This is a genomic window from Motiliproteus sp. SC1-56, assembly GCF_017309075.1.
Taxonomy (GTDB): domain Bacteria; phylum Pseudomonadota; class Gammaproteobacteria; order Pseudomonadales; family Balneatricaceae; genus Motiliproteus.
Genome location: NZ_JAEMGS010000008.1, coordinates 1 through 109,222 on the forward strand (window position 1 = coordinate 1; position 109,222 = coordinate 109,222).

At 62.6% G+C, this 109,222-nt stretch carries 122 protein-coding genes and 2 tRNA genes (1 of these 124 cut by a window edge); 52 read left to right on the forward strand and 72 right to left on the reverse strand.

Annotated features, from left to right (window positions below; genetic code table 11):
• Positions 1–109 precede the first annotated feature (109 nt).
• Together JGZ97_RS10070 and JGZ97_RS10075 are read right to left on the reverse strand one after the other, a co-directional pair.
• Positions 110–1,279: a site-specific integrase gene (locus JGZ97_RS10070; protein ID WP_207062493.1), complete on the reverse strand. Its 1,170-nt coding sequence runs from the start codon at positions 1,277–1,279 to the stop codon at positions 110–112.
• On the reverse strand, positions 1,272–1,505 hold the full coding sequence (locus JGZ97_RS10075) for a hypothetical protein (RefSeq protein WP_207062494.1): 234 nt from the start codon (positions 1,503–1,505) through the stop codon (positions 1,272–1,274). Before JGZ97_RS10075 ends, JGZ97_RS10070 begins: the two co-directional genes overlap by 8 nt.
• 127 nt (positions 1,506–1,632) lie before the next feature.
• Between JGZ97_RS10075 and JGZ97_RS10080 the strand changes: the two genes are divergently transcribed.
• Positions 1,633–1,869, forward strand: coding sequence for a helix-turn-helix transcriptional regulator (locus tag JGZ97_RS10080; RefSeq protein WP_242521679.1), 237 nt, complete (start codon positions 1,633–1,635; stop codon positions 1,867–1,869).
• Positions 1,870–2,063: 194 nt separating this feature from the next.
• Here JGZ97_RS10080 and JGZ97_RS10085 read toward each other — a convergent pair.
• Both JGZ97_RS10085 and JGZ97_RS18395 read right to left on the reverse strand, forming a co-directional pair.
• A tRNA-Met gene (locus tag JGZ97_RS10085) sits at positions 2,064–2,140 on the reverse strand.
• Positions 2,141–2,303: 163 nt separating this feature from the next.
• A complete protein-coding gene (locus tag JGZ97_RS18395; protein ID WP_207062495.1) occupies positions 2,304–2,741 on the reverse strand; it encodes a cold-shock protein in 438 nt (145 codons plus the stop codon).
• A 247-nt stretch (positions 2,742–2,988) separates the two neighbouring features.
• Between JGZ97_RS18395 and JGZ97_RS10095 the strand changes: the two genes are divergently transcribed.
• Positions 2,989–3,201, forward strand: coding sequence for a SlyX family protein (locus tag JGZ97_RS10095; RefSeq protein WP_207062496.1), 213 nt, complete (start codon positions 2,989–2,991; stop codon positions 3,199–3,201).
• Positions 3,202–3,216: 15 nt separating this feature from the next.
• Here JGZ97_RS10095 and JGZ97_RS10100 read toward each other — a convergent pair whose 3' ends face one another.
• The 7 genes from JGZ97_RS10100 to mpl form a co-directional block, all read right to left on the reverse strand.
• On the reverse strand, positions 3,217–4,026 hold the full coding sequence (locus tag JGZ97_RS10100; protein WP_370584036.1) for a class I SAM-dependent methyltransferase: 810 nt from the start codon (positions 4,024–4,026) through the stop codon (positions 3,217–3,219).
• A gap of 11 nt (positions 4,027–4,037) precedes the next feature.
• Entirely contained in the window at positions 4,038–4,349 is a 312-nt protein-coding gene (locus tag JGZ97_RS10105) for a hypothetical protein (RefSeq protein ID WP_207062497.1), read from the reverse strand.
• A 57-nt stretch (positions 4,350–4,406) separates the two neighbouring features.
• Complete coding sequence (locus tag JGZ97_RS10110) at positions 4,407–5,210, reverse strand: undecaprenyl-diphosphate phosphatase (protein ID WP_207062498.1); 804 nt, start codon at positions 5,208–5,210, stop codon at positions 4,407–4,409.
• Positions 5,210–5,896: a tRNA (adenosine(37)-N6)-threonylcarbamoyltransferase complex dimerization subunit type 1 TsaB gene (tsaB, locus tag JGZ97_RS10115; RefSeq protein ID WP_207062499.1), complete on the reverse strand. Its 687-nt coding sequence runs from the start codon at positions 5,894–5,896 to the stop codon at positions 5,210–5,212. The genes JGZ97_RS10110 and tsaB overlap by 1 nt, the downstream gene beginning before the upstream one ends.
• Positions 5,897–5,963: 67 nt before the next feature.
• Positions 5,964–6,212 carry a YkgJ family cysteine cluster protein gene (locus tag JGZ97_RS18175; RefSeq protein WP_242521680.1) on the reverse strand — a complete coding sequence of 83 codons (249 nt, stop codon included), beginning with the start codon at positions 6,210–6,212 and terminating at the stop codon, positions 5,964–5,966.
• The gene (locus JGZ97_RS10120; protein ID WP_207062500.1) at positions 6,212–6,829 is read right to left on the reverse strand and encodes a flavin prenyltransferase UbiX; all 618 of its coding nucleotides are present in this window, start codon (positions 6,827–6,829) and stop codon (positions 6,212–6,214) included. The genes JGZ97_RS18175 and JGZ97_RS10120 overlap by 1 nt, the downstream gene beginning before the upstream one ends.
• Positions 6,826–8,187, reverse strand: a complete 1,362-nt coding sequence (mpl, locus tag JGZ97_RS10125) for a UDP-N-acetylmuramate:L-alanyl-gamma-D-glutamyl-meso-diaminopimelate ligase (RefSeq protein ID WP_207062501.1) — start codon at positions 8,185–8,187, stop codon at positions 6,826–6,828. Before mpl ends, JGZ97_RS10120 begins: the two co-directional genes overlap by 4 nt.
• Positions 8,188–8,402: 215 nt before the next feature.
• Between mpl and JGZ97_RS10130 the strand changes: the two genes are divergently transcribed.
• Together JGZ97_RS10130 and ppa are read left to right on the forward strand one after the other, a co-directional pair.
• Positions 8,403–9,374: a class 1 fructose-bisphosphatase gene (locus JGZ97_RS10130; protein ID WP_207062502.1), complete on the forward strand. Its 972-nt coding sequence runs from the start codon at positions 8,403–8,405 to the stop codon at positions 9,372–9,374.
• Between the two features lie 104 nt (positions 9,375–9,478).
• The gene (gene ppa / locus JGZ97_RS10135; protein WP_207062503.1) at positions 9,479–10,012 is read left to right on the forward strand and encodes an inorganic diphosphatase; all 534 of its coding nucleotides are present in this window, start codon (positions 9,479–9,481) and stop codon (positions 10,010–10,012) included.
• 124 nt (positions 10,013–10,136) lie between these two features.
• Here ppa and JGZ97_RS10140 read toward each other — a convergent pair whose 3' ends face one another.
• From JGZ97_RS10140 to JGZ97_RS10150, 3 genes are read right to left on the reverse strand one after another with little or no spacing between them, the layout of a single operon-like run.
• Positions 10,137–11,312 carry an alkaline phosphatase family protein gene (locus JGZ97_RS10140; protein ID WP_207062504.1) on the reverse strand — a complete coding sequence of 392 codons (1,176 nt, stop codon included), beginning with the start codon at positions 11,310–11,312 and terminating at the stop codon, positions 10,137–10,139.
• A gap of 2 nt (positions 11,313–11,314) precedes the next feature.
• Entirely contained in the window at positions 11,315–12,079 is a 765-nt protein-coding gene (locus JGZ97_RS10145; protein WP_207062505.1) for a ParA family protein, read from the reverse strand.
• 36 nt (positions 12,080–12,115) lie between these two features.
• On the reverse strand, positions 12,116–12,661 hold the full coding sequence (locus JGZ97_RS10150; RefSeq protein WP_207062506.1) for a tetratricopeptide repeat protein: 546 nt from the start codon (positions 12,659–12,661) through the stop codon (positions 12,116–12,118).
• Positions 12,662–13,189: 528 nt separating this feature from the next.
• On the opposite strand from JGZ97_RS10150, the gene accB reads away from it, so the two are divergent.
• From accB to JGZ97_RS10205, 11 genes are all read left to right on the forward strand, one after another.
• Positions 13,190–13,642, forward strand: coding sequence for an acetyl-CoA carboxylase biotin carboxyl carrier protein (accB, locus tag JGZ97_RS10155; RefSeq protein ID WP_207062507.1), 453 nt, complete (start codon positions 13,190–13,192; stop codon positions 13,640–13,642).
• 33 nt (positions 13,643–13,675) lie between these two features.
• Positions 13,676–15,016, forward strand: coding sequence for an acetyl-CoA carboxylase biotin carboxylase subunit (accC, locus tag JGZ97_RS10160; RefSeq protein WP_207062508.1), 1,341 nt, complete (start codon positions 13,676–13,678; stop codon positions 15,014–15,016).
• A gap of 101 nt (positions 15,017–15,117) precedes the next feature.
• Complete coding sequence (gene prmA / locus JGZ97_RS10165; RefSeq protein WP_207062509.1) at positions 15,118–16,014, forward strand: 50S ribosomal protein L11 methyltransferase; 897 nt, start codon at positions 15,118–15,120, stop codon at positions 16,012–16,014.
• The gene (locus JGZ97_RS10170) at positions 16,011–16,721 is read left to right on the forward strand and encodes a DUF3426 domain-containing protein (protein WP_207062510.1); all 711 of its coding nucleotides are present in this window, start codon (positions 16,011–16,013) and stop codon (positions 16,719–16,721) included. The genes prmA and JGZ97_RS10170 overlap by 4 nt, the downstream gene beginning before the upstream one ends.
• Before the next feature lie 115 nt (positions 16,722–16,836).
• Positions 16,837–17,829 (forward strand): tRNA dihydrouridine synthase DusB, encoded by a 993-nt coding sequence (dusB, locus tag JGZ97_RS10175; protein ID WP_255537785.1) that lies wholly within the window; start codon positions 16,837–16,839, stop codon positions 17,827–17,829.
• Positions 17,830–17,833: 4 nt separating this feature from the next.
• Positions 17,834–18,154 carry a DNA-binding transcriptional regulator Fis gene (gene fis, locus JGZ97_RS10180; protein ID WP_207062511.1) on the forward strand — a complete coding sequence of 107 codons (321 nt, stop codon included), beginning with the start codon at positions 17,834–17,836 and terminating at the stop codon, positions 18,152–18,154.
• Between the two features lie 74 nt (positions 18,155–18,228).
• Entirely contained in the window at positions 18,229–19,812 is a 1,584-nt protein-coding gene (gene purH / locus JGZ97_RS10185; protein WP_207062512.1) for a bifunctional phosphoribosylaminoimidazolecarboxamide formyltransferase/IMP cyclohydrolase, read from the forward strand.
• Between the two features lie 12 nt (positions 19,813–19,824).
• A complete protein-coding gene (purD, locus tag JGZ97_RS10190) occupies positions 19,825–21,111 on the forward strand; it encodes a phosphoribosylamine--glycine ligase (RefSeq protein WP_207062513.1) in 1,287 nt (428 codons plus the stop codon).
• A 373-nt stretch (positions 21,112–21,484) separates the two neighbouring features.
• Complete coding sequence (locus JGZ97_RS10195) at positions 21,485–22,102, forward strand: class I SAM-dependent methyltransferase (protein ID WP_207062514.1); 618 nt, start codon at positions 21,485–21,487, stop codon at positions 22,100–22,102.
• 925 nt (positions 22,103–23,027) lie between these two features.
• Positions 23,028–23,579, forward strand: coding sequence for a hypothetical protein (locus JGZ97_RS10200; RefSeq protein WP_207062515.1), 552 nt, complete (start codon positions 23,028–23,030; stop codon positions 23,577–23,579).
• A 123-nt stretch (positions 23,580–23,702) separates the two neighbouring features.
• Positions 23,703–24,083, forward strand: coding sequence for a hypothetical protein (locus JGZ97_RS10205; RefSeq protein WP_207062516.1), 381 nt, complete (start codon positions 23,703–23,705; stop codon positions 24,081–24,083).
• 137 nt (positions 24,084–24,220) lie between these two features.
• Here JGZ97_RS10205 and JGZ97_RS10210 read toward each other — a convergent pair whose 3' ends face one another.
• The 15 genes from JGZ97_RS10210 to JGZ97_RS10280 form a co-directional block, all read right to left on the reverse strand.
• The gene (locus JGZ97_RS10210) at positions 24,221–24,490 is read right to left on the reverse strand and encodes a hypothetical protein (RefSeq protein WP_207062517.1); all 270 of its coding nucleotides are present in this window, start codon (positions 24,488–24,490) and stop codon (positions 24,221–24,223) included.
• Between the two features lie 60 nt (positions 24,491–24,550).
• The gene (locus JGZ97_RS10215) at positions 24,551–24,847 is read right to left on the reverse strand and encodes a hypothetical protein (RefSeq protein WP_207062518.1); all 297 of its coding nucleotides are present in this window, start codon (positions 24,845–24,847) and stop codon (positions 24,551–24,553) included.
• A gap of 393 nt (positions 24,848–25,240) precedes the next feature.
• Positions 25,241–25,924, reverse strand: coding sequence for a zinc-dependent peptidase (locus JGZ97_RS10220; protein WP_207062519.1), 684 nt, complete (start codon positions 25,922–25,924; stop codon positions 25,241–25,243).
• Positions 25,925–26,052: 128 nt separating this feature from the next.
• A complete protein-coding gene (locus JGZ97_RS10225) occupies positions 26,053–27,345 on the reverse strand; it encodes an adenylosuccinate synthase (protein ID WP_207062520.1) in 1,293 nt (430 codons plus the stop codon).
• A gap of 54 nt (positions 27,346–27,399) precedes the next feature.
• Complete coding sequence (locus tag JGZ97_RS10230) at positions 27,400–28,584, reverse strand: ATP phosphoribosyltransferase regulatory subunit (RefSeq protein WP_207062521.1); 1,185 nt, start codon at positions 28,582–28,584, stop codon at positions 27,400–27,402.
• 32 nt (positions 28,585–28,616) lie between these two features.
• Positions 28,617–28,808 (reverse strand): DUF2065 domain-containing protein, encoded by a 192-nt coding sequence (locus JGZ97_RS10235; RefSeq protein WP_207062522.1) that lies wholly within the window; start codon positions 28,806–28,808, stop codon positions 28,617–28,619.
• A 152-nt stretch (positions 28,809–28,960) separates the two neighbouring features.
• The gene (hflC, locus tag JGZ97_RS10240; protein WP_207062523.1) at positions 28,961–29,839 is read right to left on the reverse strand and encodes a protease modulator HflC; all 879 of its coding nucleotides are present in this window, start codon (positions 29,837–29,839) and stop codon (positions 28,961–28,963) included.
• 1 nt (position 29,840) lies between these two features.
• The gene (gene hflK / locus JGZ97_RS10245) at positions 29,841–31,022 is read right to left on the reverse strand and encodes an FtsH protease activity modulator HflK (RefSeq protein WP_207062524.1); all 1,182 of its coding nucleotides are present in this window, start codon (positions 31,020–31,022) and stop codon (positions 29,841–29,843) included.
• 77 nt (positions 31,023–31,099) lie between these two features.
• Positions 31,100–32,395, reverse strand: a complete 1,296-nt coding sequence (gene hflX / locus JGZ97_RS10250) for a ribosome rescue GTPase HflX (protein ID WP_207062525.1) — start codon at positions 32,393–32,395, stop codon at positions 31,100–31,102.
• 13 nt (positions 32,396–32,408) lie between these two features.
• Complete coding sequence (gene hfq / locus JGZ97_RS10255) at positions 32,409–32,648, reverse strand: RNA chaperone Hfq (RefSeq protein WP_207062526.1); 240 nt, start codon at positions 32,646–32,648, stop codon at positions 32,409–32,411.
• Positions 32,649–32,781: 133 nt separating this feature from the next.
• Positions 32,782–33,717: a tRNA (adenosine(37)-N6)-dimethylallyltransferase MiaA gene (gene miaA, locus JGZ97_RS10260; RefSeq protein WP_207062527.1), complete on the reverse strand. Its 936-nt coding sequence runs from the start codon at positions 33,715–33,717 to the stop codon at positions 32,782–32,784.
• Positions 33,717–35,606, reverse strand: a complete 1,890-nt coding sequence (gene mutL, locus JGZ97_RS10265; RefSeq protein WP_207062528.1) for a DNA mismatch repair endonuclease MutL — start codon at positions 35,604–35,606, stop codon at positions 33,717–33,719. Before mutL ends, miaA begins: the two co-directional genes overlap by 1 nt.
• Positions 35,607–35,637: 31 nt before the next feature.
• On the reverse strand, positions 35,638–36,963 hold the full coding sequence (locus JGZ97_RS10270) for an N-acetylmuramoyl-L-alanine amidase (RefSeq protein ID WP_207062529.1): 1,326 nt from the start codon (positions 36,961–36,963) through the stop codon (positions 35,638–35,640).
• On the reverse strand, positions 36,964–37,461 hold the full coding sequence (gene tsaE, locus JGZ97_RS10275; RefSeq protein ID WP_207062530.1) for a tRNA (adenosine(37)-N6)-threonylcarbamoyltransferase complex ATPase subunit type 1 TsaE: 498 nt from the start codon (positions 37,459–37,461) through the stop codon (positions 36,964–36,966).
• A gap of 21 nt (positions 37,462–37,482) precedes the next feature.
• Positions 37,483–39,003, reverse strand: a complete 1,521-nt coding sequence (locus JGZ97_RS10280) for an NAD(P)H-hydrate dehydratase (RefSeq protein ID WP_207062531.1) — start codon at positions 39,001–39,003, stop codon at positions 37,483–37,485.
• A gap of 104 nt (positions 39,004–39,107) precedes the next feature.
• Between JGZ97_RS10280 and queG the strand changes: the two genes are divergently transcribed.
• Positions 39,108–40,238, forward strand: coding sequence for a tRNA epoxyqueuosine(34) reductase QueG (queG, locus tag JGZ97_RS10285; protein WP_207062532.1), 1,131 nt, complete (start codon positions 39,108–39,110; stop codon positions 40,236–40,238).
• Positions 40,239–40,244: 6 nt separating this feature from the next.
• Here queG and orn read toward each other — a convergent pair whose 3' ends face one another.
• A complete protein-coding gene (gene orn / locus JGZ97_RS10290) occupies positions 40,245–40,787 on the reverse strand; it encodes an oligoribonuclease (protein ID WP_207062533.1) in 543 nt (180 codons plus the stop codon).
• Between the two features lie 92 nt (positions 40,788–40,879).
• Between orn and rsgA the strand changes: the two genes are divergently transcribed.
• The 6 genes from rsgA to JGZ97_RS10320 all read left to right on the forward strand — a co-directional run bounded on the left by rsgA (position 40,880) and on the right by JGZ97_RS10320 (position 46,802).
• Positions 40,880–41,911, forward strand: coding sequence for a small ribosomal subunit biogenesis GTPase RsgA (gene rsgA, locus JGZ97_RS10295; RefSeq protein ID WP_207062534.1), 1,032 nt, complete (start codon positions 40,880–40,882; stop codon positions 41,909–41,911).
• 83 nt (positions 41,912–41,994) lie between these two features.
• Complete coding sequence (locus JGZ97_RS10300; RefSeq protein WP_207062535.1) at positions 41,995–43,608, forward strand: HDOD domain-containing protein; 1,614 nt, start codon at positions 41,995–41,997, stop codon at positions 43,606–43,608.
• Positions 43,609–43,617: 9 nt separating this feature from the next.
• A complete protein-coding gene (locus JGZ97_RS10305) occupies positions 43,618–44,436 on the forward strand; it encodes a sulfurtransferase (RefSeq protein ID WP_207062536.1) in 819 nt (272 codons plus the stop codon).
• Between the two features lie 8 nt (positions 44,437–44,444).
• On the forward strand, positions 44,445–45,314 hold the full coding sequence (gene asd, locus JGZ97_RS10310; RefSeq protein ID WP_207062537.1) for an archaetidylserine decarboxylase: 870 nt from the start codon (positions 44,445–44,447) through the stop codon (positions 45,312–45,314).
• 55 nt (positions 45,315–45,369) lie between these two features.
• Entirely contained in the window at positions 45,370–46,410 is a 1,041-nt protein-coding gene (locus JGZ97_RS10315) for a folate-binding protein YgfZ (protein ID WP_207062538.1), read from the forward strand.
• A gap of 146 nt (positions 46,411–46,556) precedes the next feature.
• Complete coding sequence (locus JGZ97_RS10320) at positions 46,557–46,802, forward strand: DUF1496 domain-containing protein (protein WP_207062539.1); 246 nt, start codon at positions 46,557–46,559, stop codon at positions 46,800–46,802.
• On the opposite strand, the gene JGZ97_RS10325 is transcribed toward JGZ97_RS10320, so the two are convergent.
• Together JGZ97_RS10325 and JGZ97_RS10330 are read right to left on the reverse strand one after the other, a co-directional pair.
• Positions 46,803–47,627 carry an inositol monophosphatase gene (locus JGZ97_RS10325; RefSeq protein WP_207062540.1) on the reverse strand — a complete coding sequence of 275 codons (825 nt, stop codon included), beginning with the start codon at positions 47,625–47,627 and terminating at the stop codon, positions 46,803–46,805.
• Positions 47,624–48,067 (reverse strand): HPP family protein, encoded by a 444-nt coding sequence (locus tag JGZ97_RS10330; protein ID WP_207062541.1) that lies wholly within the window; start codon positions 48,065–48,067, stop codon positions 47,624–47,626. The genes JGZ97_RS10325 and JGZ97_RS10330 overlap by 4 nt, the downstream gene beginning before the upstream one ends.
• A gap of 185 nt (positions 48,068–48,252) precedes the next feature.
• On the opposite strand from JGZ97_RS10330, the gene JGZ97_RS10335 reads away from it, so the two are divergent.
• The gene (locus tag JGZ97_RS10335) at positions 48,253–48,558 is read left to right on the forward strand and encodes a hypothetical protein (protein WP_207062542.1); all 306 of its coding nucleotides are present in this window, start codon (positions 48,253–48,255) and stop codon (positions 48,556–48,558) included.
• Positions 48,559–48,562: 4 nt separating this feature from the next.
• On the opposite strand, the gene JGZ97_RS10340 is transcribed toward JGZ97_RS10335, so the two are convergent.
• Positions 48,563–48,937: a hypothetical protein gene (locus tag JGZ97_RS10340; protein ID WP_207062543.1), complete on the reverse strand. Its 375-nt coding sequence runs from the start codon at positions 48,935–48,937 to the stop codon at positions 48,563–48,565.
• Positions 48,938–49,095: 158 nt separating this feature from the next.
• Here JGZ97_RS10340 and JGZ97_RS10345 point away from each other — a divergent pair, with 158 nt between their 5' ends.
• Positions 49,096–50,406, forward strand: coding sequence for a multiheme c-type cytochrome (locus JGZ97_RS10345; protein WP_207062544.1), 1,311 nt, complete (start codon positions 49,096–49,098; stop codon positions 50,404–50,406).
• Here JGZ97_RS10345 and JGZ97_RS10350 read toward each other — a convergent pair.
• The 5 genes from JGZ97_RS10350 to JGZ97_RS10370 form a co-directional block, all read right to left on the reverse strand.
• Positions 50,403–51,425: a methyltransferase gene (locus JGZ97_RS10350; protein WP_207062545.1), complete on the reverse strand. Its 1,023-nt coding sequence runs from the start codon at positions 51,423–51,425 to the stop codon at positions 50,403–50,405. The genes JGZ97_RS10345 and JGZ97_RS10350 overlap by 4 nt on opposite strands.
• A gap of 7 nt (positions 51,426–51,432) precedes the next feature.
• The gene (rsuA, locus tag JGZ97_RS10355) at positions 51,433–52,167 is read right to left on the reverse strand and encodes a 16S rRNA pseudouridine(516) synthase RsuA (protein ID WP_207062546.1); all 735 of its coding nucleotides are present in this window, start codon (positions 52,165–52,167) and stop codon (positions 51,433–51,435) included.
• On the reverse strand, positions 52,167–52,961 hold the full coding sequence (locus JGZ97_RS10360; RefSeq protein WP_207062547.1) for a hypothetical protein: 795 nt from the start codon (positions 52,959–52,961) through the stop codon (positions 52,167–52,169). Before JGZ97_RS10360 ends, rsuA begins: the two co-directional genes overlap by 1 nt.
• Positions 52,962–53,034: 73 nt before the next feature.
• Positions 53,035–54,336: a Glu/Leu/Phe/Val dehydrogenase gene (locus JGZ97_RS10365; protein WP_207062548.1), complete on the reverse strand. Its 1,302-nt coding sequence runs from the start codon at positions 54,334–54,336 to the stop codon at positions 53,035–53,037.
• A 158-nt stretch (positions 54,337–54,494) separates the two neighbouring features.
• The gene (locus tag JGZ97_RS10370) at positions 54,495–54,755 is read right to left on the reverse strand and encodes a hypothetical protein (RefSeq protein ID WP_207062549.1); all 261 of its coding nucleotides are present in this window, start codon (positions 54,753–54,755) and stop codon (positions 54,495–54,497) included.
• A gap of 205 nt (positions 54,756–54,960) precedes the next feature.
• Here JGZ97_RS10370 and JGZ97_RS10375 point away from each other — a divergent pair.
• The 3 genes from JGZ97_RS10375 (at position 54,961) to JGZ97_RS10385 (ending at position 56,412) form a co-directional block, all read left to right on the forward strand.
• Positions 54,961–55,034 (forward strand) — tRNA-Gly (locus JGZ97_RS10375).
• 196 nt (positions 55,035–55,230) lie between these two features.
• Positions 55,231–55,632, forward strand: coding sequence for a PilZ domain-containing protein (locus JGZ97_RS10380; RefSeq protein ID WP_207062550.1), 402 nt, complete (start codon positions 55,231–55,233; stop codon positions 55,630–55,632).
• A 6-nt stretch (positions 55,633–55,638) separates the two neighbouring features.
• Positions 55,639–56,412 (forward strand): methyltransferase domain-containing protein, encoded by a 774-nt coding sequence (locus JGZ97_RS10385; protein ID WP_207062551.1) that lies wholly within the window; start codon positions 55,639–55,641, stop codon positions 56,410–56,412.
• A 20-nt stretch (positions 56,413–56,432) separates the two neighbouring features.
• On the opposite strand, the gene JGZ97_RS10390 is transcribed toward JGZ97_RS10385, so the two are convergent.
• Entirely contained in the window at positions 56,433–57,170 is a 738-nt protein-coding gene (locus tag JGZ97_RS10390; RefSeq protein ID WP_207062552.1) for a hypothetical protein, read from the reverse strand.
• Between the two features lie 280 nt (positions 57,171–57,450).
• Between JGZ97_RS10390 and JGZ97_RS10395 the strand changes: the two genes are divergently transcribed.
• Positions 57,451–58,836, forward strand: a complete 1,386-nt coding sequence (locus JGZ97_RS10395; protein ID WP_207062553.1) for a bifunctional 2-polyprenyl-6-hydroxyphenol methylase/3-demethylubiquinol 3-O-methyltransferase UbiG — start codon at positions 57,451–57,453, stop codon at positions 58,834–58,836.
• Between the two features lie 53 nt (positions 58,837–58,889).
• Here JGZ97_RS10395 and JGZ97_RS10400 read toward each other — a convergent pair whose 3' ends face one another.
• Positions 58,890–59,489, reverse strand: coding sequence for an FMN-dependent NADH-azoreductase (locus tag JGZ97_RS10400; RefSeq protein WP_207062554.1), 600 nt, complete (start codon positions 59,487–59,489; stop codon positions 58,890–58,892).
• A 102-nt stretch (positions 59,490–59,591) separates the two neighbouring features.
• Between JGZ97_RS10400 and JGZ97_RS10405 the strand changes: the two genes are divergently transcribed.
• The 3 genes from JGZ97_RS10405 to cmoB all read left to right on the forward strand — a co-directional run bounded on the left by JGZ97_RS10405 (position 59,592) and on the right by cmoB (position 62,279).
• Positions 59,592–60,479 carry a LysR family transcriptional regulator gene (locus JGZ97_RS10405; RefSeq protein WP_207062555.1) on the forward strand — a complete coding sequence of 296 codons (888 nt, stop codon included), beginning with the start codon at positions 59,592–59,594 and terminating at the stop codon, positions 60,477–60,479.
• 88 nt (positions 60,480–60,567) lie between these two features.
• Complete coding sequence (gene cmoA / locus JGZ97_RS10410; protein ID WP_207062556.1) at positions 60,568–61,305, forward strand: carboxy-S-adenosyl-L-methionine synthase CmoA; 738 nt, start codon at positions 60,568–60,570, stop codon at positions 61,303–61,305.
• Entirely contained in the window at positions 61,302–62,279 is a 978-nt protein-coding gene (cmoB, locus tag JGZ97_RS10415) for a tRNA 5-methoxyuridine(34)/uridine 5-oxyacetic acid(34) synthase CmoB (RefSeq protein WP_370584037.1), read from the forward strand. Before cmoA ends, cmoB begins: the two co-directional genes overlap by 4 nt.
• 13 nt (positions 62,280–62,292) lie before the next feature.
• Here cmoB and JGZ97_RS10420 read toward each other — a convergent pair whose 3' ends face one another.
• Positions 62,293–62,949, reverse strand: a complete 657-nt coding sequence (locus JGZ97_RS10420; protein WP_207062557.1) for an isoprenylcysteine carboxylmethyltransferase family protein — start codon at positions 62,947–62,949, stop codon at positions 62,293–62,295.
• Between the two features lie 212 nt (positions 62,950–63,161).
• Between JGZ97_RS10420 and JGZ97_RS10425 the strand changes: the two genes are divergently transcribed.
• Positions 63,162–64,055 carry a DMT family transporter gene (locus tag JGZ97_RS10425; protein ID WP_207062558.1) on the forward strand — a complete coding sequence of 298 codons (894 nt, stop codon included), beginning with the start codon at positions 63,162–63,164 and terminating at the stop codon, positions 64,053–64,055.
• A gap of 24 nt (positions 64,056–64,079) precedes the next feature.
• Here JGZ97_RS10425 and JGZ97_RS10430 read toward each other — a convergent pair whose 3' ends face one another.
• Positions 64,080–64,697 (reverse strand): YqgE/AlgH family protein, encoded by a 618-nt coding sequence (locus JGZ97_RS10430; RefSeq protein ID WP_207062559.1) that lies wholly within the window; start codon positions 64,695–64,697, stop codon positions 64,080–64,082.
• Positions 64,698–64,979: 282 nt separating this feature from the next.
• Between JGZ97_RS10430 and msrA the strand changes: the two genes are divergently transcribed.
• The gene (gene msrA / locus JGZ97_RS10435; RefSeq protein WP_207062560.1) at positions 64,980–65,450 is read left to right on the forward strand and encodes a peptide-methionine (S)-S-oxide reductase MsrA; all 471 of its coding nucleotides are present in this window, start codon (positions 64,980–64,982) and stop codon (positions 65,448–65,450) included.
• 13 nt (positions 65,451–65,463) lie between these two features.
• Positions 65,464–65,871: a GNAT family N-acetyltransferase gene (locus JGZ97_RS10440; RefSeq protein WP_207062561.1), complete on the forward strand. Its 408-nt coding sequence runs from the start codon at positions 65,464–65,466 to the stop codon at positions 65,869–65,871.
• A 63-nt stretch (positions 65,872–65,934) separates the two neighbouring features.
• On the opposite strand, the gene JGZ97_RS10445 is transcribed toward JGZ97_RS10440, so the two are convergent.
• From JGZ97_RS10445 to JGZ97_RS10455, 3 genes are all read right to left on the reverse strand, one after another.
• Positions 65,935–66,321 (reverse strand): VOC family protein, encoded by a 387-nt coding sequence (locus JGZ97_RS10445; RefSeq protein ID WP_207062562.1) that lies wholly within the window; start codon positions 66,319–66,321, stop codon positions 65,935–65,937.
• Positions 66,322–66,371: 50 nt separating this feature from the next.
• Positions 66,372–67,262 carry a DMT family transporter gene (locus JGZ97_RS10450; protein WP_207062563.1) on the reverse strand — a complete coding sequence of 297 codons (891 nt, stop codon included), beginning with the start codon at positions 67,260–67,262 and terminating at the stop codon, positions 66,372–66,374.
• 103 nt (positions 67,263–67,365) lie between these two features.
• A complete protein-coding gene (locus JGZ97_RS10455) occupies positions 67,366–67,626 on the reverse strand; it encodes a zinc ribbon domain-containing protein (RefSeq protein ID WP_207062564.1) in 261 nt (86 codons plus the stop codon).
• Between the two features lie 142 nt (positions 67,627–67,768).
• Here JGZ97_RS10455 and guaD point away from each other — a divergent pair, with 142 nt between their 5' ends.
• The 5 genes from guaD (at position 67,769) to JGZ97_RS10480 (ending at position 72,337) form a co-directional block, all read left to right on the forward strand.
• Positions 67,769–69,076: a guanine deaminase gene (guaD, locus tag JGZ97_RS10460; RefSeq protein WP_207062565.1), complete on the forward strand. Its 1,308-nt coding sequence runs from the start codon at positions 67,769–67,771 to the stop codon at positions 69,074–69,076.
• A gap of 117 nt (positions 69,077–69,193) precedes the next feature.
• Complete coding sequence (locus tag JGZ97_RS10465) at positions 69,194–69,592, forward strand: hypothetical protein (RefSeq protein WP_207062566.1); 399 nt, start codon at positions 69,194–69,196, stop codon at positions 69,590–69,592.
• 39 nt (positions 69,593–69,631) lie between these two features.
• Positions 69,632–69,997 (forward strand): histidine triad nucleotide-binding protein, encoded by a 366-nt coding sequence (locus tag JGZ97_RS10470; RefSeq protein WP_207062567.1) that lies wholly within the window; start codon positions 69,632–69,634, stop codon positions 69,995–69,997.
• A gap of 208 nt (positions 69,998–70,205) precedes the next feature.
• Positions 70,206–71,153 (forward strand): bifunctional enoyl-CoA hydratase/phosphate acetyltransferase, encoded by a 948-nt coding sequence (locus tag JGZ97_RS10475; protein ID WP_207062568.1) that lies wholly within the window; start codon positions 70,206–70,208, stop codon positions 71,151–71,153.
• On the forward strand, positions 71,150–72,337 hold the full coding sequence (locus JGZ97_RS10480) for an acetate/propionate family kinase (protein WP_207062569.1): 1,188 nt from the start codon (positions 71,150–71,152) through the stop codon (positions 72,335–72,337). The genes JGZ97_RS10475 and JGZ97_RS10480 overlap by 4 nt, the downstream gene beginning before the upstream one ends.
• Positions 72,338–72,353: 16 nt before the next feature.
• On the opposite strand, the gene JGZ97_RS10485 is transcribed toward JGZ97_RS10480, so the two are convergent.
• Together JGZ97_RS10485 and JGZ97_RS10490 are read right to left on the reverse strand one after the other, a co-directional pair.
• Entirely contained in the window at positions 72,354–72,707 is a 354-nt protein-coding gene (locus JGZ97_RS10485; protein WP_207062570.1) for a c-type cytochrome domain-containing protein, read from the reverse strand.
• Between the two features lie 68 nt (positions 72,708–72,775).
• Complete coding sequence (locus JGZ97_RS10490; protein ID WP_242521681.1) at positions 72,776–73,048, reverse strand: helix-turn-helix domain-containing protein; 273 nt, start codon at positions 73,046–73,048, stop codon at positions 72,776–72,778.
• 207 nt (positions 73,049–73,255) lie between these two features.
• Between JGZ97_RS10490 and JGZ97_RS10495 the strand changes: the two genes are divergently transcribed.
• Positions 73,256–73,840 (forward strand): NAD(P)H-dependent oxidoreductase, encoded by a 585-nt coding sequence (locus tag JGZ97_RS10495; RefSeq protein ID WP_207062572.1) that lies wholly within the window; start codon positions 73,256–73,258, stop codon positions 73,838–73,840.
• Between the two features lie 53 nt (positions 73,841–73,893).
• Here JGZ97_RS10495 and JGZ97_RS10500 read toward each other — a convergent pair whose 3' ends face one another.
• Positions 73,894–74,295, reverse strand: coding sequence for a GFA family protein (locus tag JGZ97_RS10500; protein ID WP_207062573.1), 402 nt, complete (start codon positions 74,293–74,295; stop codon positions 73,894–73,896).
• A 389-nt stretch (positions 74,296–74,684) separates the two neighbouring features.
• Between JGZ97_RS10500 and fabI the strand changes: the two genes are divergently transcribed.
• The 4 genes from fabI to JGZ97_RS10520 all read left to right on the forward strand — a co-directional run bounded on the left by fabI (position 74,685) and on the right by JGZ97_RS10520 (position 78,666).
• Positions 74,685–75,455, forward strand: a complete 771-nt coding sequence (fabI, locus tag JGZ97_RS10505; RefSeq protein ID WP_207062574.1) for an enoyl-ACP reductase FabI — start codon at positions 74,685–74,687, stop codon at positions 75,453–75,455.
• Between the two features lie 544 nt (positions 75,456–75,999).
• Complete coding sequence (locus JGZ97_RS10510; RefSeq protein ID WP_207062575.1) at positions 76,000–76,980, forward strand: hypothetical protein; 981 nt, start codon at positions 76,000–76,002, stop codon at positions 76,978–76,980.
• Between the two features lie 301 nt (positions 76,981–77,281).
• The gene (locus tag JGZ97_RS10515) at positions 77,282–77,836 is read left to right on the forward strand and encodes an NUDIX hydrolase (RefSeq protein ID WP_207062576.1); all 555 of its coding nucleotides are present in this window, start codon (positions 77,282–77,284) and stop codon (positions 77,834–77,836) included.
• Positions 77,833–78,666, forward strand: coding sequence for an alpha/beta hydrolase (locus JGZ97_RS10520; protein ID WP_207062577.1), 834 nt, complete (start codon positions 77,833–77,835; stop codon positions 78,664–78,666). The genes JGZ97_RS10515 and JGZ97_RS10520 overlap by 4 nt, the downstream gene beginning before the upstream one ends.
• Here JGZ97_RS10520 and mazG read toward each other — a convergent pair.
• The 14 genes from mazG to rpoE form a co-directional block, all read right to left on the reverse strand.
• Positions 78,663–79,538 carry a nucleoside triphosphate pyrophosphohydrolase gene (gene mazG, locus JGZ97_RS10525; protein WP_207062578.1) on the reverse strand — a complete coding sequence of 292 codons (876 nt, stop codon included), beginning with the start codon at positions 79,536–79,538 and terminating at the stop codon, positions 78,663–78,665. The genes JGZ97_RS10520 and mazG overlap by 4 nt on opposite strands.
• Positions 79,539–79,540: 2 nt before the next feature.
• Positions 79,541–81,802 (reverse strand): GTP diphosphokinase, encoded by a 2,262-nt coding sequence (gene relA, locus JGZ97_RS10530; RefSeq protein WP_207062579.1) that lies wholly within the window; start codon positions 81,800–81,802, stop codon positions 79,541–79,543.
• A 73-nt stretch (positions 81,803–81,875) separates the two neighbouring features.
• The gene (gene cysM, locus JGZ97_RS10535) at positions 81,876–82,781 is read right to left on the reverse strand and encodes a cysteine synthase CysM (RefSeq protein WP_207062580.1); all 906 of its coding nucleotides are present in this window, start codon (positions 82,779–82,781) and stop codon (positions 81,876–81,878) included.
• Between the two features lie 30 nt (positions 82,782–82,811).
• A complete protein-coding gene (gene acpS, locus JGZ97_RS10540) occupies positions 82,812–83,189 on the reverse strand; it encodes a holo-ACP synthase (RefSeq protein WP_207062581.1) in 378 nt (125 codons plus the stop codon).
• Positions 83,186–83,914, reverse strand: coding sequence for a DNA repair protein RecO (gene recO / locus JGZ97_RS10545; protein WP_207062582.1), 729 nt, complete (start codon positions 83,912–83,914; stop codon positions 83,186–83,188). Before recO ends, acpS begins: the two co-directional genes overlap by 4 nt.
• Positions 83,901–84,806, reverse strand: a complete 906-nt coding sequence (gene era, locus JGZ97_RS10550) for a GTPase Era (protein ID WP_207062583.1) — start codon at positions 84,804–84,806, stop codon at positions 83,901–83,903. The genes recO and era overlap by 14 nt, the downstream gene beginning before the upstream one ends.
• A 2-nt stretch (positions 84,807–84,808) precedes the next feature.
• The gene (rnc, locus tag JGZ97_RS10555; protein ID WP_207062584.1) at positions 84,809–85,489 is read right to left on the reverse strand and encodes a ribonuclease III; all 681 of its coding nucleotides are present in this window, start codon (positions 85,487–85,489) and stop codon (positions 84,809–84,811) included.
• The gene (locus JGZ97_RS10560) at positions 85,482–85,856 is read right to left on the reverse strand and encodes a DUF4845 domain-containing protein (RefSeq protein ID WP_207062585.1); all 375 of its coding nucleotides are present in this window, start codon (positions 85,854–85,856) and stop codon (positions 85,482–85,484) included. Before JGZ97_RS10560 ends, rnc begins: the two co-directional genes overlap by 8 nt.
• Positions 85,857–85,872: 16 nt before the next feature.
• On the reverse strand, positions 85,873–86,679 hold the full coding sequence (gene lepB, locus JGZ97_RS10565) for a signal peptidase I (protein WP_370584044.1): 807 nt from the start codon (positions 86,677–86,679) through the stop codon (positions 85,873–85,875).
• Positions 86,680–86,688: 9 nt separating this feature from the next.
• Positions 86,689–88,488 (reverse strand): translation elongation factor 4, encoded by a 1,800-nt coding sequence (lepA, locus tag JGZ97_RS10570; RefSeq protein WP_207062587.1) that lies wholly within the window; start codon positions 88,486–88,488, stop codon positions 86,689–86,691.
• Positions 88,489–88,609: 121 nt separating this feature from the next.
• Positions 88,610–90,007, reverse strand: a complete 1,398-nt coding sequence (locus tag JGZ97_RS10575; RefSeq protein ID WP_207062588.1) for a DegQ family serine endoprotease — start codon at positions 90,005–90,007, stop codon at positions 88,610–88,612.
• A gap of 47 nt (positions 90,008–90,054) precedes the next feature.
• Complete coding sequence (locus JGZ97_RS10580; RefSeq protein ID WP_207062589.1) at positions 90,055–90,492, reverse strand: SoxR reducing system RseC family protein; 438 nt, start codon at positions 90,490–90,492, stop codon at positions 90,055–90,057.
• 7 nt (positions 90,493–90,499) lie between these two features.
• Positions 90,500–91,309 (reverse strand): MucB/RseB C-terminal domain-containing protein, encoded by an 810-nt coding sequence (locus tag JGZ97_RS10585; protein ID WP_207062590.1) that lies wholly within the window; start codon positions 91,307–91,309, stop codon positions 90,500–90,502.
• 26 nt (positions 91,310–91,335) lie between these two features.
• Positions 91,336–91,920: an RNA polymerase sigma factor RpoE gene (rpoE, locus tag JGZ97_RS10590; protein ID WP_207062591.1), complete on the reverse strand. Its 585-nt coding sequence runs from the start codon at positions 91,918–91,920 to the stop codon at positions 91,336–91,338.
• Positions 91,921–92,179: 259 nt separating this feature from the next.
• Between rpoE and nadB the strand changes: the two genes are divergently transcribed.
• Positions 92,180–93,781 (forward strand): L-aspartate oxidase, encoded by a 1,602-nt coding sequence (nadB, locus tag JGZ97_RS10595; protein ID WP_207062592.1) that lies wholly within the window; start codon positions 92,180–92,182, stop codon positions 93,779–93,781.
• Here the strand turns inward: nadB and JGZ97_RS10600 are convergent.
• The 4 genes from JGZ97_RS10600 to JGZ97_RS10615 all read right to left on the reverse strand — a co-directional run bounded on the left by JGZ97_RS10600 (position 93,759) and on the right by JGZ97_RS10615 (position 97,338).
• Complete coding sequence (locus JGZ97_RS10600; RefSeq protein ID WP_207062593.1) at positions 93,759–94,214, reverse strand: protein YgfX; 456 nt, start codon at positions 94,212–94,214, stop codon at positions 93,759–93,761. The genes nadB and JGZ97_RS10600 overlap by 23 nt on opposite strands.
• Positions 94,198–94,449, reverse strand: coding sequence for a succinate dehydrogenase assembly factor 2 (locus JGZ97_RS10605; protein ID WP_207062594.1), 252 nt, complete (start codon positions 94,447–94,449; stop codon positions 94,198–94,200). Before JGZ97_RS10605 ends, JGZ97_RS10600 begins: the two co-directional genes overlap by 17 nt.
• A gap of 563 nt (positions 94,450–95,012) precedes the next feature.
• The gene (locus JGZ97_RS10610) at positions 95,013–95,672 is read right to left on the reverse strand and encodes an OmpA family protein (protein ID WP_370584038.1); all 660 of its coding nucleotides are present in this window, start codon (positions 95,670–95,672) and stop codon (positions 95,013–95,015) included.
• 19 nt (positions 95,673–95,691) lie between these two features.
• On the reverse strand, positions 95,692–97,338 hold the full coding sequence (locus JGZ97_RS10615; protein WP_207062595.1) for a fatty acid--CoA ligase: 1,647 nt from the start codon (positions 97,336–97,338) through the stop codon (positions 95,692–95,694).
• Positions 97,339–97,559: 221 nt separating this feature from the next.
• Here JGZ97_RS10615 and JGZ97_RS10620 point away from each other — a divergent pair, with 221 nt between their 5' ends.
• Both JGZ97_RS10620 and JGZ97_RS10625 read left to right on the forward strand, forming a co-directional pair.
• On the forward strand, positions 97,560–99,473 hold the full coding sequence (locus tag JGZ97_RS10620; RefSeq protein ID WP_207062596.1) for a beta-ketoacyl synthase: 1,914 nt from the start codon (positions 97,560–97,562) through the stop codon (positions 99,471–99,473).
• A 114-nt stretch (positions 99,474–99,587) separates the two neighbouring features.
• The gene (locus JGZ97_RS10625) at positions 99,588–99,989 is read left to right on the forward strand and encodes a hypothetical protein (protein WP_207062597.1); all 402 of its coding nucleotides are present in this window, start codon (positions 99,588–99,590) and stop codon (positions 99,987–99,989) included.
• On the opposite strand, the gene JGZ97_RS10630 is transcribed toward JGZ97_RS10625, so the two are convergent.
• The 3 genes from JGZ97_RS10630 to JGZ97_RS10640 all read right to left on the reverse strand — a co-directional run bounded on the left by JGZ97_RS10630 (position 99,956) and on the right by JGZ97_RS10640 (position 102,922).
• On the reverse strand, positions 99,956–100,765 hold the full coding sequence (locus JGZ97_RS10630) for a TatD family hydrolase (RefSeq protein WP_207062598.1): 810 nt from the start codon (positions 100,763–100,765) through the stop codon (positions 99,956–99,958). The genes JGZ97_RS10625 and JGZ97_RS10630 overlap by 34 nt on opposite strands.
• Positions 100,766–100,788: 23 nt before the next feature.
• A complete protein-coding gene (locus tag JGZ97_RS10635) occupies positions 100,789–101,217 on the reverse strand; it encodes a hypothetical protein (RefSeq protein ID WP_207062599.1) in 429 nt (142 codons plus the stop codon).
• 118 nt (positions 101,218–101,335) lie between these two features.
• The gene (locus JGZ97_RS10640) at positions 101,336–102,922 is read right to left on the reverse strand and encodes a peptide chain release factor 3 (RefSeq protein WP_207062600.1); all 1,587 of its coding nucleotides are present in this window, start codon (positions 102,920–102,922) and stop codon (positions 101,336–101,338) included.
• Positions 102,923–103,257: 335 nt separating this feature from the next.
• On the opposite strand from JGZ97_RS10640, the gene JGZ97_RS10645 reads away from it, so the two are divergent.
• On the forward strand, positions 103,258–104,784 hold the full coding sequence (locus JGZ97_RS10645) for a SulP family inorganic anion transporter (RefSeq protein WP_207062601.1): 1,527 nt from the start codon (positions 103,258–103,260) through the stop codon (positions 104,782–104,784).
• Positions 104,785–104,852: 68 nt separating this feature from the next.
• A complete protein-coding gene (locus tag JGZ97_RS10650) occupies positions 104,853–105,167 on the forward strand; it encodes an MGMT family protein (protein WP_207062602.1) in 315 nt (104 codons plus the stop codon).
• A gap of 41 nt (positions 105,168–105,208) precedes the next feature.
• Here the strand turns inward: JGZ97_RS10650 and JGZ97_RS10655 are convergent, their stop codons facing one another.
• The 3 genes from JGZ97_RS10655 to JGZ97_RS10665 all read right to left on the reverse strand — a co-directional run bounded on the left by JGZ97_RS10655 (position 105,209) and on the right by JGZ97_RS10665 (position 107,392).
• Positions 105,209–105,457, reverse strand: a complete 249-nt coding sequence (locus JGZ97_RS10655; RefSeq protein WP_207062603.1) for a hypothetical protein — start codon at positions 105,455–105,457, stop codon at positions 105,209–105,211.
• Positions 105,458–105,529: 72 nt separating this feature from the next.
• Complete coding sequence (locus JGZ97_RS10660; protein WP_370584039.1) at positions 105,530–106,879, reverse strand: AmpG family muropeptide MFS transporter; 1,350 nt, start codon at positions 106,877–106,879, stop codon at positions 105,530–105,532.
• Between the two features lie 30 nt (positions 106,880–106,909).
• The gene (locus JGZ97_RS10665; RefSeq protein WP_207062605.1) at positions 106,910–107,392 is read right to left on the reverse strand and encodes a YajQ family cyclic di-GMP-binding protein; all 483 of its coding nucleotides are present in this window, start codon (positions 107,390–107,392) and stop codon (positions 106,910–106,912) included.
• 114 nt (positions 107,393–107,506) lie between these two features.
• Between JGZ97_RS10665 and JGZ97_RS10670 the strand changes: the two genes are divergently transcribed.
• The 3 genes from JGZ97_RS10670 to JGZ97_RS10680 all read left to right on the forward strand — a co-directional run.
• Positions 107,507–108,436, forward strand: coding sequence for a 2-dehydropantoate 2-reductase (locus JGZ97_RS10670; RefSeq protein ID WP_207062606.1), 930 nt, complete (start codon positions 107,507–107,509; stop codon positions 108,434–108,436).
• A gap of 3 nt (positions 108,437–108,439) precedes the next feature.
• Positions 108,440–109,000, forward strand: coding sequence for a cob(I)yrinic acid a,c-diamide adenosyltransferase (locus tag JGZ97_RS10675; RefSeq protein WP_207062607.1), 561 nt, complete (start codon positions 108,440–108,442; stop codon positions 108,998–109,000).
• Positions 109,001–109,155: 155 nt separating this feature from the next.
• Positions 109,156–109,222, forward strand: the 5' end (the start) of a protein-coding gene (locus JGZ97_RS10680) for a TIGR02808 family protein (RefSeq protein ID WP_207062608.1). The gene runs 77 nt beyond the window's last position; 67 of the gene's 144 nt are visible here — the first part of the coding sequence; it begins with the start codon at positions 109,156–109,158; its stop codon lies off the right edge, out of view.

The window sequence follows — 109,222 nt, forward strand, 5'->3', positions numbered from 1 at the left end:
GAGAAACTTCTCTTTGCGTGTCTGGCGACTCTTGCTGGTGAACTCGCTGTCAGCGAAGGAGAGTTGGTGATCCATGGATAGCCCTCAGCACATCAGAGCGCGGATTGTCTCATGCCAAGGGACTTAATCGCATGCTCCTTAGGTTCGGGATATAGCGGGAATAGACGCGAAAAAGCATCTCCGTAGAGGTGTGCCCCAATACTCGAGCCACCCACTCAGGGTTTTCACCTGAGGCGAGGAATAGCGTCGCTGCTGTATGTCGAGTTTGATAAGGTCGCCGTTCTTTTAGGCGCAGATGTCTGAGCAACGGATACCAAACACGCTTCGTCACATTACAGTGATCTAGTGGCTCCCCTTGCCGATTACAGAAGACGTACTTGCTGATTTTACCGGTGCTTTGGTATTGAGCCTGCAAGGCATCAAACACCGGCCCCAGCATTGGAATTTCACGCTGAGATCCATCCGTTTTGGTGTATTCAGTCTTGCCGGAGACGAGGGTTTCGCGCACAAGAATTTGCCGGCTATCAAAATCGACGTATTCCCACTTCAGGCCGTCGACTTCGCCGGTCCGCATCCCGGTGTAGAAACGAACCGTGTAATAGTTGCGATAGTCATCTCGCACTCGGTCCAGGATGTTGTTTACCTCATCAAGCGAGAACGGTTCGATATGCTTACGCTGAAGCTTGAGCGGTTTGATGTTCCGATAAGGATTGGTGAATCCATACCGATCGGCAGCTTCGGTCATGATCATTCTAAGAACACCCATATGGGTGTTGATCGTCTTTGGCGACATGACACCGGTGCTGTTGCGGCCAGGACGCTTCGATAGCTCCGCCCGAAAAGCAAGGATTGATGCTTTGGTAACCTGGTCAACCGGGAAATTTTTAAAAGCAGGCACCAGCGAGCTATCGATTACAGCTCTAACGTTGCGGTTATGTGATGTGCGCCACTGGACCTGCAGCTCAGAAAACCAGGTCTCAGTAAAGTCGGAGAACATCGGTGCCTCATTTGGACCGCCATCGCAGGGGTTGCGGCGGTATGTATTAAGTGCTGCTAGTTTTGATGCAACCTTCGGCAGGTTGGGGCTGTTGGGAAAGAACTCTCCGTAATCAAATTGATTAAGGAGCATCTTCGCTTCCATAACAGCGAGCATGCTTTCAACCTTTTTCCGGTTTTGGGCATTGTCGGGCAGCGCTGTCTGTTCTCGACAGCGCATACCCAAGAACCGAAAGTCGAAAAACAGGTTCCCGGTCTCCTTGCGAACGCGAACCTTACCCATTGCAGAGCTCGCCGTTAGCCATCGGAATTGAGATTGCATCCGAAGGTCCGTTCAGCATCTCTTCTTCAATGGCTTCCCAGATGTACAGGATTTTGCGCCGTCCAAACGGCTTTATGTAATGCTTGCCCTCCAGCAGTACGCTGTCTTTTAAACGCTGGCGAATAGTTCTGGCGTCGTACTTGATCCGACGGGAGAGCTCGTCCGTTGTCAGGTAGGTAAGGTTCATGCGATCATCCTCAGGCTATTAACAGTAATCGAATGATAATTTTGATTATCATGTGATGATCAATATAAGCATGTTTTCGATTATTGCAAGTATCTTTTGATAAAAAATATTATCTAGTGATGAAAATATGCTTCGTTATCACCTGAAAGAACTGATCGCAGATAAAGAATTCAAGGAAGGGCGCCGCATAACGATTGCGGAAGTTGCGAAAGAAACCGGGATCAACCGAATGACGCTATCCAAGATCATCAATCACCGAGGGCATAGCACGGTGACAGATAACCTGGACAAGCTGTGTGGCTACTTTGAGTGCCCGATAGAAAAGCTGGTCACTCATATCCGCGAAGAGGAAGGGCAAGACTAGGGGCTGGCTGGCCCTGCGGTCAAACGAGTGGGCACTGATGTGCCCATTTTTTACTTAAGGTCTAAAACAGAAGGCTGCCGCAGCACGTGAAAAGATGCCGGGCACAGGATGGGCACAATTTGGGCACAACGATTTTTCAGCGCCCAAAAACGAAAAAAGCAGATCAGTAAGTAACTGATCTGCTTTCCGAAAATTGGTAGCGGGGGCCAGATTTGAACTGACGACCTTCGGGTTATGAGCCCGACGAGCTACCAGGCTGCTCCACCCCGCATCAACGTGGGTCGTATCTTACGGACAGAGCCCATACCCGTCAAGGGCTGTCCCAATAAATTTGACACTTTGGTGAGAAAAAATTGATGTGCTGCTGGGAGGGGAGAAGAGCGCGGTGTGGGGCCACCGCGCGGGGGTAATCTACCGATTAACCGAATCGGACGTTAACTGCGAACCACGGAAACGTCTTCGGCCTGCAGGCCCTTGTCGCTCTGGACCACGTCAAATTTGACCCGCTGCCCCTCGGAGAGCGAGCGGTGGCCGGTGCCGCGAATCGAACGGAAATGGACGAAGACATCATCGCCCTGGTCGCGGGTAATAAAGCCGAAGCCTTTGGTGACGTTGAACCACTTGACGGTTCCCGCTTCACGGGTGTCGTTCTCGTCCGCTTCGTCGTCGTAGTCATAATCGGGGCTGACGGATTTGGCAGCGGCGGTGGTGGCGGCCAGCAGGCTGCAGACGAGACAGAGAACAAACACGGTCACGGCGGTGGCCAGCATGGCCTCGGAGGGCATACCCGCGATAGCCTGCAGGATAAAGGGTGCGGCGACGCCGGCGATGGCACTGTAAATTACACTCAGTAACAGGGTTTTACTTTTCATTGTAAACTTCTCTCGGTGTTGAATATGTTAACTGTATTGATTCTCGCCGATTGCAAAGCAACCGACGATCACGCAGATTAATTCAGGGAATCAACCTCGGGGACACCCCTCCCCTTCCGTCAGACTCAGGACAGGAGGTTGAGATCAGGGGCTGTGTTGTCGATGGGGACGTCCTCCCCTGTTTATATACCGATGACGGGTAAAAAATTCAACAGCTTAATTGACCATACCGACCAGGAGCCATGCCTTGCAAAACCCCGAGGAGCGTCTGATAGAGCTCGAAACCCGAACCGCTTTCCAAGAAGACACCGTGCAGTCACTCAGCGACACCGTCGCCCGCCAGCAACGGGAGCTCGACGATCTGCGAGAGATGGTCAGGATAATCAATAAGCAGTTGAAAAGCTTGAGCGAAGGCCACCCACAGAGCGTCGGGGAGGAGCCCCCACCGCCCCACTACTGAGGCTGGCAAGCGCTCTCAGTCGAAGCCACGAAGAGGGTAGATATCGAAACGCCCGGACTTTCCCTCCAGGCGAAAGCCGGGCTCGGGGCCGGCAATGGGCGGCGCCTTGCGCGGGCGCTTGACCACCACCCGGTAGCGCGCCACTTTCAGCGCCCGGGCCAGCAGCGCCTCGGCATCCGGGTCATCCCCCACCAGATCGCGAAACAGCCGCATCTCCTTTTTAACCTGGGCGGTTTTATTGCTGTGGGGAAACATGGGGTCCAGGTAGATTACGTCGGGGCAGGCCGGACCATCCGGACCCAGCTGCTCCAGCCAGTGGATACTGTCGCCAGTGATCAGCGACAGCCGCGCGATGATGGGCCCCACCTCCGGGTCCTGCTGCGCCCGGGCGAGCCCGTCGGCCAGCAGACTCGCCACCACCGGTGAGCGCTCGACCAGCGTAACCGTGCAGCCCAGGGTTGCGAGCACAAAGCCGTCGCGCCCCAATCCCGCCGTGACATCCGCCACCGACGGCCGGCGCCCGCCCTTGATCCCGATCGCCTTGGCAATCTGCTGCCCCGCCCCGCCGCCGAAGCGGCGCCGGTGGGCCACGGCGCCCTGCAGAAAGTCCACCCTCACCGGCCCCGGGGCCTTGGGGCCGCAGGTCTGCAGCGCCAGCCCGTCATCCTCGACCAGCAGCGCCAGCTGCGCAGAGTCCATTCGGGCAGGATCCGCATCCGGCGTCAGGCAGGGGACCCCCAGCTCACAGGCAAGGGTGAGCGCCCGGGGCTGGTGGGCGGCATGGCTAGGCACCACCAGCAACGGGGCGTTAAGTTCTGGGTTCACGGGGCGCTGCGTCAAACGTAGATATCGACCCCCACCAGCTCGCCGGTTCCGGCGCCGCTCTTGAAGCTGGCGGTGGTGTGATAGAGAGAGATCGCTTCCTGGCTGCGCAAGGGAAGCTCGCGGTCGGTGGAGTAGAAGCGGGACTGCTCCTGGCGGCTCGCGCCTTCGGGCTGCACCGGCTCGAAAAAACGGGTACGGCTGCGCCCATCATTTTTCTGGGTTTCCGCCGGTCCGGCAGGTTCCGGACGCGGGTCCGGGCGTGCGGTTACGCCCTGCGGCCGCTGCGGCAGTTGCGGAAAATTAAAGGAGGAATCTATACGCATACGGCCGCGTTACCGATCCAACATTGAAGTGGCCAACATTCTAACCGAGCGCCCCCCTCAGAGCCACCAGTACAGCCCTAATAAGGCCGCTCCCAGGATCAACCGGTAGATCACGAAGGGGGTCATGCCGAGCCGGTCCAGCAGCGTCAAGAAGAGATGAATACAGGCATAGGCACTTAGTGCCGCAAGCAGCGCCCCGAGACCCGCGGTCAGCCACTGGGCATCACTCCCGTGGCGGTAAAGCTCGACCCCTTTGTAAAGCCCGGCGGCCAAAATCAAAGGCGCAGATAAATAGAAGGAGAAACGGGCGGCGGACTGGCGGGTCAGCCCCAGCATCAGTCCCGCACTGATGGTAATACCGGATCGGGACGTGCCGGGAATCAGGGCCACGGCCTGGGCGCAGCCGATCACCAGTACATCTTTGAGGGTCATATCCCGGGTCCGCCGCACCTCGGTGCGTCGCCAGTCGGCCCAACCCAGCACCAAGCCGAAAAAGATCGTGGTCGCAGCGATCACCAGGGTGGAGCGCAGGTGGGTCTCGATAAAGTCGTTGAAAAACGCGCCGGCGAGCACCGCCGGCAGGGTGCCGATCAGCAGCGCCCAGCCCAGGCGCCCGTGATAACTCGGACGCCCGCGGCGGACCTGACGCAGCCAGCCGTAGATCAGCAGGGCGAAATCACGGCGAAAATAGAACAGCACCGCCGCCAGGGTGCCCACGTGAACCGCCACGTCAAACGCCAGCCCCTGGTCGGGCCACCCCAGCAACTGGGCGGGAAGAATCAGGTGCGCTGAGCTGGAAACGGGCAGAAACTCGGTCACACCCTGGATCAGGGCCAAGCAAAGAATGTAAGTTAGGAGCACTACTGGTCCTTCAGTTTTTTCCAGGTCACCTGGTCACGCAGGTAGACCGGTTGGGCCGCCTCCGCTGCCAGTGCTTCTCCGTCAGCCAGGGCGCGGGCACCGATCCGGGCCATCCACCCGGCGCGGGGCTGGCATTCCACTTCCATATGCTGCAACCGTCCCTCGAAGCGCGCCTGCAGCTCGGGATAACGCCACCCCGGCCCCCAGCCCACGGCCGTCCCCGGGTGCGCCGGGACGTCCACCGTATCCGGCGGGCAGACAAGCTCCTCGCCTTCGAGTCGCATGCGGTCGCCGGACCAGCGATACTGACCCCAGTAGACTTCGTTCATGCGGGCATCCAGCGCCGCCAGCACCGTGTCGGCGCCGGTGGCGTGGCGGGCGTCTTCCGCCAGGGCCGCCAAGGTGGAGACCGGCAGCAGCGGCAGCCCGGCCCCCATGGCCAACCCCTGCGCCACCCCGGCAGTAATCCGCAGGCCGGTAAAGGAGCCGGGACCGCGGCCAAAAGCGATGGCATCCAGCTGCGAAAGCGTCAGACCCGCCTCGCTCAGGCGCGCGTCCACCATGGGCAACAGGGCCTGGGTGTGCTGTCGGGGAATAACGCGAAAATCTTCGCTCACCTCGCCGTCCACGAGAAGAGCCACCGAGCAGGCGTCAGTGGAGGTATCCAGGGCTAAAATCTTGGCCATTGGGTGCAGTGCTCACGATGAAAGGGCCGCATTTTAGCGGCTCGAAAAAAAAGATTCACGGCAGGGCTCAGGTTAACGCCTCCAGCTCAGCGAGGTTGGCAAGCGCCTCCTCGCGGGTATCACCGCAAACCTCCCGGCAGGGCTTAAAGCGGCCGCACACCACAGGGCGCGACGGGCTTTCAAACAGGAGGCAGCGATTGGCCCCGTCCAAATGCGGGCAAGCCACTCCCGCCGGCTTTCCCTCGGGACTGGATGGCAGGGGCGAGCTGATCGAAGGGGCGATGCAGCAGGCGCCACAACCGGGACGGCACTCCATCAGCAGCTCTTCTCACCCCAGCGGGGCAGCAACGTCTGCTCCACTCCCAGCTGATCGAGAATGCGGGCGACAATAAAGTCGACCATCTCCTCGACCGAGGCCGGCCGTTGATAAAAACCGGGGCTGGCAGGCAGGATGGTCGCCCCCATCTGGGTCAGCTTCAGCATGTTCTCCAGGTGGATGGCCGAGTACGGGGCCTCCCGCGGCACCAGGATCAGCTGGCGCCGCTCCTTGAGGGCCACATCCACCGCCCGCTCGATCAGATTATCGCTGGCACCGCAGGCAAACGCCGACAGACTGCCGGTGCTGCACGGGCAGACCACCATGGCCGCCGGCGCCCCGGAGCCGGAGGCCACCGGCGCCATCCACTGCTCCCGGGAAAAGACCTGTAGCTGGCCCGGCCGGGCGCCGTAGAGCCCGCTCAGGTAAGCCTGCGCCTTGCTGGCCTCGCCAGGCAGCTGCAGGTCGGTTTCGGTCGCCACCACTACCTGGGCCGCCCGGGAAATCATCACCGAAAGCTCGGCCCCCGCCTCAACCAGACACTGAATCAGCCGCAGTCCGTACTGCGCTCCGGAAGCCCCGGTCAGCGCCACGGCAACCCGCAACGGCTCGCTCATGCGTCCTCCCCGGCGAGCGCATCCAGCAGCCGCTGGTGAATGCCTTCAAAACCGCCGTTACTCATGATCACCACGTGTCCACCGAGTTGCCGGTAGTCCCGAACAGCCTCGATGATCGCATCGGTGCTGGAGAATACCGTCGCCGGCACCGGGCTGTCTGCCACCACCGCGTCCAGATTCCAATCAAGCCCCGGCGGTTGGTACCAGAACACCCGGTCGGCCGCCGCCGTTGCCGGCGCGAGCCGCTGCTGATGAGTGCCCAGGCGCATGGTATTTGAGCGCGGCTCGATCACCGCCAGTACCCACGCATCGCCCACCCGGGCCCGGATACCGCGCAGGGTGGTATCGATGGCGGTCGGGTGGTGGGCGAAGTCATCGTAAACGGTAAGTCCCGCCGCCTCGCCACGACGCTCCATGCGCCGCTTCACGCCGCGAAAACGACCCAGGGACTCAACTCCCTGTTCAGGTTGGACGCCCACATGGCGGGCAGCGGCCAGGGCCGCCAGGGCGTTCATCACCGAGTGATCTCCGGCCTGCTCCCAGCACACCTCTCCAACCGGCTCGCCTTTGACCAGCACCTCAAAATGGCTGCCGTCGGGGCGCAGCAGCCGCGCCTGCCAGTCACCCTCCCCGCCCAGGGTGACCCGGGGAGTCCAGCAGCCCTGCGCCAGCACCCGCTCCAGGGCTTCATCCCCCGCCGGCAGAATAAGCTGGCCGCTGGCCGGAACGGTACGCACCAAGTGATGGAACTGGCGCTCGATCGCCGCCAGGTCATCAAAAATATCCGCGTGATCGAACTCCAGGTTGTTCATCACCAGGGTTCGGGGGCGGTAATGGACAAACTTGGAGCGCTTATCAAAAAAAGCCGTGTCGTACTCATCCGCCTCGACAACGAAAAAGGGCGTGTCGCCAAGACGCGCCGAGGTCTCGAAATTCCCGGGAACGCCGCCGATCAAAAAGCCCGGCGCCATGCCGGCATCCTCCAGCAGCCAGGCCAGCATCGAACTGGTGGTGGTTTTGCCGTGGGTACCGGACACCGCCAGCACCCAGCGCTCGCGGAGTACCTCCTCGGCCAGCCATTGCGGTCCCGAGCAGTAGTCCAGCCCACGGTCGAGCACGGCCTCCACACAGGGATTGCCACGGGACAGCGCGTTGCCGATGATCACCCGGTCGGGGGCCGGGTCCAGGTGGGCCGGGTCGTAGCCCTCGAGAATCTCGATACCGCGCTCGCGCAGCAGGGTGCTCATGGGCGGGTAAACATTGGCGTCGCAACCGCTGACCCGGTGTCCGCATTCGCGCGCCAAAAGGGCCAGGCTGCCCATGAAGGTTCCGCAGATGCCGAGAATATGAAGGTGCATGAAAGCCTCTCGAAGAGCGTTGAATTGCGAGCATGATAACAGCCTGAAGGCCCAATGGTGAGCAGGCCGGCGGTTTCGACTAACCTTAGACAAAAAAGCATCGGCACAGGAGACACGACGGGGAGTTTTGCATGCATTGCCCCAACGCATGACGTATCATTCCGGCCCGACATTTTCCGACTCAGACCCGAACCGAGGACGCTTCGAGGCTAACCATGCAAAGGCTTACCCAGTTTCTAAAGCAAAAAGAGACGCCCGCTGAACTGATCGAACTTATCAACCTGCTGATGGCCGCTTGTAAGGAGATCGACCACAAGCTGCGCGAGGGGGCCCTGGCCGGCATTCTCGGGGCCACCGAGCAGGAGAATGTGCAGGGTGAAACCCAGAAAAAACTCGACGTGGTCGCCAACGACATTCTCAAGCTGACACTGCGCGAATCCCAGCTGGTACGCGGCATCGCCTCGGAAGAGGAGCCCGACCCGGTGGCGGCGCACCCCGAGGGTCGGTTCCTGGTCACTTTCGACCCCCTGGACGGCTCCTCCAACATCGATATCAACGTTTCTGTGGGCACCATTTTTTCCATCCTGCAGGCCCCCGAGGGCAGCCGGGGGGACGATCACGCGGCCTTCCTACAGGCCGGGCGCAAGCAGGTGGCCGCCGGCTATGTGCTCTACGGCCCCTCCTGCCTGCTGGTGCTGACCACCGGTGACGGGGTGAACATGTTTACCCTGGGACACAACGGCGAATTCTACGTCACCCGTGAACAGGTGCAGATTCCCGCCACCACCCAGGAGTTCGCCATCAACATGTCCAACCAGCGTTTCTGGGACGCACCGGTCAAGCGCTACATCGCCGACCTGCTGCAGGGCGAAGAAGGCCCCCGCGAGAAGCGCTACAACATGCGATGGATCGCCTCCATGGTGGCGGAGGTTCACCGCATCCTCACCCGCGGCGGCATCTTCATGTACCCATGGGATGCGCGGGCGCCGGAGAAGCCCGGCAAGCTGCGCCTCATGTACGAAGGCAATCCCATGAGCATGCTGGTTGAGCAGGCGGGCGGGCGCAGCACCAACACCCAGATCGACATTATGGATGTACCGCCCAAGGCCATTCACGAGCGCGTCTCCGTGGCCCTGGGCTCAAAGGAGGAAGTGGAGGTGCTGATGCAGTACCACCGCGAGGAGTGATCGTCGGTCAAACTCCCCTTTCGTCGTATTGGTAAAGCCTCGGCGACTTACCTATAATTCGCCGATCGCTTTAGTTGACTGAATTCCTAGGAAAAGGCAGATCCATGAGCTTTGAAAAAGTACCCGCGGGCAAAGAGATCCCCAACGACATCAACGTCATCATCGAAATTCCGGCCAATGCCTCGCCGGTCAAGTACGAGATCGACAAGGACAGCGACGCCATCTTCGTCGACCGCTTCATGGCGGCCCCCATGTTCTACCCGGCCAACTACGGCTACGTGAACAACACCCTGGCCGATGACGGCGACCCCTTGGACGTACTGGTGGTGACACCTCACCCGATCATGACCGGTTCCGTAATTCGCTGCCGCCCGGTCGGCATTCTCAACATGACCGACGAAGCCGGTGAAGACGCCAAACTGGTGGCCGTACCCCACGACAAGCTCAGCACCCTCTACCAGGACGTAAAAGACATCGAGGACCTGCCTCCCCTGCTGCTGGAGCAGATCAAGCACTTCTTCGAGAACTACAAGACCCTGGAGAAAGGCAAATGGGTCAAAGTGGAAGGCTGGTCAGACGCCGCCGCCGCCCGCGACGCGATCTCCGCTGCGGTCAAGGCCTACGAGAGCAGCAAGTAAGCCCAGTTAGCACAGCAGAAGGTAGCGGTAACGAAAAACCTCACGGCGAGTTTACCGCTCCGACACCGCTTGCAAAGCCGGCCCCGGGGCCGGCTTTTTTATGCCCGACTGACGGGCGCCGCAATCACAGCTCGCACCGGATAAGCGGCACGTAGAGCTCCTCTTCGCTCAGCCCACCGTGGACCCCACGTAGCAAAAACTCGCCCTCTGGCAGTAACCGGTCGCCGATCACCCACTGTTCCCGGGCCAACAGGATGCGATCCCCGACCCGAGAGGCCAAACGGCGGTCCGCGACGCCCCGCCCGAACAGACCGGTCTCGATCTGCCGACGGCTGTCGAGCAACCAAAACTGCTCAGCCAGCCGCTCACGGCAGTAGGCATCGAATTCGCTTTCAGCGCCGGCGCGCAGGTGGCAGAAGGCCGCCCGGGGCTCGCCACTCAGGGGCAGCACCAGCATCTCCTGCAGCGCCGGATGATCCTCCAGCGCCACCCGGTGCTGCGGGCCGGTGTCCACCAGGCCGTGGTCCGCCGTGACCAGCAGCAGAGCGCCGCTGCCCCGCAAGCGCTCCAAACAATGGGCAAAAGCCTGGTCCAGGGCGCGAAAATGGCGTTCAACCTCCTCGCTGGTCGGACCAAACTGGTGCCCAAGCGCGTCCAGCTCGGTCCAGTACCCCCACACCAGCGGTGCTCCGGGCTCCCGCAATGGCTCCTCCACCTGCGCGAAGAAGTCGTCCAGGGAGCCGTCATGGGGGCGCCGCGGGGTCGCGCCATAAAGCCCCTGGCTATAGGCAGAATCACTGATAAAGGCGGGCAGCACCGCCCTCGCCGGTCGTTCAAGAGAAGGCAGGAGCGGCGCCTGGCCCAACAAGTGCGCCGCCTTGACACCCTGCTCGCTGAAACAGGCGCCGCCGATGCGTGGCGCGAACGGCAACGGTAACCCCAGGCCACCCAGCTCGCGAAAATAGGTCACCCAGGCGGGAATGGCGTGCTGCTGCACCGGCACCCCCAGCGCCAGGGCACTCACTGCCGCAGCGGTCGTGGTGGGGAAGACGGAGGTCAGTCGGCCCATCCGATGGCGGGCCAAATGGCTGTCGGGAAAACGCTGGAGAAAGTGGTCCCCGAGCCCGTCGAGCACCAGGAGCGCCAGGGGGCGGCCCTCGGTCCGGGTATCGCTCAGCAATTCCAGGGGCGGATAGTGCTCGGGCGCTGGGGCCTGAGCACCGGCAATGGAGGCGATCAGATTAACGATACTGCGCCGATAATCCGGCCGGCGCGGCGGCTGATCGTAGTCGCCGCCCATGATCAGGGGTGGAGTTCGTCGTACAGCGCGAGGAACTCGCGGGTCAGCTTGTGCTTGGGCGAGTAGTGGATCAGAGGGATACTCTCATTGTGGGACTCCTTCATCTTGACCGATGAAGAGAGGTAGGCCCCCATCACGGGTAGCTCGTCGGCCAGCAATCCATCGACGATCTGCCGCGGCAGGCGGGCCTGAGGTTGAAACTGATTGACCACGATCCCCTCGACCTGCAGCTCCTTGTTGTGGTCCTCCCGGGTCTCCTGCACATTTTCCAGCAGCGCGTAGAGAGCCTGTCGGGAGAACTCGTCGCAATCGAAGGGAATCAGGCAGCCCTGGGCAGCCACCAGGGCCGAGAGGGTATAGAAGTTAAAGGCCGGCGGCGTGTCGATGTAGATGTGATCAAAATCCTCCAGCGTCTCCAGCGCCTCGCGCAGCTTGTAGATCTTGTGCTTGGCCTCGAGCTTGGCATGCAGGTCGCCCAGCTGGGGATTAGAGGCCACCAGGTAGAGATTGTCGAAAGGTGTCTGGCTGATGTAACTGTCAAAGCCATTGGCCCGCATCTGGAAACTCAGGGTGGACTCGAAGAAATCCATGATATCCGCCCCGACCTCGTCCACCCCTTCGCCAAGCAGGTACTGGCTGGCGTTGCACTGGGGATCCATGTCCACCAGCAGAGTCTTGTGGCCCTTGCTGGCACTGATGGCGGCCAGGTTCGCGGCGATGCTGGATTTACCCACCCCACCCTTCTGGTTGAAAACCACTCTGCGCATTCTCTTCTCCCCCCCCGACTGCTCGGGCCTGTACGATCAATAAATTAGACGCAACCCCGGCCGTTGCTGAAGGCGCAGGTTCGCCCTGATGCGGTACTCTTCATGGCGGCTGTTAAGCTGCTGGTAGAGCCAGCGCCCCGCCCTGTCACTGGGGGCCTCGATCACCACGCGGGCATCGTGCCGACGGATCTGCTCGGCGGCATTGGCGAGTTGCTCGCGAAGCGCATCGGTACGCCCTTCGAGCGCGTCCGCATCAAGGCCGATATAGTGCTCGCTGGTCGAGGGCCGGCTACGCAGCTGGGCCATCCGCTCCTGCAAGGGCGGATGCTGAGGCAGCACCTGGGCCCCGCGCTCCAGGTATTGGCGGGCTTGCCCCACCCGGCCTTGCCGCAGTGCAGCGTCGCTCCATTGTATATAACGCTCCACGACATTGACCAGCCCTTGCCGGGCTTCTAGATTATCTGGCACCAGCGTCAGGATCTGCCGGTAATAGTGCCAGGCGCTGCGGTCCACGGGGGATGTCAGGCGGCGCTCGGCCACGGCCTGATCGGCCTGATCGAAGAGCTCGAGCACCTGTGCCATTTCCTGAGCCGTCAGCGCTTCCGCCGGGGCGCTCCGCTCCCGAACGGGGGCTGGCGCCAAAGCGGAGGCCGCTTCCGGCCCCGCCTCAGCCCGGTCAACCTGAGCTACGGGAGCCGGTGGGCGCGATCCGCACCCTGCCGTAATCAACAACCCACCGAAAATTATCCAAATGACCCAAAATTTCATGTTTATTCCACGTAATTGCACGCGATCATCTTAACAAGGGCCGCAGATGCGCAAAAGCCTCTGCAAGGGTCAAATAACCACGTCAGCAAAGCGCAAAAAGGTCGAGAAATGCCCGGTAAATTCCGGAAAACTTCCATAAAAAAACAAAAACGAAGGATCTCTAGACACCCCCGGACAATTCCGGCAAACTAGCCCTTTTCTGCGCCTACGGCCGTTTCAAACGCTGCAAAAAACGGCCCTGACCCAGCCCCCATGCGGGTGATGGTAAGAGCAGAACACGAGATTGGCGCCGCTCGCCCAGGCGGGCGGCCGAATAAGACACACTATTTTTAGAGACGCATCATGGACATCCGCAAAGTCAAAAAACTGATCGAGCTGCTCGAAGAGTCCGATATCAACGAAATCGAGATCAAAGAGGGCGAAGAGTCCGTGCGCATCAGCCGCACCTCCAGCCTGCCGCCGGCCATGGCGCCCGCCCCCGTATACGCCCCGGCACCCGCCCCGGTCGCCGCCGCGCCTGCGGCCGCGGAGCCGGTCGCTGAAGCCGAGCAGGTTCCCGAGGGCCACCTGGTGCGCTCTCCGATGGTCGGCACCTTCTACCGCTCCCCGTCCCCCGGCGCCAGCCCCTTCATCGAAGTCGGCAAGCAGGTCCAGGCCGGCGACGTCATCTGCATCGTCGAAGCGATGAAGATGATGAACCAGATCGAAGCCGACAAATCCGGCACCATCAAGGCCATTCTGGTCGAAGACGGCCAGCCGGTGGAGTTCGACCAGCCGCTGGTATCCATCTCCTGATCACGGGCGAGAGACGAAAGGGGACCACTTCCTATGCTGGATAAAGTCATTATCGCCAACCGCGGCGAGATCGCGCTGCGGATTCTGCGCGCCTGTAAAGAGCTGGGCATCAAGACCGTCGCGGTGCACTCCCAGGTTGACCGTGACCTGATGCACGTGCGCCTGGCGGACGAAGCCGTCTGTATCGGCCCGAACTCATCCGCCGAAAGCTACCTGAACATTCCCAGCCTGATCAGCGCCGGTGAAGTCACCGACGCCATGGCGATCCACCCCGGCTACGGCTTTCTGTCGGAGAACGCCGACTTCGCCGAACAGGTGGAAAACAGCGGCTTCGTCTTCGTCGGCCCCCGAGCCGAAACCATTCGCCTGATGGGGGACAAGGTTTCTGCCATCGAGGCGATGAAGAAGGCCGGCGTGCCCACGGTCCCGGGCTCCGACGGCCCCCTGGACGACGATAACGAGCGCACCGCCCGCATCGCCCGGGAAATCGGCTACCCGGTCATCATCAAGGCCGCCGCTGGCGGCGGCGGACGCGGCATGCGCGTGGTGCACACCGAAGCCGCACTGATCAACTCCATTCACGTGACCCGCACCGAGGCCAAGGCGGCCTTTGGCGACGACACCGTGTACATGGAGAAGTACCTGGAAAACCCGCGCCACGTCGAGGTACAGGTGCTGGCCGACGGCCAGGGCAACGCCATTCACCTGTATGACCGCGACTGCTCCATGCAGCGTCGTCACCAGAAGGTGGTCGAAGAGGCGCCCGCGCCGATGATCGACGAAGAAGCCCGGGCCGCCGTGCTCAAAAGCTGCGTCGAGGCCTGTCTCGAGATCGGCTACCGCGGCGCCGGCACCTTCGAATTCCTTTACGAGGACGGTGGGTTCTATTTCATCGAGATGAACACCCGGGTCCAGGTCGAGCACCCGGTTACCGAAATGGTGACCGGCGTCGATATCGTCAAGGAGCAGCTGAAGATCGCCAGCGGCCTGCCGCTCACCATCAAGCAGGAAGATGTGCAGCTGCGCGGTCACGCCTTCGAATGCCGCATCAACGCCGAGGATCCCAAGAACTTCCTGCCCAGCCCCGGTCCGATCAACTACTACCACGCTCCCGGCGGGCTGGGCGTGCGGGTCGATTCCCACCTCTACAGCGGCTACAAGGTCCCCCCCTACTACGATTCGCTGATCGCCAAGCTGATCACCCACGGGGAAGACCGCGAGACCGCCCTGGTGCGGATGCGCAACGCCCTGGACGAGATGGTGATCGACGGCATTCGCACCAATATCCCGCTGCAGCAGGAGATTGTTCGCGACACCAACTTCGGCGAAGGCGGGGTCAACATCCACTACCTGGAGAAGAAGCTGGGCCTCTGACCCGGCCCTCTTCACCGCCCAAAGCCTCTTTATAGGACGCTATAAAGAGGCTTTTTGGTTTTTTGCCGGCCCCGCGCAGGCCACAGCAACCGAGGACACGCATGCCCTGGTTAGAGATGAAACTTGACGTCCATCCCGACAACGCCGAGGAGTTCGAGCAGCTCCTGATGGAGGCCGGCGCCAGCGCCGTGACCCTGGAGGACGGTGCCGATCAACCCCTCTTCGAGCCCGAGCTCGGCAGCACCCCCCTGTGGGACCAGACCCGGATAACCGGGCTGTTTGAAGCGGGCGCCGACCTGGCCCAGGTGCGCCGACAATTGGAAAGCGGCCATGCCGAGGTGGCCCCCGGCACCCCCTTCCCCCCCTGCAAGGTCGAGATCCTCGAAGACAAGGACTGGGAGCGGGAGTGGATGGATAACTTCCACCCCATGCAATTCGGCCCGCGGCTCTGGGTCTGCCCCAGCTGGAAGCCGGTCGCCGATCCCGACGCCGCCAACCTGATGCTCGACCCGGGACTGGCCTTCGGCACCGGCACCCACCCCACCACGGCCCTGTGCCTCGAGTGGCTGGCAACCCTGCCCCTGGAAGGCGCCACGGTGCTGGATTACGGCTGTGGCTCGGGAATCCTTGGCATCGCCGCCCTGCTGCTGGGCGCAAAACGCCTGATCGCCACCGATATTGACCCCCAGGCGCTGGAAGCCACCGAACAGAACGCCGCCCGCAACCAGATTGACCCGGGCCGCCTCGAACTCTACTACCCGCGCCAGCTGCCCGAGGTTGAGGCCGATGTCCTGGTCGCCAACATTCTTGCAGGCCCCCTGGTCGAGCTGGCACCTGAGCTGGCCACCCGGGTTCGCCCCGGAGGTCGCCTGGCCCTTTCCGGCGTCCTGAGTTCCCAGCAGACAGCGCTGGAGCAAGCCTACCTCCCCTGGTTTGACCTGGATGCGCCCGTGGCGCGGGAGGAGTGGATCCGCCTGACCGGTACCCGCCTGCGATGACCGCAAAGCACTTCGTCACCCAGTGCCCCGGGTGTGAAACCCGCTTTCAAATTACCACCGAGCAGCTCCAGGCCGCAGATGGCCTGGTCCGCTGCGGTCAGTGCAAGGAGGTCTTCGATGCCCACGATCACCTCGAGAGCGCCCCGGCGACAGCAACCGCGCCCCACCCGACCAGCGCCATTCCCCGCGAGCCGATTCAGCTGCAGCAGCGCGCCGCCAAGCCGCACCCGCTGCGCACCCTGGCCTGGAGTTTCCTGTGCCTGCTCGCCTTGACGGGCCTCGGCGCCCAGGTGCTATGGTTCGAGCGCAACCAGCTGGCCCACCATCCCGCGCTGGCCCCCCTTTACCAGCAGGCCTGCACGCGATTGCCCTGCGCGCTGCAGCCCCGCCAGCAGCTGATGAGCATCAGCAGTCGCCAGCTGAGCGTTCGAGACCACCCGGACTATCGCAACATGCTCGATGTGCACCTGCTGATGGAGAACCAGGCCCCCTTTGCGCAGCCCTTCCCGGCCCTGGAGCTGATGTTCAGCACCCTCGACGGCACCCCTCAGGCCGCCCGCATCTTCCAACCCGCCGAATACCTGGCCGGCGAGCTCAGCAACCAGCGGCTGATGCCCCGGGGAAAGCCGATCCAGGTGCAGCTGGCCCTGCAGGATCCGGGCCCGCAAACCCCCAACTACCGGCTCCGTTTCCTGCCCGCGGAGTGACTCAAGGCGCAATCCGCCCTTTTCCCGGACCCGCTCAACGGGTATCATTACCGCCTTCACCGTGGAGCCCCGAGGGGCGGTTTCGATCTCCGTTTTTTAAAACCGGAAAAGGCCTTTGCGCGTGTTCAATATCGGCCCTCATCGCATTCACAGCCGCGTCACCCTGGCCCCCATGGCCGGGATTACCGACCAGCCGTTTAGGCGCCTGTGCCGGCGGCTGGGGGCGGGCTTGACCCCCTCGGAAATGGTGACCGCCGACACCCGTCTCTGGAACAGCCGCAAGTCTCAGTTTCGCCTCAATCACAGTGGCGAGGCCGAGCCCCGGGTCGTCCAGATCGCCGGTGGCGACGCGGGCATGCTGGCCGAGGCGGCGCGACTCAATGCCGAGCGGGGCGCCCAGATTATCGATATCAACATGGGCTGCCCGGCCAAGAAGGTATGCAACAAGGCGGCGGGCTCCGCACTGCTGCGGGATGAGGCGCTGGTGGCCGACATTCTGGAAGCGGTGGTGGCCGCGGTCGAGGTACCGGTCACCCTGAAAATCCGCACTGGCTGGGAGCCGGAGCAACGCAACGGCGTGCGCATCGCTCGCATCGCCGAGGCAAGCGGCGTGCAGGCGCTGGCGGTCCACGGACGCACCCGCGCCTGCGGCTACCGCGGGGCGGTGGAATACGACACCATCGCGGCAATCAAGCAGGCTGTCAGGATCCCGGTGATCGCCAACGGCGATATTGATTCGCCGGAAAAGGCGCGTCAGGTACTAGACTACACCGACGCCGATGCGGTGATGGTGGGTCGCGCGGCCCAGGGACGGCCCTGGATCTTTCGTGAAATCGAGCACTTTCTCGCCACCGGCGAACAGCTGCCGCCACCGTCACGAAAGGAGGTAGAGCAACTGCTTGGCGAGCATCTGGAAGCGCTCTACGCATTTTACGGTGATTATCTGGGCGTGCGCATCGCCCGCAAACACGTCGGCTGGTACTTGGCCGCCGAACCGGACGGGGCGGCCTTCAGACGAGACTTTAATCAATTGGAATCAGTGGACGAGCAACTTGCAGCCATCGGCACCTTTTTCGCCGACGGCCAGCACGACCCGAGAGCGGCATAACGACATGGCACTAGGTAAGTTAAACGAAGTAAGTGACAATCGATCAGATAAGTCCCTCAAGCTGGCCGAACCGGCGGCAAATGAAACCCAACAACGGCCGCGTCGTTTGCGCGACAGCGTAGCCGAAGCCGTACAGGGCTATTTCGACCAGCTGGATGGCCAGCCGGCCACCAACATCTACTCCATGGTGCTGGCCGAAATGGAGGCCCCCCTGCTGGAGGCCGTCATGGCCTATACCCGCGACAACCAGACCAAGGCCTCGGAGGTACTGGGTCTGAATCGCGGCACCCTGCGCAAGAAGCTCAAGCAGTACAACATGCTTTAATCACGAAAAGACGGGGCCGCCCCGTCTTTTTGCGTTTTATCCCCGTTAAATTCTGTCTAAGCGATAAGAGACTCATGGCTGAACCCAAGAACCCCATCAAAATCCGACGGGCGCTGATCAGTGTTTCCGACAAGACCGGCGTTGTGGAATTCGCGAAGAACCTGGCTGCCCACGGGGTGGAGATTCTCTCCACCGGCGGCACCTACAAACTGCTGCGCGAGCAAGGCGTTGCCGCGGTGGAAGTGTCCGACTACACCGGTTTCCCGGAGATGATGGACGGCCGGGTCAAGACCCTGCACCCCAAGGTGCACGGGGGCATCCTGGGCCGTCGCGGCACCGATGGCGCGATCATGGCCGAGCACGGCATCAACCCCATCGACATGGTGGTGGTCAACCTCTACCCCTTCGAGGAAACCGTGGCCCGTCCCGACTGCAACCTGCCCCTGGCAATTGAGAACATCGATATCGGCGGTCCCACCATGGTGCGCTCGGCAGCCAAGAACAACGCCTACGTGGCCATCGTCGTCAACGCCGACAACTACGACGCCATTCTGCAAGAGATGGCCGAGCAGGACGGCGCCCTCGGCCAAGAGACCCGCTTCGACCTAGCGGTGCAGGCCTTTGAACACACCGCCGCCTACGACGGTGCCATCGCCAACTACCTGGGTGCCCGCGTCGAGACTGACGACCCCACCGCCTTCCCGCGGACCTTCAACACCCAGTTCGTCAAGGCTCAGGAGATGCGCTACGGCGAAAACCCCCACCAGCGCGCCGCCTTCTACGTGGAAAAGGAGCCCGCCGAACCCAGCGTGTCCACCGCCCACCAGCTGCAAGGCAAAGCGCTGTCGTATAACAACGTCGCCGACACCGACGCGGCCCTCGAGTGCGTCAAGCCCTTCCGCGAGCCGGCCTGTGTCATCGTCAAGCACGCCAACCCCTGCGGCGTCGCCATCGGCGACGATATCTTGGAGGCCTACAACCTGGCCCACCAGACTGACCCCACCTCGGCCTTCGGCGGCATTATCGCCTTCAACCGCGAGCTGGATGCGGCCACCGCCCGCGCCATTATCGAGCGCCAGTTCGTGGAGGTGATCATCGCCCCCAGCGTCGCCCAGGAGGCCTCTGACATCGTCGCCGCCAAGCCCAACGTGCGCCTGCTCGAGTGCGGCCAGTGGGACGCCAAGCGCGCCCCGGCCTTTGACTTCAAGCGGGTCAACGGCGGCCTGCTGGTGCAGGACAACGACCAGGGCATGGTGGATGCAGACGAGCTCAAGGTGGTGACCGAGCGCGAACCCACCAGCCAGGAGCTGCGCGACCTGCTGTTCGCCTGGCAGGTGGCCAAGTACGTCAAGTCCAACGCCATCGTCTACGCCAAGAACGGCCAGACCATCGGCGTCGGCGCGGGCCAGATGAGCCGCGTCTACAGCGCCAAGATCGCCGGCATCAAGGCCGCCGACGAGGGCCTGGAAGTGCCCGGTTCAGTCATGGCCTCCGACGCCTTCTTCCCCTTCCGCGACGGCATCGACGCCGCTGCCAAGGCCGGCATCACCGCGGTGATCCAGCCCGGTGGCTCCATGCGGGACGAGGAGGTGATCGCCGCCGCCAACGAGGCGGGCATCGCCATGGTGTTCACCGGCATGCGCCACTTCCGGCACTAAGGGGAGCAACAAATGAAAGTATTGGTAATCGGCAGCGGCGGGCGGGAGCACGCCCTGGCCTGGCAGGCGGCCCGCGATACCCGGGTTGAGACGGTCTTTGTTGCCCCGGGCAACGCCGGCACCGCCCGCGAGCCCAAGCTTCAGAACGTGGCCATCGATGTGCTGGACCTGGACGGGCTGGTCGCTTTCGCCCAGAAAGAGACCGTGGCGCTGACCATCGTCGGCCCCGAGGCGCCGCTGGTCGAGGGCGTCGTGGACCGCTTCCAGGCCGCGGGGCTGGCCTGCTTCGGCCCCAGCGCCGGCGCCGCCCAGCTCGAAGGCTCCAAGGCCTTCACCAAGGACTTCCTGGCCCGGCACCGCATTCCCACGGCCGAGTACCAGAACTTCACCGAGGTGGAGCCCGCCCTGGCCTACCTGCGTGAAAAAGGCGCCCCCATCGTGGTCAAGGCCGACGGCCTGGCCGCCGGCAAGGGCGTCATCGTGGCCATGACCCTCGACGAGGCCGAGGCGGCGGTCGAGGACATGCTCTCGGGCAACGCCTTCGGTGACGCCGGCTGCCGGGTGGTTATCGAGGAGTACCTGGACGGCGAAGAGGCCAGCTACATCGTCATGGTGGACGGCGAGCACGTCCTACCCATGGCCACCAGCCAGGACCACAAGCGGGTCGGCGACGGCGACAGCGGCCCCAACACCGGCGGCATGGGCGCCTACTCCCCCGCCCCGGTGGTCACCCCCGAGATCGACCGGCGCATCATGGACGAGGTGATCCTGCCCACGGTGCGCGGCATGGCCGCCGAAGGCAACCCCTACACCGGTTTTCTCTACGCCGGCCTGATGATCATGGCCGACGGCACCCCCAAGGTGATCGAGTACAACTGCCGCTTCGGCGACCCCGAGACTCAGCCCATCATGCTGCGCCTGCAGTCGAGCTTGGTGGAGCTCTGCGAAGCGGCCCTGGCCCAGCGCCTGGATCAGGCCGAGGCCAAGTGGGACCCGCGCCCGGCAGTGGGCGTGGTGCTGGCGGCCAAGGGCTACCCGGCCAGCTACCCCAAGGGCGACGTGATTACCCTGCCCGCCGCTGAAGGCGAAGACAGCAAGGTGTTCCACGCCGGCACCGCCGAGCGTGACGGCCAGGTGGTCACCGCCGGCGGGCGCGTACTCTGCGCCACCGCCCTCGGTGAGGACGTCACCCAGGCCCAGGCCCGCGCCTACGAGCTGACCCGCCAGATCTGCTGGGACGGCGTCTACTATCGCAACGACATCGCCTACCGGGCCATCGCCCGCGAGCAACAGCGCTGATTGTTTAGCGGTTGAGCCACGGCTTCGGCCACGCCATTGACCTTTGATGTGTGACTGGCAAAAAAAGAACCCCGCTTTGCGGGGTTCTTTTGTTTGAGAGGGTCACTTTCAGCACAAAAGAGAAGCCCGGCTGTATCTTTAACAGCTTCCGCTGTGCGAACAAACCAGACGCCTTAAGCGCTATACCTGAATGGCGGGAAGCGCCCCAAAGGGGACGTAAAGAAGAACTTGTCTAGCTGGTCTTTTCACGCCCCAAAGGGGCCTCTCATGCAAAGCATTGTCTAACCGCTGGAGTCGCCCTAAAGCTGTTTCTGATATGGTTAATGATTAGGGAACCATCAGGTCTGGCCCAACTTCTTAAGGAGTACCGGTATTGAGCAATGAATGGGATAAATTTGCTGAGGGTTGGGATGTTGATGCCTCAGTACAAGAATATGCCAATCAGGCGTTCAGAGAGCTTTCAGATGTCCTAAACATTGATGGTCTATCTGTCTTTGACTTTGGTTGTGGTACTGGCAGCCTCACCCAACTCCTTAGCCCAAGGGCAAAAGGCATAGTTGCCCTTGATGGATCATCAGAAATGATAAGGATCTTGGCTAAGAAAAAGCTAAGTAACGTTTCCACCATTTCAGGCTTTCTGACTCAAGATTTGATTGATAGTCATCCACATCTAACTAATAAGTTTGACTTGATTGTAGCGTCATCGGTTTGTGGCTTTTTACCAGATTACGAAATGACACTTGGGCTGTTAAGGTCACTTTTGAAAAGTGGTGGTTTATTTATACAGTGGGACTGGCTGTCGAACGATGAACCCTCGATAACGGGGTTATCTGAAAGCAGGGTGTTGCATGCTCTAAGAGCAAATAGATTTGTTGATATTCAGATAAAAAGACCATTCGAAATGAATAGCTCAAATGGCACTATGACGGTATTAATGGCCGTCGGTAAAAAATCTAACAAGCCGTCGCCCATCACCCGCTCTGTGAGTTGAACCTCCAAACCGATGCGCGAAGTTATGGCTAGTTACGGCAGCGCTTGAAGTCATAATATTTCGGGTCTACAGAGAGGGAATCTTCGTAATGTTCATTGAAACCATAGATAAATACGCTAGCGGAAGGGTGTGTCTATATTCATTTTGCTTTTCCATGAGTGTCTACTTATTGATTGTTCTTTACTCGATACCCTTGGTCTCTGGATATGCGCAAGAGATGATGCTTTTTGACATGTTACCGACGGGGTACACATACGATTACGCTGTTTCACTACTGTCGCAGCTCGGGACCGAAGGGAGAGGCTTGTATTTGTCACTTCAACTCCCTCTAGATTTGGTATATCCCTTATCTTTCGGTATCTCGCATGCGTGGATCATATGCTGGCTACTTGGCAAAGCCGGAACCACTTCCCGGTTAGCTTCCTATGCTTGTTTGCTCCCTGTCGCGGGATGCTTGCTCGACTACTCAGAGAACATCGCTATTTTCAGCATGCTGACTAGCTATCCAGGCATTACAGAGAGCGACGTCCAGCTATCTAGCACTTTCACGATCTTTAAGAGCTTTTTTGTAACTATCACTTACGTGGTGATTTGTGGGCTGCTTGTATTAACTACCGCTCGAAAGATGAGAGCAAAGAAAAATTAGTTGGCGTAGATGCTGGCTAGCGAGTCATTTAACTTCAGCACTCAGCTAAGGCCTCCAGAGGGCGACGCGGGTTTCCGGCCCGTCAATGACGCGTTATCGCTGAATCGCCAGCGGCCGCCAAGTGCTGGTGAGCGCCCAATGATGCCCTCGATCACGAGAGGGCAGAGGCCGCCCCAAAGCTGACGCCTGCTATAGACGAGGCTTGACCAAGCTTGCAGGATGGGTCACCTTGCTGGGACAGGATATTTAACTGTTATATTTACAAGGAGGTTTGGGGCATTGAACTGGGACGATGTCTTTAAATTCATTACAGCAGCAATCGCATCAGTTGGAGTGGCCGGAGCAGTCATATTTGCACTCTCCAGTTGGCTTGGCAAAGTCTGGGCATCAAGAATTCTTGACCGAGAGAAAAACTGTCTTAATAAAGAATTGGAAGCTACAAAGAGAGAACTTGATGTATATAAAGAAAAATTCTTGCGAAACCATAACGACAAAATAGTCGTATATCGCGCTGTCATCGATATAGTTTCAAAGCTTCTGGCATCTTTCGACTCTTTTCAATCTGGCCGACTTAAACAGTCGGATGCTGCAAAAGCCTTCGATCTATTCAACGAGCAGCGCATGCAAGCATACGGTTACCTTGCAATGCTAGCCCCTCAACAAGCGATGGATGCCCATGATCGTCTCATCGACCACCTGATAATGATATCTAATGGAAGTGCCCCCTATGAATGGGAAAAGGTACGAGACCTGGCAGTCACATTTATCAATGAGGTTCGCATTGATGTGGGAATCGACAAAGATCCAATTATCTATAATGGCGAATTATAAATATAACAATTCCGTCAACGTACGGCCCTGCTGTGCTGGACTCGGACCTTCGCTGCTACGCAGCCTCGACCCGTTTTTGAGGCGCTATAGTGCTTGGAGTTGTGAGGTTAAGGAACTAAGAAAATGAGGGAGCTTTTGGTAATTCTAACAGCAATAGTTTCGCTTTTTGGAAGCATCTTTATAGCCGGTCAAACATTAAGCTGGCTAGGGATTTCAGAAGCAGATACAGATAGCACAGCATTCAATGTGCAGTTTGCTTTCGTCCTAGTTTTTTCAATTATTGTATCTTATTTGGCAGCGAACGCAGTAGAGGGGAATTTTAGCGTTACCTTAAGTAAGGTTTTGAATTTTTTATTCCGTGTTTTTCTAGCATGCTTAGCATTAGGCGGCCTTTATTTATTGTGGCTAGCTGTTCCTGTATGGGCATTCTTCATAATAACTATACTTGCCTTAATATTATTTGTTTTAACGTTAATATGGTTGAATTTGTCCACAAAGAGATAAAACAACCACTTTTTACAAGGCATTCAATTACACTCAGCAAACTGGCTAGGACCTCCAGACGACTACTCAGCTTTTAAGCCAGTTAATGCGGCTTTGTCGCTATCTAGCTCTTCTATAATGATGGAATTAGTAGCTCCTTAGTAATCATCTAAATCAGAGAGTCGGCCCAATTTTTCTGCTCTATTAGCACTGAGAATATTCTGTATATTCTTAAGCTTTTCATCTATTGGCCACATCTTTTTATGGATTTGTTCAGAATGCGCTGCAATGTCATTCATATGTGCTGTATTGTTCAGTGTTTTATACATAATGTTTGTCATGTATCTCAATTGACTAAGGAGCTTTGATAAGAGCACCACCGTAACTAGCAGTAGCGCCACAACAACATACAGAAGTGCATCACTCATAGTTTGATTCCTTTATTCAATTCACGTTTATATAACCAACAAAAATAAGAACCTAAGGAACTAGCGTTGTAGCTCCCATAGAAACATCTCAATATCAACTTCTATTCTCTTTTCAAGAGATTCACCTTTAGTCAATTGTGATGGGTCTACTCCCTGTACAAAAATATCAAAAAAACTATCCTGCATATCCCATACAACATTTTCAAACGGGCCTGCATGGAAGGGAAAAGCCCTAACTTCCATCCCCACTTGAGGTATGAATGGGAGGTGAATTTGCTTTACCAAGTAGGTGTGGATGTCATTTCTACTTCCGTCTTTATAGTAAGGACGATTTATTCGACAGGGATATTTGGTCATTTCTTGCCATTCCGTATTGCACTGTAGTTCTAATAAATTGGAGGGCTTCCTCCACAGTCGCTGTCGCCAGCGATGTCCGGCTTGCAGATCATCGTTATCTCATGATCCCAATGTATCGGCAAACTGCTAACTCCGCTATGTTACAGGCATGTTCCAGTCCAACGGTCACAGACGGACCAACGACCGCTTGCCGGAAATGGGATTGACTCAGGATACCCCTGGGAGTTGGATCGTCAGCGGCAGCAAAGTGTTGCTAGCTGCCGCCTACCCCATCCCTTTCTAGTGTCCGGAATGGGGCCATAAGCAGACGATCACCCGTCCATCCCCCACACAAGAAAACAGTGCTTTGCGAAGAGCGCTTATTGCCTTTTGCCGCGAGAAAGCAGCAACAACTCAATCCAGCGGCTCCAGACTTTCAAAGGGGGGAATCCACTGCCGTGTATCGGTGCCGTAGAGCCGGCAAAGGTCGTCATGGAGCGCCGCATCTTCGCGGGCCAGGTCGTGGGGGACGCTGAAAAAGGCTTCAGCGGCGACACTGAAGAACTCCTCCGGGCCTTCCAGGCCCACCTCGGAGAAGACGCTGGGCTGGTCCGCCAGCAGGCGGGCGCGAAATGCATCGAACCCCGCCCGCAACGCCTCCGTACCGCCGCTCAGCCCCAGCAGTTGATCCATAACGTGGGCAAACTCGTGGACACCCAGGTTGGCGCCGTAGTAGATCGCCTCGCTCTCCTCCTGCAGCCGCTGCCAGGAGAGCACCACCTTGGAGACGCCGAACGCCTCGCCGTCCAGGTCCACGAGGTCCGGATAGACCAGCACCCAGCGCACGCTGCGAAAAAACGAGACCGGCTGGGCTCGGCCCACAAGCGCCGCGTGGGCGGCGATCAGTACCTGCATGGGCTCGTCCACCTCGAGCCCGTACTGGCCGTAAAAGGTCTTGTGCTTTAAAAATCCGGGGATAAAACGCAGCACATCGTCCTGCAGGGCGCCGGGCATCAGCTCGAAAAGGGCCATACGGCGCTCCAGCAGGGAACGCCAGCGGCTCAGTACGGCGGGGCTTACCGGGTCACTACCGAACATGGATCACGCTCAAACACAGATACTCAACACGCAGACATCGAGCCCTCGCCGAACCCTCATCGAGCCCGGTGGCGGAACACAAAAAAGGCGGCCTTGCGGGCCGCCTTTTTTTAACACTGCGCCGTTGCTCAGGCAAATGCCTTGCGCAGGACAATGGTTTCGTTGCGGTCGGGCCCAGTGGAGATAATGTCCACCGGCGCCTCCATCAACTCTTCCAGACGCTTGATGTAGTCACGGGCGGCCTGGGGCAGCTCATCCAGGGAGCGGGCCCCGACGGTGGACTCGCTCCAGCCGGGCATCTCTTCGTAAACCGGGCAAACGGCCTCGTAGCCTTCGCTGTCGCCGGGGCTGCTCACGCGGTTGCCGTCGGCGTCCTCGTAGGCCACGCAGATTTTCACCGTCTCCAGGCCGTCCAGTACGTCCAGCTTGGTCAGGCAGATGCCCGAGACCGAGTTGATCTGGATCGAGTGCTTCAGGGCCACCGCGTCAAACCAGCCGCAACGACGGGCGCGGCCGGTGGTGGCGCCGAACTCGTGGCCCTGCTTGGCCAGGTGGGCGCCGGTCTCGTCAAACAGCTCGGTGGGGAAAGGCCCGGAGCCGACGCGGGTGGTGTAGGCCTTGGTGATCCCCAGGATGTAGTCCAGGTAGAGCGGGCCAAAGCCGCTGCCGGTGGCGGTGCCGCCGGCCGTGGTGTTGGAGGAGGTCACGTAGGGGTAGGTGCCGTGGTCGATGTCCAGCAGCGAGCCCTGGGCCCCTTCGAACAGGATGTTGTCACCGTTGCGGCGGAAATCATGCAGCATGGCGGTGACGTCGGCGATCATCGGCTTGAGCTCTTCGGCCATCACCAGCGCCTGGTCCAGGGTTTTCTGGTAGTCGATCGCTTCTACCTTGTAATACTGGGTCAGGGCGAAGTTGTGGTACTCCACCACCTCCTTCAGCTTGCTGGCAAAGCGCTTGGGGTCCAGCAGGTCGCCCAGACGCAGGCCGCGGCGCGCCACCTTGTCTTCGTAGGCCGGTCCGATGCCGCGCCCGGTGGTGCCGATCTTCGCCTCGCCGCGGGCCAGTTCGCGGGCCTGGTCCAGCGCCACGTGATACGGCAGGATCAAGGGACAGGCGGGGCTCAGGCGCAGCCGCTCGCGGACGGGAACGCCCTTGGCTTCAAGCTCGCCGATCTCCTTGAGCAGCGCTTCGGGTGACAGCACCACGCCGTTTCCGATCAGACAGAGGACATTTTCGCGCAGGATGCCAGAGGGAATCAGGTGCAAAACGGTCTTTTCCCCGTCGATCACCAGCGTATGGCCGGCGTTATGCCCGCCCTGGAACCGCGCCACGGCGCTGACCTGCTCGGTGAGCAGGTCAACAATTTTGCCCTTGCCCTCGTCGCCCCACTGCGTACCCAAAACAACGACGTTCTTACCCATAAATCGCTAATCTCTAGTTTTGCAAAAAAATGGAAGGAAGCGGCTATCGATGCCTCAGAAGGGCACTACCCGCCAATGTCCGTCACGCTGCACCAGTCGACGGTCGCAGCCCAAATCTTCCGCATCCAGCGTCTCCTGCCCGGGCAGCGCATAGAGCACCCGCTCTCCGGCGCCACGCAGCCGTGCAACCTCGTCGCCCAGCCCGGGATCCTTGTCCAGGGGCGCGAGAATCGCCCTCGGTTGATTTTCGACCCGCGGCGCCTGCTCCACAATCACCTTAAGGTCGGCACTGAAACCGGTGGCGGGCCGGGCGCGACCAAACACCTTGCCGATCTCGTCATAGCGCCCGCCCTTGGCGAGCGGCTGACCGTAGCCCGGGGTGAAGGCAGCGAACACGACACCGGTGTGGTAGTTATAGCCGCGCAGTTCACTCAGGTCGAAATAGAGGGCAACCCCGGGGAAGCGGCGGGAAACGGTGTCGGCGATACGCTCAAGGTCAGCCAGGGCCTCGGCCACGGCGCCTTTGCCGGCGCCGAACAGCGCCTGGGCCCGCGCCAGCACCGCCTGGTCGCCGTTAAGGGCCGGCAGCGCCCGCAGCTTCTCTAGCAGCGGGGCGTCCAGGGAGAGCCGCTCGAGCAGCGCGTTGTATTCGGTAAGCGCCTTGCCCTGCAGCAGATTGAACAGTTCGCTCTGCTGATCCGGCTCCAGCCCCGCCTCGTCCACCAGGGCCCGGTAAAAGGCAACGTGGCCAAGGTCCAGGGTCAGGTTGTCGATGCCAGCGTGCCGCAGGGTCTCGAGCATCAGGCAGATCACCTCGATATCGCTCTCAACCCCGGCGTGGCCGTATAGTTCGGCGCCGATCTGCAGCGGCGTGCGGCTGGCCAGCATGTTGGCCGCACGGGTGTGCAACACCGAATTGGCGTAGCAGAGCCGGGTCGGCATCTGGTGATTCAGGCTGTGGGCATCAATACGGGCCACCTGGGGGGTGGTATCGGCGCGCAGCCCCATCAATCGACCGGTCAGCTGATCGGTGACTTTAAAGGTGTTCAGGTCCAGGTCGTTGCCAGTACCGGTGAGCAGGGATTCGAGGAATTCAACCAACGGCGGCATCACCAGGTCGTAGCCCCAGCTATGGAACAGGTCCAGCAACAGGCGCCGCTGACGCTCCACCCGCCAGGCCTCGGGAGGCAGGATCTCGTTCACGCCATCAGGCAGTAACCAGCGGTCGGCTATGGACATGGGATTGCAGACTCCTCAGATGAAACAGTGCGTTAGTGAATCCAGTAAAGGGCTGCCGTGCCCAACAACATACTGATCAGCCCGGTCGTGCGCAGGGTGCGGTCATCGATCATCGCCAGCCGGCTGACCAGAGTGCGCCAGCGCTGTGGATACAGAAACGGAATGATGCCCTCGAGGACCAGCATAAGGCAGACGGCAATGGCCAGTTCCCGCCAGAATTCCATCGATTTCCCCGCTATCGCCGCCGCCCGCGACGAAAAGCGGGCTTTCTGGCGAGCCAAAAAAAACCGGGAGGAATCCCGGTTGCTGGATCATACCACATTTTCACGCGCTGTCGCATCCCCCGGCACCGCTTGCGGTGCCGGGGGATGCTGGATCAGGGCGTTTGTTCTCCCGACCGGTTGAGGTACTTGAAGAACTCGCTGCTAGGCTCCAGCACCATCACGTCATTCTTGTCGCTGAAGGTGTTGCGGTAAGCCGCCAGGCTGCGGTAGAAGGAGTAGAACTCTGGGTCTTGCCGGTAGGCCTTGGCGTAGATATTCGCCGCCGTTGCATCCCCCTCACCGCGCAGGGTTTCGGCTTCGCGGAACGCCTCAGCCAGAATCACCGTCTTGCGCCGATCCGCGTCGGCCCGGATCCCCTCGGCCAGCTCCTTACCCTTGGAGCGCAGCTCCCGCGCCTCCCGCTCCCGCTCGGTGCGCATCCGCTCGAACACGGACTGGCTTACCTCGGTGGGCAGGTCGATGCGCTTGACCCGGATATCGATCACTTCGATGCCGAGCTCCTCGGTGCTGATTTCGTTCAGCTCGTTGCGCAGTTCAACCATCAGCTCTTCCCGCTCGCCCGAGACCACTTCGGTCAGGGTACGCTGACCAAACTGGTTACGCAGCCCCGTATCCACCCGCGAGGCCAGGATGTCCGCAGCGCGGAACTCATCACCGGAGGTGGAGCGGTAGTAGGTCTTGACGTTGGCGATCCGCCACTTCAGAAAAGAATCCACGATCAGACGCTTTTTCTCCAGGGTCAGGTAGTCCTGGGGACGCACGTCCAGGGTCTGCACCCGGCCGTCAAACTTACGCACTTCGTTGACGATGGGAAACTTGAAGTGCAGGCCCGGTTTCACGTCAGGGTTGACGATCTCGCCAAAGCGCAGCAGCACCGCCCGCTCGGTCTCCTTGACGATGTAGGCCGACTTGGAACCGATGGTCAGAACCAGCAGCAGGCCGGCTAGAAAGACAAAGGATCTGGTGCCCATGTTAACGGCCCTCCCTTCTGGTGCTTGCCTGGCGACGACGCAGGCGTTCAATCACTTCGTTGGCCACCTCGTCCACGCTGGTCTCGTCCAGACGCTGGGTACCGCTGGTGATGTTCTGGGTCGCCGTGGTGCGATCAACGATCTTGTCCAGCGGCAGGTACATGATGTTGTTGCCACCCTCAACATCCATCAGCACCTTGGTGGAGCTGGAGAGGACGGACTCCACCGCGTCCAGGTACATCCGCTCGCGGGTGACCCCGGGTGCCTGCCGGTACTCGGCCAGCAGGGCTTTGAAACGGCTGGTTTCACCCTCCGCCTTGGCGATCACCTCTTCGCGGTAGGCATTGGCCTCTTCCAGCAGGCGCTGAGCCTCACCGCGGGCCTCTGGAACGATGCCGTTGGCATAGGCCTCGGCCTGGTTTTTCACCCGTTGCTCGTCCTCGCGGGCCTTGATCACGTCGTCAAAGGCCGCTTGCACCTGGCTGGGCGCCTGGGTGGTTTCAATGTTGACCTTGGAGATACGCAGTCCCGTGCCATAGTCGGTCATGTAGTCCTGGATCCGCTCCTGCACTTCGGTGCCCAACAGCGCCCGCCCCTCGGTGAGGATGTAGTGCATCTCGGAGGTACCGACCACGTGGCGCAGGGCGCTTTCGGTGGCATGGGCCAGACTCACTTCCGGGTCGCGGACGTTCAGCACGAACGCCTTGGGCTCGGTGACCTGGTACTGCACCTTGAGGCCGACCTCGACGATGTTTTCATCCTCGGTGAGCATCAGCGCCCGGTGGTCCTTGGACCGAACCTGGGTCACGTTGACCGGATAACGGCTGTCGAGGAGCGGCGGATTCCAACGCAAGCCGGGCATCACGGTATCGTGGTACTTGCCCAGGCGCAGGACGACAACCCGCTCCTGCTCATTGACGGTATAGACACCCATGAAGCCCCACACCGCGACCAGGGCAACCAGCAGTAACAGGATCCCGCCGCGGCCCAGGTTAGGCCCGCCGCTGGAGCCACCGCCGCGACGCTTGCCGCCGCCGAAGATGCCGTTCATCTTCTCCTGCAGTTTCTTCAGCGCCTCGTCGAGGTCCGGCGGCCCTTGGTCACCGCCACCGCCCCCGCTGCGGCCACCGCCGCCCCAGGGATCTTGGTTCTTGCCGTTGCCACCCGGCTCATTCCAGGCCATAGCTGTCTCCGTTATCCAGTAATTCAGTGCCTGCGCATTGTAGGAAGCCCCCCCTTGCCTTGCAAGCAGGGTGCCGCCTAGTGCGCGGGGTCGAGAAAACGCTCCGGAGGGACCCCGGCGCGACTTAATAACTGCAGTAGATCTCGCTTCTGCACGCGTACTTCAAGGGCCAGCTCGCCACCCTCGCCCACCTGCTCGTCCAGCACCGCGCCCTGCGCGTAAAGCTGGGCCCGCAACGCCCCCTCGTGGGGCTGGAGGTGGAGCCAACGGTGGACAACCTCGGTGCCCATCAGTTCACTGACCGCCTCGAAGAGCAGCTCGACGCCCTCCCCACTCTGGGCCGAGAGCCAGACCCGCAACGGGCGCCCCTCGTCGTCCCGGTCGATGCGCGGCGTGGCGCCCTCGATCAGGTCGATTTTGTTGTAAACCTCGAGCATCGGCACATCATCCGCACCGATCTCCTTCAGAACATCCAGCACCTGCTCGATGTTGGAGGTTCTCTCTTCCGCTGCTGCGTCAACCACGTGGAGCAGCAGGGCCGCATCGCTTGTTTCCTGCAACGTCGCGCGAAACGCCTCCACCAGCTTGTGGGGCAGGTGGCGGATAAAGCCCACGGTATCTACCAGGATCGCCGGCCCCACATCGTCCACTTCGATGCGGCGCAGGGTCGGATCCAGGGTAGCGAACAACTGGTCGGCGGCGTAGACCCGAGCCTCGGTGAGACGGTTGAACAGGGTGGATTTGCCGGCGTTGGTGTACCCGACCAGCGAGAGGGTTGGAATTTCCGCCCGTTTACGGGAACGTCGCCCCTGCTCGCGCTGTTTGCGGACTTTTTCCAGGCGTCGAAGGATGGACTTGATGCGCGCGCGCAGCAGGCGGCGGTCGGTCTCCAGCTGGGTTTCACCCGGTCCCCGAAGACCAATCCCCCCTTTCTGTCGTTCCAGGTGGGTCCAGCCCCGCACCAGCCGCGTGGACATATGCTCCAGCTGGGCCAGCTCCACCTGCAGCTTACCTTCGTAGGTGCGGGCCCGCTGGGCAAAGATATCCAGGATCAACCCCGTGCGGTCGAGCACCCGGCACTTGAGGGCCTGCTCAAGGTTGCGCTCCTGAGCGGGCGAGAGGGCGTGATTGAAAAGCACCAGGGCAGCGTCCTGGTCGCGGACCGTTTCAGCGATCTCCTCGACCTTGCCGGGACCAACAAAATACTTGGGGCTGGGACGGTTCCGTGACCCCGAAATCAGGGCCACGGGGTCAGCGCCGGCAGACAATGCCAGTTCCTCGAACTCCCGGGGATCCTCTCGGTCCTCTTCCTCAGCCAGCTCCAGGTGAACCAGTACCGCCGTTTCGCCCGATTCAGGCCGTTCGAAAAACAAGCATCAACCTCGATCAGGCGCCTTCTTCAGGAGCGGCGACGGGGGTTTTAACCGGGCGCGAGGGGACGACCGTGGAGATCGCATGCTTGTACACCATCTGGCTGACGGTGTTTTTCAGCAGGATGACAAACTGATCGAAGGATTCGATCTGTCCCTGCAGTTTGATGCCGTTTACCAAAAAGATCGAAACGGGAACACGTTCCTTTCGCAGGACGTTCAGGTAAGGGTCTTGTAACGTTTGCCCTTTTGACATTTTGCACTCCTTAAAAAGCACTGACTGTCGTTCTTAATGAAAGTAATTAAGCGGTGAGCCACCTTAAGCTATGGATTTCAGCGCTTCTCGCGGGGCTGCGCCAGCGGCCCACCCTGAGTGGGGCCGACTTCCACTATCTTAGGTAGTCGTGCACCAAATTCAAGGCGTTGGCATACAATTGGGTATCGCAGGCATCGAGCCGGCGGAGCCCTTCCCAGCCGCGTAACCAAGTCAGTTGGCGCTTGGCCAGCTGGCGGGTTGCGATGATACCACGCTCAACCATCTGTTCGTAATCCCAATTGCCGCTCAAATACTCCCACATCTGGCGGTAACCGACACAACGGATAGAGGGCAGCCCGGGGTGCAGGTCCCCACGCCGATACAAGGCCCGGACCTCCTCTTCAAAGCCGGCCTCGAGCATGGCGTGAAAACGCCGCGCGATCCGCTCGTGCAGCAGCGCACGGTCCGGCACCTCGACGCCGATCTGCAGCGGTGTGTAAGGCAGGGCACTGGCCTGCTGTTCGGCCCAGAGCTCGCTCAGCGAGCGGCCGGTAAGCTCATATACCTCCAGCGCCCGCTGCAAACGCTGGGGGTCGTTGACATGGATGCGGGCGGCGGCCTCCGGGTCCACGGCCTGCAGACGCCGGTGCAACGCGTCCCAGCCCTGCTGCTCAGCCTCTTCGAGCAGCCGTGCACGCACCGCCTCGTCCGCCTTGGGCAAGGCCGACAATCCCTCCAGCAAGGCTTTGAAATAGAGCATGGTCCCGCCCACCAGCAGCGGAATCCGCCCCGCCCGGTGGCTCGCTTCGATCGCGGCGAGGGCGTCGCGCCGAAACGCCGCTGCGGAATAGCTCTCCGCTGGATCACAGATATCAATCAGTTGGTGGGGCGCCTCGGCCAGCACCGCCGGTTCCGGCTTGGCCGTGCCGATATCCATGCCCCGGTAGATCAACGCCGAGTCGACACTGATCAGATCGCACGGCAGCTCTCGGGCCAGATGCACCGCCAGATCGGTCTTACCGGTGGCGGTGGCCCCCATCACGAAGATCACCGGGGCCTGCTGCGCCATCACTGCCCCCTCAGGAAAAGCTTGTCCAGGGCGTCCAGGTCCAGCTGGGTCCAGGTAGGACGACCGTGGTTGCACTGCCCGCTGCGCTCGGTGCGCTCCATATCCCGCAACAGCGCGTTCATCTCCGGCACCGTCAGCTGCCGGTTGGCGCGCACCGAGCCGTGGCACGCCATGGTGGCGAGCAGCTCGTTCTGGCGCGCTTCGATCCGGTCGCTGCGCCCCTCGACCAGCAGGTCCGAGAGCACATCCCGCACCAGCTGCTCCACATCGCCGTCTTTGAGCAGGGCCGGCACCTGCCGCACCACCAGGGACTCGGTCCCCATGCGGGTGAACTCGAAGCCCAGCCGGCGGAACTGCTCGGCGTGGGTTTCGGCACAGTCCGCCTCGCGCTGGCTCACCGCCAGCGACAGCGGCACCAGCAGCGGCTGCGAGCGGACCCCCTGCTCGGCATAGGAGACCTTCAACCGTTCGTAGACGATTCGCTCGTGGGCCGCGTGCATATCGACCAGCACCAACCCCTTGGCGTTCTGGGCCAGCACGTAGATGCCGTGAAGCTGGGCCAGGGCGTAGCCCAAGGGCGGCGCCTGATCCTGCGCCTGGGCATCAATCTTCTCCCCGACAACGCCTTGAGCGCCGCCAATGCCCTGCGCCGAACCGAAAAACGGCGCCGCCGGCGGTGGCACCGGAGACGTCGGCTGGGTCCCGGTTGGTGCCGGGTGAAGCGCGGCATAGGCTTGCAGCTGTTCGGCCACCGCCCCCCGGGAGGCGGGCCGTTCCTGGCTGTACAGGGGGATGCCCTGCTGCCCCCGAAACTCACCGGCAGCGATGCCGCTGGCGGCCGGCGCGGGCGCAGGCTGCAACGCCTGGGCCTCGACCCGGTCGGCCGGGGTCACATCCGCCAGGCCCCGGTGCAGGGTGCGGAAGAGAAAGTCGTGGACCAGGCGGCCGTCGCGGAACCGAACCTCGTGCTTGGTGGGGTGGACGTTGACGTCCACGTCGGCGGGGTTAAGCTCCAGAAACAGCACAAAGGTGGGGTGACGACCGCCGTAGAGCACATCCCGGTAGGCCTGGCGCACGGCGTGGGCCACCAGTTTGTCGCGAATGGCCCGGCCGTTGACGAAAAAGTACTGCAGATCTGCCTGGCTGCGTGAATAGCTGGGCAAGCCGACCCAGCCCCAGAGCCGCAGGCCGGAGGCCTCCACATCCAGGGCGATGGCATTTTCCATGAAGGGGGTGCCGCAGACCGAGGCGACGCGCCGCTCCTGCTCCACCTGGCTGACCGCGGGGCGCAGTTGGTGAATGACACGGCCGTTATGCCGCAGCTGCAACCCCAGTTCGAAGCGGCTCAGGGCAATCCGCTTGACCACCTCTTCCAGGTGACCGAACTCAGTTTTCTCGGTGCGCAGGAACTTGCGCCGCGCCGGGGTATTGAAGAAGAGATCACGCACCTCGACGGTGGTGCCCTGAGGGTGCGCGGCGGGCTTCACCACGGCCTGCATTTCCCGCCCCTCGCTGCTCACCTCCCAGGCCGTATCGGCCCCGGCGGCCTGGGAGGTGAGCGTCAGCCGCGAGACCGAGCTGATACTGGCCAGCGCCTCGCCCCGAAACCCCAGGGTGCCCACCGCTTCCAGATCATCCAGCACCTTGATTTTACTGGTCGCATGTCGACTCAGCGCCAGTTCCAGGTCTTCCTTATCGATGCCGCCGCCGTTATCGCGCAGACGGATCAGCTTGGTGCCGCCTTTCTCGATGTCCAGGTCGACCCGGCTGGCGCCCGCGTCAAGGCTGTTTTCCAGCAGTTCCTTCACCACGGAGGCAGGGCGTTCAACCACCTCGCCGGCGGCGATCTGGTTGGCCAGACGCGGCGATAACAGCTCAATTCGATTCATGGGTATTCCGTAAAGATGGGGTCGGGGTCATTCAGGAAGCGGGGATGTGGATTACCTGGCCCACGCGAATGGTATCAGATTTGAGGTCGTTCTCCTCGCGCAGCCGCTTGAGCGAGATGCCGTTGCGACTGGCGATCATCGACAGGGTGTCGCCACGCACCACCCGGTATGGGACGCCCCGCTGCTTGGCCTTCCAGGCCAGCCAGGTCATGGCGGGGGGCTTGCGGGTGAAATGGTGCTTAATGCCGTTGAACAGCGCCCGGGCGAGGGCCTGCTGGTGGCTACGGCTTTTGAGCTTGCGCGCCTCGCCGGGATTGGAGATAAACCCGGTCTCCACCAAGATAGAGGGAATGTCCGGCGACTTGAGCACCATGAAGCCCGCCTGCTCGACCCGCTGCTTGTGCAGGCGCGCCACCTTGCCCATGTCCCTGAGCACGTAGCGTCCCACCTCCAGGCTGTCGCTGAGACTCGCGGTCATCGACATATCCAGCAACACCCCGGCCAGCACCTCGTCCTTGTCGTCCAGGCTCAGGGTACCTACGCCTCCGACCAGGTCGGTGTTGTTCTCACGTCCCGCCAGCCAACGACCCAGCTCACTGCTGGCCCCCCGCTCGGACAGGGCCCAGACCGACGCGCCACGGGCCCGGGGATCCTTGAAGGCATCTGCATGAATCGAAACAAAGAGGTCGGCCCCGGCCTTGCGAGCCAGGCGGGTGCGTTTGCGCAGGGGAATGTAGTAATCGCCGTCGCGGATCAGCACCGGCTTGAAGCCGGGTTCACGCTCCAGCAACGCCGCCAGCTCCCGGGCAATGGCCAGCACCACCTCTTTTTCATGGAGCTTGCCGGGACCGATCGCCCCCGGGTCTTCACCACCGTGGCCGGCATCGATGGCCACCACCACGTCGCGACGGGGGTCCGCCTTGTTCTCCCGTCCCGTATCGGCCAGGGTCCGGGCCCGCGGTTTTTCCGGCTTCAGCAGGTCCACCACCAGGCGGTGGCCGTACTTGTTGTTAGGGGCGAGGTCAAAACTGCGGGGCGGATTCTTGGCACTCAGGTCCAGCACGATCCGCACATCTTTCTGGTTGCGACGGCCGCTGCGAATGTCCTTTATCGGGGTGCCCTTGAGATCCAGCGACGCCAGCGAGGCCTTGAGCCGGCTGTCGGCGATGTCGATGACGATCCGATCCGGGTTGGAGAGCGTAAAAAGGCGGTGATTGGCCGGACCGGACAGGTCGAACACCAGTCGGGTATGGTCGGGGGCCGGCCAGATACGCAGCTTCTCGATATCAGCCGCCCACCCGTGCAGAGGAGACAGCAAAGCCAGCAGTACCCCCAGTGATCTCCAGACCTTTCCCATTTACGACTCGTTTTCGGCTGGTTGTTCGGTGTAGCGGTGCAGCGCTTCAAGCATCGCCATGCCCCGTGCCTGCATCGCGTGGCAATTGATCAGGCGCCCCTCGCCGGCCTTTTCGATAGTGATCTTAAGGTCCGGCGTCGGCAATATCGCCGCGCCCCGCTCGGGCCACTCCACCAGGCGCACTGCCGGTGCGGAAAAGTAGTCCCGAATCCCCAGGTACTCGAGCTCCTCGGGATCCCCCAGGCGGTAAAGATCAAAATGATAAACCAGGCCGGCGTCCAATTCATAGGGCTCGACCAGGGTATAGGTGGGGCTTTTGACGGCGCCGGCGTGGCCGAAAGAGCGCAGCACACCCCGACTGAGCGTGGTCTTGCCCATCCCCAGATTGCCGATCAGAAAAATGGTCGCCTCCCCTTCCGAGGCCCGGCCCAGGGCCTGACCAAAGGCGACCATGGCCGCCTCGCCCTCCACCAAAAAGCTTTGTTGTGTCACATCCATCGTTGCGTCACATCCTTCCCATTAATCACCCACTCGGGGGTTCAGCAAGCGGCGCGCCGGCACCAGCAGGTCACTGGCCAGCAGGCCGCGCTCACCTTCGACCGCGGCCTGCTCGTCACCCGCCAGAGCGTGGGCCGCCACTGCGCAGCTCGCCGCCGCCGACGGCTCCATCTTCTGGGCCAGCAGCCCGGCGATCAGCCCGCCCAGCACATCACCCATCCCGCCGCTGCCCATGCCCGGGTTACCGGCATGGCACAGGCGCAGCTGGCGACCATTCGCAATCAGGGTCCCGGCCCCTTTTAACACCGACACCCCACCGTATCTTTCCTGTAACTGGTTAACGGCGGCAAAGCGGTCGGCTTGAACAGCGGCAGTATCGCAATCGAGCAGACGCGCCGCCTCCCCCGGGTGCGGCGTCAACACCCAGTTGCTGCGCTGGCGCGACTGAACCAGCTCACCCTGGTTCAACAAGTTGAGGGCATCGGCATCCAGCACCAGCGGCAGCTCCGACGCCTGGACCGCATGCAGCAACTGGCCCGACCAGGCGCTCTGCCCCAGCCCCGGACCCAGCAGCACCACCGTGGCCCGCTCCAGCAGGGGCGCCAAGGCCTGCCCCGAGGCAACCCCGTGGGCCATCACCTCCGGGCAACGGGCGTTGATCGCCGCCAGGTGCTCGGGCCGGGTCGCCGCGGACACCAGCCCGGCGCCGCTGCGGGCGGCGGCCGTGGCCGCCAGGATCAGCGCGCCCGCCATGCCGTAATCGCCGCCGACGACCAGCACATGGCCGAAATCCCCCTTGTGCGCGCTGCGGCGCCGACGCTTCAGGGTTTGCTGCAGCAGCGCCGCGTCCGCCAGCCGCAGGGAGACCGGCAACTCGTCGTAAACGGTTGCGGGCACCTGCAGATCGTCAAACCGCAGCGCCCCCGCACAGTCCGGTCCCCGGTGGGTAAACAGCCCCCGCTTGAGGCCGATAAAGCTGATGGTGCAGTCCGCCCGCACCGCACACCCCAGCTCCCGCCCGGTATCGGCACAGAGGCCCGAGGGAATGTCCACGGCCAGCACCGGCGCGGAGGCAGCGTTGACCGCCTCGATCACGGGCACGTAGTCACCGCGGACCGGCCCGGTCAGGCCCGTGCCCAGCAAGGCATCAACGATCACATCCTCGGTCAGCCCAAGGCCGGGCCCGGCCGATTGGACCACTACACCCTTGGCCCGTGCCCAGTAGTAGGCCTCCAGCGCCTCGCCGCGCAGGCGCTCCAGCACCGCCTCGCCACCGGGCACATAGACGCTGACACTGAGCTGCTGCTCCTGGGCCAGTCCGGCGATGATGAAGCCGTCCCCGCCGTTGTTTCCCGGGCCGCACAGCACCGCTAAGGAGCGGGCCTCGGGCCAGCGCTGGCGCAACACCCGGTAAGCGCTGCGGCCGGCCCGCTGCATCAGCTCGAAACCGGCGATGCCCGAGGCAATCGCCAGCCTGTCCAGCTCCCGGGTCTGGGCGGCGGTGTAGAGGGGAGCTTGGTCGGGCAGTTGAAAATATGGCATCTGCAGGCCCCGATTGGTTATCATTTGGGCGTATTATACGGTGCCCTCACGGCCCCTTCCATGCAGTGCCCGGCTGCCGGCAACCCCAGGAAACCGCCCCGTCCATGCTCTCCCCTACCCTTCGTGACGACCCTGCCGCCCTGACCCGCGCCGTCAAACAATGGGCCCGGGAACTGGGTTTCCAGGGCGTAGGTATCGCCGGCGCCCATACCGCTGACCAGGCCGAACGGCTCGACCGCTGGCTGGCCGAAGGCCGGCATGCCGAGATGGCATTCATGGAGACCCACCGCGACCTGCGCCTTGCCCCTGAGCGCCTGCACCCGGGCACCACCCGTATTCTCTGCGTGCGCATGGACTACCTGCCCCCCGAGGTGGAGACGGTGCGGGTGCTGCAGCGCCCCGAACAGGCCTACATCTCCCGTTACGCGCTGGGACGGGATTACCACAAGGTGCTGCGCAAAAGGCTGGCACGGCTGGCCCGGCAGATTGAGGCCGCCGTCGGCCCCTTCAACAGCCGCCCTTTCGTGGACAGCGCGCCGGTACTGGAAAAGCCCCTGGCCCAGCAAGCAGGACTGGGTTGGCAGGGCAAGCACAGCCTGATTATCGACCGCAAAGCCGGCAGCTATTTCGTACTCGGCGAGCTGTTCACCGACCTGCCGTTGGAGGTGGACGCCCCCTACACCGACGACCACTGCCGGCGCTGCCAGGCATGCCTGGAGATCTGCCCGACCAATGCCTTCCCCCGCCCCTACGTACTGGATGCAGGGCGCTGCATCTCCTACCTGACCATCGAACACAAGGGCGCCATCCCGGAGCCGCTGCGGCCGTTGATTGGCAACCGGGTATTCGGCTGCGACGACTGCCAGTTGGTCTGCCCCTGGAACCGCTACAGCCACTTCTCCCAGGAAGCCGATTTCAGCCCCCGCCACGGCTTTGATCAGGCCAAGCTGACCGAGTTCTTCGCCTGGGATGAGGCCCGTTTTCTAAAACAGACCGAGGGCTCGCCGATCCGCCGCACCGGCTATACCGGCTGGCTGCGTAACCTGGCGGTGGGACTGGGTAACAGTGCCGGGGGAGAAGAAGTGGAGTCGGCGCTCAAGGCCCGGGCGGATCACCCCAGCGAACTGGTTCGCGAGCATGTCCGCTGGGCCCTTGCGCGGCTGGCCGAGAAATCCGGTCCCAGCCCGCTGCCGCTGGTCGAGTTACAGCCGCGCAAGGTGCGTCACCTGCGCTGAACAGCCTCAGAGGCTGAAAAAGTGCTTACGGTAGTGGGCGAGCTCGGCCACCGAATCCTTGATGTCATCCATGGCCAGGTGGGCGCCGGACTTCTTGAACCCCTCGAGGGCAGCCGGTTTCCAGCGCCGGGCCAGCTCCTTGACGGTGCTCACATCCAGGTTTCGGTAGTGGAAAAAGGCCTCGAGCTCGGGCATGTAACGGTAGAGAAAGCGCCGGTCCTGGCAGATGCTGTTACCGCACATGGGGGAGGCGCCCGCGTCCAGGTGCTGACGCAGGAACGCCAAGGTCTGCTGCTCGGCCTCGGCCTCCCTGATACGGCTCTCACGCACCCGCTGGGTCAGCCCCGACTGGCCGTGCTGACGGGTGCACCATTCATCCATCCCCTCGAGCACGGCATCGCTCTGGTGCACCGCGAGGGTCGGCCCCTCGGCGATCAGGTTGAGGTCGGCGTCGGTGACCAGGGTGGCGATTTCGATGATGCGGTCGCTGTCCGGATCCAGTCCGGTCATCTCCAGGTCGATCCAGATAAGGTTGTCTTGGCGCGCCATAAGGCCCTCTGTAACTGAATGAAAGTGTGCTATGTTTAGCCCTTTCCCGTGTATTGATCAACCCCGCCCCGCCACTCAGCACCCGTTTCCCTATGGCCAAACGCAAACTCACCCGCCGCCAGAGCTGGCGGGTCAAGAAAATTCAAGAAGAACGCGCAGCCCGGGCCCAACGCAAAAACCGTGATATCGACCAGAAGCTGGACTCCGGCGCCCTCGGGCCGGAACAGGCCGGGCTGATCATCTCCCACTTTGGCCGCCAGGTAGACGTGGAAGCCATGGAAGGGCGTCAGCAAGGCACCATTCGCCGCTGCCACATGCGCGCCAATCTGGGCGCCCTGGTGACCGGCGACCGGGTAATCTGGCGTGACGGCGACCCCCTGGGGGTAATTGTCGCCCGCCAGGACCGCCACTCGCTGCTTTCACGCCCCAACAACCAGGGCGAGCTGCGCCCGGTGGCGGCCAATATCGACACCATCGTGATCACCCTGGCGCCGGAGCCGGTCCCCCACGCCAACTTGGTGGACCGCTACCTGGTGGCGGCCGAAGCGGTAGGCATCGAGCCGGTGATCCTGCTCAACAAAACCGACCTGCTGCACGCCGGCAACCGCCCCCAGATTGAGGCCATGCTGGACGAGTACCAGGCGCTGGGCTACCGCGTCCTGCATGCCTCTACCCTCGAAGAGCAGGGACTGGCCGAGCTCAAGGCCCACCTGGATCAGCGCATCAGCGTCTTCGTCGGTCAATCCGGGGTGGGCAAATCATCGCTTATCAACGCCCTGCTGCCCGGCGTCGACATTCGGGTAGGGGAGCTCTCCGAAGCCTCCCTTAAAGGCACGCACACCACCACCACCGCCCGCCTCTACCATTTTCCCGACGGGGGCGACCTGATTGACTCACCGGGGATCCGCGAGTTCGGCCTCTGGCACATTGATCACCAGACCCTGCTGGAGGGGTTTCGGGAGTTCCGCCCGCACCTGGGCCGGTGCCGGTTCCGCGATTGCCAGCACCAGCATGAGCCGGGCTGCGCCCTGAAAACGGCACTCGATGAGGGCCGTATCAGCGAACGCCGCATGGAGAGCTATCGCCACATCCTGACCACCCTCGAAACCAACACCACCTACTGAGCCGCCCCGCGGCGCTATGGAGCCCACCCAAGAGGGGATGCTATAGTCGGGGCCACGAAACAATCTGGCTAAAGATCAATACGATGGAGCGAGCTGCCGCCCCTTACGGCCTGCCCCAATGGGTCGAATACCTCAGTGACCGGCCCTTGCCGGTGCTGGCACCGACACTGCAGGCGCTACGCGAACGCCTCAAAGACCCGGAGCTGTCGCTTAACCAGCTGGTACCCCTGGTGCAGCGGGACCCGGTGCTCAACCTGCACCTGGTGCGACAGGCCAACGCGCTTAACCGCAACAAGGAGACAGGGGTCAACACCGCCGACCTGACCCTCTCCACCCTGGGACTGGATCACCTCAAGACCCTCTGCGAAACGCTGCCGGTAATGCAGTTCAACGCCGCCAGCGTTCCCCACAAGCAGTATGCCCACGCCCTCGGTAACAGCTATCACGCCTGGGTGCAGGCAGGCGCCCTCTGCCGCTTCACCAGCCCGTCGGTCATTGCCGATACCCGCACCGCCGCGCTCTTCTACGGGGTGGGCCACTGGGCCCTCTGGCGCTATGCCCCGTTACAGATGAGTGCCATCAAAGCCCGGATTTACGAGGCGCAGGAGGACATGGTTCTGGCCGAGGACGACATTCTCGGCTGCACCATTCAACAGATTTCAGAAGCGCTGGTGCGGGCCTGGGGAGTGTCGGAGCTGGCCGTCGAAGCACTACGCCACGCCACCTCGCCGGACGCCGATATGCTCGCCCTGCTCCACCGCCACGCCGAGGCGGGCGACGAGATGGATGAACCCGAGCTGCGGGCCATCAAGCAGCTACTCAACGCCCCCTTTTACCCGGTCAAACTGGCCAACTGGCTGGCCCTGACCGTACCCTACGGCTGGCAGGAGCCCAAGGCACTGAGGCTGCAGGCGATTATCGCCGACTTCCTGCACGCTCCCCTGGACACGGTGATCAGCGACCTGCACAGCCGCTGCGCCCAGGCCTCCCGCGAACACCGGATCGACGGGGTGATGACGCCGGCGGCACAGCTGCTGCTGCTGCCCTCGGAGCTGGTGCTCAACTACCGCCTGAGCCCCTCTGGCGGTCGTCCCCGGGTGCGGGGCATGGAACGGCTCTCGACGCTGAGGGCCGAGCAGGCCGCCCGCCATCCCGCGCCGGCGGCCTCGCAGGAACCACCGTTGACGGCGCCTGCGGATCCCCAACTGTTCCGCCGCATCACCGATGCCCTGGCCGCGGCGGAACGCGCGGACGCCAGCGCTGAAAGCGTCTACCAGGACCTGTTGAGCGGCCTGCACCAGGGCCTCGGGCTGAGCCGGGTCAGCCTGATGGAGGTCACCGCCGGCCTTGAGCTGCGCCCCCTCTGCCAGGCGGGCATGCTGCCCGACGCTCCCCTGGCCCGCTTCACCTTCAACCTTGAGATTCCCAGCCTGTTCAAACAGTTGTCCCGCAAGCCTTCCCTGATATGGGTGGGCAGCCACAACCAGGCACAGCTCTGGCCGCAACTCCCCGAACGCTTTAAGCGGATCTGCCACCCCCGCAGCTTTGTGCTGATCTCCCTGTTCCGCAAGGGAAAGCCCCAGGCTTATCTTTACGGTGACGCGGGTCCCGAGGCCAGCCTCAGCGGCAAACAGGTGCTCGACTTCAAGGAGATCTGCAGCGCCGCCAACCGCGCCCTTAACCAGCTAACCCCCTGAGGTAAATCGATGAATCTCCCCCTGCTGCTGACACCGGAACAGCTCGCCGCCCACCTTGGGGACGACAACCTGCTGATCCTGGACCTGAGCGCACCGCAGCGCTACGCCGAGGGCCACGTCCCCGGCGCCGTCAACCTCGATCCCCAGCGCCTGCTGCGGGGCACCCCGCCGGTACCCAACCTGCTGCCCACCGAGACCCAGCTGAGCGACCTGTTCAGTGAACTCGGCCTAACCCCGGACACCCACGTGGTGGCCTATGACGACCAGATGGGCCCCTGGGCCGGGCGCCTGATCTGGACCCTGGACGTGGTGGGCCACCACCGGGCCAGCGTGCTCGACGGCCAGTTGCCCGCCTGGGAGTCGGCGGGCCAGCCCCTGGAGACCGTCCCCAACTTTACTGAACCTCAGCCTTTTCAGGCCCGGATCGACCCGGATCTGGTGGCCGACAAGGCCTACCTGCTGGCGCACCTCGACGCCCCCCAGGTCAAGGTCTGGGACGCCCGCTCCGCAGAAGAGTACCGGGGGGAAAAGCGCGTCAACGCCCACAAGGCCGGCCACATTCCCGGCGCCATCCACCTGGAGTGGACGGACACCCTGGTCGGGACGACAGACTGGCGTCTCAAGGGGCCCCAGGCCCTGGCGGAGCTGCTCGCCTCCCGCGGCCTGCACCCGGACCAGGAGCTGGTGATGCACTGCCAGACGCACCGCCGCTCAGGGCTCACCTACCTGGCCGCCAAGTCCCTCGGCTACCCGCGCCTTCGATGCTATGATGGCTCCTGGTTTGAATGGGGCAACGCCCCCGACACCCCCGTAGCCACTGACGAGTAAACACCTTCGTGAACAAAGCCCGCCTCTTCGCCGCCCTGCAGTACCTGGTTCCCCAGCACCTCCTGTCCCGCGCGGTCGGTTACCTCGCCGACTGCCGCATCGGTTGGGTCAAGAACAGTTTTATCCGCATCTTCAGCCGTTTTTACCCGATCAACCTGGCCGAGGCGCAGGAAGAGAACCCCCGCGCGTACCCCAGCTTCAATGCCTTTTTCACCCGCGCCCTCAAGCCCGACGCCCGCCCCATCGCCGCCGACCCCCGCCAGCTGGCCTGCCCGGTGGACGGCACGGTAAGCCAACTCGGGCGCATCGACTACGGCCGCCTGTTTCAGGCCAAGGGCCACAGCTACAGCCTGACCACCCTGCTCGGCGGTGACAGCGACCGCGCCCGCCCGTTTCTTGATGGCAGCTTCGCCTGCATCTACCTCTCGCCCCAGGACTACCACCGTGTGCACATGCCCCTGGACGGGTGCCTGCGGGAAACGGTCTATGTCCCCGGGGATCTGTTCTCGGTGAACCAGGCCACGGTAGGCGAGGTGCCCAACCTGTTTGCCCGCAACGAGCGCCTGGTGGCCATCTTCGATACCGCGGCCGGCCCCATGGCCATGGTGCTGGTCGGGGCGATGATCGTCGCCGGCATCGAAACGGTCTGGTCCGGGCAGGAGGCGCCCCGTCGCCGCAGTATTCAGCGCACCGGTTACCTGCCCGAGGAGAAATCCCCCGTGGTGGTTCCAAAGGGGGCAGAGATGGGGCGCTTCAAGCTGGGCTCCACGGTGATCCTGCTGTTTGGCAAGGACGCGGTGGAGTGGCTGGACGAGTTCAAGGCCGGCACCCGTACCCGGCTCGGCACCCCCCTGGGAACCCTGGTTGAATCCCCCTGATTCCGCCCCCATAGTAATCCCAGCACGCCTATCGGATATCAGTTAAGGAACCGTTATGAGCCGCCAACAGTGGACCGACTTTCTTCAGCAGCAGGGCATCGAGCTGGACCCGGAAGCCAACGCCGTGATTGGCGCTGAGTGCGCAGCAGAACCCCAGGTGGTGCCCCTGCTCGAACGGGGCGCCCTGAGCCTGCAAGGCCCCCAGGCAGAACAGTTTCTGCAGGGGCAGGTCACCTGTGACCTGAACCGGCTCAGTACCGAACAGAGCCTGCTGGGCGCTAACTGCACCCCCAAGGGCAACGTGGTGAGCGCCTTCCGCCTGCTCAAGATGGAAGAGGAATCGCTCCGGCTCCTGCTGCCCCGCGCCATTCTGGAGCCCGCCCTCGCCAACCTGAAGAAGTACATCATCTTTTCCAAGGCAGAGCTGACCGACGCCAGTGACGCTTGGGTGGGCGTTGGCCTGCAGGGCGCAGGCGCACCCGCCCTTGTGGAAGCCCTGATGGGGTCCACTCCCCAGGCGGAGGGTACCCAAGTGAAGCAGGATGAACTGGTGGCGGTGCGCGTACCCGGGGATCGCTTTGAAATCTGGGGGCCGGTGGCAGCCATGACCAGCCGCTGGCCGCAGATCGCCGAAGGCGCATCCGTAGCCCCTTCACGCGCCTGGCAGCGTACGGAACTGGCGGCGGGATTGCCGCAACTGGATGCCCAGAGCGTTGAAGCCTACCTCCCCCACATGCTCAACCTGCAGGCACTGGATGCCATCAGCTTTGAGAAGGGGTGCTATACCGGGCAGGAGGTCGTGGCCCGCATGCAGCACCGGGGCAAGTTGAAGAAGCTTCTCTACCGGGGCCGGGTGCAAACCGCCAACGCACCCGAGACGGGCGAAGGGCTGCATACGCCGCAGCGCCGCAGCGTCGGCAAGGTGCTCGCCAGCGTCCCGCTCCCCGAGGGCGGTTACGAGATCCAGGCCATCATCAACAAGGGCGCCGCCGACGAGGACGAACTGCGCCTGGGTGATCAGGATGGCCCCGCTGTCACCCTGCTGGCGCTGCCCTACCCGATCGATCCGGCCCTGTTCGAACGTCCCAGCCGCTGAACCGCGTTGACTCGCGGCCCCACTATCTTCCTAGCTATACTGTTGACGGGTGGCGACTGAGCGGAACAAACGCTGTTGCCCGCACCGACAGGCGGCGCTCCGAGGGGCGCCTTTTGCGTTTCAACGATAAAGGGAGGGGAGCGACCATGTCTCAATTCGGCTCAGTCCCCCATGTCGGGGCGCAGGACCCGGAGCTGCAGAATTCGCCGATTACCGACGAGGTCGACGAAGAGTACGAGGTGATCCGCCAGGAGGTCGCCGAGGCCCCCGCCTGCTATTTCAACGATGTCGCCTACCCCGCCGGCAGCTACGTTCGGGACGGCACCAGCCTGCTGATCTGTGATAAGGGCGTCTGGGTCAACCTGGGCAGCGGCGACCCGGACAACCCCTGATCAAGAATTCCCCTGTGCCGCGGGACCGTAGTGACGGGCCACCCGCGGCTGCAGCTCGGCATGCACCCCCGGCCAGCCACAGACCAGTACCCGGTCGCTAAACATATCGTATGGCAGGCCGGCAGCATTGCTGACGACGCACCCCTGCTGCTTCAGAAACAACAGGGCCGCGGCCACGTCGTAGGGCTGCAGGTCGCTTTCCCAGAAGCCTTGCAGGTCTCCGGCCGCCACGTAGCTGAGGTCGAGGGCGGCCGACCCCAGGCGACGAATGCCCCGGCAGCGGTAGAGCACATCCTGGGCACAGGGAAAAAAGCTCCCCGCCAGGTCCGGGGAACGGTAAGGAAAGCCGGTGCCCAGCAGCGCCTGGGCCAACGGCAGGTCCGGATCCACGGGAACCACAGGCCTGCCGTTACGGGTCAAAAGTTCCCCTTCGGCAGCGGCAAAGCACTCGCCGCTGGCGGGGCGGAACACCACCCCCAGGCGCGGCTCGCCCGCCACCACCAGCGCCACCGAAATGGAGAACTGCTCCAGCCCGCTCAGGTAGTTGGTGGTGCCATCCAGTGGATCTATCACCCAAACAAGACGCTGGTCGCCCTGGCGACCGGTCTCTTCACCGAAGATGCCCGCCTCGGGCAATAGGGCGCGCAGCCCCTCAACCAGCTGCCGCTCGCTGTTCAGATCCACGTCCGAAACCAGCTCGCGCGCCTGCTTCTGCTTCCCGCTCCCCGCGGGCACCTTGCGGAACCGGCTCATCTGGTAGTCGCCCACCGCGCGCACCAGGCTCACCACGCCGGGCAGCAAAGCGGCCTCCTGGGGAATGCTCATTTGGCTTTCTTCTGCGCCTTCTGTTCGCTGATCATCAGGTCCAGCGCCTTGAGCAGGTCCACCGAGGAGAGCATGCCCACCAGCTCCTCCTCCTTGTTCAGCACCGGCAGGGCGCCGAAGCGGTGCTCCATCAGCACCTTGGTGGCCTTGGCGATGGTGTCGTAGGTATGGGCCACCATCACGTTGCTGGTCATCAGATCCTTCACTTCCAGGTTGTCGTCCAGATTGTAGATATGGGAGAGGTCCGGCGCCTCATCCACCCACTCCGGGCGGCGCAGATCCCGGTCGCTGATAATTCCCACCAGCTTGCGATCCGCATCCACCACCGGCAGGTGACGCACCTCGTTCTCCCGCATGCGGAAAAAGGTCTGGCGGATGCCGTCATTGGGCTGGGCGGTCATCACCTTTGAGGTCATAAAGTTACTGACTTTCAGGGGCATCGTTTACTCCATCAATTCTCTTACGTGTCGAGGGTGAAAGTGTACTGGTCCGGGAAAGGCTGCGCCATTGCCCCGGGTCAGCGAAACGGCCGGAAACAGCCGCGCCGACCCGACCAAAGAAGCCCTTGCATTCCCTTATGGGTGGCTTAAGCTGCCCCTTCCCTATCTGCATCGAGACACGGACCATGAGCAATATCGCCGCCATTGAGAAACGCCTGCTGGGAAGCGCCGAGCGGCTGGCCGGGCGGGAAAACGTGAAACTGACCGGCGAGGGGCTGGACGCCCTCAAACCCATCATTCGCGGGGGTTGCCTGAAGCTGGATGTGATGGGCATGGCAGACGACGAATCCCGGGTCGACGCCGCCGAGTCCAACCTGGGAAGCTTTATTCGCGGCGTCGCCAAGGACGTCAAGGAGCGCGGCGCCTATAAAATCGACGCCGACGACCTCAACCGGGGCCTTTCTCGCGGCTCCATCTGGCCCTTTTCGTAAACACTCAGGGGGCCAGGAATTTACGCAGCAAGCGGTTTTCGCCGTCGAAGATAAACTTACCCACGTCGTAACGCAGGATGCTCTTACCGTCCCCGAGGGTGAACGGCGTGTTGGCGCCGAGCAGCTCGACAACTTGATCACGGGTGGTTTCTCCCACCGTCAACGCCTCCAACTGCGCGGCGGTAACCGGTTTGGCTTCGGCCACCTTCGACAGGTTGTGCTGAACCACCGGGGTCTTTTTCACCGCTTCCTGGCCCGCACTCGGCGGGGCCGACGCGGTACTGCCAGCCCCGGCTTCGGCCTGGGGCCGGACTTCACTGCCGCCACAGCCCGACAGGGCCACCATCACTACCGCCATCACACCTGCAAAATAACGCACGGTTCAACTCCTTGAAGCACTGAAGGCAGCATTATACCAAGGGTACGGCCGCTGAATAGCCGCGCCGCTGCGGCAAAGATTGTTATTGAGCCTGGGGAACAAAATCGCTACCTTTTTGACACAGTTACTTATTCTTCGCGGTTTTACAGAGATCCCCGATGCGCCCGACCCTTTTCAGCCTTTTCCTGGCCCTGCTGCCCGCCATGCCGCTGCAGGCCGACACCACGCTTGACCTAGTCTACTCCGGCAACCTCGACGGCGAGCTCGAGCCCTGCGGCTGCAGCCTGGACACGGACTACGGTGGCATTCAGCGCCGCGCCTCCTACCTCGACCAGCAGCGTGAAGAGACGCCGGAGCTGGTGCTGCTCTCCTCGGGCGGCCTGTTCTCGCCGGAGATGGGCAGCGATCAGATCCGCAACCGCTTTATTCTCACCGGCCTGAACCAGCTCAATTACGACGCCATCGGTATTCAATGGGCGGACCTTGGCCACGGGGCGGACTTTCTCAAGCAGGTGGAGATTCCCTTCGTGGCTGCCAACTGGAGAGGCGGGGAGTTTCCCCCGGCACAGCGCTTTGAGCGCAGCGGCGTCGCGATCTACTTTACCCAGTGGCTCGACCCTGAAAGCTCGCCTTACCAGGGCAGCATGGCGGAAATCTCACCCATTCACCAAGACACCGCGGCCCTGGACGCCGCCCTCAAGAGCGCCGACGACGAGGGGGCGCTGACGGTGCTCGGCACCCCCCTGACAGCGGAAGCAGCCCGCTCGAGCCTGCCCCTTGAGCACGTGGACATCCTGCTGGTTGAGTCCGCCTACGAGCAGTTTGGCGAGCCCCGGGAAGAACAGGGTACGCTGATCTTGCAACCGGGCTCCCGCGGCCAGCGCCTGGGCCGCCTGCAGCTCACCCTGAGCGAAGACGGAGAGGTGAAAACCTGGAACCACAGCGTGGTGGAGCTGCCCGACAGCGTGCCCGATGCGCCGCGCCTGGACAACTGGTACGCCGCCTATAACGACGCCCTACGCGAGGACTACCTGGAGCGGGTGGCGCTGCGCAAGCAGCTGGCCAGCGGCGAATCCCCCTACCTGGGCGCCGCGCAGTGTAAAACCTGCCACCAGGCCCAGCACGAACGCTGGCAAGCCAGTGAGCACGCCAAGGCGTTTGAAGACCTGGAGAAAGTCGGCAAAGCCTTTGACAGCCACTGCGTGGGCTGCCACGTGGTGGGTTATGACAAGCCCGGCGGCTACCTGGACCTATCCATGAGCGGCCACCTGACGGCTGTGCAGTGTGAGAACTGTCACGGCGGCGCCCGCGAACACGCCCAGAGCGGGGGCCAGCAGCCCACCCCCAACAAGGGACAACCGAAAGAGGCGATCTGCGGCCAGTGCCACGTCAAGGACCACAGCCCCAGCTTCGACGTGGACATTTACTGGCCCAAGATTGCCCACCCCCTGGCAGGCGCGGAGTCCTAGGGCCGGGCCAGGCGCACCACCTTGAAGCCGTCCTGGTCTGACAAGCACTCCACTTCGCCGAACAGGGCGGCGCTTTTACGCTCCAGCGGAATAAAACGGTTAACCACGAACAGCGCCTGCCCGCCTGGCGCCAGCAGCCGTTTGGCTGCGTCGATGAAGCGGTCGGTCAACGAACTATCCACGCCGAACCCCTGGTGAAAGGGCGGGTTGCAGACCACCAGGTCGAAAGCGCCCCTCACCCCTTGGGCGCAGTTAGCCGCCACCACCTCGCCGCCAATGGCAAAGCGCTCGAAATTGCGGCGGCAAGCCTCGATGGCGGCCGCATTGTTGTCGGTGGCAATCACCTCGCCCGCGCCGGCCTTCCAGACATGTGCCGACAGATAACCGTAGCCGCAGCCCAGATCCAACGCCCGTGGCGCCGCCCCGGACAGGCGGGCATAGACCTGAGGCAGATGCTCGGCCAACAGGGCACTGCCGGCATCGATCTTGTCCCAGCCGAACAGCCCCGGTTTGCTGTCAAACTGCCAGGAAGCCTCACCGATGCTTCGCAGTCGGGTGTAATCCCGGTCATCTAATGGTTCGCCCGCCGCCAGCGGGGACACCAGGCAACCCGAGAAAAGTCCCTTACCCTCCTTGTGGAGCACCCCGTCGCCAAACAGCTGCCGGGCCTTGTCAAAGTAGGTCCGGGTCCCTTCATTTTTGGCGCCCACCAGCCATAACGAGCCCTCTTCGGCTAGCGTGGCGCGGGCCTGGTTGATGACATGGTGAACCACCGGTTTCTCTTTCGACACCCGGTAGTAGATGCGATCCACCCCCGCCCCCTGCCAGGGAGAGAAATCGAAATCGCTGAAGCGGGCCGACCAGCCGGCGGCTGTCATCCGCTCATACACATCCCAGCGGTTGGTCAGCACCTCGACGCCCGGTACGGGCGGCAGAGCCGCCGCCCCGGCTGCGGGGTTTTCATCGAGCACCCAGAGCCCCCGTCGGCTGTGCTGGTTCAACAGCCGTTGCACGATCACCTCGCATCTATCCGCGGTTTGAGCCAAAACTGTTCACCTCTTGTTCAGTCAGGGGACGGTATTCGCCGGGTTTCAGGGCGGGATCTAGGCTCAGCGTCCCGATCCGGTCACGGTGCAGGGCCACCACCCGGTTGCCGAGCGCGGCAAACATGCGCTTGACCTGGTGGTAACGCCCCTCGCTGATACTGACCAGGGCGTGGCGGTTATCAACCCGCTCCAGCGTCGCCGGACGGGTTGGCTTGGGGTCGTTGCGCAGCAGCAGGCCGGCCGCAAAGCGCGCCTCGGCATCGGCCACCAGGGGTTCGGCAAGCGTCACCCGGTAGCGCTTGGTGCACTGGCGCCGCGGCGCGGTGACCCGGTGGGTCCAGTCACCATCGTCGCTTAACAGCACCAGTCCGGTGGTATCCCGGTCCAACCGGCCAGCCGGGTGCAGGCCCTCGCGCAGCGCCGGCGGCAGCAGATCCAGCACCGTCATGTGCTCCCCATCGCGGGTGGCGCTGACGACCCCCGCCGGCTTGTTAAGCATCAGGTAAAGGGGCTTACGCAGGCACAGCACTTCACCCTCCAAGGCCACCTTCGCGTTGGGGGTGACCGCAAAAGCGGCGTCACGCACCCGCTCGCCATCCACCGTCACGCGTCCGCCCACAATCGCCTTGCGGGCCTGGGAACGGCTGAGAGAGGTCCCCTGGCTGACAAACCGATCCAGCCGTTGGGAGGCCTTGTGGCCAGATTTGGCAGCCATCAGGCGACCTGCCTCTGGCGGCGCCCCATCCACACCCCCAGCCCCAGCAGGTAAAGGGTGGCGACGGCGAAGGCGACCGCGGTGCCCCAGCCCACGCCCAGGGCAGGATAACTCTGGGTCACGGTCACCACGTAGCACATCAGGGCGCCCAGCCCCAGGGGGTAATTCTTGATAACCGTGTAAACCGGGCCTCGCCCGTAGCTGTAATGAAGCACCAGCAGAAAGGGAAACAGCGTAATGGGAAAGGCCGAGAGAAGACCGGACCAGGCCGGCCCGATCAAGTGGGCCAACGCGGTAATCAGGATGACGGTGGCCGCCGCCATCAACGCCCGCAACAGCAGGACACCGTAACTCAGCTGAACCCGCTGCTCGATGCGCAGGTTGGGAATGGCGCGAAACAGCCGGTAGAACAGCAGGATCATCAGCAGCGTCATCACGACGCCCCCGGCAAGCCCCAGGTTCAACGGGCGCAGGATAAAGGCCGCCGCGGCGAAGCCGGCAATCGCCGAGCAGGCTCCCAGCAGCAGGTGCCCCCGCTCCCAGGAACGGGAGCCCAGGTAGTAGCAGTAGACCAGCACCAGACTGGCGCTGAATCCGAGTAGCGTGTGGCGGGCGGCGGTGGCGGCAAAAGCGGCGCCCTGCTCGATACCGATAAACCCAAGGGCAATGGCGCTCCCCAACGGGTAGCCGGAGAGAACACCCGCGACCCGGGCGCTGACATGTTCGGCCACCAGAGCCAACCCCAACACGGCGCCCACCGACACGACCAGTTTCCATATGAGCAGGCTTTCCACCGGCGCTCTCCTGACACTTCAAGGAGCGGCATCATAGCAGCCGCAACCGGCGGGGTTAAGACGTCGGAAAGAGCTAGCCGTCCTGGCCGCCAAAGTACTCCCGGGTGCCATGGGCGGTCACCGCTTCACCGATGCGTCGCAGGGCCACGGAATAGGCGGCGCCGCGCAGCGTCCGCGCTTCTGTCTGACTCAGGTGCCAGACCCGGTCAAACGCCTCGCCCATTTGAGTCTCCAGACGCTCGCGCACCTGCTCCAGGCTCCAGGGGTAGCCGGTTCGGTTCTGGACCCACTCGAAGTAACTCACCGTCACCCCCCCGGCGTTGGCCAGCACATCCGGCACCACGGTGATGCCCTGCTCGTCGAGCCAGTGCTCGGCCTCAGCCTCCACCGGACCGTTGGCCACCTCCACCAGGGTGGAAGCGCGTACCGATTCGACGTTACCGCTGTGGATAACGCCCTCCAGGGCCGCCGGAATCAGCAGGTCCACGTCCAGGGCCAGCAGTTCCTCGTTGGAGATCTCCTTGTGCTCAACCAGCTGGCAGACCGACTGTTCACAATAGACGGCCCGCACCTGCCGGGACTTCTGCTTCTCCTGCCACAGGCTCTCGATATCAAACCCCTGCTCGGAGTAAATCCCCCCTTTTGAGTCACTGATGGCCACCACCTTATACCCGTCCCGTGCCAACAACCGGGCCACGTGGTAGGCGGCATTACCAAAGCCCTGGACCGCCACCCGAATCTGATCGGGCTGCCACCCCTTGCGCTTAGCCAGTTCGCGGATACAGATATAGGCCCCGCGGCCAGTGGCCTCCTCCCGCCCCAGGCTGCCGCCGAGACGGACCGGCTTGCCGGTGATGACCCCTGGACTGCGAACGCGGCGGATCGCCTCGTACTCATCCATCATCCAGCCCATGATGCGGGCGTTGGTGTACACGTCCGGCGCCGGGATATCCACCTGGGGACCGATAAAATCCGCCATGGCCCGCACGTACGCGCGGGACAACCGCTCAAGCTCCATGGGCGAGAGCGCCTTGGGCTGCACCACCACCCCGCCCTTGGCGCCCCCAAATGGCAGCCCCACCAGCGCACACTTGAGCGTCATCCAGAGCGCCAGGGCCTTGACCTCCTCGTCGGTCACATCCGGATGAAAGCGGATGCCACCCTTGGTAGGCCCCAGCACATCGTTGTATTGGCAGCGATAGCCGGTGAAGTAATTGACGGAGCCGTCATCCATGCGCACCGGCAGCGAACAGGTCAGCACCTGGCGGGGACGGAGCAGGGACTCAATCACCTCAGCCTCGATGCCGGCGCTCTCCCCGATCTCCCGCACCCGGCAGAGCGCATCCTCATAGACGCCCGTATGGCCCTCGTCCATAACGCCTCCTTTCACACATTGTCAGGCACTCTAACTGCAACTGTAGACGCTGTCGCAACAGGTGCTCTAACGGGCCGAAGAACGCGATAACAACTAAGATTGCGGAACAAGAAGGCAGAGTAGCTCAGAGGGTGTCGTGCGCAGGCCCCGGGCGAGCGTCAGGTCGAGCGGTCAAGCCCACTGGGCGGGTTATTGGTAGCCATCAGGCGCAACTGGTCGATAACGAGCCGGCGGCCATTAAGGAAGCCCTCAATGTGTTCACAGCGGCCGGCTTCCAGCGAGCAACGTGAGTAGGCGCGGGATCGGAAATCCTCGACCCCGCGCTCAATCTCGGCAACCGAGAAGCGGTGCACCTCTGCCCGCCAGCAGAGGTAGGAAAAATCCCTCTCCAATTTCGCCAAGTACTCTTGCGTACACATTGGCAGTGTCCCTAAATTTTGCAGTGCCCCTAAAGAAAGTCACTTCAAGACCCCTCATTATGGCACAAAATGCAGCCTCCTCCTGGGGCCCGGCGAGACGCAACACCGCTCTTCCAATCCCCCCGACGACAGGCTAATATGAGGCCCCTGCGCTTACCGGGCGGCCGCAACGGCCAGAACCGCATGAATAACAGCGCATTACACAGCGGGTGTAGTTCAATGGTAGAACAGGAGCTTCCCAAGCTTCTAACGTGGGTTCGATTCCCATCACCCGCTCCACATCTCAAATCCTGATTTTCCCACCCGCCTGCTGTTTGCACCCTTAAATCACTTCAAATTTCCCCCGCGAAGATCAATAGACGCTAAAGTACTCTGATTCAGATCAATTCTCTCTCGCCTTTTGTTGTACCTTGGCAAGGTCCTGCCGATAATTAGGAGGCGTCCGCCTATAGCTAGGGGCGCTAGGAGAAGCGTTATGACCGATTTTCGCCGTCACCCCCGTATCAACACTGACATCACCGTCGAGCTGCGCAGTGAAGCAGGCGAAACCTGCCGCTCGGTAATTCGCAACCTCTCCCCCGGCGGGCTCATGGTGAACGGAGATCCGAGCTTAAAAGAGACGGTCTGCGGACCGCAGGAGCGGGATCCGCTGGTCCACCCGGTGGAAGTCAATGTCAGGTTTCAACTGCCGAACGAGACCGTCCCCTTTCGCGCCCGTTGCCGGCTGGTCTTCGTGCGCCGGCTCTCACAGTTCGAGTTCAACCTGGGTCTGCGATTTATCGACGTAACGGCCCAGCAGTCCGAGCAGATCCGTCGCTACATCTACCAGGACATGCAGCAGTTCAACCCGGCACCGCAACTGGCCGCCGAGCGCTGAGCAACGGTGCCGGCAGCCCAACTCCCTCCCTTTGATCGGCTGGCCGGCCGGTTCGCCCGTAATATCTACGACACCCCCAAGGGACAGCTGCGGCTGCAGCTGCTGAAAGACGACTTGGCGTCCGTACTGAAAGCCCCCGGCTTGCGCATTCTGGATGCCGGCGGGGGCCTGGGGCAGATGAGCCGCTGGGCAGCGGAGCTGGGCCACCGGGTAACCCTCTGCGACCACTCGCAAGCCATGCTGGAGCAGGCGGTGGCAGCTAACGAGGCGGCCGGACTCGGGGGGAAAATTCACATCGTGCGGCAACCGCTGGTCGAATTCTGCACCCAGTCCGAAGATAAATTCGACCTGGTTCTGTGCCATGCCGTGCTGGAGTGGGTGGAAAACGGCCCGGAACTAGTAGCTGCGCTGCAATCCGTTCTGGCACCGACCGGCACGTTATCCCTGATGTTCTACAACCGTCACTCTTTGGTGCTGCGTAACGCCCTGCGGGGAAACTTTCGCCGCGTCATGCAAGGCGACTGGGAGGGCAACACGGGAGGCTTGACCCCCGCCCACCCCAGGGAGCCGAAGGCGGTCTACCGCTGGCTGGAGGAGCTCGGACTCAGGGTCGATCAGGCGGCGGGGGTTCGTTGCTTCTACGACTATCTGCCACGCAAGGTCCAGCAGACCTACGCTTTCGACGACATCCTGGCGCTGGAGCGGGCCCACCGGCACCAAGCACCCTACCTGGAAATGGCCCGCTATATTCACCTGCTGGCGACACAAAGAGCACGCTGAGAAAGCCGCCTAAATAGCGCTCAGGCGTGACGCCCGGTGTCACGCCAGGTGGCGCACAGGTGAGCATAAGCGCCGAGCTTGTCGAGCACCGGGCGCAGCTCCTGCTCCCGAATCTGCCGCCCTTCGCACCGCTCCACCGCCTGGTGAAACAGATCATAGGCATGCTCATGGGAGACGGTCTGGCTCAGGCGCATCACTTCCCGAATGCTGGCGTCCTCCAGTTGAACCGTCTGGCAGATATCGAGTACCACGCAGCGCTTGCACTGGGGCGCGCCCGGCGAAACCTCTACCACGGGCACCCTGGCGCCGGCGAGGGAGCGGGGCTCCTCGGGCGCAGAGCTGAGCTCAGGGACAGCGCCGCGTTCGGGGACGAAGCGGGGCTTCTTGGGGGCCGGCGGCGCCTGCCGCCGATTGACGGTGCGCACGATCAGGATGCCGATGCCGAAAAACAGCAACAGCGGGCCGAAAACATAGCGCACCGGGTGACTGAGGTAATCAAAGATCAGTATTGCGACGAAAAGATATAAAAAAGGCTGCAGCTCGTAGATCACCGGACTCCAGTGGCGTTTGTGCAAGCGTTTGAGGGGGCGGCGAGAATTCTTACGCCGCCGCTCCGAGCGCATCACCCAGAACCAGGCGCCGAAAAAGAACAGGATCAGCCCGACCGGCGTCGCGGCGCCGTCAAATGCCAACAGGATGCCGGCACCCGCCGCCAGGTAAAGATAGGGAAGCGGCTCGTAAAGCGGTTTGGGAAGCATCGAGAGTCCTCGTTCTGTGTCTCTGCCTCTGTTTTGAGGCCCTGCACAACTGCACTTGGATCTTCCCTAACCCCGCTTTGCGCGCCCCCTGGCACGCCTTCGCTGTCAAAGTTACAGCACCGAAAGACCGGGGCCGGACAAGCTGGTCAATAATAACCCAGTATCAATTCAGTTTGTAAGCGTTTCATTATTATCGGCTATCGGTTACTTCGGCTTGAAGGGGGCAGGCAATTGCATTTAAATGAATTTTCACGCTGGACCTTGGGCGCGGGGAGAGAGGATGTCGACGCAACACTGGGATGAACAGGCCTTTTGCGAGGGGTACTCACGTACCTGGGAGATCTCCGAAGAAGAGGTGCACTACGGCTGGTTAGCCCCGGGAGAGCGTCAGCTGCAGCTGATCGACCTGGACCTGACCAACGCCAACGTGCTGGACATCGGCTGTGGCATGGGCGAAAACCTGATCGCTCTCGCCCGCCAGGGGGCCAACTGCCACGGTATCGATATCTCGGCCTACATGCTCTCCCAGGCTCGGGAAAAGGCACAGCGCCATGCTGAGGTGATCGAGCCGATCCATTTCAAGCAGCAGGACATGCGCCAGACCGATTTCTTTCCCGGGGTCAGCTTCGACCTGATCCTCTCCGCCTACTCGCTGGAATACCTGGCCTCCACCCAAGAGCTCAAAGACCTGTTTTACAACCTGTTCAAGCGCCTCAAGCCCGGGGGCATCTTCATTTTCTGCTTCTCCCACCAGCTGCAGCACGAGCGCCACAACACCCTGCTCAACCACTCCTCGCGGATGGGCGAAGGCACCGATTTCGCCACCATGATCTACTCCTTCAGGGACGTGGTCAGCACCCTCAGCGAGGTGGGTTACGTGATCGAGCGGGTGGTGGAGCAAGGTACCCGCAACCCCTCGAAACTGAGTTACGAGGAGGGCTGCGCCTTTCCCTACCACTTTCACCACGGCAACAACCCCTGCCATCCCCAGTTTGACGCCCTCAGCAACAAGGCGCCCCACACGGTCATCTACAAGGTCCGCAAACTCGACAGCCACGGCCTGGAGCAGGACCGGCAACTGACCTTCAACTACCGCAAGAAGCAGATCAAAATCTGGGGCCAGAAGCGCAGCGTCACCGAATCCCACCCCTTCAGCGCCGCCGGCCAGGATTTCTACGCCCACCAACTGGCGCCCAAGGACGCGGTTGTGGGGCTCTGCGAAGCGCTGGCGGTGACCGTGACCGGAGACGAGCTAAAGACAGTGGCGGAAACCGAACTGGCGATCGACCTGGAGGGCAGCCCCGCCACCCTGCGGGTCGCGGCCAACTCGGTGCAGGCGCTGGTTCACGAACGCCTGGTCGACGCCGGTCTCTCGCCCAGTTACGGGCGCAGCACCTTCGCCGGTCAGGAGGAGCTGGAGACGGGGCTCTACATCAAGCGCATCGATCCCCTATACGGGCAGATCGACGCCCTTTTTCCCCGCCAGCGGCTGGGGATTCTCGTATTTATCAACGGCGAGGAGCCGGCCCACGGTACCATCGGCCTGGAGGACATCTCCTGCACGATTGGGGATCACATCCAGGTGATGTATATCGCCACCCAATGGGGCAAGGCCTGGCGCCAGGGCAAGCGCAAGCGCGACGACCAGCAGATGGACCTGTTTTAACTCACCGCGAGCCGCCCGGCCGAGGAACAGCCCGGGCGACGTTTTTGAAGGCCTCAGGCCAGGGCCGCAAGGGCGGCGCGGGCCTCATCGACGCCGGCCTCCCCGGCCGCCACGCCGGCGGCATGCACAAAGTGCAGGTCGGTCAGCCCCAGAAAGCCCAGTACCGTGCGCAACATCTCGTCGCGGTGGTTCAGGGCCGCCGCCGGGGCACCCGGCCGGTAATCGCCGCCGCTGCTGGTAATCAGGTATACCGGCTTGTCGGCCAGCAGCCCCTCCGGCCCCTGGTCGGTGTATTTGAAAGTGCGTCCGACCCGCGCCACCTGGTCCAGGTAGCTTTTGAGGGCGCCGGTCACGGTGAAGTTGTGCATGGGCGCGCCGATCACCAGGGCATCCGCCGCGACAAGCTCGTCCACCAGCTCATCAGACAAAGCCACCGCCCGTTGCTGCCCCGCATTACGCGCCTCGGGGGCGGTATAGAAGGCCCCGATGGTCACTTCATCCAGCAAGGGGGGCGGGTTGCGACCGATGTCGCGGTGGATCACCCGGCCTTCGGGGTTGCGCGCTTTCCAGCCCTCCACAAACTGCTGCACCAGGGGACGGGTAACGGAGTTGTCGGTGACCGGACTTGAATTGATAACCAGTAGCGTGGGCATGGAGCACCTCCTCTTGAGTAACGGAAGTGCATTTTTAAATTTATTTTTGCGAATAAAAATCGCAAAATATCGGGCATTTCTTCCTAAAAAATTGAATTAAAAATGACAACCAAGCACCGGGTCACCCTGGAACAGTGGCGCATCCTTCAAGCCGTGGTGGATCACGGCGGCTACGCCCAGGCGGCGGAAGCTCTGCACCGGAGCCCCTCTTCCCTTAACCATGCGGTACATAAACTGCAGCAGCAGCTGGGAGTCAGCCTCGTGCAGGTCCAGGGGCGACGCACCCGCCTGACCCCCGCCGGCGAAGTGATGCTGCGCCGCTCCCGGCAGCTGACGGACGAAGCCCTGCAACTGGAAACCCTGGCTGAAAACCTGCAAATGGGCTGGGAGCCGGAGCTGAGCCTGGCGGTGGAATCCCTGTTTCCCCGCCCCTGCCTATTTCGCGCCCTGGAGGCGTTCTATCCCGACAGCCGCGGCACCCGCGTGCGGATCCAGGAGACGGTGCTGACCGGCACCTCCGAGGCGATTGTTGACGGCCGCGTCGACCTGGCCATCTGCGGCACACCGCCGAAGGGGTTTCTGGGAGAGGGTCTCGGGTCGGTACGGCTGCTCCCGGTGGCGCATCCCGAGCACCCGCTCAACCGGCCCGGGGAGCGGCGCCCCCAGGAGCTGGCGGCGGAGCTGCAGCTGGTGATCCGTGACAGCGGCCGCCAACCCCAGGAGCACCAGGGCTGGCTGAAAGCCGAGCAGCGCTGGACCCTGGACAGTTTTGATGCGGCCCTTGAACTGCTGCAGGCGGGACTGGGTTTCTGCTGGCTGCCGGCGCACCTGGCCCAGCCCGCCCTGGAGAACGGCTCGCTGCGCACCATTCCATTGAATTCGGGGCGCGAAAGGCGGGTCGCGTTGCACCTAGTGGTGCCGCGTCCGGACCGGCTCGGCCCCTGCGGCCGCGAACTGCTGATGCAGCTAAGAGACCTTAACCTGGATTGAGACAGCGGTTGGTGGAGAGCGGGCAGACACCGTATAATCCGCTGTTTTCTTCAGTACGTGCATGCCCCGCGCCGACAGGCAGAACCCCATGAGTCACTCACGCCCCCAAGACACCCTCTACGCCTCGCCGCTGGAGCAGATTGTCGACTTCCGTTTTGACGAACAGGTGGTGGGCGTCTTTAGCGACATGATCAACCGCTCGGTACCCGGCTACAGCACGGTAATCCGCAGCCTCGGGATACTGGCGGCCCGTTACGTCCAGCCCGGCAGTCGCTGCTACGACCTGGGCTGCTCCCTGGGCGCCGCCACCCTCTCCATGCACCAGCAGATCCACGCGCCCGGTGTCGAGCTGGTCGCAGTGGACAACTCCCAGGCGATGATGACCCGCTGCCGCGAGCATCTGGCGCTGGCGCGGGAAGAGCGCCGCATCGACCTGGTCTGCGGTGATATTCAGGACCTCGTCATCGAAAACGCCTCGGTGGTGGTGATGAACTTCACCCTGCAGTTTATCGAGCCCGAACGGCGCCAGACGCTGCTGAACCGCATTCAAAAAGGCCTGCGCCCCGGCGGTGTGCTGCTGCTGTCAGAAAAGATCGCCCTGGGCGAAGCCCAGTCCGACGCTCAGCTCATCGACTGGCACCACGACTTCAAGCGGGCCAACGGCTATAGCGACCTGGAGATCAGCCAGAAACGCAGCGCCCTTGAGAAGGTGATGCGCCCCGACAGCCAGGAGCGCCACGCCGAGCGCCTGCACGCCGCCGGTTTCTCCCAGGTGCTGCCCTGGTTCCAGTGTTTCAACTTCGCCTCCATGGTGGCCTTCAAGTGATCGACTTCTCTCCGTTTTTCCAAGCGTTGCGGGAGACGCCCCTGGCGCCCCGCGTGGAACAGCTGCAGAGCCGCGTGCGGCAGAAGCTGGACGACGTCAACCACGGCGACCTGCCCCAGTGGCTGGCGGCGCTGGAATCGATTCCCCCCCTGCAGGCCACCACCCTAGACCTCGACCGCCCCGCCCTGCAGGTGGGCACGGCCGAGGCGTGCACGACTGAGGAGCACGACCAGCTGGAGGCGGCCCTGCGCAAGCTGATGCCCTGGCGCAAAGGCCCCTACTCCCTGTTTGGGGTGGAGATCGACACCGAGTGGCGCTCGGACTTCAAGTGGGACCGCCTGCTGCCCCACCTCTCGCCCCTTGAGGGGCGCACCGTGCTGGACGTGGGGTGCGGCAACGGCTACCACTGCTGGCGCATGTACGCCGCCGGCGCCAGAAGGGTGATCGGCATCGATCCCTCCTGGAAGTTCCTGATCCAGTTCCAGGCCATCAAGCGCCTCGTCGGCGAGGTGCCGGTGGAGCTACTGCCCTTGGCCATGGAGGAGATGCCCCGGCCCATGCCGGTGTTCGACACGGTGTTCTCCATGGGGGTCCTCTACCACCGCAAAAACCCCCTGGAACATATCCAGGAGCTGCAGAGCCAGCTGCGCCCCGGCGGTGAGCTGGTACTGGAAACCCTGGTAGTCGATGGGGGGGCCGACCGGGTGCTGGTTCCCCCGGGACGCTACGCGCAGATGCGCAACGTCTGGTTCCTGCCCAGCTGTGAGGCTCTGGCGGGGTGGCTGCAACGGCTGGGACTGGAAGCGGTGCGCTGCGTGGACGTCAACCGGACCAGCACCGAGGAACAGCGCAGCACTGACTGGATGCAGTTTCACTCCCTGCCCCAGTTTCTCGATCCGAATGACCCGTCACTGACAGTCGAAGGGCTGCCGGCGCCGACCCGGGCCATCCTTATCGCCCGTAAGCCCTTCTAGGCCCGCCTGAGGCTCACCCTGGCCGTCTCGCGGCCTGCTCCAGGTCCCGGGCCTCGGCGGCGCTGATCGAACGCCCCGGCAGTGGCAGCAACCCCGGGACCCGCTGGCGATAGTTCGAGTAAGCCTCGCCGTAAGCCAGCACCAGCTTGCGCTCCTCCAGCCGCGAACCCACCACCAGGTAGAGCGTCACCAGCGCGTAAAAGAGCAGTTGGGCCGCATTGGGCTCCCGGGTCCACAGGATCACCAGCACAAAGAAGTACCAGGGGTGGCGGACAAAACGGTGCCAGAAAGAGAGCCGCAGGCGCTCGTCGTCTTCGACCGCCCGCTGGCCGCGCCGCCACTGGGCAAGTCCGGAAAAGACACCCTGGTCGTACGCGCCCAGGGTCGTGGCAAAAGCCCCCAGGGAGGCCAGCGCCAGCCCGTTCATCACCCAGTCCAGGGGCTGCGGCCACTGCCAGAGCGACGGGCCGTCGAACCGCCACAGAATGACGAGGATGGGGATCAGCAGCACCACCGACAGCCCGTTGTAGAGCAGCCGGTAGGCCGGCAACAGCCCGGGCCAGCGTCGCCCCACCCAGCGCTTGCAGGCCAGGGACGCCAGCCAGGAGTGGAGGGAAAAATAGGCGCCCAGCATCACAGCAAGCACACCTAAATGAGTGGTGACATTCATCGGATTAAGCGCTCCTAGCCACAAACATTAACCCTTGCGAATATATCACGCGTGAGAAGGGCCGGTGACCCCTCCCCGCCACCCCGTTCAAACTGTAAATGATATTTGACAGCGGCGAGAATCCCACACCAAAATACTCGGCCTATTGACCGCTGCCCGCCCCGGCATAACGCCCCCGTTTCCGGCCCGGACCTGCATTACAAGGAGATGCCATGCCAGTTCCCGCGGCCTACCTGATCGTCGTTCTGGTCTGGTCCACCACCCCGTTAGCGATCGTCTGGAGCAGCGAAGCGGTCTCTCCGATCATGGCGGCACTGCTGCGCATGGCCCTGGCGGCCATGGTAGGACAAGTGCTGCTCTGGGCCTGGCGGATCCCGCTGCCGCTGGATCGCCAGGCGCTGCGCGGCTACGGCTGGGCGATCCTCGGTATTTACGGGGCGATGGCCACCACCTACGTGGCCTCCCGCCACGTCCCCTCCGGCCTCATTTCACTGATTTTCGGACTGGCGCCCATTGTCTCGGGGCTGCTGGGCCGACTCTGGCTCAATGAACGGGGCTTCACACCGGTGCGCTGGCTGGCCCTGCTGCTGGCGGTGATCGGGCTGGCCCGGATCATGAGCGACAACCTGTTGCTGGACCCCGGCGCCTACGGCGGCATCGCCCTGATGCTGCTGGCGGTGACCCTGTTCAGCGCCAGTGCGGTGCTGGTCAAGGGCACCGGGAGCCAGATCCATCCCCTGGCGCAGACCGTTGGCGCGCTCTGGGGATCACTGCCCTGCTACCTGCTGACCTGGTGGCTGCTCGAGGGGCAGTGGCCGGACCTGGCTGCCAGCGGACGCTCACTCTGGGCCATCCTCTACCTGGCCCTGTTCGGCTCCCTGCTGGGCTTTGTCTGCTACTTCTACGTACTTAAGCGACTCAGCCCCGGCACGGTGGCGCTGGTGACCCTGATCACCCCGGCGATCGCCCTGCTGCTCGGCAACCTGCTGAACGACGAGGCCATCACGCCGCGGCTGCTGCAAGGGGGCGTGATGATCTGCCTGGGGCTGGGGCTCTACCACTGGGGGGATCGACTGCGCCACCGGCTGCGCCCGGCGCGGCCCTGATACCGCAATGCCGAGGCGGCCTGTTCAGCGCAGCGCCATGCGCGGATTGTCGTAGCGAATCAGCCGCAGCCACAGCTCCTCGGGAAGACTATCGAGCACAAGGGGTAACGAGGCCGGCAGCACCCGCCAGTCGCCAAAATAGATTTCGTGCTCCAGCTGCTGCGGTCCCCAGCCCGCGTAGCCGGAGAAGACCCGGAAGCGGATGCCCGCTGCCGGCGCCTGCAACCAGCGCGCCACCTCGTCGGCGTCATGGAGCAGGTACAGGCCAGGCAGTAGGGGCAGACTGTTCTTAAGGGGCTGAGCGCTGGCCGCCAGGACTAGGCGCCGGTGGGACTGCACCGGACCGCCGAAAAACAGTTTCTGCCCCCGCGGCAGTTCGTGGCCGCCCAGGGCGTCGTTGAGGGTCAGAGTGCTGGGCCGGTTGAGCACCACCCCCATGGCCCCGCGGCGACCGTAATCGACCAGCAGGATCACCGTCTCCTGGAAGTTGGGGTCACGCAACTGGGGCATCGCGACGAGCAGCCGCCCCGGCGCCAGTTGTTCAACCTCTTCACGCTCCCGGGCGCCGGGGTCAAGGGGACCGCTGGCCGCCGTTGCCATGAGCGGCAGCAGTAACAACAGGGTTCGAATGGCTGAGATCATAAGTCCGCTCGCCGAAGGCCTATCTAAAGGATAGCGCTCCCCCGGGAAACGACGGGACGGGCAAACAGAAGGTAATAAGAAAAGAGCCCTGCGGCGTGCCGAAGGGCTCAAGGAGCTACCAGTATGCTCAAGGTGGGGATATTCACTATAGACCATAGTTAGGGGCTTTTCGCAAATCGGGCGCGGTCTTTTTGGCCAATTGGCCCCAATGCGGGAACTGGCGCGGGCTCGGCCGTTCCAACTTTTTCACCAGACAGGCGAAATCAGCAACGGGAGAACATTATGCAGCAAGCAACCTTCGGGGCCGGCTGTTTCTGGGGCGTCGAAGCCCGCTTTAGCCAGGTAGACGGGGTGTTGGAAACCGCCGTGGGCTACATGGGGGGCCACACCGACAACCCGGATTACAGCGCCGTGTGCACCGATACCACCGGCCACGCCGAGGTGGTTCACCTGAGCTACGACCCGCAACGGGTGGCCTACGACGATCTGCTGGAGCTGTTCTGGCGCAGCCACGACCCCACGACCCCCAACCGCCAGGGTCCCGATGTGGGCAGTCAATACCGCTCGGTGGTTTTCTATCACAGCGAGGAGCAGCGCGCGCGTGCCGAGGACGTACTCCAACGTCTGGTTCAACAGGGCACCTGGGCCGCCCCGGTGGTGACCGAAATCGTTCCCGCCGGCGCGTTTTACCGCGCCGAGGAGTACCACCAAAAGTACCTGGCCAAACGGGGCATGAGCAGCTGCCAACTTTAACGTGGAGGCAAACGTGCAACGCCTGACCCGGGAGGACTACCCAGCCCTGCAACGCTTCTACCGCGGGGCCGGCTACCGGGGACGCCCCGGGGCCGATGAGCGGTCCCTGGCGTTACGCGAGGACGGAGCGATTCGCGCGGCCCTGCGCCTGTCGCCGCTGGACAACGGCTGGTGGTTGCGGGGGTTCTGGGTGGCGCCGGCCTGCCGCGGCCAGGGGTTGGGCAGCCGGCTGCTGGCCGCCCTGCCGGCGCACCTGGACGGGCGCGCCTGTTATTGCTTCGCCTATCCCGAAGCGCAGCGGTTTTACCAGGCGGGAGGCTTTCGCCCGCTCACGGTTGAGGCGCTGCCGCCGGGGCTGGCGCAGCGGCTGCGCCGCTACCACGTGAAGACGCCCGAGCTGGTGCCGATGCTGATTCCTTAACCCGATGACGCGGGGACAGGAGACCTCGGCCCGCAGACACGGCAACAGGCCCCTTCGGGGCCTCTATGTTTCCGGCGGGCCACCCTTGAGCTCCACCCGAATCCCGTCCGGGTCCTTTATATAGAGCGAAGGGCCGAAACCCTCGGCGCCGTAGCGGCTCTCCACCGCCTCCACCGGAACGCCGGCCTGGGTCAGCAGCTGCGTAAGCGCCTGGGCATCAAACGTCTCCAGGCGCAGGCAAAAATGGTCCAGGTCACCCCCGTGGGGCGGCCCGTCGGACCGGCGCGGCACCAGGTCGATCAGCGAGCGGCCGGCCCGCAGCTGAATCAGCCCCACATCGGGCACCCGCCGTTCGATGGCGCACCCCAGCAGATCGCAGTAAAAGGCCAAACTGCGCTCCATATCCACGACGCGCAGTACAAGGTGGTCCAGCCCTCTGATTTTGATCATCATTCGTCCTCGGCCCGTTTACCCCAAGCCTAGTTCTGATCAAGGCCCGGTCAAGGACGGCGCACCACCGCCAGCGCCACCCCCAGCACCGCAAGAGCTCCTCCCGTCAACGCCAACACGCCAAAGCGCTCATCAAACAGCAGGTACGCCTCCAGCGCCGTCACTGGCGGCACCAGGTAGAAAAGGCTCGCCACCCGCGAGGCGGCGCCTTCGCGGATCAACGCCATTAGCAGCAGGATCGCCCCGATGGAAAGCCCCAGCACCAGCCAGCCCATCGCCAGCAGCAGGGGAGTCTCCCACTCAACCTGGCGGGTTTCAAAGGCGAAGGCACCGAGCGCAAAAAAGGCGCCGGCCGCGCAATACTGGATCACCGTGCCCGGAATCAGCTCCACGCCGCCGCAGTAGCGTTTCTGGTAAACGGTCCCCAGGGAGATCGCCAGCAGCGATACCAGAATCCAGGCCAGGGTCCAGAGCGGAAAGGCGGCGATCGGTCCCGTTCCCAGCTTCTCCATCAGCACCAGGGACACACCGCCCAATCCCAGCAGCAATCCCAGCCACTGGCGGGCGCTGACCTGCTCGCGCAAAAAAAGCACCGCGGCCAGGGCTGTCAGTAACGGCTGCAGCCCCACAATCAGCGAGGCGAGACCGGCGGGCATCTCTCCCTCGATGGCGTAAAACACACCGCCCAGGTAAAGGCCGTGGATCAACAACCCGACCACGGCCGTGTGCAGCGCCTGGCGCGGGGTCGGCCAGCGGACCGGCAGCAGCCGTGCCAGTATGCCCAGCAGTACCAGGGTTGCCAGCATGCGGTACATCAGCAGCGTGAAGGGTTCGGCGTAGGGCAGCCCGTACTTGGCGCCGATAAACCCGGTACTCCAGAGCCAGACGAAAACTACCGGCATCAACCGTAACGCAGGCCCCTTAAGTCTCTCAGGCAGCATCAAAAGCAATCCTTAGCACGGCTCAGCCGTCACACGGGACGGATAACCGCCGCCGGCGGCCCGTCATGGAAGAAGGAAAAGCGGTGAATGGCAGCCCCGGCGATCAGAAGCCGCACATCTGGCCGCCGCCGCAACAACCGCCGCCGCTGGCACAGGGCGGTGCTTCGGGGTTTTTCAGTGTACGGCTCTGCACCACCTGCCCGCCGGTCGCAAGCCGCTCCACCGGGCTTTGCAGCGGGGTCTCCCCGGAGCTGATGCCGGCCGCCGCACACAGTTCCCCCCAGGTGGTCAGGGTTTCACGCATGGAGTGGCGTACTTCGACCACCTCCCCGGTGGCGACACAGCGATAATCGTAGGTGGGCATCGTTCTCTATCCTCAGGGAAAAACAGCCGTAAAAGGTCTTATTCTACTGCAACCCGACAGCGGCGTAAGCCTCTCGATTCCCCCTCCGCCAGCTGTTATCGTTATTTTATCGTTACTCTGTCTTAATGCCTTGGATCATGCCATGACCTCCGCTCTTCGCGCCTTCCGCGGCCCCCTGGTGGACAGCCTGGGCAACCCCGATGAACTAGGGCTCGAGGCGAGCTGCCGCTTCATCGAAGATGGGCTGTTGCTGGTCCGGGAGGGCACGATCGAAGCCATCGGGCCGGCCTCCGCCCTGCTTTCGCAGCTTCCCCCCCAGACGCCCCTGAAGCACTACCCCGACGCCCTGCTCTGCCCCGGTTTTGTCGACACCCACATCCATTACCCGCAGACGCCGATCATCGGCTCCTACGGCGAACAGCTGCTGGATTGGCTGCAACGCTTCGCCTTTCCCGCCGAGCGGGCCCTGGCCGATCGTACCTACGCCGCCGGCCTGGCCGAGCGCTTCCTGGACGAGCTGCTGCGCCACGGCACCACCACCGCACTGGTATTCGCCAGCGTTCACCCCCACTCGGTTGACGCCCTGTTCGAGGCGGCCCAGAAGCGCCGGTTACGGCTGCTCGCCGGGAAGGTACTGATGGACCGCCACGCCCCCGATGACCTGCTGGACAGCCCCGAGAGCGGCTACCAACAGAGCCGCGCACTGATCGAGCGCTGGCACGGCAGGGACCGGCTCGGCTACGCCATCACCCCCCGCTTCGCCCCCACCTGCTGCGACCGCCAGCTGGCCCTGGCGGGCCAGTTGCTAAGCGAATTCCCCGGCGTTCACCTGCAGACCCATATCAGTGAAACCCCGGCCGAGGTGGCCTGGGTGAGAGAACTGTTCCCGGAGCGCAACGGCTACCTGGATGTCTACGACCACCACGGCCTGCTGGGGCCGAAGACCGTGCTGGCGCACGGCGTTCACCTGACGGACGAGGAGCGCGCACGGATGGCCGACACCGGCACCCGCCTCGCCTTCTGCCCCACCTCCAACCTGTTCCTCGGCAGCGGACTGCTGGACCTGGCTGCCACCGAGGCCGCCGGTGTTACGGTGGGGCTCGCCACCGATGTCGGCGGCGGCACCAGCTTTTCCCTGCTGCAGACCCTGGCGGAGGCCTACAAGGTCCTGCAGCTTCAGAACCAGCGCCTGCACCCGTTCAAATCCCTCTACCTGGCCACCCTGGGAGGCGCCCAGGCCCTGGGTCTTGAGCAACAGATCGGCAGCTTCGCCCCGGGCAAGGAGGCCGACTTTCTAGTGCTGGACCCGGCAGCCACCCCGCTGCTGGCTGATCGCAGCGCGGCGGGGCAGAGTCTGGCCGACCGCCTTTTCGCCCTGATGACCCTGGGCGATGACCGCGCCGTCCAAGAGGTCTACGTGCTGGGCCAGCGTGTGCATCAACGCCATTGATCTGGGTCGGCAGGAGCGTCTGAAAACCGACAAATTATCTAGGAATCCTCAGTTCCCTGCGCTAGGGTAGCGGGGATTGGCTCTTCCGTTACGCTTTTCTGATCAAGGTTGTATTACATGAAAAGGATCTGTCTTCTGGGTGGGGTGGCGGCACTGATGTCGCTGCAGGTCATGGCCGAGCCCACCAGCTATCGCTGCACCTACCAGGAATCCACCTACGAGGCGGCCTTCATGGAGGCCCCGGCCACCCGCCAGTGCCCCAACAGCCACTGCTACTATGACCTGGTGATCGACGAGGCGGCGGCAAGCGCATCGGTGAACGGCACCACCGGCTATCAGTTGCAGGTTGAAGGCAACACGCTGACCCTGAGCCGCAGCGCCGTAAACCCGATCATGGGGGGCACCGACACCGCCACCTTCACCCTGGAGCGCGACAGCGGCCGTTTCGTGGGCAAGAAGACCACCTCGCCGGAGGTGACCGTGACCAGCTTCGGCAGCTGCAACACCCAGCCCTGAGCCACGCCGAACCCGCGTACTGACCAAGGAGCAACGCCCATGGATTGTCTGTTCTGCAAAATCCTCGACAAAGAGATCCCCGCCGACATCGTCTACGAGGACGATCAGGTGATCGCCTTCCGCGACATCAACCCCCAGGCGCCCAGTCACCTGCTGGTGATTCCCCGCCAGCATATTGCCACCAGCAACGATATTCAGGATGCAGACTGCGAACTGGTAGGTCGGATGCACTTGGTTGCCGCCAAGCTGGCCCGCCAGGAAGGCTTTGCCGACAGCGGCTACCGCACCGTGATGAACTGCCAGGAGGCGGCCGGGCAGACCGTGTTCCACATTCACCTGCACGTTCTCGGCGGTAAGCCCCTGGGCTGGCCCCCCTACACCGAGCGCCCCAAGACCGCCATCTAGGCCTCTGTCGCAGCAGCCCAGCCGGGCCGCTGCGGCGCAGCATTACTGCTCTTTCCGCCTACCGCGGCCCTCTATAATATTCCTTATTCACAGACTCTTTGATCCGGCTCAACAAGGCAGCCCGTTTTCGTTGCGACGCAACAAGTGACTGTTACTATTCGCCCCATTCGGCCCTCGTGGCCCTCACCGAAAGGACTTAGGTAACGCCATGGTTTTTGATACCCCTCCTCCCGCTCACGATCAACTCGAGTTCTTTATCGAACTGGCCAATAAGACCCCCCGCATTCGCACGGCGGTGATGCACCCGGTAGACGCCAACAGCCTGCTCGGGGCAGCAGAGGCCGCGCAGCAGAACATCATCGAGCCGGTGCTGGTCGGCCCGGCCGACAAGATTCGGGCCGCCGCAGACGAGGGTGACATCGACATCAGCGCGTTCGAGGTGGTGGACGTGCCCCACAGCCACGCCGCCGCGGAAAAGGCCGTCGACCTGGCCCGCCAGTGCGAAGTGGATATCCTGATGAAGGGCGGCCTGGCCACCGCCGAGATGCTGAGCGCGGTGGTTCACAAGACCAAGGGAGTGCGTACCGAGCGGCGTCTGAGCCACATGTTCATGCTCGATGTGCCCAACTACCACAAGCCGCTGATGATCACCGACGCGGCCATCAACATCGCCCCGGACCTGAACATCAAGAAGGACATCGTCCAGAACGCCATCTACTTCGCCCACGCCATCGGCATTGCCGAGCCCAAGGTGGCCGTACTGGCGGCCGTGGAGAAGGTCAAGTCCAACATGGTAAGCACCATTGACGCCGCCGCCCTGTGCAAGATGGCCGACCGCGGCCAGATCACGGGTGGGATTATCGACGGCCCCCTGGCCTTCGACAACGCCATCTCGCTTGAGGCGGCGCGGGACAAGCACATTAACTCGCCCGTCTCCGGCGAGGCGGACATCTTGCTGGCCCCGGACCTGGAGTCAGCCAACATGATCGCCAAACAGCTGATCTACCTCGCCGGGGCCAAGTCCGCCGGCATCGTGCTGGGCGCCCGGGTGCCCATCGTACTCACCAGCCGCGCGGAGAAAACCCTGGGGCGCCTCGCCTCCTGCGCCCTGGCGGCGCTGCAAGTCACCCATGCCAAGGAGACCGGTCTGGTATGAACGCGATTTTCACTGTCAATGGCGGCTCATCCAGCCTCAAGTGCGGTCTGTTCCGCATCACCGAAGGCACCACCGAGCTGCTCTACAGCTTCAAGCTGAGCAACATTCTCGGCGAGGCCAAGGCCGCGATCAGCGACGCCCAGGGGCAGAACGTGCTCAAGGCCAGCCCCGATTTCTCGGCCATTGGCCGGGAAGGCCGCCACCAGGCCTGCCTGGACTTCGTTTTTGCCTGGATCCGCGATCAGCTACCCGAGTGTGAGCTGCAGGCCGTCAGCCACCGGGTGGTGCACGGCGGCGAGCAGTTCCGCGAGCCGGTGCGCCTGGATGGCCCCACCCTGGACGCCCTGCACGCCTTCGTCCCCCTGGCCCCCCTGCACCAGCCCTACAACCTCAAACTGGTTGAGGCCTGCCAGGCGCTGCTGCCGGAGGTGCCGCAGATCGCCTGCTTTGACACCATGTTCCACACCGGCCAGCCGGACGAGGCCCGCAACTTTGCCCTGCCACGCCAGCTCACCGCCGAGGGGATCCGCCGCTACGGCTTTCACGGTCTCTCCTACGAGTTTATTCAGCGTCGCCTGGAACAGGTGGCGCCGGAGCAGGCCCGCAGCCGCACCATCGTCGCCCACCTCGGCGCCGGCGCCAGCATGTGCGCCATCCGCGACGGACGCAGCCTCACCTCCACCATGGGCTTTACCGCCGTGGAAGGGCTGCCCATGGGCAGCCGCACCGGCAGCATCGACCCGGGCGTGCTGCTGTACCTGATGCGCCACCACGGGATGGACGCGGACCGCCTGGAGACCCTGCTCTACAAAGAGAGCGGCTGGCTGGGAGTTTCCGGGATCAGCAGCGACATGCAGGAACTGCTAGCCAGCGAGCGCCCGGAAGCCCGCGAAGCGGTGGACCTGTTCACCTACCGCGCGGCCCGGGAGATCGGCAGTCTCAGCGCCGCCACCCAGGGGCTGGAGCAGCTGGTGTTTACCGGCGGGGTGGGCGAGAACAGCGCCCCGATCCGCACCGCCATCTGTGAGCGCAGCCGCTGGCTGGGGATCGAGATCGACCCGGCCGCCAACGCCGCCAGCGCCGATGTCATCAGCACCGGGGCCAGCCGTGTCACCGTGCGGGTCATTCCCACCGACGAGGAGTCGATGCTGGCGCTGCACGGCATGGAGATGGTGGCCGGCTAAGCGCCTCTTATCTTACCTAGCGCGCCCCCTGCCGGATCCACTCCCGCAGCAACTCGACCTCTTCCGGTTTGAGCTGTGCCGGCCCCGGGGGCATCGCGCTGGGCGCCCCGCCCCGGGGGACCACCAGGTTGATCAGCCAGCCCTTGGTCGGCTGACCCGGCAGGATGGCGGCCCCGTTTTTCCCCCCTTCACGTATATTCGCCAGGCTATCCAGCCGCAGCCCCCCCTTGGGAAACCAGCCGGAGTGGCACTCCACGCAGTGCTGATCCAGCAATGGCTTGACCTGCTCCTGGTAACGGACCGGGGATTCGCTGGCGTGAACACCGAAGGTGCCCAACAGCCAGGCTAAAAGAAAGAGGTAACGTCCCATGAATGACTCCACTGTGATAGGTCCGCCCAGTCTAGCCGCTCGGCCGGGGCTGTAAATGGTGCCGCTGCTTAGAGTTGATAGGATTCCGACCAGGCTCGAAGCTGCTCCAGAATACTCAGCGCAGAACGGCCAAAATCGGTCAGTTCGTAGGTAACCGCGATGGGACGATCGCTGATCACGGTTCGCTTCACCATTCCCCGCGCTTCAAGCTCCTTGAGCCGCTGATCGATCATCTTCTTGCTGGCCCCCCCCAACATCCGGGTCAGGTCGTTGAAGCGTACGGGTTCATCTTTCAGGTGATAGATGATCGAGGCAGTCCACTTCCCGCCGATCAAACGCATGCCTTTCTCGATGGCGCAGGGCTCCATGCAGGCGTTAAAAACTTTTTTCCGACCATAAGAATCTTTTTCTATGCGGCTTTCCATCGTACTACCGGCCTCGTGAAGAAGGTCACCAAAACCTTACTGGTTGAATACTGAGCTCAGGTTACCATAATAAACCAGCAATGATCAGCACCGCTGTTTCACACGATCAAAGGAAGCCCCGGCATGAGCAACATCCTGATTATCAACACCCACCACCATTACCCTTTTTCCGAGGGTCGCCTGAACCGCACCCTGGTCGAGGCCGCCGAGAACCTGCTCACCACCAGGGGCCATGCCACCCGGACGGTCAACGTGGACGATGCCTGGGAGGTGGAACAGGAGCTGGAGAAACATCGCTGGGCCGATGTGATCCTGCTGCAGAGCCCGGTCAACTGGATGGGAGTTCCCTGGACCTTCAAGAGATACATGGACGAGGTCTACACCGCGGGCATGAACGGCGAACTCTGCGCGGGCGACGGCCGCCACCATGACGCGCCCAAGCAAAATTACGGCGCGGGCGGCACCTTAACCGGCAAGAAATACATGCTGTCGTTGACCTTCAACGCCCCCGAAGAGGCCTTCGACGATGAGCGCGAATACCTGTTCCAGGGTAAAGGGGTCGATGATCTCTGGCTGCCGATGCACATGAACTTCCGCTTCTTCGGCATGGAGTCGCTGCCGACCTTCGCCTGCTACGACGTGATGAAGGACGCCAATGTCGAACGCGACCTGCAACGCTTCAAAGCGCACCTGCACGCCCACTTCTGAGCAGTGCCGAGGCTGTTGAGACTGTCCAGGCCAGGGAACGGCCCCGGGCGGGATTAACGCTTGGGCAGCGCGTCGTCGACATCAATGACCCGGCGGTCATAAAAGAAGTGCGCGCTGGACTCAAAACCGGGCGGGAGCTGGTCCTGGTTGCAACGCTTGAACAGAAGCTGAGATACCAGCTTCCTGCCCATGGCGTTGGTGTTGTAGAGCACGTCGCCACAGTGCTTGCAGAACACCCGCGTCATCCGCTTGCGGGGGTGCTGATACTCGATCACCTCCCCGGCCCCCTGGCTGATGTGCACCTGGTCAGCCTCCCAGGCGAGCACCGAATGGTAAGGCACCTGGAGCAGCTCCCGACAGTCCTGACAATGGCAATAGGCATGGACTCGTGGCGCTCCGGTCATGGTCACTTCCACTGCATTGCACTCGCAATGCACACGATAATTCTCGTTCATGGGTATCACCCTCAGGCGTAGGGTCGGACAATGCGGCCACCCAAGTCTAGCTTGAGCGGGCCTGCTCACTTCGAAACAGGCAAACCATTATGCGGTACGGCAGCCACCGGGCAAGTAGTTAACTTTTTGTAACCTGGACATCCGCAGACGCACCCCGAACGGACTCTCCTGCGCCATGAACTCGGGTTACGACTGCCCTCCTCTCCCCATGCCGGCGGCAAACCAGCTGATTTACCTCCTATTTTCAGCCCCCATCGACAAACCCTTGATCCGGCTCAATAAGCCGCCCGCTTTTTACGTTGCATCGCAACATTGCACTGCTACTATGGGCTCACTTCAGTACGGGCCCAGGCCCGATATCACTCTAGTTTGCGTTAACAGGAACCGTTATGAACAGCCAATTGATGCAGGGCAAAAAAATCCTGATCGTCGGTATCGCCAATGAACACAGTATCGCCTACGGCTGCGCGAAGGCGCTCAAGGCGCAGGGTGCCGAGCTCTGTATTACCTACCTCAACGAAAAAGCCAAGCGCTTTGTCGAGCCCCTTGCACAAGAGCTGGAAGCCGAGCTTTTCCTGCCTCTAGACGTCAGCAAGCCGGGTGAGCTTGAACTGGTGATGGGCTCCATCAAAGAAGCCTGGGGCGTTCTGCACGGCCTGATCCATTCCATCGCCTTCTGCCCGCTGGAGGACCTGCACGCGCCGATCTCCCAGTGCTCCCGCGAGGGCTTCCTGCAGGCCATGGACATCTCCTGCTACAGCTTTATCGAGATGGCCCGCCAGGCCAAGCCGCTGATGAACGAGGGCGGCAGCCTGATCAACTTCTCCTACCTGGGCAGCGCCATGGCGGTGGAAGACTACAACGTGATGGGCGTCGCCAAGGCCGCCCTGGAAGCCTCAACCCGCTACTTGGCCCGGGACCTGGGCCCCCAGAAGGTCCGCGTCAACTGCATCTCCCCGGGCACCATCCCCACCCGGGCCGCCAGCGGCATCAAGGATTTCGACGCCATGCTCGAGCACAACCAGGAGATGTCCTGCGACGGCCAGTTGCCGACCATCGAAGAGGTGGGCAATGCCGCCCTCTACTACCTGAGCGATCTCTCCAAGGGCGTCACCGGCACGATCCACTACGTGGACCACGGGGTCTGTATCTCCGGCTGACGGACACCGCAGCTGACTAAACGGGACCTTCGGGTCCCGTTTTTGGTTGTCGGGCTCGGCAAACGTCCTCGCCGCCTAGCTGGAGCTCCGCTCCTCAACCGCGCGGCAGGGCATTCACGCTGCAACGGCGACGCCAGCGCGTTCATCAAGAGCGGGGCGCTTATCCCCGTCACGACGTTGGCCAAACCCGCCCGGACTCCCCCCCGGCGCGTTAGACATAGTGGGCGTCAGCCCCAACACAAGCCCCCTCCCACGCGTCGCTACTTGCTCCCCCGCGACCGGCTGCTAATCTAAGTTAGCTGGAACTTTTTTTGACATATCACGCCAAACAACGACAGGAAATTCACATATCCTGCGGTTATATATTATTCTATTTTTTTTAACTTTTGGCGTTCATGCCAGCCCCCTTCATAGGGGCACGGGAGGTAAGAGATCGACCCTTTTGAAAATAAAGGCGAATAAAGTCTAATATTTAAGTCATAACACCCGCACCATCATCGGTTGATATTTATCAACAACAAGGACGATAAAACGGAGCCGGACCATGAAAAGCCAGCTAGGGATTAGCGCGATTTTAACCGCATCATTCACACTCTCTCTACTCGCTTCGCCTGCTTTATCAACAGAGCATGCTAAAGGGGTTGGCGAGTCAACAGATATGAATTCAAACCCTGCAACACTAACGGAAATAAAACTGGCAGGCATCAATATACAGGGAAAGATACAAAGCGAGTTCGGTCCGAACCGTTCGGATATAGAAAATGCATTCGGTGACGAGATTTGCGAAATCAATGACATCCCCGTTTTCATGGGCCTAGAAGACTGGGTGACGCTGGGTATAGAGCGACAACTCAAACCCAAATATGGCGAAGACTTCGAGCTTGGCGACGGGCTGAGACGCGATGAAATAAGCATTCGCAGTCGTGAAGACAACATCAACTACTACGCAAAATTCGCAAAAAACCGCAGAATAAAATGCAGCCTGATCAACCCGGAAAACTACCTCATCATAAAAACCGAGTCGGACCAGCTCAGAAAATTCCGCTCAAGCTCTTTCTCTCACAAGGTATTAAATAAACTAGGAAGCTCATCCATTGCTGCTGTCGACCTCTGCTTCTCTTCCCGGTCAGGGCAGATCACCCACTTATCCATCAAACAGACTGTCGCCGACTGGGGTTCAAAAGCCAACACCTTTGATAACGTTTTAAAGACCTACCAAGAGATATGGCCGAGTGCAAAGCGAGAAAACAGTAGATTTATATTTAAAAACGGGGCTGTCTGCAAAGTATCAAACCAAACAACCGGCTTTCATACCGAGTGTTACTCAGGATTTGGAAACCCTGACCCTGACCTGGTTGATATTCAATACGGCCAGTGGATTGCTTTGATGCTAAAAGAAGAACCTCAATTCAAGGACTTTATAGATCAGATCGAAAAGGAGACCATTGGACTTTCAATTGAGCAATCAGAGATAAATAGGGCAAGCCGAGTCGCCAAGAACAAAACCAACGAACCCGTTTATTAACACCTGTTAATTTAAAGCCGCTGATTTTGCTTATTTATGCTCCCCGCCGCCACACGCATTCATCAATGGCAGTGCGTGCTGTTCGACGGGTATTCACAGCCAGGATAAATTGCACCACGTCCCTTGAGGCGGACTCGTTTTGCATTATTGCACCCTTGAACGCGGGTCTCACACCACCCCATGCGCCCTTGCGATTGTTGTAGCCATGTCCCATGCCCACCGTTCCCATGCTGCAACCCTCTGGCCTCTGGCACGGCCCTTTGGTGTCGGTTAAGGTAACCGCAACCAACAAGGAGGCGGCATGAGCGATCAGAATCCCTGGACCACCCTTGCCACCCGCTGGGTCTACGACAACCCTTGGATCGCCGTGCGCGAAGACCGGGTGCTGAACCCGGGTGGCGGAGAAGGGGTCTACGGCGTGGTGCGGTTCAAAAACCGCGCGGTGGGCGTCATCCCCGTCGATGATGCGGGACACACCTGGCTGGTAGGTCAATACCGTTACGCGCTGGGCCATTACAGCTGGGAAATCCCCATGGGCGGGCACCCGGTGGAGGAGCCGGAAGAGGACGGTGCCCTGCGCGAGCTACGGGAAGAGACGGGGCTGCGAGCCGGTCGCCTCGACACTCTGCTGGAGGTGGACCTCTCCAACTCGGTCACCGACGAACGGGGCGTGGTCTACCTGGCGCGGGAGCTGACCCCGGGGCCGACGGATTTTGACGAGACCGAAGCGATCGAGCTTCGCCGACTGCCCTTTGACGAGGCCCTGGCCATGGCGCTGGACGGGCGCATTCGCGATACCCTGAGCGTGGCCGGCCTCTGTGCCCTGGGGCTGCGCCGCCAGACCTTCGGCCTTTGAAGCTCAGCACCCTGCTCTACCTGGTCGCGGCAGGTATTGGACTCTTTACCCTGCTTTGCCTGCTGGCCCTGCTGTTTCAGGAGCAGCTGCTGTTCCAAACCCGGCCCCTGGAGGCTGATGAGCGTCAGCGACTGCGAGCCTACGAAGTGGCCATTTCCCGACCCGGTGCGGTCCTTCGCGGCTGGTACCTGCCGGCAGGCGATCCGCAGGCGCCCTTACTGATCTACTACGGAGGCAACGGCGAGGAGATCGCCTGGAACAGCCAGCCGTTGAGCGCACTTGGCGTCTCCGTGCTGTTGATCAACTACCGCGGCTACGGCGACAGCGAAGGGCGCCCCAGTGCAGAACTGCTGAAACAGGACGCCCTGGCGGTGCTGGACCAAGTGACGGTCGCACACGGAATCCCCTTAAACCGGGTGGTGCTGATGGGGCGTAGCCTGGGCTCCGGGGTAGCGACCTTCGTTGCCCACCAACGGCCGGTGGCGGGCGTCATTCTCGTCACCCCCTACGACACCCTGAGCAACGCTGCCCGTCACCACTACCCGTGGCTTCCGGTCACCTGGTTACTGCGCCACCGCTTTGATTCGCTGGCGCTGGCACCGCACATCTCGCAGCCGCTGCTGAACCTGCTTGCCGGCAGGGACCGGGAGGTGCCTGCGGCGCTCGGGGAGCGGCTGGGGGATGCCTGGGGAGGAGAGGAGACGCGGGTACGGTTCCGCGAGGCGGACCATCTCGATATTCACCGGCAAGGAGGGTACTGGAAGGCGATCGACACCTTTCTGCGGCAGGTGACCCCTTGGGACGGCGCCACGATGGCGAATCCACGCTAGGCTTTCCCGCTGAGTTCCGCCTTCTTCCTGAGTTCAGCCTTGGCCTGCTCCCACAACCGATCCAGCTCGGCTTCATCGGCCTGGCGCATGTCCATACCCTGCTCGGCGGCGAGGGTCTCCACCCGGCGAAAACGGGACTCGAACTTGCGGTTGGCCCCGCGCAGCACCTGCTCGGCGTCGAGCTTAAGATGGCGCGCCAGGTTGACCCCGCTAAAGAACAGGTCCCCCAGCTCCTCGGCGATGTGGTCAGCATCGCCACTGGCGACCGCTTCGCGCAGCTCCTGCACCTCGCTGTCCAGGGTATCCAGCACCGGCGCCAGGCTCTGCCAGTCGAATCCCACTGACGCCGCCCGCTTCTGCAGCTTGTGGGCGCGCAGCAGGGCCGGCAGGGAGGGTGCGACATCTTCCAGCACCGAGTCCGGCGCCGGGCTTGCCTCTGTTGGCGCCGCTTCGTCCGGCATCGCCTTCTGCGCCCGCTCCTCAGCCTTGATCCGCTCCCAGTTGGCCTTGATCTCGGCTTCACTCAGAGCGCAACCGGCACCAAAGCTCTCCAGGGTGCCCGCGGGAAAGACGTGGGGGTGGCGACGCAGCAGTTTCTCCACCAACCCCTGCACCACGTCGTTGAAATCGAACTCGCCGGCCTCGGCGCAGATCTGGGCGTAAAACACCACCTGGAACAGCAGATCCCCCAGCTCGTCCCGCAGGTGGGGATAGTCCTGGCGCTCGATGGTGTCGATCACCTCGTACACCTCGTCCAGGGTGTGGGGGACGATGCTGGCGAGAGTCTGCTTGCGATCCCAGGGGCAGCCGTGCTCCGGGTCGCGCAGGTTCTGCATCAGGCGCAGCAGCGCTTCCAGCCCGTAGCCAGCCATGCTCAGTGTCCCTCCACCTGGCGGTGAACGTCAGAGACGTTGGGCAACTGGCCGATCTTATCCATGATCCGGCCCAACGACTCCAGGCTCTCGATCTCCACGGTGATCAGCAGGCGAGCGGTGTTCTGCTTCTTGTCGGTGCGGGTGTTAACCGCCAGCACATTCACCTTCTCGTTCCCCATCACCACCATGATGTCACGCAGCAGGCCGTGGCGATCGTAGGCCTCCACCCGAATATCCACCGGGTAGGCGCTGGAGGACTCCTCGCCCCAGCCCACCTCGATCATCCGCTCGTGCCCCACTTCTTCAAGCTGCAGGGCGTTGATGCAATCCTGGCGGTGGATGGAGACACCCCGCCCCTGGGTGATGTAGCCCACGATCGGATCCCCCGGCACCGGCTTGCAGCAGCTGGCGATGCTGGTAAGCAGGTTACCGACGCCGTGAATGACGAAGTCGCCCTGCTTGGGCTTGACCTTGCTCTTGGTCTCGCTGCGTCCGGGCAGCCCGAGGTCCAGCTGCGCTTCCCGGGGCTGCGCCTCCAGCTGGCGCTGGGCGGCGCCGATCAGCTGGCTGAGCCGCAGGTCCCCCGCCCCCAGGGCGGCGAACAGGTCTTCGATCTGGTGAAAGTTGAGTTTCTCGGCCAGGGCCCCGTAATCCACCCGCTCCAGGGCGAGGCGGCGCATCTCGCGCTCGGCCATCTGCCGTCCGCCCAGAATGTTCTGATCCCGATCCTGATCCTTGAACCAGTGGCGGATCTTGGCCCGGGCCCGGGCCGAGGTCACGTAGCCCAGGTTCGGGTTCATCCAGTCGCGACTCGGCGAGGGGTGCTTGGCGGTCATCACCTCCACCTGGTCACCGGTCTTGAGCGGCGTGTTGAGCGATACGATCTTGCCGTTGACCTTGGCGCCGCGGCAGCAGTGGCCCACCTCGGTGTGCACCCGGTAGGCAAAATCCAGGGGGGTGGCGCCGGCGGCCAGGTCCACCACGTGGCCGTCGGGCGTGAAGGCGTAGATGCGATCCTGCTCCACCCCCTCACGGAGCTGGTCCATGGTCTCGCTGGCGTTGCCCACGTCCTCGTGCCACTCCAGCACCTGCCGTAGCCAGGCGATCTTGCTCTCGTAGCTGTCACTTTTGCTGGAGGTGTCGGTGCCCTTGTAGAGCCAGTGGGCGCAGACCCCGAGTTCGGCGTCCTCGTGCATGGCGTGGGTGCGGATCTGAATCTCCAGCACCTTGCCCTCGGGGCCGATGACCGCGGTGTGCAGGGAGCGGTAACCATTTTTCTTGGGCGAGGCGATGTAGTCGTCGAACTCGTGGGGAATGTTCTTCCAGTGGCCGTGCACCACCCCCAGCACCGCGTAGCAATCCTTTAACTCCGGCACCAGAATGCGCACGGCGCGCACGTCGTAGACCTGGTGAAAATCGATCTGCTTGCGCTGCATTTTGCGCCAGATGCTGTAGATATGCTTGGCGCGGCCCATGAGTTCGGCCGAGATGCCGATCTTGGTCAGCTCCTCGCCCAGGGTCGCCAGTACGTTGTCGATGTACTGCTGGCGGTCGCGGCGCTTCTCCCTGAGCAGGGTGGCGATCTCTTTGTAGGCGTTAGGTTGCAGGTAGCGGAAGCTGAGGTCCTCCAGCTCCCACTTGATGTGACCGATGCCGAGGCGGTGTGCCAGGGGCGCGTAGACATCGAAAACTTCCCGGGCGACCCGGTAGCGCCGCTTGCGATCGGCGTTCTTGACCGCCCGGATGGCGCAGGTGCGCTCGGCCAGCTTGATCAGGGCGACGCGGACGTCGTCGATCAGGGTCACCAGCATCTTGCGCACGTTATCCAGCTGACCCTGGCTCTGCCCCAGCACCGAACCGGGCGTGGGGTGCAGAATGCTGCCGATGGCGGCCATCAGCAGCACCCCTTCGATCAGCTTCACCACCCCGGGGCCGAACTGCGCACCGACCTCCTCGGTGGTAAGCTTTTTCTCCCGTACTGCGCGGTAGAGGATGGCCGCCACCAGGGTGTCCTGATCCAGGCTCAGGTCGGCCAGGATCTCCGCCATCTCCAGCCCCGTCAGGTAACTGCCCGGGATGTTATCGGCCCAGGTATCCTCGCCCTCCTGGGCCCGTTCCTGGGCGGCGTGACTGAGGCGGCAGGCCCGCAGCACCGGCTCCACGTCATCGATATTGACGTCTTTCTGAATCCGTTGCAGCCAGAGATCCAGATCCACCGAGCCATCGGACTGAACCGGTTGGTCTTCTCTTACCTTTACCATCTCAATCAGGGCTCCTAAACGGTTGGGGTCGGGTCGGGGATGCGGCGCTATTATCCCAGCTCAGTTTTGAACCTCAAGGGGCGGTGCCGTCAAACACGCCGGTGGAGAGATAGCGATCGCCCCGGTCACAGATGATGCAGACGATAACGGCATTCTCCACCTCTCGGGAGAGCCGCAGGGCCCCGGCCACTGCCCCGCCGGAGGAGACGCCGCAGAAGATGCCCTCGCGCCGGGCCAGATCGCGCATGCAGTTTTCCGCCTCTTCCTGGCCCATGTCGATCACCCGGTCGACCCGGCTCTGTTCGAATATGGCCGGCAGGTAGGCCTCTGGCCAGCGACGGATACCCGGAATACTGGCGCCGTCCTCAGGCTGCAGACCGACGATCTGCACCCCGGGATTGCGCTCCTTGAGGTAACGGGAAACCCCCATGACGGTGCCGGTGGTACCCATGGCGCTGACGAAATGGGTGATGCGCCCCGCGGTCTGCTCCCAGATCTCGGGGCCGGTGCCCTCGTAGTGGGCCACGGGGTTGTCGGGATTGGCGAACTGGTCGAGCACCACCCCCTCGCCCCGGGCCTGCATCGCCTGGGCCAGATCCCGCGCCCCCTCCATGCCCTCGTCTTTAGTGACCGTCACCAGCTCGGCGCCGTAGGCGCTCATCGAGGCCTTGCGTTCAGCGCTCATGTTGTCCGGCATCACCAGCTTGAGACGATAGCCCTTGATGGCCGCGGCCATGGCCAGGGCAATCCCGGTGTTGCCGCTGGTGGCTTCGATCAGGGTGTCTCCGGGCTTGATGCTGCCCCGCGCTTCAGCGTGCTGAATCATGCTCAACGCGGGCCTGTCCTTGACTGAGCCGGCAGGGTTGTTCCCCTCCAGCTTCACCAGGATAGTGTTGGTTGTCTTCCCGGGAAGCCGCTGCAAACGCACCAGCGGCGTGCGCCCCACGTAGCTCTCAATCGTGGGAAAGTCGTTGTTCATAAAACCACCTACGGGTCCGGCGCTGCGGACTCAGTGTTCCAGGATCACGAAAGCTACCACATGGGCCCGCTCGTCAGAGAGGCTCAGGTGCAGCTTGCGGATCCCCCGTTCCTGTTGCAGATCGGCGGCGCGCCCGGAAAAACGAAGCAATGGCGCCCCCTGCTGATTATTGTCGGTTTCGATGTCGTGCCAGCGCAAGCCGGCTGCGAGGCCCGTGCCGAGGGCCTTGAGGGCGGCTTCCTTGGCGGCGAAGCGCTTGGCCAGGTAGCCGCTTGGATTGGGACTGCGGCGAAAACGTTCGAATTCCGCCGGGGTCAGGATGCGGCGGGCAAAACGCTCACCGAAACGGGCCAGCGCGCCGTCCATTCGACTGACTTCAACGATATCGGTTCCAATTCCGGCGATCACGGCTGCGCGCCTCGCTGTCCCGCCCCTCGGGCGTTAAAGAGGCTGCGGCTCTGCAACGGGCGGTCTCCCAGCAGCGGCGCCAGCGCTTCGCGCATCAGCCGCTTGGCGCAGCGTCGGGTAAGGGGCTCACTGTAATCGTCCGCCGCCATGGCCAGCAGGGCATGGCCCGGGTAGGGACCGCCGGCGTCACTCAAAAGTCCCCGTTGCGGATCCAGGCGGTAGTTCAGCCCGGCCGCCACGGCCTGCTGCCCCGGCTCGGCCCGGTCCAGGGCAAAACCCAGACCCAGCTCCTCCAGCAACCTCCCTTCAAAGACCCGCAACACCGGCTCGCGGGTATCGGCGTCGGCCATTTCGCTGAGCGCAAGCTGGTAATAGGCAAAGAGACGAGGCTGGGGGTCATGTGAAGGCACCAGACGCATCACCAGCTCGTTGAGGTAGAGGCCGCACCAGAGGGCTTCCCCCTGAACCAGCACGTCCACTCCTGCTGGCTCTGCCGCAGTCAGGGTCTTGAGCTCACCCCGTCCCCGCCAGCCGACCCGCAGCGCCCGCAGGCTCTGGGTGGCATCCCGCAGGCGCGAGCGGGCCTTGCGCACACCCCGGGCCACCGCGCGAAGGCGCCCGTAGTCGGCCGTGAACAGGTCCACCAGGGCGCTGTCGTCCCGGTAAGGGCGAATGTGCAGGACGTAGGCCGGCTGGCCTTCAACCCGGGGCTCAGCGGTCGTCATAGCCCAGCGTGCGCAGCGCCCGGTCATCATCTGACCAGCCGCTTTTCACCTTGACCCACAACCGCAGCATCACCTTGGCGTCGAACAGCCGCTCCATGTCCACCCGGGCATCGCGACCGATCTGCTTGATACGCTCGCCCCGCTGGCCGATCAGGATTTTTTTCTGTCCCGCCCGCTCCACCAGGATCAGGGCGCCGATGTGCAATACGCCCTCGTCGTGGCTGAACTCCTCGATCTCCACGGTGATCTGGTAAGGGAGTTCGTCCCCCAGCTGGCGCATGATCTTCTCGCGAACCAGCTCGGCGGCCAGAAAACGGGAGCTGCGGTCGGTGATCTGATCTTCCGGGAAGTAGTGGATACCCTCCGGCAGGCGTGAAGAGACCGCTGCTTCCAGCAGTTCCACATTCTGCCCCTGCTTGGCGGACAGCGGAATAATCTCGGCAAAGTCGGCCTTCTCGGCCAGCAGTTCCAGCTGCGGCAGCAACTGGCGCTTGTCCTCCAGCCGGTCGACCTTGTTCACCACCAGGATCACCGGTACCGGCAGGTAACGCAGCTTGTTAAGCACCGCCTCGTCTTCATCGGTCCAACGGGTGCGGTCGACGATAAACACTACCAGGTCGACATCTTTGAGAGCACTGCTGGCGGCGCGGTTCATGTAGCGATTAAGCGCTTTCTCGGCGTCCCGGTGCAGGCCGGGGGTGTCGACGTAAATGAACTGGTCAGCGCCCCGGGTATCGATGCCCAGAATTTGGTGCCGGGTGGTCTGAGGCTTGCGCGAGGTGATGCTCAGTTTCTGCCCCAGCAGCCGGTTGAGCAGGGTCGACTTGCCCACATTAGGGCGCCCGACGATGGCAATAAACCCGCAACGGGTGGTGGTTTCGTTCTCGCTCACGCCTACTCCTCGGCGCCCAGCGCCTTGAGGGCCGCGGCGGCGGACTGCTGCTCCGCGATCCGCCGGCTGCTGCCCTGCCCTTTACTGTGCTCAGCCAACAAGCCCACTTCACACTCGATGTAGAAGGTCTGGGCGTGCGCCTCCCCCTCCACCTGAATCAGGTGATAGCGGGGCAGCTCCGCCCGTTGCGCCTGCAGAAACTCCTGCAGCCGGGTTTTGGGATCCTTCTGGGTATGCTCCAGGGTCAGGCCCTGCAGCCGGCTGCGGTACCAGGCCAGCACCCGCTCACGGCAGGTTTCCAGGTCCGAGTCCAGGTAGATGGCGCCGATCAGTGCCTCCACCGCGTCGGCCAGGATCGAGGCCCGGTTGAAACCGCCGCTCTTGAGCTCCCCCGACCCCAGCTTGAGGTACTCCCCCAGCTCCATTTCCCGGGCGATTTCGGCCAGGGTGACCCCCTTGACCAGGCGTGCCCGCAGGCGGCTGAGCTGTCCTTCCCGGGCTTCGGGAAACTGCCCGTAGAGGGCATCGGCGATCACAAAGTTGAGGATGGAGTCGCCCAGAAATTCCAGCCGTTCATTGTTGCGGGCGCCACAGCTGCGGTGGGTGAGGGCCAGGTCAGCCAGTCCGGGGTTGTCGAATCGGTAGCCCAGGGCTCGCCCGAGGCGCTCGATGGGGTCAGTCAAGTTCCTTACCTGCAAAGCGTTCTTGGAAAGTCATCACCGCGTCCACGTTCTTGAAAACGTGGGTGCGGATTTCGTAATTCACGTCCAGAAAGACGTCACCCTTGTCTTTGGTGATGGTGACGAACTCCTTCGGCAGATCCATATTGTTGATCCCCAGGTGCTTGGCGATTCCACGCCGAATCTCTCCCTTGGACTTGGCGAGAAGCGCCTGGTCCTGCGTCACCGAGCGCATCACTGATTTCAGGGTGTGCCAGTCGGCATAGGCCGGCGCCAGCTTAAAGCCCACGGTGAGAAAAACCCCTCCCACCAGCAGGAACGTCAGCACGCCGTAAAAGGTCCACCCACGCTGTCGCTGTTTCAGGTTCATGGGTTACATCTCCTCTTTACTCGATCAGTCCGTTGTTGCCAAAGCTGGGCAGGCTGAACCAGGACTCCCAGTGCATCCAGACCGCGAAGGCCTTGCCCACAATCAGCTCATCGGGGACAAAGCCCCAGAAGCGGCTGTCGTTACTGTTGTCCCGGTTATCCCCCATCATGAAGTAGTGCCCTTCGGGCACCACCCACTCGCGCCCCGGTCGCGGTTTCGTCAGGTCCCGGAAGATCTCATGCTCCACCTCGCCCAGCCGCTCGCGGATCAGCTGCTTTTCCGGTCGCCCTGGGGGCAGGGTCGCCACCAGCTCCATGGCAACAGGCTCCCCGTTGACGAACAGGGTCTTGTTATCATAGCGAATGCGGTCCCCGGGCAAGCCGACCACCCGTTTGATGTAATTGATACTGGGGTTACGGGGGAATTTAAACACCACCACATCGCCGCGCTCGGGATCGTTCAGGGGCAGCACCTTGGTGCCCGCCACCGGTAGCCGCAGTCCGTAATGGTATTTATTGACCAAAATGAAGTCCCCGACCTCCAGGGTGGGCAGCATGGAGCCGGAAGGAATCTGAAACGGCTCCACCAAAAAGGAGCGCAGCACCAGCACCAGCGCCAGCACGGGAAAAAAGGACTTTGAGTACTCTACCAGCACCGGCTCGGGTGCCAGCTTGCGTCGGGTCTCCTCGTCCAGGCTCTGGCTGCTCTGTGATTCGGCGTTGGCCAGCAGCACCCGGCGTTGCGGCGCCAGCACCAGACTGTCAAAGGCCCACACCAGCCCCGTGACCGCGACCGCGATTACCAGCAACAAGGCAAAATCGATATCCATAGATCAGCTATCCATCTTCAGTACAGCCAGGAAGGCGTCCTGGGGCACTTCCACACGCCCCACCTGCTTCATCCGCTTCTTGCCCTCTTTCTGCTTCTGCAGCAGTTTTTTCTTACGGCTGACATCACCGCCGTAACACTTGGCGGTAACGTTCTTGCGCAGGGCCTTGACCGTGGTGCGGGCGATAATCTTACCGCCGATAGCCGCCTGAATGGCGACATCGAACATCTGCCGCGGAATCACCTCTTTCATTTTTTCACACAGGGCACGCCCCCGGTACATAGCGTTGTCCCTGTGCATGATGAGCGCCAACGCATCGACCCGTTCGCCGTTGATGAGCACGTCCAGGCGCAGCAGGTTAGCCGGTTCAAAACGAATAAAGCTGTAATCGAGGGAGGCATAGCCGCGGCTGACCGACTTCAGACGGTCAAAGAAGTCCATCACCACCTCGCTCATCGGCAGCTCGTAGGTCAGCGAGACCTGGCTGGCCATGTACTGCATGTCTTTCTGAATACCCCGCTTCTCCACGCAGAGGCTGATCACCGGCCCGAGGTACTCCTGGGGAACCAGGATGTTGGCCTGGACGATGGGCTCACGCATCTCGGAGATGCTGCCAAAATCCGGCAGCTTGGAGGGGCTGTCGACGTAGATCACCTCGCCGGAGTTCATCTCCACCTCGTAGACCACGGTGGGGGCGGTGGTGATCAGATCCAGGTCGTACTCACGCTCGAGCCGCTCCTGAATGATCTCCATGTGCAGCATGCCGAGGAAGCCGCAGCGAAAGCCGAAGCCGAGCGCGTCCGAGGACTCGGGCTCGAAAAAGAGCGAGGCGTCGTTGAGGGTCAGTTTGCCCAGCGCATCACGAAAGTCCTCGTAATCATCGGCGCTGATCGGGAACATACCGGCGTAGACCTGGGGCTTGACCTTCTGGAAACCCGGCAACATATCAACATCAGGGGTCTTCGCATGGGTGAGGGTGTCGCCCACGGGGGCGCCGTGAATGTCCTTGATACCGGCCACCACGTAGCCCACCTCACCGGCCCGCAGCACCCCGGTCTCCTTGCGCTTGGGGGTAAAGATACCCACGCCGTCCACCAGGTGGCTCTGCTTGGTGGACTTGACCAGGATCTTGTCCTTCTTGCGCAGCTCCCCTTGCATGACGCGAACCAGGGAGACAACCCCCAGGTAGTTGTCAAACCAGGAGTCGATAATCAGCGCCTGCAGCGGCGCATCGACCTGCCCCTCGGGGGGCGGGATCAGCTCGATCAGCTGCTCAAGCACATCCTCAACCCCCAATCCGCTCTTGGCGCTGGCAGGTACGGCGTCCTGGGCATCGATGCCGATCACTTCCTCGATTTCCTGCTTGACCCGCTCGGGCTCGGCCTGGGGCAGGTCCATTTTGTTAAGAACCGGCACGACCTCCAGCCCCTGCTCGATGGCGGTGTAACAGTTGGCCACGGACTGGGCCTCGACCCCCTGTGCGGCGTCCACCACCAGCAACGCCCCCTCGCAGGCCGCCAGCGAGCGCGATACCTCGTAAGAGAAATCCACGTGCCCGGGGGTGTCGATGAAGTTGAGCTGGTAAGTCTTGCCGTCACGGGCCTCGTAGTCGAGCGTGACGCTCTGGGCCTTGATGGTGATGCCGCGCTCGCGCTCGAGGTCCATGGAGTCCAGCACCTGCTCGGCCATTTCGCGGTCGCTGAGGCCACCACAGACCTGGATAAACCGATCCGCGAGGGTCGATTTACCGTGGTCAATGTGGGCGATGATGGAAAAATTTCGAATGTGTTTCAGGTCACTCACAACGCTCGTACCAAGGAAGGGCAAAGCGCGGGAGTTTAGCGCATTTCGCCGGCCATAACCATGACTCAGAGGGTCAAAGGCCGGTGGGGCCGACCCCGCGAAAGACGGGGCCGGCTAACACTTACTCCTCGATTTTCAGGGGCAGAAACAGGGGACTGCCACGACGAACGATGCGCATCGGCACGGAACGTCCACTGGGGAGCTCCCCTACCACCTCGTAAAAATCGCTCACTGAACCGATAGTGGTGCCGTTAAGCATGGTGATCACGTCTCCGGTCATCAGTCCCGCCTCAGCCCCGGGGCCGGCCATCACCTCGCGCACCACCACACCGCCTTCCAGGTTCCATTGCTCCTGGCGCGCCTCCTCCAGGGGAGCCACCAAAATACCCAGCGCGTTGCGTCGCGGTTCAGCCGAGCCGGCCTGGGCCAGTTCCTGCTCCTTGGGCAGCGTGCCCACTTCAAGGCTCAGTCTTTGTTCTCGACCGTTACGCACCACCTCAAGTTCAACCTCGGTACCGGGCTTGACCCGCCCCACCAGGTGGGGCAATTCAGAGGAGACATCCACCTGCTCGCCATTAAACGCGACGATCACATCCCCCTCCTTGAGCTCGGCGCTAGCCGCCGGACTGTCAGGCAGCACCTTGGCCACCAGGGCACCTGCCGGCTTATCAAGCCCGAAAGACTCTGCCAGATCCCGGCTCACCTCCTGGATAATCACCCCCAGCCAACCCCGGTCGACGTGCCCGGTGGCCTTCAACTGGTCCACCACTTCCATGGCCATGGTGATAGGGATCGCAAAGGAGAGCCCCATGAAGCCACCGGAGCGGGTATAAATCTGGGAGTTGATGCCCACCACCTCGCCGTCGAGGTTAAACAAGGGACCGCCAGAGTTTCCCGGGTTAATAGCGACATCCGTCTGGATAAAGGGGACATAGTTCTCATTGGCCAGGCTGCGTCCGGTCGCACTGACGATACCGGCCGTCACCGTGTGATCAAAACCAAAGGGAGAGCCGATCGCCAGCACCCACTCGCCGACGCTCAGGTTGTCCGAGTTACCCAGGGTCACCGTCGGCAACGCATCGGCCTCGATCTTAAGCAGTGCCAGGTCGGATCGGGGGTCGGCGCCGATCAGCTCGGCCTCAAACTCCCGCCGGTCTGAGAGCCGCACCAGAATCTCGTCAGCCCCTTTCACCACGTGGTGATTGGTCAGCACATATCCGTCGGCAGAGATGATAAAACCGGACCCAAGCGACTTAGGATGAAATCGGTGCTTCGGCCCGGGCATCCCCCGGTCACCGAAGAAGTGCTTGAATATCTCCGGAATCTGCTCGGGGTCATAGCCTTCAAGCGCGTTCTCATCACTGTCCCCGTTTTTCACCGAACTGATATTCACGATCGCCGGTGACGCTTCTTTCACCAACCCGGTAAAGTCCGGCAGCGAGGCGGCCTTCGCCGCTCCGGCCAGCAGCCCCCAGCACAACAGCACAAAAATGACGCGTTTCAGGTCATACCCGTTCATGCAATCCCCCTTGGAGAATCGACAATTAATTAGCCTTGATTTGAGAATTAAAGATCAATGCGCAAAATTTCCGGGTGCAGCTGGCACCCCGTGGCCTTGCGTTTGCCATAGACTCGCGCCCCCCCGAACCCCAGGGCCAGCCCCAGCACACCTAGGCCGATCACCGCAGGCTCGGCAAGTCCCGCTTGGCTGGCCAGGACCGAACACAGCACCATGGCCAGGATGGGCACCAGATAAACCATGGCCGAGGCGGCGAGCAGCGAATTCTCCGCCAGCCCCAGGACCACCCCGTCACCGGCAGACAGGTTGAGGTTTCGGGGGTTCTCCGCCAACACCTCAAAACGCTGTCCCTGGCCGAGCTCGGCCAGGAGACGCTGGCCGCAGCCCTTACGTGCGCTGCAGCTTACGCAACTGCTCTGACGCACGGTCTCAACCCAGACGCCCTCCCGGCTCAGCCGCAGTACGCGGCCCTTTTCCTCCAGCATAGGCGCCTCAGTTAACCACCGGGGTCACCGACGAGGCGATGCGGTCCGCCATCATCAGGGGCACATCCCCGACCACCGTCACGAACTGTCCCCGTACCGACTTGCCCAGGGCCACCGTGTCCCCCTGCTGCACGGCCCCCTCCCGGGCCTTCTGCTGCCCCAGGGGCTCGACGGTAACGGAAATCGTCGTGCGGCCGTTGCCGTAGAGCATCACCTCGGCGCCACCGAAGACTTCGTGACGCAGCAGGGCAAAGCTCTGGGGAACCCAGCCGGCGGTCCAGGCACGCTCGCCGCCGCGCAGCAGCGCCTCGTGACGGTCGATGTACTGGTGCATGTCAGAAGGCAGACGAATGATATCCAGCTCCTCGATTGGAACAGCGGGCGCCCGTTTTCCGTACTGGGCCGGCACCACACCGCTGACTGGCTCGGGGCGGGGCAACACCAGCTCACTGTCGTGCTTGGCGAACGTCTGCTGGGGTACGGCTGCGCCGCCGATTCCCAAGCCCTGGGCTCCGAGAATCACCAGTGCCGTCACCGACGCGGCCACACCGGCACCGAGCAACGGTCTCAGGGAGGGACGGTTGAGGCGGCCGCCCCGGTAACTGGGCTCATCGGCAAGCGCCGCGCTCAGTTCTGCGGTAAACCCCGGCATCGGTGCCGCCGGTGTTTCACCTTTAATCACAGCCCTGGCCTGGTTATAGCGAGACCAGGTCGCGAGGCCTTCGTTGTCGAGCTGCGCCAGAACCTGTCGCACCTCAAATTCGCTGGCCTCATCATCCATCAGCGCCGATAGAGACTCGTTACGCTTGTCATTCATGGGTCACATCTCTCAAAGCCTGCCACCTAGTCCATCAGGGGCGCGATCACTTTATCCACCGCTTCACGAGCACGAAAAATCCTTGAACGAACCGTTCCTACGGGACAGGCCATCACCTGAGCAATGTCCTCGTAACTCATGCCGTCGAACTCGCGCAACGTCAGGGCAATGCGCAGGTCCTCGGGCAGTTTGTTGAGGGCTTGGTAGACGGCCTGTTCAAGCTCCTTTTTATAAAGGTTGTTTTCCGGGTTCTCGATCTCTTTCAGCGTACGGTTGCTGTCCTGATGCTGGGCGTCGTCAATGTCCACATCGACATCCGGCGGGCGACGGCCTTTAGCCACCAGGTGGTTCTTGGCCGTGTTAATCGCGATCCGGTACAACCAGGTGTAGAAGGCGCTGTCCCCCCGAAACTTGGGTAGGGCCCGGTAAGCCTTGATAAACGCCTCCTGGGCCACATCCATCGCCTCGTGGTGGTCATACACGTAACGCCCCACCAAGCCGACAATTTTGTGCTGGTACTTGCCAACCAGCAGATCAAAAGCTCGTTTGTCACCTTGTTGCACCCGCTTGACCAACTGCCTGTCGGTCGCCGCCTGATTTTCTGTAGACAATCCCTTCGCCCCTGCTACCAAGCCATGAAAAGAATTTAAAAAGGCTCGGTTTAACCTACAACTTAGTTCCCGCTTATACAATAAAGCGAGGACACGACACCGCGGGGCCAAAACCCCATCCAGCTCAGGGTAATAGGTAGGAACACAGCACTGTCAGGAAGTTCCTGCCGCGATGAGAAGCCGCGAGGGTTATGCTATTCTCGCCCTCTTTCCCGAACCCAAGCCCGGGAGGGTTTCCCGGTGACAGTGAAGACATAGCATGAGCAAAGAGCACCACTACGACGTCCTGGTCATCGGCAGCGGCGCCGCCGGCCTCACCCTGGCTTTGCAGATAGCCCCCCACGCCCGGGTCGCGGTGCTCAGCAAAGGAGCGCTGACCGCCGGCTCCACCTACCTGGCGCAAGGCGGCATCGCGGCGGTCTACGACGAGGAGGACAGCCTCGAGGCCCACTTAGCGGATACCGTCACCGCCGGCAACCACCTCTGCCGCCCCGAAGCGGTGCGTTATACCGTGGAGCACGGCAGGAGCTGCATCGACTGGCTGCTCTCCCAGGGCGTGCCCTTCACCCGTGAGCCCAACGGCAAACTGCACCTGACCCAGGAAGGGGGGCACAGCCACCGCCGCATCGTGCACGCCGCCGACGCCACCGGCAAGGCAGTTTCCGAGACCCTGATCGAGCAGGCCCAACGCCATCCCAACATCACCCTGCGCACTCAGGCGATCGCCATCGACCTGATCACCCGGCGTAAGCTGCGCCTGAGCGACAACCGTTGCGTCGGCGCCTACGTCCTCGACCAGCGCAGCGGTCATGTAGAAACCTTACTGGCCCCCTGCGTGGTACTCGCCACCGGAGGGGCGAGTAAAGCCTACCTTTACACCAGCAACACCGACGGCGCCTCCGGCGACGGCATCGCCATGGCCTGGCGGGCCGGCTGCCGGGTAGCCAACATGGAGTTCAACCAGTTCCACCCCACCTGCCTCTACCATCCGCAGGCCAAATCCTTTCTGATCAGCGAAGCGGTCCGGGGCGAAGGGGGGCGTCTGCTGCTACCCGACGGCACCCGCTTCATGCCCCGCTTTGACGCCCGCGCCGAACTCGCGCCCCGAGATGTGGTAGCGCGGGCTATCGACCATGAAATGAAGCGCCTAGGCTGCGACTGCCTCTACCTGGACATTTCCCACAAACCGGCCGAGTTTGTGCGCAGCCACTTCCCGACCATCTACGGCAAGTGCCTGGAGTTCGGCATCGATATCACCCGCGACCCGATTCCGGTGGTCCCCGCCGCCCATTACACCTGCGGCGGCGTGGTCACCGACAATCGGGGGCGCACCGACATACCCGGGCTCTACGCGGTGGGAGAAACCGCCTTCACGGGCCTGCACGGGGCCAACCGCCTGGCGAGCAATTCCCTGCTTGAATGCATCGTCTACGCCAGCGCCGCGGCCGAAGACATTCGGGCGCAACTGGATACCGCCCCGCCTTTGCCAAAGGCCCCTTTCTGGGACGAAAGCCAGGTCACCGATTCCGACGAGGATGTGGTGCTCGCCCACAACTGGGACGAGCTGCGCCGCTTCATGTGGGACTACGTGGGTATCGTTCGAACCAAGAAGCGCCTGCAGCGTGCGCTTAACCGGGTTCGGCTGCTACAGCAGGAGATCTCTGACTACTACAGCAACTATAAAGTAAGCAAAGATCTGGTGGAGCTGCGCAACCTGGAGGTGGTGGCCGAGCTGATCATCCGCTCGGCCATGTTGCGCAAGGAGAGCCGGGGGCTGCACTACACGCTCAACTACCCCCAGCCGCTGCCCGAGGAACGGGACACCATCCTGACGCCGGTCAATTACGACTGGCCCCGCTAGCGCCGGGCTTTACGGGAAAGCGCACCCGCACTCGCAGCTGGCGCACGCCATCGGCAGCGCCGCTGTCGGCAAGGACAGGCAACCAACGCCGGGGCGCGCCTTCAGGCAGCAGCTCCAGCAGGCAGATCCAGGAGACCAGTACGGACCCAGCCCCAAGGCTGACAGCCTGCTCACGCCCATCCCCCAGACGGATAAACCAACGGCCCTGGCCGTCCCACCGCAGCGCCACCACCGCATCGGGGCTCACCAGGAAGACATCACGTCGAAAAAACCACCACCCATGGCCGACGACGAAGATTGCCAGGAGCAGCGAAAGCCAGAGGGGCAGGCCGGAAAGAAAGGGCGCCACGGCGGCGGCGCTATAAACCAGCGCCAGCAGGACGATCAGCCGGCGCGAAGGCGTCAGATCCAGGCGTTCAATCTGGAACGCCATCGAGAATCAAATCGACGATGCGCTTAAGGTCGGCATCCTCCGGTACCTTGTGGCGCATAAACCAACTGAAAATATCCTGGTCTTCACAGGCAATCAACTTTTCAAAGCGCGTCTGGTCCTGCAAATCCAGGTCACGAAAGCGCTCCTTGAGAAAGGGTATCAGCAGCACGTCCAGCTCAAGCATTCCCCGCCGGCAGTGCCAACTGAGGCGGTTGATGTCGGTTTCGGTGTACATCGTTGTTTACTCGCCAGGTTCCAGGATCAAGAGCGGCGATGATAGCACAACGGAACCACCACGCCGTTATCCTGACGCCACAAAAGCAACACGGAAAATAGGATATTTTCCTATTCAGGGCTGCGAGCCAAATGCCTATAGTAACCCTGTGATCGACGGGCGAACGGAAGGAACCCGTTGGCTGTGAGGGAACCACAGTCTGCCCCTAAAACACAGGGAAAAGTGTTTTCAGCAGGGATCGCTGGAAAGGAGGGCCCCAGGCGGGATTGCCGAGGGGCCCTTTTCTTTTTGGTGCCCACTTTTGTCCCCAGCCTCGACTCCAGAACAGAAAAGCAACCGATCCCCGAAAATAGGATTTTGTCCTATTCAACCCCTCCCCCCGCGAGCCTAATATTGAACCCGTGATCGACGGGCGAACGGAAGGAACCCGTTGGCTGTGAAGGAACCACAGTCTGCCCCTAAAACACAGGGAAAAGTGTTTTCAGCAAGGATCGCTGGAAAGAAGGGCCCCAGGCGGGATTGCCGAGGGGCCCTTTTCTTTTGGGTGACTCGCCGCGCAGGAATTAGCGGGCGTAACCGCCACGAATATTGATTTCCACCCGCCGGTTCTGGGCCCGCCCCTCTGCGGTTTCGTTACTGGCCACAGGATGGCGCTCACCCCACCCTGTGGCCTCCAGGCGCGGCCGTTCAACGCCGCTTTGATTCAGGTAAGTCGCCACCGTGGATGCACGGCGCTCGGACAACCCCTGGTTGAAGTCGGCACTGCCGGTACTGTCGGTAAAGCCGTCCACTTCCACGTAGGTCTTGTCGAACTTGGTCAACACCTTGGAGACCGAGTTCAGCACCGGCATAAAGCGCGCCTGAAGGTCCGCCGAGCCGGTGTTAAAGGTAATGTTTCCCGGCATGATCAGCTGTATCTGGTCACCGTTTCGCTCCACCTGGACCCCGGTGCCGCGCAGCTCCTGGCGCAGGGCGTCTTCCTGGCGATCCATGTAATAGCCGATGCCCCCACCGGCGGCGGCCCCCACCGCGAGGCCGGTCAGCACGCCCTTTTCACGGTCGCCATCACTGCTGGTCAGCGCCCCCAGGGCCGCGCCCGCGGCGGCGCCGATCGCAGCGCCCGTGCTGGTCTGGTTGTACTTGCTCTCCCCCGTGTAGGGGTCGGTAGTCTGGCAGCCGGCGACGATAGCGGCCACCGCCATGACGGTTAGGGTTCGTTTCACTCTGGTATCTCCTTAACGCTTAACTTTCTTCGGACGCTTGCGCCCGGATCCGTTTTTTATCCAGTTTACCAACACTCGTCTTGGGAATGGCATCCACCACCCGCACCTCTCGAGGCACGGCCCAGCGACTGAGCTCACCCTGCTCCACGAACGGCTGCAGGTACGCCCTGACCGCCTCGGGCTCGAGGCTACTGCCCGCCGCGGCGACCACCCAGGCTTGAGCCACTTCACCCCAGCGTTCATCCGGCACCCCGATCACCGCCACCTCGGCCACCCCCGGACAGCGGCTGATAAGGCTCTCAAGGTGCAGGGAGGAAATCCACTCGCCCCCGGACTTGATCACATCCTTGATTCGATCGCGAATGGCGACAAAGCCTTCACTGTCGATGGTGGCGACGTCCCCCGTGTGCAACCAGCCGCCCCGCCATAACTCCTCGCTGCGCTCCGGCTCGCCGGGGTAGCTCTGGGCCAGCCAGGGTGCACGCACCACGATCTCGCCCTGCGCCTGGCCGTCATGGGGAACCGGCTCGCCGGCCTCATCCACCACCTCCAACTCGACCATGGGACTTGGAATGCCGGTTTTCAGCCGCAAACCAAGCACCTCTTCCGGCGCGCGGCGGCGCTGTTCCGGGGAAAGCCGCGTCGTGGTCAGGATCGGGCAGGTCTCCGACATACCGTAGGCCGACAACACCGTCGCCCCCTGAGCCATCGCCTGCTCCGCCAGCCCCCGCGGGAACGCACCGCCCCCGATCAGCACGGTCCAGCCGCTCAGGTCGAGGCTACGACCGGTCTCACAGTTGAGCAACATTTGCAGTATGGTCGGGACACAGTGGGAGAAGGTCACGCCCTCGTCACGAATCAGCGCGGCCAGGCGGTCCGGCTCGTAACGCCCGGGGTAAACCTGCTTCACGCCGAGCATCGTGGCGGCGTAAGGTACCCCCCAGGCGTGCACGTGAAACATCGGCGTAATCGGCATGTAGGTGTCATCGGAGCGAAGACACGCATTGCCCTCAAATGCCCCCAGGGTCGTCGTTTCGGCCAGGGTATGCAGCACCAGCTGACGATGGCTGAAACAGACCCCCTTCGGATTACCCGTGGTCCCGGTGGTATAGAAGGTGGTGGCGACGCTGTCCTCGGAAAAATCCGGAAAGTCAAACTCGGGATCGGCCTGCGCCAGCAGCGCCTCGTACTCGCCGCTCACCCAGTCCGGCCTTGGGCCGGGCTCGTCCTCCAGCAGCCAGCTCTCGCGCACCGTCTCCAGACCCTCGCGAATACCTTCCATTAACGGCACAAAATCCTGATGAACCAAAACAAAATCATCCTTGGCATGGTTCATGGTGTAAAGAATCTGTGCCGGCGCCAGACGGATGTTGACCGTATGCAGCACCGCCCCGATCATCGGAATCGCGAAGAAACACTCCAGGTAGCGGTGGCTGTCCCAATCCAGCACAGCCACTGTGTCCCCGCCCCGCACGCCCGCGTTATGCAGTGCATTGGCCAACCGGCACACCCGCTGATAAAGGGTGGCGTAATCGTAGCGGCGCCGGTCGGCGTAACAGATCTCGGTATCAGGGGCCCCCTGCAGGCCCGACATCAGAATGCGCTTGATCAACAGCGGGTAGTTATAGGCCGACTCGGCTCGCTCGAGAATTTTTGTTCTTATCATGCTCCCGGTTCCTTGACTTGCTTAGGTCTGAATGCACGGCTGATCCGCCATCGCGGTCAACAGCGCGTTAACTTTCATGGCGTTAGCGCCTGCCTAGACTCTAGGTTGTCTCGCCCCGACGGACAAGCGAAAAGCCCGACGTTTTCCCCTCTGTGGCGCTAGAATCGACCGATAACAACTTATAGAATGAGGCACTAGCCTTAGTTTCCAAGGAGAAGTCGTTGTCCCACTTACCAGTCATCATCGGGTTCGGCGGTGTCAATCCGGCGGGCAGATCATCATTCCACCATGCCTACCGCCGACTGGTGCTTGAACGCCTCAACCAGCGCGACCAGCAGGAAACGCTGCTCAGCCTGGCGACCCTCATGGGGCTGGTGCGTTCAGTGGACGGCCAGCTTCTGGACAGCGACCACCACGTCCTCAGCCTCAATGACATCGACACACGCCTGCGTCAACAGATACTCGACAACACCCTGATTCGAAAGATCCACCCGGACTGGTTCGATGTCGAACGGATGGTCTTCAACCGACCGGCCCAGATCACCCCCTGCGAGGGGGCTTACTGCTTCACGTTGCGCAAGCGCCACCTTCCCAACCACCTGCCTGAGAACTGGCAGATTCGGGACCTTGGCCAGGGACAGGTGGAAGTCCATGCTCCCGGCCCCATGGACGTGATCTTTAACGATTTCAAAGCCGCCCAGGTGCGCACCGCGGGACAGCTTCCCACCGGTTTCAAGCCCGGCGCGCTTTACCAGTCCCGCAATCATCCGCGCAACCTGCAGATGACGGTCTACAGCGCCTCGGATGCGATCAACTCCACCGGCATTCCCTGGGCGCAGATTCGCGACCTGCTCAGCGCCGATGCCGTCGCCGTCTACGCCGGCAACTCAATCGGACAACTGGACGACTACGGGTTCGGCGGCCTGCTGAAATCCCCGGTGCAGGGCAAGCGCACCACCTCCAAGCAGATGCCCCTGGGCTACGGCCAGATGCCCGCCGATTTCGTCAACGCCTACCTGCTCGGCAACCTGGGGGCCACCGGCTCGTCGCTGGGCGCCTGCGCGACCTTCCTCTACAACCTGCATACCGGGGTCGAAGATATCCGCAGCGGCCGTCGTCGCCTGGTTCTGGTCGGGGGCAGCGACGCCCCGGTCACCCCGGAGGTGATCGAAGGCTTCCGGGTCATGGGTGCGCTGGCCGAAGACAAGGACCTGATGAGCCTGGATGGCCTGAGTTCGCTCAGTGACGACGATTACCGCCGCTCTTCCCGCCCCTTTGCCCACAACTGCGGGTTCACCATGGGCGAGTCCTCGCAGTACCTGGTGCTTTGTGACGACAGTCTGGCGGTGGAGCTTGGAGCCCAGGTGTTCGGGTCCGTGCCCGGGGTCTTTATCAACGCCGATGGGCATAAAAAGTCCATCTCGGCGCCGGGGATCGGCAACTACCTTACCCTGGGCAAAACCGCCTCCCTGGTGCGGACCATTCTCGGCGAGCAGGCACTGCGTGAGCGCAGCTTCGTGCAGGCCCACGGCACCAGCACACCGCAGAACCGGGTGACAGAGTCCCACGTGATCAACGAGACTGCCCGCGCCTTCGGCATCGAGAACTGGCCGGTGGCGGCGGTTAAGAGCTACCTCGGCCATTCTCAGGGCACCGCCGGCGGCGACCAGTTGAGCCTCTCCCTGGGGGTCTGGAAATACGGCCTGATCCCGGGCATCCACACCCTGGACGCGGTGGCCGAAGACGTTCACCAAAGCCACCTGCGTTTCGAGCGCGAGCACCTGGAAGTGGGTACCGAGGGGATGGACGCCGTCCTGCTTAACTCCAAGGGTTTCGGCGGCAACAACGCCAGCGCCGCGGTGCTGGCCCCCCACGTCACCCAAGCCATGCTGACCCGAAAGCATGGCCAAAAAGCGATGGACGGCTACCGTGAACGGCTGGCGGAAGTGCAGCAGACGGCGCTTGAATACGACCAGGAAGCCTCTCTGGGCCTGAATCGCCCCACCTACCTGTTCGGCCATCAGGTGCTTGAGGGCGAGGACCTGCAAATTTCCGACCGCGAAATCCGGGTACCCGGCTATCAGAAACCCATCAGCCTCGAGATGGAGAACCCTTTCAAGGACTTCGAGTCCTAAGCAAGCTCCCGCTCACAGGCATAAAGCGATATAAAGCGCCGCGAAGGCGGCGCTGACCTCAGCCGGAACGGAAGCAGGCATTTTCCCGGGGGCCAAAAACAGGGAGGAGACAGCATGAGACAGGCCTTCGTACTCGTAACCGCGATGACGCTGACCGGCTGCGGCGGCTTGCCTGTCGTGCACCCCGGCGAACTGATACTCGACACCGAACGCCAGCTTCTGTGCCTGGATGCCGAGATCAACTGCCGCGGCCTGGGACTGATCGTCGCCAGCGCCGATCGCGATAAGATCCTGGCGGCCTATGGGCAGCCCTTATGGGAATGGTCCGCTCTGGACAGCGTCGCGGAGCTCAGCCAGCTTCTACGCGAGCCTCCCGACCAGGCGTACCAAGCGCAGCAAATAGCCCCCGGTCTCTACCGGCTGCCGGTCACCCCCGCCACCCGCACCGTCTGGGAGCTGCTTGACGCCGAGTACCGCGACCGCTACTGCGACCCCGGCGAGCGCTTCGGCTGCTGAACGGCCCCCTCCGCACCGGACAGCAGCTCCAGGCTGTTTTTCCAGAGTATTTTCGCAACCAGGGCCTCTGACTCCTCGCGCAGCGAGGCAAAGGATGCCAGGACGCGGGGTAGCAAGTCAGGCCGATTGCGCTGCCCCTGGCAGCCGCACAACGGCATGTCGGGAGCATCGGTCTCCAACACCCAGGCTTCAAGCGGCAACTGCGCCACCTGCCCGCGTAATCGCTTGGCGCGGGGATAGGTGACGCCGCCGCCCACCCCGAGGCGAAATCCCAGCGCCAGGTACTGCTCGGCCTGCTGCGTGCTGCCGGAAAACGCATGGACCACCCCGCCCCGGGGCACCTGCCAGTGGCGCAGCCGCTTGAGCACCTGGTCGTGGGCCTTGCGCACATGCAGGAGTACCGGCAGACGGTGCGCGCGGGCAAGGTCGAGCTGCGCCTCCAACCACCAGATCTGCTCTTTCTCCGTCTCCCTCCCGACCCAGAAATCGAGCCCGATTTCACCCACCGCCAGTGCTTTACCGTCACTCAGCAGGGCATCCAGCCGCTCCAGGTCGGAGCGGTCGTGGCCGGCGACAAAACCAGGGTGTACTCCGAGCGCCGGGTACAGTCCATCACGCCCCTCACAACAGGCCTGCAGTCGGTTCCAATGAGCTGCCTCAACCCCGGGCAGCAGAATACGTGCGACGCCCGCCTGTTCACAGGCGGCCAGGATAGCCTCGCGATCCGCGTCGAACGTCGGAAAGTCCAAGTGACAATGAGTATCAAACAGAAGCATCAGCGCCTCGCGCCAAACAAACGCTAACCGAGGCTATCGTAAACCAGCTTGCTGCGGTAGATGGCGCGAATCATCCACACCAGCCCCCCTGCCAGACAAAACAGGAGGCCCGGCAAAAAGCGCAGCGGAGAATCGATGGCGACCAGAATGGCCACGCCGATTGCGATGTAGATAAACGGAAGGTATTCGTAGAGCTGTTCCGGAACCTGGAGCGAACGACGGGCGCCGACAGGCACCCGGTTGTGGTTGCGCCGGCGGTAGGCAGAACGCATCACCCAGATGGCGGCACCGGCTGCATACAGCAGGGCACCGCACAGGTAGGCGAGAGGATGGTGCAACACCAGTACCGCCACGACCCCGACAGCCAGGTAGAGATAGGGCAAGGACTCGTATACCGGCTTGCGAATAACCAAGGGAGTTTCACCGTTGCTGCTATTTTCGATACTGGCCATGGCATCTTCTGATGCACAACCGGTGCCAAAGAGCATGCTGTTGATTTTTAATCAAAAAAAAACAGCATGCCGTACGCACCGGGGGCGCCTGTAAAAATAACCGACAACGAATTCGCGGCTAGTGTTCCCGCGTCGCGCGAAAGCGGATATCCGGCCAGCGCTCCTCGGTCAGGCTCAGATTGACCCGGGTGGGTGCCAGGTAAGTCAGCAAGCCGGCCCCGTCCAGCGCCAAGTTCTCATGCCCCTTGCGCTTGAACTCCTCCAGCATGCGGTTGTCCCCGCACTCGACCCAGCGCGCGGTCTGCACGCTGATGGGCTCGTAGACACAGTCGACCTTGTATTCGTCTTTGAGGCGGAACACCACCACGTCAAACTGCAGCTGGCCGACGGCTCCCAGAATCAGGTCGTTGTTCTTCAGCGGCTGAAACAGCTGCACCGCCCCCTCCTCGGAGAGCTGCTGCAACCCTTTTTGCAGCTGCTTGGCCTTGAGCGGGTCCTTTGGCCGCACCCGGCGGAACATCTCGGGGGCAAAGTGGGGAATGCCGGTGAACTTCAGCTCCTCACCCTCGGTGAAGGTGTCGCCGATCTGGATGGTACCGTGGTTGTGCAGGCCGATAATGTCCCCCGACCAGGCTTCTTCCACGTTGGCGCGATCCCCTGCCAGGAAAGTGACCGCATCGGCGATGCGCACATCCTTGCCGATACGGCAGTGACGCATCTTCAGCCCCTTGCTGTAGCGCCCCGAACAGATCCGCATAAAGGCGATGCGATCCCGGTGTTTGGGATCCATGTTGGCCTGAATTTTAAACACGAAGCCGGAGAAGGCCGGCTCGTCGGCGGCCACCGGGCGGGTCTCGGTGGAGCGCTCGATCGGCGCCGGCGCCCACTCCACGAAATCATCCAGCATCTCCCGCACGCCGAAGTTACCCAGGGCGGTACCGAAAAAGACCGGCGTCAGGCTTCCGGCCAGAAAAGCTTCCCGGTCAAAGGCGTGGGTCGCCCCCCGCACCAGCTCCACCTCCTCGACAAAGTCTTCATAGATGTCACCCAGCAGCTCGCGGGCAGCGTCCGTGTCCAGCCCCTGCACGCGGATGTCCTCGGGCAACGTGTGGCCCTTGCCCGGCTGAAAGCGGTGAATGGTGTCGGTGTAGAGGTTGTAAACCCCCAGGAACTGCTTACCCATGCCAATGGGCCAGGTAATGGGCGCCGCCTCGATTTTCAGCACCTCCTCGATTTCATCCAGCAACTCTATGGGATCACGGATATCGCGGTCCATCTTGTTGACGAACGAGAAGATGGGCGTGTCACGCAGCCGACACACCTCCATCAGCTTGATGGTGCGGGCCTCAACACCCTTGGCCCCGTCCACCACCATCAGCGCCGAGTCCACGGCGGTGAGGGTGCGGTAGGTATCTTCGGAGAAATCCTCGTGACCAGGCGTATCCAGCAGGTTGACGGTGCGCCCGTTGTAGGGGAACTGCATCACCGACGAAGTGATGGAGATCCCCCGCTCCTGCTCCATGGACATCCAGTCGGAGGTGGCGTGGCGGTCGCTCTTGCGCCCCTTCACGGTGCCCGCCTTCTGGATCAGGTTGCCGAGCAGCAGCAGTTTCTCGGTGATGGTGGTCTTACCGGCATCGGGATGCGAAATAATTGCAAAGGTTCTGCGGGCCGCAACTTCGTCGGCCAAGCGAGGATCGGTCATGGGGCAACTCGAAAATTATCTGTCGAAGCACCGGAGCAGAAGACGCCGGCGGAGGCAAAGGGCACTATTTTACCCGATTGAACGGCGCCGATGTAGGGAGAATTAACCTCTCAGGTCATTCCTCCGACCTACGGCAGGCAGTTTTTCCTGCTATTTGGCCGCATGCCCCGCCAGCGCGCGCTGCGCAGGAGCAGGCCCGGAACAGGCCGTGCCAAAGCTCGCCACCACGACTGTTCACAACTTGATCACCGGGTTTGAGCCTGTATAATCGCGCCCTTCCCTTCTTCACACTTTTTGCACCGCAACACGGAGCGTTGGCGGTCGACGAGGTAGTCATGTTTGAACTGGCGGTAAACAAGACCCGTAACCTGAAGGCCGACATGCTCTCCGGCCTCACCGTCGCCCTGGCCCTGGTGCCCGAGGCGGTTGCCTTCGCTTTCGTCGCCGGTGTCGAGCCCCTGGTGGGCCTTTACGCCGCTTTCATGGTGGGGCTGATCACCTCGGTCATGGGCGGTCGCCCCGGGATGATCTCCGGCGCCACCGGCGCGCTGGCGGTGGTCATGGTCTCCTTGGTGGCCGACCACGGTGTCGAGTACCTCTTTGCCACCGTGATACTGATGGGCATCCTGCAGATCGGGGCCGGCGTGCTGCGCCTCGGCAAGTTTATCCGCATGGTGCCGCACCCGGTCATGCTGGGCTTCGTTAACGGCCTGGCGATCGTAATCTTCCTGGCCCAGCTCTCCCAGTTCAAGTTCATCGACGCCAACGGAGACAGCCAGTGGCTGAGCGGCGAGCCCCTCTACACCCTGCTGGGGCTGGTGGCGCTGACCATGGCGATCATCAAGTTCCTGCCCAAGCTGACCACCGCCATCCCCTCATCGCTCGCGGCCATTATCGTCATCAGCCTGGTCGCCACGTACACGGGCCTGGAGACCCGGACCGTGGGCGAGGTGGCCTCCATCGCCGGCGGTCTGCCCAGTTTCTCCATCCCCTCGGTACCCTTTAACCTGGAAACCCTGACCATCATCTTCCCTTACGCCGTGATCCTGGCGGCCATCGGCCTGATCGAGTCCCTGCTGACCCTGACCCTGATCGATGAAATCACCGAGACCCGCGGGCGCGGCAACAAGGAATGCATCGGCCAGGGCGTGGCCAACGTCACCACCGGTTTCTTCGGCGGCATGGGCGGCTGCGCCATGATCGGCCAGAGCATGATCAACATCAACTCGGGGGGACGGGGACGGGCTTCCGGCATCACCGCCGCCCTCTCGCTGCTGGCCTTTATTCTCTTTGCCTCGCCCCTGATCGAGCAGATCCCCATCGCCGCCCTGGTGGGCGTCATGTTCATGGTGGTGCTGGGCACCTTTGAATGGTCCAGCTTTCGCATCATGGGTAAGATTCCCAAGGCCGATGCCTTCGTCCTGGTGCTGGTCTCCGGCGTGACCGTGGCCACGGATTTGGCCATCGCCGTAATCGTGGGCGTCATCGTCTCCGCGCTGGTGTTCGCCTGGCAGCACGCCAAGCACATTCGCGTGGTCACCAGCATGGAAGGGCCGACCAAGGTCTATCGGCTTCACGGCCCCATCTTCTTCGGTTCGGTGAACAACTTCATGGAGCTGTTTGATCCCAAGAACGACCCGGAGGACGTGGTCATCGAGTTCCAGTACTCCCGCGTCGCCGACCACTCGGGGCTCGAGGCGATCGACAGTTTGGCCGAGCGCTACATCAACGCCGGCAAGCAGCTGCACCTGCGCCACCTGAGCCCGGAGTGCCGGCAGCTGCTGCGCAAGGCGGGCGACCTGGTGGAAGTGAACGTCATCGAAGATCCCAAGTACCGCGTCGCCTCGGACGCCCTGGGTTAAGCGGAGTGCAGCCGGCAAAGCCCTGCAGGTGGGAGGCGGTAGGATGCGTCTGAATGGAAAGCGTGTAGGTGGAAAACCCTGCCGATAAGCGCCAGCGGATCTGGCAGACCCTGGCCGCGGTCCCCCGCGGCCGGGTCGTCACCTACGGCCAGCTCGCCACCCTGGCGGGCCTCCCCGGCCACGCCCGCTACGTGGGCACCTGCCTCAAGCAGCTCCCCCCCGGCTCCACCCTCCCCTGGCACCGCGTGATCAATGCCGCCGGGGCCATCAGCTTTGCCGAGCAGACCCCGAACCACCAGCGCCAGCGCTCGCTACTGGAGGCTGAAGGCATTCGCCTGCAGGCGGGCCGTATCGACTTGAAGCGCTACCGCTGGGCGCCCTGAACAGCGAGCACCTTTCTCACCGGACGCTTCGGCTGCCTTGATCACCGCTTGAGCGGCAGGTCACGTTCCTGACCCAGTTGGCGGGCGGTATCGCAGAGAAAGAGCTCGCGCACCTGTGCCTGCAGCGCAGGCCCCTCCTGTCGCAGGTCTTCCACCCGCAACTCCCCCGCGTCAAGCATCGCCCGCACCTGCTCCGGCCCCCAGTCGATCAACACCTGTCCGGTGCGCTTGTCAGTGACTTGCAGCAGGGGTTGCGGCCGCTCCAGCCATGCATTGACCTGGTAGGTCATGGTTCTCTCCTTATGCCGATGGACGAGCCTTCAGCATAAGGTCCATAAACCCTAAATACAAACGATTATCATTTAGACAGATACTTGCGGCAGCTCACTCCGGTGCCGCCGCACCAGCCAGAACGCCAGGAGCACCGCGGGAATCCCCAGCAAGGCGGCGTAAATGAAGAAGGTAAAGTAGCCGCTACCATCAACCACCACCCCGGAAAAACCGCTGACGAACTTACCGGGCAGGGTCATCAGCGAGCTGAACAGAGCATACTGGGTCGCGGTGTAGGCACGGCTGGTAAGGCTGGAAAGGTAGGCGATAAAGGCGGTGCTGGAGAGCCCGCCGGAGAAGTTGTCGGCGCTGATCACCAGGGTCAGCCAGCGGATATCGCTGCCGACGGTGGCCAGCTGGGCAAACAGCAGATTGGTTAGGGCCACCAGCACCGCTCCGGCCAGCAGGGGCCGGTGAATGCCGAAACGGACCACCAGCAGCCCGCCCACCATGGAGCCGACGATGGTCATGACAAAACCGTAGAGCTTGCCCACCGTGGCGATGTCGCTCTTGCTGAAGCCCAGGTCCAGGTAGAAGGGGTTGGCCATGATCCCCATGGTGATATCGCTCAGCCGGTAGACGCTGATAAAGAGCAGCAGCCAGAGGGCCACCACCCCATTGCGACGGAAGAATTCCACGAAAGGGGCCACCACCGCATCCAGGAACCAGGCCTCGAGGCGCTCCCGGCGGCTGGCCCCCGGGCCCAGTTTGACCGCCCGGTGCAGCTGCGCCTCGGTCTCCCGCGCCAGGGCGTCTTCCTGGTGGTCGGGCTCGCGCACCAGCAGCACGGTCAACATGCCGATCCCCATCAGGGCCGCCATCGCCAGGTAGGCGCTGGGCCAGTTGAGCGCATCGGCGATGAAGAGCGCACCGGCCCCGGCCACCAGCAGCGCCACCCGGTAACCGAAGATATAGGCCGCCGACATGGCGCCCTGGAATTCGGGAATCGCCGCCTCGATCCGGTAGGCGTCGATGGCAATGTCCTGGGTCGACGATGAGAACGCCACCAGCAGCGCCAGCGCGGCGATCAGCCCCAGCTGCTGTTGCGGGTCGCACAGGGCCATGCCGACCAAGCCCGCGGCAATCCCCAACTGCCCCAGCAGCATCCAGCTACGCCGCTTGCCCAGCCTGCCCAAACCGGGCAAACGCAGCCGATCCACCACCGGGGCCCAGAAAACCTTGATGGAGTAAGTGATGCCCACCCAGGCGAAAAAGCCGATGGCGCTGCGGCTGACCTCGTAATCCCGCAGCCAGGCGCTGAGGGTGGAGAAGACCAGCAAGAAGGGAAGCCCCGCGGCAAACCCCAGGAACCAGAGGGCGATCACCTGGGGCCGGGTATAGACCAGCAGCGCCTCACGCCAGGAAAAGCGGGTTTCGCTCACCAAGGACCCCCTGCGCCGAGCCGCCGGGGATTAATCGCGGAAATTGTTGAACTGCAGCGGCAGGTCGATATCCGCCTCGCGCAACACCGCCATGGTCTGCTGCAGGTCGTCCCGCTTCTTGCCGGTTACCCGTACCTGCTCCCCCTGGACCGCCGCCTGCACCTTGAGCTTCTGGTCTTTAATCAGCTTGACGATCTTCTTCGCCGTGGGCTGGTCCAGTCCCTGCTTGAGCAGCACCTGCTGCTTGACCTTCATGCCGCTGGTGACGTGGTCCTTGACCTCCAGCGCCTTGATGTCGATCTTGCGGCTGACCAGCTTGTTGCGCAGGATCTCCAGCATCTGCTGCAGCTGAAAGTCCACCTCGGCGGTCAGGTTGACCTCCGAGTCGCCCAGTTCAAACGAGGCGTCCACCCCCTTGAAGTCATAGCGGGTTCCGATTTCACGGTTAGCCTGGTCTACAGCGTTGCTGACCTCGTGCATGTCCAGCTCAGAAACAACGTCAAACGATGGCATCTAGATCCTCCTTGGGAAGCGGCGTCGGGAGTGGCACAATTGTGGGGGCGATTCTACCCCAGTTGCGCCCTGCAATAACAGAACACCCACCACACACCGAAAGGAGCCGTCCCCATGGCCGCCCCACCTTGCTGGCATATTCTAGGCTTTGGCGCCATCGGTCGGCTCTGGGCCTGTCACCTGGCCCGTGCCGGCGTTTCGGTCAGCCCGGTTTTACACAGCGCGGAGCGCCTGAGGACCTACCCTGGCCACGTCACCCTGTGCACCGATGCCGGAGAAGCACACTTCACCCTTCCCGGCGAATTGGCCACGGCAAATACGCCGATCCAGCAGCTGCTGGTCGCCACCAAGAGCTACGCCACCGAGGCGGCGCTGGCGGGTGTTGCGCAACGACTGGCCCCGAAGGCCCCCATCGTGCTGCTGCACAACGGCCTTGGGCCTCAGCAGCGGGTGGCGGATGCGTTTGCCGAGCACCCCGTCTACGCCGGCACCACCACGGAGGGCGCTTACCGGGACGGCGGCGAACGGCTGGTGCATGCCGGCCGCGGCAGCAGTTTTTTCGGCCCCCTCAACGCCCGCGCCCGGGAAACGGGGGAAGCTGCTCTCGAACCGCTGCTCACCCTGCCCCTTGAAGCCCACTACGACCCGGCGATCCTGCATAGGCTCTGGCAAAAGCTGGCCATCAACGCGGCCATCAACGGGCTGACGGCGGTTCACGACTGCGCCAACGGCGAGCTCGCCCGCCATCCCGAGTACCGGGAAGCGATGGCGCAGCTGTGCCAAGAGACAGAGGAACTGGCTTGCCGCCTGGGCCAGCCGCTCTTCGAGACCCCGCTCTTTGACCAGGCCCTCAAGGTGGCCGAGGCCACGGCCCGCAACTACTCCTCCATGTTGCAGGACGTGCGCGGCGGACGCCCCACCGAGATTGATGCCATCAACGGCTACCTGTGCCGCGAGGCCGAGCGCCAGGGGCTCGCGCTACCCGCCCACCAGCGGCTGCTGGAGGCGGTCCGGGCGCGGCACCCCAACCACCACGGAGACTGAACCATGGGCAACCGCCTATCCAAGATCTACACCCGCACCGGCGATTCTGGCACCACCGGCCTTGGCGACGGCGCGCGCGTCGCCAAGGATGACGCCCGCATCGAGGCCATCGGCGACATCGACGAGCTCAACAGCTGTATCGGCCTGCTCTGCAGCGAGCTTGCCAGCGATGACCCGCTGCGCGAGCCGTTCCAGGAAATTCAGCAGCAGCTGTTCAACCTCGGGGGCGAGCTCTCGGTGCCCGGCTACACGCTGATCGAAGAGTCCCAGGTCACGGAGCTGGAGCAGTGGCTGGAAGCGCTGAACGAACAGCTGCCGCCCCTGACCGACTTTATTCTCCCCGGCGGCAGCCGCCCCGCCTCCGTTTGCCACCTTGCCCGCAGCGTCTGCCGCCGGGCCGAGCGGCGCCTGGTCACCCTGAGTCGCGACGCCGATGTGCGCCCCCCCTGCCGCAGCTACCTCAACCGGCTGTCCGACCTTCTGTTCGTGAGCGCACGCACCCTGGCCCGGCGGGACGGTGGCAGCGAGGTGCTCTGGCGCCACCGGGCCGAGCGCGGGGGCTAGCGGGCAACGCCCGGCCGCAGTCAAGGCCCCCACTCCACAACCCGGGCATTGTGGTCTAGGGTTTCCCTGAGGCAGGCGTTTTGAGCTCGCTCAAGTACGCCGCCGGCTTGCCCGTATAGGCTCGTTGTCATTACTCAAACCTGAGGGTTCACCCCATGAGCGCTATCGAACAGACCATCTGGACCATCCTGGGCTACCTGGCCATGCCCACCTTTTTCATCA

Coding starts and splice junctions, on each gene's coding strand:
- JGZ97_RS10070 (WP_207062493.1), bottom strand. CDS start 1,279: ATGGGTAAGGTTCGCGTTCGCAAGGAGACCGGGAACCTGTTTTTCGAC.
- JGZ97_RS10075 (WP_207062494.1), bottom strand. CDS start 1,505: ATGAACCTTACCTACCTGACAACGGACGAGCTCTCCCGTCGGATCAAG.
- JGZ97_RS10080 (WP_242521679.1), top strand. CDS start 1,633: ATGCTTCGTTATCACCTGAAAGAACTGATCGCAGATAAAGAATTCAAG.
- JGZ97_RS18395 (WP_207062495.1), bottom strand. CDS start 2,741: ATGAAAAGTAAAACCCTGTTACTGAGTGTAATTTACAGTGCCATCGCC.
- JGZ97_RS10105 (WP_207062497.1), bottom strand. CDS start 4,349: ATGCGTATAGATTCCTCCTTTAATTTTCCGCAACTGCCGCAGCGGCCG.
- tsaB (WP_207062499.1), bottom strand. CDS start 5,896: ATGGCCAAGATTTTAGCCCTGGATACCTCCACTGACGCCTGCTCGGTG.
- JGZ97_RS18175 (WP_242521680.1), bottom strand. CDS start 6,212: ATGGAGTGCCGTCCCGGTTGTGGCGCCTGCTGCATCGCCCCTTCGATC.
- JGZ97_RS10120 (WP_207062500.1), bottom strand. CDS start 6,829: ATGAGCGAGCCGTTGCGGGTTGCCGTGGCGCTGACCGGGGCTTCCGGA.
- mpl (WP_207062501.1), bottom strand. CDS start 8,187: ATGCACCTTCATATTCTCGGCATCTGCGGAACCTTCATGGGCAGCCTG.
- JGZ97_RS10130 (WP_207062502.1), top strand. CDS start 8,403: ATGCAAAGGCTTACCCAGTTTCTAAAGCAAAAAGAGACGCCCGCTGAA.
- ppa (WP_207062503.1), top strand. CDS start 9,479: ATGAGCTTTGAAAAAGTACCCGCGGGCAAAGAGATCCCCAACGACATC.
- JGZ97_RS10140 (WP_207062504.1), bottom strand. CDS start 11,312: ATGGGCGGCGACTACGATCAGCCGCCGCGCCGGCCGGATTATCGGCGC.
- JGZ97_RS10145 (WP_207062505.1), bottom strand. CDS start 12,079: ATGCGCAGAGTGGTTTTCAACCAGAAGGGTGGGGTGGGTAAATCCAGC.
- JGZ97_RS10150 (WP_207062506.1), bottom strand. CDS start 12,661: ATGGCACAGGTGCTCGAGCTCTTCGATCAGGCCGATCAGGCCGTGGCC.
- accB (WP_207062507.1), top strand. CDS start 13,190: ATGGACATCCGCAAAGTCAAAAAACTGATCGAGCTGCTCGAAGAGTCC.
- accC (WP_207062508.1), top strand. CDS start 13,676: ATGCTGGATAAAGTCATTATCGCCAACCGCGGCGAGATCGCGCTGCGG.
- prmA (WP_207062509.1), top strand. CDS start 15,118: ATGCCCTGGTTAGAGATGAAACTTGACGTCCATCCCGACAACGCCGAG.
- JGZ97_RS10170 (WP_207062510.1), top strand. CDS start 16,011: ATGACCGCAAAGCACTTCGTCACCCAGTGCCCCGGGTGTGAAACCCGC.
- fis (WP_207062511.1), top strand. CDS start 17,834: ATGGCACTAGGTAAGTTAAACGAAGTAAGTGACAATCGATCAGATAAG.
- purH (WP_207062512.1), top strand. CDS start 18,229: ATGGCTGAACCCAAGAACCCCATCAAAATCCGACGGGCGCTGATCAGT.
- purD (WP_207062513.1), top strand. CDS start 19,825: ATGAAAGTATTGGTAATCGGCAGCGGCGGGCGGGAGCACGCCCTGGCC.
- JGZ97_RS10205 (WP_207062516.1), top strand. CDS start 23,703: ATGAGGGAGCTTTTGGTAATTCTAACAGCAATAGTTTCGCTTTTTGGA.
- JGZ97_RS10210 (WP_207062517.1), bottom strand. CDS start 24,490: ATGAGTGATGCACTTCTGTATGTTGTTGTGGCGCTACTGCTAGTTACG.
- JGZ97_RS10215 (WP_207062518.1), bottom strand. CDS start 24,847: ATGACCAAATATCCCTGTCGAATAAATCGTCCTTACTATAAAGACGGA.
- JGZ97_RS10220 (WP_207062519.1), bottom strand. CDS start 25,924: ATGTTCGGTAGTGACCCGGTAAGCCCCGCCGTACTGAGCCGCTGGCGT.
- JGZ97_RS10225 (WP_207062520.1), bottom strand. CDS start 27,345: ATGGGTAAGAACGTCGTTGTTTTGGGTACGCAGTGGGGCGACGAGGGC.
- JGZ97_RS10230 (WP_207062521.1), bottom strand. CDS start 28,584: ATGTCCATAGCCGACCGCTGGTTACTGCCTGATGGCGTGAACGAGATC.
- JGZ97_RS10235 (WP_207062522.1), bottom strand. CDS start 28,808: ATGGAATTCTGGCGGGAACTGGCCATTGCCGTCTGCCTTATGCTGGTC.
- hflC (WP_207062523.1), bottom strand. CDS start 29,839: ATGGGCACCAGATCCTTTGTCTTTCTAGCCGGCCTGCTGCTGGTTCTG.
- hflK (WP_207062524.1), bottom strand. CDS start 31,022: ATGGCCTGGAATGAGCCGGGTGGCAACGGCAAGAACCAAGATCCCTGG.
- hfq (WP_207062526.1), bottom strand. CDS start 32,648: ATGTCAAAAGGGCAAACGTTACAAGACCCTTACCTGAACGTCCTGCGA.
- miaA (WP_207062527.1), bottom strand. CDS start 33,717: ATGGCGCAGCAGGCCCCGGTGATCTTCGTGATGGGGGCCACCGCCACC.
- mutL (WP_207062528.1), bottom strand. CDS start 35,606: ATGAATCGAATTGAGCTGTTATCGCCGCGTCTGGCCAACCAGATCGCC.
- JGZ97_RS10270 (WP_207062529.1), bottom strand. CDS start 36,963: ATGGGAAAGGTCTGGAGATCACTGGGGGTACTGCTGGCTTTGCTGTCT.
- tsaE (WP_207062530.1), bottom strand. CDS start 37,461: ATGGATGTGACACAACAAAGCTTTTTGGTGGAGGGCGAGGCGGCCATG.
- JGZ97_RS10280 (WP_207062531.1), bottom strand. CDS start 39,003: ATGCCATATTTTCAACTGCCCGACCAAGCTCCCCTCTACACCGCCGCC.
- queG (WP_207062532.1), top strand. CDS start 39,108: ATGCTCTCCCCTACCCTTCGTGACGACCCTGCCGCCCTGACCCGCGCC.
- orn (WP_207062533.1), bottom strand. CDS start 40,787: ATGGCGCGCCAAGACAACCTTATCTGGATCGACCTGGAGATGACCGGA.
- rsgA (WP_207062534.1), top strand. CDS start 40,880: ATGGCCAAACGCAAACTCACCCGCCGCCAGAGCTGGCGGGTCAAGAAA.
- JGZ97_RS10300 (WP_207062535.1), top strand. CDS start 41,995: ATGGAGCGAGCTGCCGCCCCTTACGGCCTGCCCCAATGGGTCGAATAC.
- JGZ97_RS10305 (WP_207062536.1), top strand. CDS start 43,618: ATGAATCTCCCCCTGCTGCTGACACCGGAACAGCTCGCCGCCCACCTT.
- JGZ97_RS10315 (WP_207062538.1), top strand. CDS start 45,370: ATGAGCCGCCAACAGTGGACCGACTTTCTTCAGCAGCAGGGCATCGAG.
- JGZ97_RS10320 (WP_207062539.1), top strand. CDS start 46,557: ATGTCTCAATTCGGCTCAGTCCCCCATGTCGGGGCGCAGGACCCGGAG.
- JGZ97_RS10325 (WP_207062540.1), bottom strand. CDS start 47,627: ATGAGCATTCCCCAGGAGGCCGCTTTGCTGCCCGGCGTGGTGAGCCTG.
- JGZ97_RS10330 (WP_207062541.1), bottom strand. CDS start 48,067: ATGCCCCTGAAAGTCAGTAACTTTATGACCTCAAAGGTGATGACCGCC.
- JGZ97_RS10335 (WP_207062542.1), top strand. CDS start 48,253: ATGAGCAATATCGCCGCCATTGAGAAACGCCTGCTGGGAAGCGCCGAG.
- JGZ97_RS10345 (WP_207062544.1), top strand. CDS start 49,096: ATGCGCCCGACCCTTTTCAGCCTTTTCCTGGCCCTGCTGCCCGCCATG.
- rsuA (WP_207062546.1), bottom strand. CDS start 52,167: ATGGCTGCCAAATCTGGCCACAAGGCCTCCCAACGGCTGGATCGGTTT.
- JGZ97_RS10365 (WP_207062548.1), bottom strand. CDS start 54,336: ATGGACGAGGGCCATACGGGCGTCTATGAGGATGCGCTCTGCCGGGTG.
- JGZ97_RS10370 (WP_207062549.1), bottom strand. CDS start 54,755: ATGTGTACGCAAGAGTACTTGGCGAAATTGGAGAGGGATTTTTCCTAC.
- JGZ97_RS10380 (WP_207062550.1), top strand. CDS start 55,231: ATGACCGATTTTCGCCGTCACCCCCGTATCAACACTGACATCACCGTC.
- JGZ97_RS10390 (WP_207062552.1), bottom strand. CDS start 57,170: ATGCTTCCCAAACCGCTTTACGAGCCGCTTCCCTATCTTTACCTGGCG.
- JGZ97_RS10395 (WP_207062553.1), top strand. CDS start 57,451: ATGTCGACGCAACACTGGGATGAACAGGCCTTTTGCGAGGGGTACTCA.
- JGZ97_RS10400 (WP_207062554.1), bottom strand. CDS start 59,489: ATGCCCACGCTACTGGTTATCAATTCAAGTCCGGTCACCGACAACTCC.
- JGZ97_RS10405 (WP_207062555.1), top strand. CDS start 59,592: ATGACAACCAAGCACCGGGTCACCCTGGAACAGTGGCGCATCCTTCAA.
- cmoA (WP_207062556.1), top strand. CDS start 60,568: ATGAGTCACTCACGCCCCCAAGACACCCTCTACGCCTCGCCGCTGGAG.
- JGZ97_RS10420 (WP_207062557.1), bottom strand. CDS start 62,949: ATGAATGTCACCACTCATTTAGGTGTGCTTGCTGTGATGCTGGGCGCC.
- JGZ97_RS10425 (WP_207062558.1), top strand. CDS start 63,162: ATGCCAGTTCCCGCGGCCTACCTGATCGTCGTTCTGGTCTGGTCCACC.
- JGZ97_RS10430 (WP_207062559.1), bottom strand. CDS start 64,697: ATGATCTCAGCCATTCGAACCCTGTTGTTACTGCTGCCGCTCATGGCA.
- msrA (WP_207062560.1), top strand. CDS start 64,980: ATGCAGCAAGCAACCTTCGGGGCCGGCTGTTTCTGGGGCGTCGAAGCC.
- JGZ97_RS10445 (WP_207062562.1), bottom strand. CDS start 66,321: ATGATCAAAATCAGAGGGCTGGACCACCTTGTACTGCGCGTCGTGGAT.
- JGZ97_RS10450 (WP_207062563.1), bottom strand. CDS start 67,262: ATGCTGCCTGAGAGACTTAAGGGGCCTGCGTTACGGTTGATGCCGGTA.
- JGZ97_RS10455 (WP_207062564.1), bottom strand. CDS start 67,626: ATGCCCACCTACGATTATCGCTGTGTCGCCACCGGGGAGGTGGTCGAA.
- guaD (WP_207062565.1), top strand. CDS start 67,769: ATGACCTCCGCTCTTCGCGCCTTCCGCGGCCCCCTGGTGGACAGCCTG.
- JGZ97_RS10465 (WP_207062566.1), top strand. CDS start 69,194: ATGAAAAGGATCTGTCTTCTGGGTGGGGTGGCGGCACTGATGTCGCTG.
- JGZ97_RS10470 (WP_207062567.1), top strand. CDS start 69,632: ATGGATTGTCTGTTCTGCAAAATCCTCGACAAAGAGATCCCCGCCGAC.
- JGZ97_RS10475 (WP_207062568.1), top strand. CDS start 70,206: ATGGTTTTTGATACCCCTCCTCCCGCTCACGATCAACTCGAGTTCTTT.
- JGZ97_RS10480 (WP_207062569.1), top strand. CDS start 71,150: ATGAACGCGATTTTCACTGTCAATGGCGGCTCATCCAGCCTCAAGTGC.
- JGZ97_RS10485 (WP_207062570.1), bottom strand. CDS start 72,707: ATGGGACGTTACCTCTTTCTTTTAGCCTGGCTGTTGGGCACCTTCGGT.
- JGZ97_RS10490 (WP_242521681.1), bottom strand. CDS start 73,048: ATGCGTTTGATCGGCGGGAAGTGGACTGCCTCGATCATCTATCACCTG.
- JGZ97_RS10495 (WP_207062572.1), top strand. CDS start 73,256: ATGAGCAACATCCTGATTATCAACACCCACCACCATTACCCTTTTTCC.
- JGZ97_RS10500 (WP_207062573.1), bottom strand. CDS start 74,295: ATGAACGAGAATTATCGTGTGCATTGCGAGTGCAATGCAGTGGAAGTG.
- fabI (WP_207062574.1), top strand. CDS start 74,685: ATGAACAGCCAATTGATGCAGGGCAAAAAAATCCTGATCGTCGGTATC.
- JGZ97_RS10510 (WP_207062575.1), top strand. CDS start 76,000: ATGAAAAGCCAGCTAGGGATTAGCGCGATTTTAACCGCATCATTCACA.
- JGZ97_RS10515 (WP_207062576.1), top strand. CDS start 77,282: ATGAGCGATCAGAATCCCTGGACCACCCTTGCCACCCGCTGGGTCTAC.
- mazG (WP_207062578.1), bottom strand. CDS start 79,538: ATGGCTGGCTACGGGCTGGAAGCGCTGCTGCGCCTGATGCAGAACCTG.
- relA (WP_207062579.1), bottom strand. CDS start 81,802: ATGGTAAAGGTAAGAGAAGACCAACCGGTTCAGTCCGATGGCTCGGTG.
- cysM (WP_207062580.1), bottom strand. CDS start 82,781: ATGAACAACGACTTTCCCACGATTGAGAGCTACGTGGGGCGCACGCCG.
- recO (WP_207062582.1), bottom strand. CDS start 83,914: ATGACGACCGCTGAGCCCCGGGTTGAAGGCCAGCCGGCCTACGTCCTG.
- JGZ97_RS10560 (WP_207062585.1), bottom strand. CDS start 85,856: ATGAACCTGAAACAGCGACAGCGTGGGTGGACCTTTTACGGCGTGCTG.
- JGZ97_RS10575 (WP_207062588.1), bottom strand. CDS start 90,007: ATGAACGGGTATGACCTGAAACGCGTCATTTTTGTGCTGTTGTGCTGG.
- JGZ97_RS10580 (WP_207062589.1), bottom strand. CDS start 90,492: ATGCTGGAGGAAAAGGGCCGCGTACTGCGGCTGAGCCGGGAGGGCGTC.
- JGZ97_RS10585 (WP_207062590.1), bottom strand. CDS start 91,309: ATGAATGACAAGCGTAACGAGTCTCTATCGGCGCTGATGGATGATGAG.
- nadB (WP_207062592.1), top strand. CDS start 92,180: ATGAGCAAAGAGCACCACTACGACGTCCTGGTCATCGGCAGCGGCGCC.
- JGZ97_RS10600 (WP_207062593.1), bottom strand. CDS start 94,214: ATGGCGTTCCAGATTGAACGCCTGGATCTGACGCCTTCGCGCCGGCTG.
- JGZ97_RS10605 (WP_207062594.1), bottom strand. CDS start 94,449: ATGTACACCGAAACCGACATCAACCGCCTCAGTTGGCACTGCCGGCGG.
- JGZ97_RS10615 (WP_207062595.1), bottom strand. CDS start 97,338: ATGATAAGAACAAAAATTCTCGAGCGAGCCGAGTCGGCCTATAACTAC.
- JGZ97_RS10625 (WP_207062597.1), top strand. CDS start 99,588: ATGAGACAGGCCTTCGTACTCGTAACCGCGATGACGCTGACCGGCTGC.
- JGZ97_RS10630 (WP_207062598.1), bottom strand. CDS start 100,765: ATGCTTCTGTTTGATACTCATTGTCACTTGGACTTTCCGACGTTCGAC.
- JGZ97_RS10635 (WP_207062599.1), bottom strand. CDS start 101,217: ATGGCCAGTATCGAAAATAGCAGCAACGGTGAAACTCCCTTGGTTATT.
- JGZ97_RS10640 (WP_207062600.1), bottom strand. CDS start 102,922: ATGACCGATCCTCGCTTGGCCGACGAAGTTGCGGCCCGCAGAACCTTT.
- JGZ97_RS10645 (WP_207062601.1), top strand. CDS start 103,258: ATGTTTGAACTGGCGGTAAACAAGACCCGTAACCTGAAGGCCGACATG.
- JGZ97_RS10655 (WP_207062603.1), bottom strand. CDS start 105,457: ATGACCTACCAGGTCAATGCATGGCTGGAGCGGCCGCAACCCCTGCTG.
- JGZ97_RS10665 (WP_207062605.1), bottom strand. CDS start 107,392: ATGCCATCGTTTGACGTTGTTTCTGAGCTGGACATGCACGAGGTCAGC.
- JGZ97_RS10670 (WP_207062606.1), top strand. CDS start 107,507: ATGGCCGCCCCACCTTGCTGGCATATTCTAGGCTTTGGCGCCATCGGT.
- JGZ97_RS10675 (WP_207062607.1), top strand. CDS start 108,440: ATGGGCAACCGCCTATCCAAGATCTACACCCGCACCGGCGATTCTGGC.